General features: G+C 58.4%; 113 protein-coding genes, 2 pseudogenes and 1 riboswitch (1 of these 116 running past the window's edge). Of the genes and pseudogenes, 42 read left to right on the top strand and 73 right to left on the bottom strand.

Translation table 11 applies throughout. The features are described from left to right. The 8 genes from ACXAH8_RS07080 to ACXAH8_RS07045 all read right to left on the bottom strand — a co-directional run. On the bottom strand, positions 1-971 hold the 5' portion of the coding sequence (locus tag ACXAH8_RS07080) for a phenylacetate--CoA ligase family protein (protein WP_475217559.1). Its footprint begins 247 nt before the window's first position; only the first 971 of its 1218 coding nucleotides appear in the window; the start codon lies at positions 969-971; the stop codon falls past the left edge of the window. 19 nt (positions 972-990) lie between these two features. Continuing rightward, entirely contained in the window at positions 991-1824 is an 834-nt protein-coding gene (locus ACXAH8_RS07075) for an ABC transporter ATP-binding protein (protein WP_475217180.1), read from the bottom strand. Between the two features lie 72 nt (positions 1825-1896). Next, positions 1897-3180 (bottom strand): ABC transporter substrate-binding protein, encoded by a 1284-nt coding sequence (locus ACXAH8_RS07070; protein ID WP_170380266.1) that lies wholly within the window; start codon positions 3178-3180, stop codon positions 1897-1899. A gap of 75 nt (positions 3181-3255) precedes the next feature. Beyond that, a complete protein-coding gene (locus ACXAH8_RS07065) occupies positions 3256-4332 on the bottom strand; it encodes a branched-chain amino acid ABC transporter permease (RefSeq protein WP_475217176.1) in 1077 nt (358 codons plus the stop codon). 3 nt (positions 4333-4335) lie between these two features. Continuing rightward, positions 4336-4593 (bottom strand): hypothetical protein, encoded by a 258-nt coding sequence (locus tag ACXAH8_RS07060; RefSeq protein WP_475217174.1) that lies wholly within the window; start codon positions 4591-4593, stop codon positions 4336-4338. 2 nt (positions 4594-4595) lie between these two features. Beyond that, a complete protein-coding gene (locus ACXAH8_RS07055) occupies positions 4596-5582 on the bottom strand; it encodes a branched-chain amino acid ABC transporter permease (RefSeq protein WP_170462900.1) in 987 nt (328 codons plus the stop codon). Positions 5583-5611: 29 nt separating this feature from the next. Next, a complete protein-coding gene (locus tag ACXAH8_RS07050) occupies positions 5612-6430 on the bottom strand; it encodes an ABC transporter ATP-binding protein (protein WP_475217172.1) in 819 nt (272 codons plus the stop codon). 79 nt (positions 6431-6509) lie between these two features. Next, on the bottom strand, positions 6510-8453 hold the full coding sequence (locus ACXAH8_RS07045; protein WP_475217557.1) for an AMP-binding protein: 1944 nt from the start codon (positions 8451-8453) through the stop codon (positions 6510-6512). A gap of 388 nt (positions 8454-8841) precedes the next feature. On the opposite strand from ACXAH8_RS07045, the gene ACXAH8_RS07040 reads away from it, so the two are divergent. Next, positions 8842-9252 (top strand): ester cyclase, encoded by a 411-nt coding sequence (locus ACXAH8_RS07040; protein WP_475217171.1) that lies wholly within the window; start codon positions 8842-8844, stop codon positions 9250-9252. Between the two features lie 91 nt (positions 9253-9343). Here the strand turns inward: ACXAH8_RS07040 and mutT are convergent, their stop codons facing one another. The 3 genes from mutT to ACXAH8_RS07025 are packed head-to-tail and all read right to left on the bottom strand — an operon-like array spanning position 9344 to position 11820. Continuing rightward, positions 9344-9742: an 8-oxo-dGTP diphosphatase MutT gene (gene mutT / locus ACXAH8_RS07035; RefSeq protein WP_171234680.1), complete on the bottom strand. Its 399-nt coding sequence runs from the start codon at positions 9740-9742 to the stop codon at positions 9344-9346. Further along, positions 9739-10965 carry a bifunctional glutamate N-acetyltransferase/amino-acid acetyltransferase ArgJ gene (argJ, locus tag ACXAH8_RS07030; RefSeq protein WP_475217169.1) on the bottom strand — a complete coding sequence of 409 codons (1227 nt, stop codon included), beginning with the start codon at positions 10963-10965 and terminating at the stop codon, positions 9739-9741. The genes mutT and argJ overlap by 4 nt, the downstream gene beginning before the upstream one ends. 6 nt (positions 10966-10971) lie before the next feature. Beyond that, entirely contained in the window at positions 10972-11820 is an 849-nt protein-coding gene (locus tag ACXAH8_RS07025) for a peptidylprolyl isomerase (protein WP_475217167.1), read from the bottom strand. Between the two features lie 176 nt (positions 11821-11996). On the opposite strand from ACXAH8_RS07025, the gene secA reads away from it, so the two are divergent. The 3 genes from secA (at position 11997) to ACXAH8_RS07010 (ending at position 17304) form a co-directional block, all read left to right on the top strand. Further along, complete coding sequence (gene secA / locus ACXAH8_RS07020; RefSeq protein WP_475217165.1) at positions 11997-14714, top strand: preprotein translocase subunit SecA; 2718 nt, start codon at positions 11997-11999, stop codon at positions 14712-14714. 100 nt (positions 14715-14814) lie between these two features. Next, positions 14815-15723, top strand: coding sequence for a hypothetical protein (locus tag ACXAH8_RS07015; RefSeq protein WP_475217163.1), 909 nt, complete (start codon positions 14815-14817; stop codon positions 15721-15723). Positions 15724-15747: 24 nt separating this feature from the next. Then, on the top strand, positions 15748-17304 hold the full coding sequence (locus ACXAH8_RS07010) for a phosphate ABC transporter substrate-binding/OmpA family protein (RefSeq protein ID WP_475217161.1): 1557 nt from the start codon (positions 15748-15750) through the stop codon (positions 17302-17304). 277 nt (positions 17305-17581) lie between these two features. On the opposite strand, the gene radC is transcribed toward ACXAH8_RS07010, so the two are convergent. The 13 genes from radC to dnaK all read right to left on the bottom strand — a co-directional run bounded on the left by radC (position 17582) and on the right by dnaK (position 29261). Then, a complete protein-coding gene (gene radC, locus ACXAH8_RS07005) occupies positions 17582-18337 on the bottom strand; it encodes a RadC family protein (protein ID WP_170380255.1) in 756 nt (251 codons plus the stop codon). A 36-nt stretch (positions 18338-18373) separates the two neighbouring features. Next, entirely contained in the window at positions 18374-19108 is a 735-nt protein-coding gene (locus ACXAH8_RS07000; protein ID WP_170643454.1) for an ABC transporter permease, read from the bottom strand. Next, positions 19105-19830: an ABC transporter ATP-binding protein gene (locus ACXAH8_RS06995; RefSeq protein WP_475217158.1), complete on the bottom strand. Its 726-nt coding sequence runs from the start codon at positions 19828-19830 to the stop codon at positions 19105-19107. Before ACXAH8_RS06995 ends, ACXAH8_RS07000 begins: the two co-directional genes overlap by 4 nt. After that, the gene (tenA, locus tag ACXAH8_RS06990; RefSeq protein WP_475217156.1) at positions 19827-20501 is read right to left on the bottom strand and encodes a thiaminase II; all 675 of its coding nucleotides are present in this window, start codon (positions 20499-20501) and stop codon (positions 19827-19829) included. The genes ACXAH8_RS06995 and tenA overlap by 4 nt, the downstream gene beginning before the upstream one ends. After that, positions 20498-21433: an ABC transporter substrate-binding protein gene (locus ACXAH8_RS06985; protein ID WP_475217154.1), complete on the bottom strand. Its 936-nt coding sequence runs from the start codon at positions 21431-21433 to the stop codon at positions 20498-20500. Before ACXAH8_RS06985 ends, tenA begins: the two co-directional genes overlap by 4 nt. A 20-nt stretch (positions 21434-21453) precedes the next feature. Next, the gene (locus tag ACXAH8_RS06980; protein WP_475217152.1) at positions 21454-22416 is read right to left on the bottom strand and encodes a HesA/MoeB/ThiF family protein; all 963 of its coding nucleotides are present in this window, start codon (positions 22414-22416) and stop codon (positions 21454-21456) included. Further along, positions 22413-23009: a thiamine phosphate synthase gene (locus tag ACXAH8_RS06975; protein ID WP_475217150.1), complete on the bottom strand. Its 597-nt coding sequence runs from the start codon at positions 23007-23009 to the stop codon at positions 22413-22415. The genes ACXAH8_RS06980 and ACXAH8_RS06975 overlap by 4 nt, the downstream gene beginning before the upstream one ends. Then, positions 23006-23770, bottom strand: a complete 765-nt coding sequence (locus tag ACXAH8_RS06970) for a thiazole synthase (protein WP_475217148.1) — start codon at positions 23768-23770, stop codon at positions 23006-23008. The genes ACXAH8_RS06975 and ACXAH8_RS06970 overlap by 4 nt, the downstream gene beginning before the upstream one ends. Positions 23771-23772: 2 nt before the next feature. After that, on the bottom strand, positions 23773-23967 hold the full coding sequence (thiS, locus tag ACXAH8_RS06965; protein ID WP_170660915.1) for a sulfur carrier protein ThiS: 195 nt from the start codon (positions 23965-23967) through the stop codon (positions 23773-23775). Continuing rightward, positions 23951-24928 carry an FAD-dependent oxidoreductase gene (locus tag ACXAH8_RS06960; protein WP_475217146.1) on the bottom strand — a complete coding sequence of 326 codons (978 nt, stop codon included), beginning with the start codon at positions 24926-24928 and terminating at the stop codon, positions 23951-23953. The genes thiS and ACXAH8_RS06960 overlap by 17 nt, the downstream gene beginning before the upstream one ends. Then, positions 24925-25728 (bottom strand): bifunctional hydroxymethylpyrimidine kinase/phosphomethylpyrimidine kinase, encoded by an 804-nt coding sequence (gene thiD, locus ACXAH8_RS06955; RefSeq protein WP_475217144.1) that lies wholly within the window; start codon positions 25726-25728, stop codon positions 24925-24927. Before thiD ends, ACXAH8_RS06960 begins: the two co-directional genes overlap by 4 nt. Positions 25729-25773: 45 nt before the next feature. Then, positions 25774-25878, bottom strand: a riboswitch (TPP riboswitch). 252 nt (positions 25879-26130) lie between these two features. Then, positions 26131-27279, bottom strand: coding sequence for a molecular chaperone DnaJ (gene dnaJ, locus ACXAH8_RS06950; protein ID WP_170380244.1), 1149 nt, complete (start codon positions 27277-27279; stop codon positions 26131-26133). Between the two features lie 74 nt (positions 27280-27353). After that, positions 27354-29261 carry a molecular chaperone DnaK gene (dnaK, locus tag ACXAH8_RS06945; protein WP_170640934.1) on the bottom strand — a complete coding sequence of 636 codons (1908 nt, stop codon included), beginning with the start codon at positions 29259-29261 and terminating at the stop codon, positions 27354-27356. Between the two features lie 214 nt (positions 29262-29475). Here dnaK and ACXAH8_RS06940 point away from each other — a divergent pair, with 214 nt between their 5' ends. Continuing rightward, positions 29476-30078: an alpha-ketoglutarate-dependent dioxygenase AlkB family protein gene (locus ACXAH8_RS06940; RefSeq protein WP_475217141.1), complete on the top strand. Its 603-nt coding sequence runs from the start codon at positions 29476-29478 to the stop codon at positions 30076-30078. On the opposite strand, the gene ACXAH8_RS06935 is transcribed toward ACXAH8_RS06940, so the two are convergent. Continuing rightward, positions 30075-30896: an ABC transporter permease gene (locus ACXAH8_RS06935; RefSeq protein ID WP_475217139.1), complete on the bottom strand. Its 822-nt coding sequence runs from the start codon at positions 30894-30896 to the stop codon at positions 30075-30077. The two genes, ACXAH8_RS06940 and ACXAH8_RS06935, sit on opposite strands and share 4 nt — an antisense overlap. Before the next feature lie 122 nt (positions 30897-31018). Here ACXAH8_RS06935 and cysQ point away from each other — a divergent pair, with 122 nt between their 5' ends. The 7 genes from cysQ (at position 31019) to ACXAH8_RS06900 (ending at position 38995) form a co-directional block, all read left to right on the top strand. Then, a complete protein-coding gene (gene cysQ / locus ACXAH8_RS06930) occupies positions 31019-31816 on the top strand; it encodes a 3'(2'),5'-bisphosphate nucleotidase CysQ (protein ID WP_475217137.1) in 798 nt (265 codons plus the stop codon). Continuing rightward, positions 31816-32616, top strand: a complete 801-nt coding sequence (locus ACXAH8_RS06925; RefSeq protein WP_475217135.1) for a 3-deoxy-manno-octulosonate cytidylyltransferase family protein — start codon at positions 31816-31818, stop codon at positions 32614-32616. Before cysQ ends, ACXAH8_RS06925 begins: the two co-directional genes overlap by 1 nt. 69 nt (positions 32617-32685) lie before the next feature. Continuing rightward, on the top strand, positions 32686-33669 hold the full coding sequence (gene galE / locus ACXAH8_RS06920) for a UDP-glucose 4-epimerase GalE (RefSeq protein ID WP_475217133.1): 984 nt from the start codon (positions 32686-32688) through the stop codon (positions 33667-33669). A 7-nt stretch (positions 33670-33676) separates the two neighbouring features. Beyond that, positions 33677-34723, top strand: coding sequence for a glycosyltransferase family 2 protein (locus ACXAH8_RS06915; RefSeq protein WP_475217131.1), 1047 nt, complete (start codon positions 33677-33679; stop codon positions 34721-34723). A gap of 160 nt (positions 34724-34883) precedes the next feature. Beyond that, complete coding sequence (locus tag ACXAH8_RS06910; protein ID WP_475217129.1) at positions 34884-35870, top strand: glycosyltransferase family 2 protein; 987 nt, start codon at positions 34884-34886, stop codon at positions 35868-35870. After that, positions 35867-37567 carry a DUF5927 domain-containing protein gene (locus ACXAH8_RS06905; protein WP_475217127.1) on the top strand — a complete coding sequence of 567 codons (1701 nt, stop codon included), beginning with the start codon at positions 35867-35869 and terminating at the stop codon, positions 37565-37567. Before ACXAH8_RS06910 ends, ACXAH8_RS06905 begins: the two co-directional genes overlap by 4 nt. Positions 37568-37573: 6 nt before the next feature. Next, on the top strand, positions 37574-38995 hold the full coding sequence (locus tag ACXAH8_RS06900) for a nodulation protein NodH (RefSeq protein ID WP_475217125.1): 1422 nt from the start codon (positions 37574-37576) through the stop codon (positions 38993-38995). Here ACXAH8_RS06900 and ACXAH8_RS06895 read toward each other — a convergent pair. The 8 genes from ACXAH8_RS06895 to hslO all read right to left on the bottom strand — a co-directional run bounded on the left by ACXAH8_RS06895 (position 38992) and on the right by hslO (position 48220). Further along, positions 38992-39510 carry a L,D-transpeptidase family protein gene (locus ACXAH8_RS06895; RefSeq protein WP_475217123.1) on the bottom strand — a complete coding sequence of 173 codons (519 nt, stop codon included), beginning with the start codon at positions 39508-39510 and terminating at the stop codon, positions 38992-38994. The two genes, ACXAH8_RS06900 and ACXAH8_RS06895, sit on opposite strands and share 4 nt — an antisense overlap. Positions 39511-39566: 56 nt before the next feature. Beyond that, complete coding sequence (locus ACXAH8_RS06890) at positions 39567-40352, bottom strand: ion transporter (protein WP_475217121.1); 786 nt, start codon at positions 40350-40352, stop codon at positions 39567-39569. 14 nt (positions 40353-40366) lie between these two features. Next, entirely contained in the window at positions 40367-41596 is a 1230-nt protein-coding gene (locus ACXAH8_RS06885; protein WP_475217119.1) for a class I SAM-dependent RNA methyltransferase, read from the bottom strand. A gap of 38 nt (positions 41597-41634) precedes the next feature. Then, positions 41635-43467, bottom strand: coding sequence for an ABC transporter ATP-binding protein (locus ACXAH8_RS06880; RefSeq protein ID WP_475217117.1), 1833 nt, complete (start codon positions 43465-43467; stop codon positions 41635-41637). Beyond that, positions 43464-45302, bottom strand: a complete 1839-nt coding sequence (locus ACXAH8_RS06875; protein WP_475217115.1) for an ABC transporter ATP-binding protein — start codon at positions 45300-45302, stop codon at positions 43464-43466. The genes ACXAH8_RS06880 and ACXAH8_RS06875 overlap by 4 nt, the downstream gene beginning before the upstream one ends. Before the next feature lie 191 nt (positions 45303-45493). After that, positions 45494-46648 carry a CCA tRNA nucleotidyltransferase gene (locus ACXAH8_RS06870; RefSeq protein ID WP_475217113.1) on the bottom strand — a complete coding sequence of 385 codons (1155 nt, stop codon included), beginning with the start codon at positions 46646-46648 and terminating at the stop codon, positions 45494-45496. Beyond that, positions 46645-47241, bottom strand: coding sequence for a CoA pyrophosphatase (locus ACXAH8_RS06865; RefSeq protein ID WP_419739461.1), 597 nt, complete (start codon positions 47239-47241; stop codon positions 46645-46647). The genes ACXAH8_RS06870 and ACXAH8_RS06865 overlap by 4 nt, the downstream gene beginning before the upstream one ends. Further along, positions 47234-48220: an Hsp33 family molecular chaperone HslO gene (gene hslO, locus ACXAH8_RS06860; protein ID WP_475217111.1), complete on the bottom strand. Its 987-nt coding sequence runs from the start codon at positions 48218-48220 to the stop codon at positions 47234-47236. The genes ACXAH8_RS06865 and hslO overlap by 8 nt, the downstream gene beginning before the upstream one ends. Before the next feature lie 76 nt (positions 48221-48296). Here hslO and ACXAH8_RS06855 point away from each other — a divergent pair, with 76 nt between their 5' ends. Beyond that, entirely contained in the window at positions 48297-48740 is a 444-nt protein-coding gene (locus ACXAH8_RS06855; protein WP_170491759.1) for an NUDIX hydrolase, read from the top strand. 99 nt (positions 48741-48839) lie between these two features. Here the strand turns inward: ACXAH8_RS06855 and ACXAH8_RS06850 are convergent, their stop codons facing one another. After that, on the bottom strand, positions 48840-50111 hold the full coding sequence (locus ACXAH8_RS06850; RefSeq protein ID WP_475217109.1) for a PP2C family protein-serine/threonine phosphatase: 1272 nt from the start codon (positions 50109-50111) through the stop codon (positions 48840-48842). A 157-nt stretch (positions 50112-50268) separates the two neighbouring features. Between ACXAH8_RS06850 and ACXAH8_RS06845 the strand changes: the two genes are divergently transcribed. Continuing rightward, entirely contained in the window at positions 50269-50598 is a 330-nt protein-coding gene (locus tag ACXAH8_RS06845) for an Hpt domain-containing protein (RefSeq protein WP_475217107.1), read from the top strand. Here the strand turns inward: ACXAH8_RS06845 and ilvA are convergent. Both ilvA and ACXAH8_RS06835 read right to left on the bottom strand, forming a co-directional pair. Then, positions 50595-51821 carry a threonine ammonia-lyase IlvA gene (ilvA, locus tag ACXAH8_RS06840; RefSeq protein ID WP_475217105.1) on the bottom strand — a complete coding sequence of 409 codons (1227 nt, stop codon included), beginning with the start codon at positions 51819-51821 and terminating at the stop codon, positions 50595-50597. The genes ACXAH8_RS06845 and ilvA overlap by 4 nt on opposite strands. Before the next feature lie 56 nt (positions 51822-51877). Next, positions 51878-52696, bottom strand: a complete 819-nt coding sequence (locus ACXAH8_RS06835) for a hypothetical protein (protein WP_475217103.1) — start codon at positions 52694-52696, stop codon at positions 51878-51880. A 91-nt stretch (positions 52697-52787) separates the two neighbouring features. Here ACXAH8_RS06835 and ACXAH8_RS06830 point away from each other — a divergent pair, with 91 nt between their 5' ends. Together ACXAH8_RS06830 and ACXAH8_RS06825 are read left to right on the top strand one after the other, a co-directional pair. Next, the gene (locus ACXAH8_RS06830; RefSeq protein WP_475217101.1) at positions 52788-54014 is read left to right on the top strand and encodes an argininosuccinate synthase; all 1227 of its coding nucleotides are present in this window, start codon (positions 52788-52790) and stop codon (positions 54012-54014) included. Between the two features lie 138 nt (positions 54015-54152). Further along, positions 54153-54434 carry an SCP2 sterol-binding domain-containing protein gene (locus ACXAH8_RS06825; RefSeq protein WP_475217099.1) on the top strand — a complete coding sequence of 94 codons (282 nt, stop codon included), beginning with the start codon at positions 54153-54155 and terminating at the stop codon, positions 54432-54434. Here ACXAH8_RS06825 and ACXAH8_RS06820 read toward each other — a convergent pair. Genes ACXAH8_RS06820 through ACXAH8_RS06810 form a run of 3 tightly spaced genes read right to left on the bottom strand, consistent with a single transcriptional unit; the run spans position 54431 to position 56292 of the window. After that, complete coding sequence (locus ACXAH8_RS06820; protein ID WP_170462857.1) at positions 54431-54772, bottom strand: carboxymuconolactone decarboxylase family protein; 342 nt, start codon at positions 54770-54772, stop codon at positions 54431-54433. The genes ACXAH8_RS06825 and ACXAH8_RS06820 overlap by 4 nt on opposite strands. Positions 54773-54783: 11 nt before the next feature. After that, a complete protein-coding gene (locus ACXAH8_RS06815) occupies positions 54784-55542 on the bottom strand; it encodes an amino acid ABC transporter permease (RefSeq protein ID WP_475217097.1) in 759 nt (252 codons plus the stop codon). Between the two features lie 9 nt (positions 55543-55551). Next, positions 55552-56292, bottom strand: coding sequence for an amino acid ABC transporter ATP-binding protein (locus ACXAH8_RS06810; protein ID WP_170660964.1), 741 nt, complete (start codon positions 56290-56292; stop codon positions 55552-55554). 122 nt (positions 56293-56414) lie between these two features. Here ACXAH8_RS06810 and ACXAH8_RS06805 point away from each other — a divergent pair, with 122 nt between their 5' ends. Beyond that, positions 56415-57185: a transporter substrate-binding domain-containing protein gene (locus ACXAH8_RS06805; protein WP_475217095.1), complete on the top strand. Its 771-nt coding sequence runs from the start codon at positions 56415-56417 to the stop codon at positions 57183-57185. 160 nt (positions 57186-57345) lie between these two features. Next, on the top strand, positions 57346-58017 hold the full coding sequence (msrA, locus tag ACXAH8_RS06800; protein WP_475217093.1) for a peptide-methionine (S)-S-oxide reductase MsrA: 672 nt from the start codon (positions 57346-57348) through the stop codon (positions 58015-58017). Here msrA and ACXAH8_RS06795 read toward each other — a convergent pair. Together ACXAH8_RS06795 and ACXAH8_RS06790 are read right to left on the bottom strand one after the other, a co-directional pair. Further along, entirely contained in the window at positions 58014-58886 is an 873-nt protein-coding gene (locus ACXAH8_RS06795; RefSeq protein ID WP_475217091.1) for a ribokinase, read from the bottom strand. The genes msrA and ACXAH8_RS06795 overlap by 4 nt on opposite strands. Further along, entirely contained in the window at positions 58883-61144 is a 2262-nt protein-coding gene (locus ACXAH8_RS06790) for an NADP-dependent malic enzyme (RefSeq protein WP_170380213.1), read from the bottom strand. The genes ACXAH8_RS06795 and ACXAH8_RS06790 overlap by 4 nt, the downstream gene beginning before the upstream one ends. A gap of 161 nt (positions 61145-61305) precedes the next feature. Here ACXAH8_RS06790 and mutS point away from each other — a divergent pair, with 161 nt between their 5' ends. Continuing rightward, a complete protein-coding gene (mutS, locus tag ACXAH8_RS06785) occupies positions 61306-63921 on the top strand; it encodes a DNA mismatch repair protein MutS (RefSeq protein WP_475217554.1) in 2616 nt (871 codons plus the stop codon). Positions 63922-63979: 58 nt separating this feature from the next. Here mutS and ACXAH8_RS06780 read toward each other — a convergent pair whose 3' ends face one another. Beyond that, positions 63980-64543 carry a nucleotide exchange factor GrpE gene (locus tag ACXAH8_RS06780; RefSeq protein WP_170470713.1) on the bottom strand — a complete coding sequence of 188 codons (564 nt, stop codon included), beginning with the start codon at positions 64541-64543 and terminating at the stop codon, positions 63980-63982. A gap of 10 nt (positions 64544-64553) precedes the next feature. Further along, entirely contained in the window at positions 64554-65618 is a 1065-nt protein-coding gene (hrcA, locus tag ACXAH8_RS06775) for a heat-inducible transcriptional repressor HrcA (protein WP_170470711.1), read from the bottom strand. 112 nt (positions 65619-65730) lie between these two features. Between hrcA and rph the strand changes: the two genes are divergently transcribed. From rph to ACXAH8_RS06755, 4 genes are read left to right on the top strand one after another with little or no spacing between them, the layout of a single operon-like run. After that, positions 65731-66444 (top strand): ribonuclease PH, encoded by a 714-nt coding sequence (gene rph / locus ACXAH8_RS06770; protein ID WP_475217088.1) that lies wholly within the window; start codon positions 65731-65733, stop codon positions 66442-66444. Further along, entirely contained in the window at positions 66441-67055 is a 615-nt protein-coding gene (gene rdgB / locus ACXAH8_RS06765; RefSeq protein WP_475217086.1) for an RdgB/HAM1 family non-canonical purine NTP pyrophosphatase, read from the top strand. Before rph ends, rdgB begins: the two co-directional genes overlap by 4 nt. Then, positions 67045-68199 carry a radical SAM family heme chaperone HemW gene (gene hemW / locus ACXAH8_RS06760; RefSeq protein WP_475217084.1) on the top strand — a complete coding sequence of 385 codons (1155 nt, stop codon included), beginning with the start codon at positions 67045-67047 and terminating at the stop codon, positions 68197-68199. Before rdgB ends, hemW begins: the two co-directional genes overlap by 11 nt. A gap of 3 nt (positions 68200-68202) precedes the next feature. After that, positions 68203-68556, top strand: a complete 354-nt coding sequence (locus ACXAH8_RS06755) for a YbaN family protein (protein WP_475217082.1) — start codon at positions 68203-68205, stop codon at positions 68554-68556. On the opposite strand, the gene ACXAH8_RS06750 is transcribed toward ACXAH8_RS06755, so the two are convergent. The 7 genes from ACXAH8_RS06750 to ACXAH8_RS06720 all read right to left on the bottom strand — a co-directional run bounded on the left by ACXAH8_RS06750 (position 68546) and on the right by ACXAH8_RS06720 (position 75921). After that, positions 68546-69442: a ParB/RepB/Spo0J family partition protein gene (locus ACXAH8_RS06750; protein WP_475217079.1), complete on the bottom strand. Its 897-nt coding sequence runs from the start codon at positions 69440-69442 to the stop codon at positions 68546-68548. The two genes, ACXAH8_RS06755 and ACXAH8_RS06750, sit on opposite strands and share 11 nt — an antisense overlap. A 20-nt stretch (positions 69443-69462) precedes the next feature. Continuing rightward, entirely contained in the window at positions 69463-70266 is an 804-nt protein-coding gene (locus ACXAH8_RS06745) for a ParA family protein (protein ID WP_170380205.1), read from the bottom strand. Then, positions 70259-70870: a 16S rRNA (guanine(527)-N(7))-methyltransferase RsmG gene (rsmG, locus tag ACXAH8_RS06740; RefSeq protein ID WP_475217077.1), complete on the bottom strand. Its 612-nt coding sequence runs from the start codon at positions 70868-70870 to the stop codon at positions 70259-70261. Before rsmG ends, ACXAH8_RS06745 begins: the two co-directional genes overlap by 8 nt. Then, entirely contained in the window at positions 70867-72735 is a 1869-nt protein-coding gene (mnmG, locus tag ACXAH8_RS06735) for a tRNA uridine-5-carboxymethylaminomethyl(34) synthesis enzyme MnmG (RefSeq protein ID WP_475217075.1), read from the bottom strand. Before mnmG ends, rsmG begins: the two co-directional genes overlap by 4 nt. A 12-nt stretch (positions 72736-72747) precedes the next feature. After that, on the bottom strand, positions 72748-74034 hold the full coding sequence (mnmE, locus tag ACXAH8_RS06730; RefSeq protein ID WP_475217073.1) for a tRNA uridine-5-carboxymethylaminomethyl(34) synthesis GTPase MnmE: 1287 nt from the start codon (positions 74032-74034) through the stop codon (positions 72748-72750). 30 nt (positions 74035-74064) lie between these two features. Beyond that, positions 74065-75336 carry a transcription termination factor Rho gene (rho, locus tag ACXAH8_RS06725; RefSeq protein WP_170462843.1) on the bottom strand — a complete coding sequence of 424 codons (1272 nt, stop codon included), beginning with the start codon at positions 75334-75336 and terminating at the stop codon, positions 74065-74067. Positions 75337-75471: 135 nt separating this feature from the next. Continuing rightward, positions 75472-75921 carry a CopD family protein gene (locus ACXAH8_RS06720; protein WP_475217068.1) on the bottom strand — a complete coding sequence of 150 codons (450 nt, stop codon included), beginning with the start codon at positions 75919-75921 and terminating at the stop codon, positions 75472-75474. Positions 75922-76325: 404 nt separating this feature from the next. Between ACXAH8_RS06720 and ACXAH8_RS06715 the strand changes: the two genes are divergently transcribed. Genes ACXAH8_RS06715 through dnaQ form a run of 4 tightly spaced genes read left to right on the top strand, consistent with a single transcriptional unit; the run spans position 76326 to position 79060 of the window. Next, the gene (locus ACXAH8_RS06715; protein ID WP_475217066.1) at positions 76326-76925 is read left to right on the top strand and encodes a Maf family protein; all 600 of its coding nucleotides are present in this window, start codon (positions 76326-76328) and stop codon (positions 76923-76925) included. Then, on the top strand, positions 76922-77755 hold the full coding sequence (locus ACXAH8_RS06710) for a shikimate dehydrogenase (protein WP_475217064.1): 834 nt from the start codon (positions 76922-76924) through the stop codon (positions 77753-77755). The genes ACXAH8_RS06715 and ACXAH8_RS06710 overlap by 4 nt, the downstream gene beginning before the upstream one ends. Beyond that, entirely contained in the window at positions 77752-78345 is a 594-nt protein-coding gene (gene coaE / locus ACXAH8_RS06705) for a dephospho-CoA kinase (RefSeq protein WP_425084059.1), read from the top strand. Before ACXAH8_RS06710 ends, coaE begins: the two co-directional genes overlap by 4 nt. Continuing rightward, entirely contained in the window at positions 78338-79060 is a 723-nt protein-coding gene (dnaQ, locus tag ACXAH8_RS06700) for a DNA polymerase III subunit epsilon (RefSeq protein WP_475217061.1), read from the top strand. The genes coaE and dnaQ overlap by 8 nt, the downstream gene beginning before the upstream one ends. A 27-nt stretch (positions 79061-79087) precedes the next feature. Here dnaQ and secB read toward each other — a convergent pair whose 3' ends face one another. Together secB and ACXAH8_RS06690 are read right to left on the bottom strand one after the other, a co-directional pair. Next, positions 79088-79597 carry a protein-export chaperone SecB gene (gene secB / locus ACXAH8_RS06695; RefSeq protein ID WP_170380195.1) on the bottom strand — a complete coding sequence of 170 codons (510 nt, stop codon included), beginning with the start codon at positions 79595-79597 and terminating at the stop codon, positions 79088-79090. A gap of 54 nt (positions 79598-79651) precedes the next feature. Then, positions 79652-80152: an FxsA family protein gene (locus ACXAH8_RS06690; RefSeq protein WP_475217059.1), complete on the bottom strand. Its 501-nt coding sequence runs from the start codon at positions 80150-80152 to the stop codon at positions 79652-79654. 108 nt (positions 80153-80260) lie between these two features. On the opposite strand from ACXAH8_RS06690, the gene ACXAH8_RS06685 reads away from it, so the two are divergent. Genes ACXAH8_RS06685 through ACXAH8_RS06675 form a run of 3 tightly spaced genes read left to right on the top strand, consistent with a single transcriptional unit; the run spans position 80261 to position 82541 of the window. Further along, the gene (locus tag ACXAH8_RS06685) at positions 80261-80920 is read left to right on the top strand and encodes a Tim44/TimA family putative adaptor protein (RefSeq protein ID WP_170380193.1); all 660 of its coding nucleotides are present in this window, start codon (positions 80261-80263) and stop codon (positions 80918-80920) included. Further along, positions 80917-81954, top strand: a complete 1038-nt coding sequence (gene mltA / locus ACXAH8_RS06680; RefSeq protein ID WP_475217055.1) for a murein transglycosylase A — start codon at positions 80917-80919, stop codon at positions 81952-81954. Before ACXAH8_RS06685 ends, mltA begins: the two co-directional genes overlap by 4 nt. Further along, positions 81954-82541 (top strand): Smr/MutS family protein, encoded by a 588-nt coding sequence (locus tag ACXAH8_RS06675; protein ID WP_475217052.1) that lies wholly within the window; start codon positions 81954-81956, stop codon positions 82539-82541. The genes mltA and ACXAH8_RS06675 overlap by 1 nt, the downstream gene beginning before the upstream one ends. 52 nt (positions 82542-82593) lie before the next feature. On the opposite strand, the gene ACXAH8_RS06670 is transcribed toward ACXAH8_RS06675, so the two are convergent. Both ACXAH8_RS06670 and hslU read right to left on the bottom strand, forming a co-directional pair. After that, a complete protein-coding gene (locus tag ACXAH8_RS06670; RefSeq protein ID WP_425084054.1) occupies positions 82594-83622 on the bottom strand; it encodes an alpha/beta hydrolase in 1029 nt (342 codons plus the stop codon). Positions 83623-83803: 181 nt separating this feature from the next. Further along, positions 83804-85111, bottom strand: a complete 1308-nt coding sequence (gene hslU, locus ACXAH8_RS06665) for an ATP-dependent protease ATPase subunit HslU (protein WP_170470659.1) — start codon at positions 85109-85111, stop codon at positions 83804-83806. Positions 85112-85311: 200 nt separating this feature from the next. Here hslU and ACXAH8_RS06660 point away from each other — a divergent pair, with 200 nt between their 5' ends. After that, on the top strand, positions 85312-85713 hold the full coding sequence (locus ACXAH8_RS06660) for a DM13 domain-containing protein (protein WP_170550866.1): 402 nt from the start codon (positions 85312-85314) through the stop codon (positions 85711-85713). Between the two features lie 105 nt (positions 85714-85818). Further along, positions 85819-87060, top strand: a complete 1242-nt coding sequence (locus ACXAH8_RS06655) for an MFS transporter (RefSeq protein WP_475217048.1) — start codon at positions 85819-85821, stop codon at positions 87058-87060. Between the two features lie 37 nt (positions 87061-87097). On the opposite strand, the gene ACXAH8_RS06650 is transcribed toward ACXAH8_RS06655, so the two are convergent. Continuing rightward, on the bottom strand, positions 87098-87451 hold the full coding sequence (locus ACXAH8_RS06650) for a hypothetical protein (protein WP_170640841.1): 354 nt from the start codon (positions 87449-87451) through the stop codon (positions 87098-87100). Next, positions 87448-88005 carry an ATP-dependent protease subunit HslV gene (gene hslV / locus ACXAH8_RS06645; protein WP_170640839.1) on the bottom strand — a complete coding sequence of 186 codons (558 nt, stop codon included), beginning with the start codon at positions 88003-88005 and terminating at the stop codon, positions 87448-87450. Before hslV ends, ACXAH8_RS06650 begins: the two co-directional genes overlap by 4 nt. Positions 88006-88202: 197 nt before the next feature. Here hslV and ACXAH8_RS06640 point away from each other — a divergent pair, with 197 nt between their 5' ends. Continuing rightward, positions 88203-88397, top strand: a complete 195-nt coding sequence (locus ACXAH8_RS06640; protein WP_170380185.1) for a DUF1127 domain-containing protein — start codon at positions 88203-88205, stop codon at positions 88395-88397. A 58-nt stretch (positions 88398-88455) separates the two neighbouring features. Here ACXAH8_RS06640 and ACXAH8_RS06635 read toward each other — a convergent pair whose 3' ends face one another. From ACXAH8_RS06635 to regB, 10 genes and pseudogenes are all read right to left on the bottom strand, one after another. Next, positions 88456-88818, bottom strand: a complete 363-nt coding sequence (locus tag ACXAH8_RS06635) for a Lin0512 family protein (protein WP_475217045.1) — start codon at positions 88816-88818, stop codon at positions 88456-88458. Then, on the bottom strand, positions 88815-89165 hold the full coding sequence (locus ACXAH8_RS06630; protein WP_475217043.1) for a Lin0512 family protein: 351 nt from the start codon (positions 89163-89165) through the stop codon (positions 88815-88817). Before ACXAH8_RS06630 ends, ACXAH8_RS06635 begins: the two co-directional genes overlap by 4 nt. A 68-nt stretch (positions 89166-89233) precedes the next feature. After that, positions 89234-89575: pseudogene (trxA, locus tag ACXAH8_RS06625) on the bottom strand (thioredoxin); the annotation flags it as partial. Between the two features lie 39 nt (positions 89576-89614). After that, entirely contained in the window at positions 89615-92974 is a 3360-nt protein-coding gene (gene addA / locus ACXAH8_RS06620) for a double-strand break repair helicase AddA (RefSeq protein ID WP_475217042.1), read from the bottom strand. Next, positions 92971-95895: a double-strand break repair protein AddB gene (addB, locus tag ACXAH8_RS06615; RefSeq protein WP_475217040.1), complete on the bottom strand. Its 2925-nt coding sequence runs from the start codon at positions 95893-95895 to the stop codon at positions 92971-92973. Before addB ends, addA begins: the two co-directional genes overlap by 4 nt. Further along, a complete protein-coding gene (locus ACXAH8_RS06610; protein ID WP_475217039.1) occupies positions 95888-96574 on the bottom strand; it encodes a nucleotidyltransferase family protein in 687 nt (228 codons plus the stop codon). The genes addB and ACXAH8_RS06610 overlap by 8 nt, the downstream gene beginning before the upstream one ends. Then, complete coding sequence (locus ACXAH8_RS06605; protein ID WP_475217038.1) at positions 96571-97575, bottom strand: aminoglycoside phosphotransferase family protein; 1005 nt, start codon at positions 97573-97575, stop codon at positions 96571-96573. Before ACXAH8_RS06605 ends, ACXAH8_RS06610 begins: the two co-directional genes overlap by 4 nt. Further along, positions 97572-98045: a tRNA (adenosine(37)-N6)-threonylcarbamoyltransferase complex ATPase subunit type 1 TsaE gene (tsaE, locus tag ACXAH8_RS06600; protein ID WP_475217036.1), complete on the bottom strand. Its 474-nt coding sequence runs from the start codon at positions 98043-98045 to the stop codon at positions 97572-97574. Before tsaE ends, ACXAH8_RS06605 begins: the two co-directional genes overlap by 4 nt. A 41-nt stretch (positions 98046-98086) precedes the next feature. Continuing rightward, the gene (locus ACXAH8_RS06595; protein ID WP_475217035.1) at positions 98087-99595 is read right to left on the bottom strand and encodes a PAS-domain containing protein; all 1509 of its coding nucleotides are present in this window, start codon (positions 99593-99595) and stop codon (positions 98087-98089) included. Between the two features lie 66 nt (positions 99596-99661). Then, entirely contained in the window at positions 99662-101059 is a 1398-nt protein-coding gene (regB, locus tag ACXAH8_RS06590) for a sensor histidine kinase RegB (protein ID WP_170470634.1), read from the bottom strand. Between the two features lie 90 nt (positions 101060-101149). On the opposite strand from regB, the gene ACXAH8_RS06585 reads away from it, so the two are divergent. After that, on the top strand, positions 101150-101776 hold the full coding sequence (locus ACXAH8_RS06585; protein ID WP_170689589.1) for an SCO family protein: 627 nt from the start codon (positions 101150-101152) through the stop codon (positions 101774-101776). Between the two features lie 81 nt (positions 101777-101857). Further along, a complete protein-coding gene (locus ACXAH8_RS06580) occupies positions 101858-102412 on the top strand; it encodes an ActR/PrrA/RegA family redox response regulator transcription factor (protein WP_050604676.1) in 555 nt (184 codons plus the stop codon). 44 nt (positions 102413-102456) lie between these two features. On the opposite strand, the gene ACXAH8_RS06575 is transcribed toward ACXAH8_RS06580, so the two are convergent. Continuing rightward, a complete protein-coding gene (locus tag ACXAH8_RS06575) occupies positions 102457-102996 on the bottom strand; it encodes a CHAP domain-containing protein (RefSeq protein ID WP_475217033.1) in 540 nt (179 codons plus the stop codon). A 778-nt stretch (positions 102997-103774) separates the two neighbouring features. Beyond that, on the bottom strand, positions 103775-104371 hold the full coding sequence (locus ACXAH8_RS06570; protein WP_475217032.1) for an HD domain-containing protein: 597 nt from the start codon (positions 104369-104371) through the stop codon (positions 103775-103777). A gap of 201 nt (positions 104372-104572) precedes the next feature. Here ACXAH8_RS06570 and ACXAH8_RS06565 point away from each other — a divergent pair, with 201 nt between their 5' ends. The 3 genes from ACXAH8_RS06565 (at position 104573) to ACXAH8_RS06555 (ending at position 107141) form a co-directional block, all read left to right on the top strand. Beyond that, a complete protein-coding gene (locus tag ACXAH8_RS06565; RefSeq protein ID WP_170380174.1) occupies positions 104573-104887 on the top strand; it encodes a hypothetical protein in 315 nt (104 codons plus the stop codon). A gap of 105 nt (positions 104888-104992) precedes the next feature. Then, complete coding sequence (gene ahcY / locus ACXAH8_RS06560) at positions 104993-106381, top strand: adenosylhomocysteinase (RefSeq protein ID WP_170492011.1); 1389 nt, start codon at positions 104993-104995, stop codon at positions 106379-106381. A gap of 13 nt (positions 106382-106394) precedes the next feature. Continuing rightward, a complete protein-coding gene (locus tag ACXAH8_RS06555) occupies positions 106395-107141 on the top strand; it encodes an extensin-like domain-containing protein (RefSeq protein ID WP_475217031.1) in 747 nt (248 codons plus the stop codon). 35 nt (positions 107142-107176) lie between these two features. Here the strand turns inward: ACXAH8_RS06555 and ACXAH8_RS06550 are convergent, their stop codons facing one another. Further along, positions 107177-108253, bottom strand: a complete 1077-nt coding sequence (locus ACXAH8_RS06550) for an L-dopachrome tautomerase-related protein (RefSeq protein ID WP_475217029.1) — start codon at positions 108251-108253, stop codon at positions 107177-107179. Positions 108254-108344: 91 nt separating this feature from the next. Between ACXAH8_RS06550 and ACXAH8_RS06545 the strand changes: the two genes are divergently transcribed. Both ACXAH8_RS06545 and ACXAH8_RS06540 read left to right on the top strand, forming a co-directional pair. Next, the gene (locus ACXAH8_RS06545) at positions 108345-109235 is read left to right on the top strand and encodes a LysR family transcriptional regulator (RefSeq protein ID WP_475217027.1); all 891 of its coding nucleotides are present in this window, start codon (positions 108345-108347) and stop codon (positions 109233-109235) included. 115 nt (positions 109236-109350) lie between these two features. Next, positions 109351-109692 (top strand): DUF2853 family protein, encoded by a 342-nt coding sequence (locus ACXAH8_RS06540; protein ID WP_170380170.1) that lies wholly within the window; start codon positions 109351-109353, stop codon positions 109690-109692. Positions 109693-109911: 219 nt separating this feature from the next. Here ACXAH8_RS06540 and ACXAH8_RS06535 read toward each other — a convergent pair whose 3' ends face one another. The 4 genes from ACXAH8_RS06535 to tsaD are packed head-to-tail and all read right to left on the bottom strand — an operon-like array spanning position 109912 to position 112661. Further along, the gene (locus ACXAH8_RS06535; RefSeq protein WP_170470620.1) at positions 109912-110334 is read right to left on the bottom strand and encodes an EVE domain-containing protein; all 423 of its coding nucleotides are present in this window, start codon (positions 110332-110334) and stop codon (positions 109912-109914) included. Continuing rightward, positions 110334-110603 (bottom strand): YciI family protein, encoded by a 270-nt coding sequence (locus ACXAH8_RS06530; RefSeq protein WP_170680538.1) that lies wholly within the window; start codon positions 110601-110603, stop codon positions 110334-110336. Before ACXAH8_RS06530 ends, ACXAH8_RS06535 begins: the two co-directional genes overlap by 1 nt. A gap of 1 nt (position 110604) precedes the next feature. Beyond that, positions 110605-111567 (bottom strand): NAD(P)H-dependent glycerol-3-phosphate dehydrogenase, encoded by a 963-nt coding sequence (locus tag ACXAH8_RS06525; protein WP_475217025.1) that lies wholly within the window; start codon positions 111565-111567, stop codon positions 110605-110607. Further along, positions 111564-112661 (bottom strand): tRNA (adenosine(37)-N6)-threonylcarbamoyltransferase complex transferase subunit TsaD, encoded by a 1098-nt coding sequence (gene tsaD, locus ACXAH8_RS06520; RefSeq protein ID WP_475217023.1) that lies wholly within the window; start codon positions 112659-112661, stop codon positions 111564-111566. Before tsaD ends, ACXAH8_RS06525 begins: the two co-directional genes overlap by 4 nt. Positions 112662-112758: 97 nt before the next feature. Between tsaD and ACXAH8_RS06515 the strand changes: the two genes are divergently transcribed. Both ACXAH8_RS06515 and ACXAH8_RS06510 read left to right on the top strand, forming a co-directional pair. Beyond that, positions 112759-113472, top strand: coding sequence for a uroporphyrinogen-III synthase (locus ACXAH8_RS06515; RefSeq protein WP_475217021.1), 714 nt, complete (start codon positions 112759-112761; stop codon positions 113470-113472). A gap of 54 nt (positions 113473-113526) precedes the next feature. Continuing rightward, positions 113527-113759, top strand: a pseudogene (locus tag ACXAH8_RS06510) (hypothetical protein); the annotation flags it as partial.

Genomic DNA, 113759 nt, shown 5'->3' with positions numbered 1-113759 from the left:
ACGAACATGCCCTTGATCTTGGTGGTCTGATCGGCACGCCCCATCCATCCCATGATCCGAGCGTTCGTACGACCGCAAGGCGACTGACCCGGCATGATGGCTGACAGGTCGCCGGTCGCAAACCGGATCAGCGGGTAATCCGGGTTGAGAGAGGTCACCACGACCTCACCAACCTCACCGGGCGCAACCGGAGTGCCAGTGCCGGGAGTGACAATTTCGACGATGACATGTTCGTCCAGAATCATCCCCTCCATCGCGGCGCTCTCATATGCGATATTGCCCAGATCAGCCGTGGCGTAGCATTGCAGACAGGCAATGCCGCGATCCGCATATTCCTGCCGCAGCGACGGGAACAGCGCGCCCCCGCCAACAGCGGCTTTTGAGAAACTCAGCGCGACGCCCATGGCATCGGCCTTGTCCAGAATGACCTTCAGATAGTCAGGCGTGCCCGCATAGGCGGTACATCCGACGTCGCGAGCTGCGGTCACCTGCAGCTCGGTCTGGCCGGTTCCAGCAGGCAGAACAGCCGCACCAACCGCGCGTGCGCCGTTTTCAAAGATCATGCCCGCAGGCGTCAGGTGATAGCCAAAGCAATTCTGAACGATGTCGCCCGCGCCAACACCGGCGGCGTTCAGGAAGCGACCCATGCGCCACCAATCGTGGTCGGTGCTGCCCGGCTCGTAGATCGGGCCGGGGGATTGGAACACATGGTGAAAGTGCCTCGCCGGTTTGACCGTAAAGCCGCCAAAGGGCGAGCGCTCCCCTTGCGCGCGGGTCAGGTCCGACTTGCGCAACACCGGTAGCAAGGGCAGGTCTTCGGCAGTTTTCACCGTATTAGTGTCTGTTTCAGCGAAATGCGCCATAAACCCAGGCGCAGACCGCGCCCGTTCTAGTTGCGCCTGCAGCGCCACCGCCTGATCTGAGGCGCGCTGATCCGCCGAGCGCGTTTCGAGTGCGTCGAAATAAGTCATCGCCATATCCTCCATCAGATCACAACCACCGCTTGCGGCGGCGGTACGAGCGCACATCGCGAAAGCTTTTGCGGCCTTCATCCGACATGCCGAGATAGAATTCCTTCACATCCGGGTTCTCACGCAGTTCGGCAGCAGGGCCGTCCATCACCACGCGACCGGATTCCAGAATATATCCGTAATGCGCAAACCTGAGCGCCACGTTGGTGTTCTGCTCGGCCAATAGGAACGAGACGCCTTCTTTCTCGTTCAGATCTCTTACGATGCCGAAAATCTCTTCGACCAGCTGCGGGGCAAGCCCCATTGAGGGTTCGTCCAGCAGGATCGTCTCGGGCCGTGACATCAGCGCTCGGCCCATCGCGACCATCTGCTGTTCCCCGCCCGAAGTATAGCCCGCCTGACTTTTGCGGCGCTCTTTCAGGCGCGGTAAGTAATTGTAAACCAGCTCCAGATCGCTCTGGATCGCGGCATTGCCGTCCTTGCGGGTATAGGCCCCGGTCAGCAGGTTTTCCTCGACCGTGAGGTGTTCGAAACAGTGGCGGCCTTCCATCACCTGAATGACGCCTTTTTCCACCAGATCCGCCGGGTCGCTTTCATGAACGCTTTGGCCGCGATACTTGATCGAGCCCTTGGTGACCTCACCCCGTTCGGAATGCAGCAGGTTCGACACGGCCTTGAGCGTCGTGGTCTTGCCCGCACCATTCCCCCCAAGCAGCGCCGTGATGCCTCCTTTGGGAACCGTTAGGCTGACGCCCTTCAGCACGAGGATCACGTGATTGTAGATCACCTCGATATTGTTGACCTCAAGCAGGGTTTCCGCCTGCACATCCGTGGTTTGGGCCGCATCCAGCATCAGCGCCTATCCTCGTTCGCGTGTTCGGGTCAGGGCGGCAGCAAACCGCCGCCCCGCTTGGTTCAGAGCGCCTTAGTTGCAGCGCGTTTCGATATTGTTTTCAGCCGCATAAGCCGCTGAGTCTTCTGCGATCAGAGCGTTGATGACTTCGGCATCTGTCGGTTTGAAGTCCTGAACCGGGTTCCAGGTTCCGGCTGCTGCATCCCACTGGACCACGCCCACAAGACCGGGGCCGCCATGGTTTTCACAGGAAACCGAGAATTCCGGTCCGAAACCGACCATGCCCAGACCTTCCATCTTGGCATTTGTAATTTCCAACGCCTCCATGCCATCGCGCATCATCGACGCGTCGATCTCGGCCGTGCCGTGCATTTCCTGAGCAGTCTTTACCGCCTCAGCCGCCAACATCGCAGCATAGAGACCGCGGTTATACTGAACCGTACCCAGTTGATCGCCTGCACCTGCGGCTTTACCGGCATCGACGACGTATTTCTGCAGATCGTCATAGACCGGATAGTCCATACCCAGGCCCGTGAAGGTCAGCGCCTTGTAGCCGGTGGCCTTTTCACCCGCAGGCTCGACATCGAATTCAGCACCTGACCACCAGACGCCAATGAAGTTCTCCATCGGGAAGCGAATGTTGGCCGCTTCCTGAACCGCAACTTGGTTCATGACGCCCCAGCCCCACATGATCACAAAATCGGGCTTTTCGCGGCGGATTTGCAGCCACTGCGACTTCTGCTCCTGACCGGGGTGGTCGACGGGCAGCAGAGACAGCTCGTAGCCGTGCTTTTCGGCCAGCGTTTCCAGTGTGCGGATCGGCTCTTTGCCGTAGGCAGAGTTGTGGTAGACCAGCGCGATTTTCTTGCCGCTCAGGTCTCCGCCGTTTTCATCCAGCAGATAGTTGATCGCGCCCGAAGCTCCGTTCCAGTAGTTGGCCGGATAGTTGAACACGTGGCTGAACACCTCGCCATTCGCAGCCGAGGTCCGGCCATATCCCATCGTGTGCAGCGGGATGCCATCTGCCGTCACTTTCGGGATCAGCTGATAGGTAATGCCAGTGGAGAGTGGCTGATAGACCAACGCACCTTCGCCCTTGGTCGATTCATAGCATTCCACACCTTTTTCAGTGTTATAGCCGGTTTCGCATTCGATAACCTTGGCTGGAACACCCCCGATGCCGCCATCGCGTTCATTCAGCAGGGTGAAATAGTCGGCGTAACCGTCAGCAAACGGAATACCGCCTGCGGCGTAGGGGCCCGTCCGGTAGCTGAGCGACGGGAACACAAGGTCGGCCATGACCGGGCCTGCGGCCATCACAGCGCCCAGCGCCAGGGTTGCCAGTTTCTTGTTCATCGGGTATCTCCTCCCTTGATTGATCCGATGGTGGTTTCGGGCGTTTGCACCCGTCTTTTTTGATTGGGCCTGTCCCTAGTGCGGGAATGGCCAGAGTCTGAGTTTCTCTTTGGCGACACGCCACAGCTGCGCCAGCCCGTGCGGTTCGAGAATCAGGAACATGATGATCAGCCCGCCTACGATCACGAGGTTCAGGTGCGCCACGATGTCCGTGGGCCAACCCAGCAGGTCTACGCCGATCAGCTTCAGGACGACCGGCAACAGCACTAGGAAAGCAGCCCCCGCAAAGGACCCGAAAATAGACCCTAATCCGCCGATAATGACCATGAACAGCACCAGAAATGATTTCTGGATGCCAAAGACCTCACCGACTTCAACCGCGCCCAGATAGACCGCAAAGAACAGCGCCCCCGCGATGCCCACGAAGAATGAACTGACGGCAAAAGCGGTCAGTTTGGCTTTGAGGGGGTTCACGCCGATGATCTCGGCAGCGATGTCCATGTCGCGGATTGCCATCCAGGTCCGGCCCGTGGTGCCCCGCGTCAGGTTGCGTGCAAGGATGGCGCAAACGGTCAGGAAGATCAGGCAGAACAGATAGGTCGCCCAAGCCGGAGCATTTGGGCCGGTGATGATGATACCAAACACATCCCGTTCCGGCGCGTTAATCTGCCCCGAAGCCGAGTAGTTGTAGAACCATGGCACCCGGTTAAACAGCCACACTAGGAAGAACTGCGCCGCCAGCGTCGCAACCGCTAGGTAGAACCCCTTGATCCGAAGGCTCGGCAGGCCGAACAGCACGCCCACAAAGGCCGTGATACCTCCAGCAAGGATCACGTGGATGAACATGCTGACTTCCGGGAAAGCAGTCATCAGCTTGTAGCAGGCATAGGCACCCACAGCCATGAACCCTCCGGTCCCCAGCGAGACCTGCCCGCAATAGCCCACAAGGATATTCAGCCCGATCGCCGCGATGGCGTAGATCAGAAAGGGCAGCAGCAGGGCGTTCGCCCAATAGTCGTTTATGATGAAGGGAATGATCCCGAACGCAACTGCCAGCACGACATAATAGCGGTACCGGTCAAACTTGATCGGGAAAGTCTGGCTGTCAGCAATGTACGAGGTTTTGAAATCCCCGGCCTCACGATAGAACATGTCTTACTTTCCCCATTCTTCCTGCGCCCGGTTCCGGGCCGCGACGTCCAATTGGTTTGAGCCCTTGGCATATCCGCTCGCCTCAGACGCTCGGACCAGTTTCAAATAGGCCAGAACGCCCATGATCAGACCCGCAAAAGCCAGGATTGCCGCGATGGTCAGCTGGCCTTCGGAAAGATCGTCCGAAGTGAGGGCGATATACCCAAACGCCCAGAATCCGGCCCATGCGATGACGTTGATGATGGCGATCAGCTTGGTCATCGCTACACCCTCTCGATGATCTTCTCGCCGAACAGGCCCTGAGGTCGGAACACGAGGAAGATCAGCGCCAGCACGTAGGCAAACCAGTTCTCGGTCGCGCCGCCCAGCGCAGGTCCTAAGGCGAATTCAAACAGCTTCTCGCCCACGCCGATGATCAGCCCGCCGACGATCGCTCCGGGGATTGAGGTGAAACCACCCAGCATCAGCACCGGCAACGCCTTGAGCGCGATCAGCGACAGCGAGAACTGCACGCCGGACTTGGTGCCCCACATGATCCCCGCGACCAAAGCGACGAACCCTGCGACCGACCAGACCATGACCCAAATGAAGTTCAATGAGATGCCAACTGACAGCGCTGCCTGATGGTCATCTGCAACAGCGCGCATCGCCCGGCCCTGTTTGGTGTACTGGCTGAATGCGACCAGAGCTGCCACCAGAAGCGCCGCGATGATCGTCGCCACGATGTCCAGATTGTCGATGAAGAAGCCGTAGTCGAAGATGTTGTAGGTCGTTTCATCAATCCACAGGTTGATGCCCTGGGGCAGACCCACATCTAGCGTCTTGATCTCAGACCCCCACATCAGGTCAGCCACGCCCTCAAGGAAATAAGCCAGACCAATGGTGGCCATGAACAGAATGATCGGCTCCTGCCCGACCAGATGTCGCATGACGAAACGCTGTACCGCCCAGGCCAGCAACACCATCACCGCCATGGTCAAAAGGATCGCCAAAAGCGCAGGCACGTTCCAGCCGAAATAATGGATATGCGTCCCGAAGATCGCATTTATCAGGTGGGCAAAGGGCACTTGCCCCTTCATGATCCCCACCAGCGTCATCGCCGCAAAAAGCGCCATAACCCCTTGGGCATAATTGAAAATCCCCGAGGCCTTGTAGATCAGCACAAAGCCCAGCGCGACCAGCGCATATAGCACCCCGGCCATCAGACCGTTGAGGATGACCTCCATCGCAAATACGAGTTGTTCAGGCATAGGTGCCCCCCCAATTTACTAATCCGATGTCAGTCATGGCTGACCCCCAGATAGGCGTCGATGACCTCTTGGTTGTTGCGCACCTCGTCGGGCGTGCCGTCGCCAATTTTCTTGCCGTAATCCATAACGACGACCCGGTCGCTCAGGTCCATCACCACGCCCATGTCGTGCTCGATCAGAGCAATGGTCGTCCCAAACTCGTCATTCACATCGAGGATGAATCGGCTCATGTCCTCTTTCTCTTCGACGTTCATGCCCGCCATGGGTTCATCCAGCAGCAGTAGCTTCGGCTCCGCCGCCAGAGCACGCGCCAGTTCCACCCGCTTTTTCAACCCGTAAGGCAGGCGCGACACCGGCGTCTTGCGGATGTGCTGAATCTCGAGGAAGTCGATAATCCTCTCAACCGCCTCACGATTCTCGGTCTCTTCCGCTTCGGCCTTCCCCTTCCACCACGCCTGTTGAAGGATATTGGTCTTCATAAAGCTCAGACGCCCAGTCATGACATTGTCCAGAACGCTCATGCCTTCGAACAGAGCGATGTTCTGGAAGGTCCGCGCAATCCCCTGCTGTGCCACTTCAAACGGCCGCATCGGAGGACGCTTGGAGCCGTGGAACCAAACCTCCCCCTCTTGCGGGACATAAAACCCCGAGATCACGTTTAGCATCGAGGACTTGCCCGCCCCGTTAGGCCCGATAATGGCGCGAATCTCACCCTCGCGAATATCGAACGAGATATCCTTGATCGCCACCACACCGCCAAATCGCAGGGTGATATTCTTCATCTCCATCACCACACCGCCGATCTTGCGGCCGTCTTCGGTGACATATCCTTCGGAACTATCCAGCATCAGCCTCTCCCAGACTTACGCAAAAACGGGACGGCGGGCGGGGCGATGACCGCAGGTCGAGCGGCGCTCGAACGGCCCATCATTCCGCCGCGACCTTGTGCTGCGCAACCGACACAACCGGCGCATCTACGATCTCAAGCATCGCTGAAATCGACCCCTTGCGCCCATCCTCATAGGTTACTTCGGTTGTCGTCGAAACGCTCGAGGACCCGTCATAAAGCGCGGCGATAATGTCGTGGAACTTGTCTTCTACAAAACCGCGGCGCACCTTGCGGGTCCGGGTCATCTCGCCATCATCAGCATCCAGTTCCTTGTGCAGAACCACAAAGCGATGCACTTGACAGCCCGACAGCATCTCATCCGCTGCGACCGACTTGTTCACCTCTTCCACGTGGGATTTGATCGTCTCTAACACACGCGGATGGCCCGCCAGCTCCTGATAGGACGCATAAGCCACGTTGTTGCGCTCCGCCCAGTTCCCGACCGCTGTCAGGTCGATATTGATGAAGGCCACGCAGCGATCCTTGCCGTTCCCGAACAGCACGACCTCGAGAATATCAGGATAGAATTTCAGCTTGTTCTCGACATATTTCGGCGCGAACATCGACCCGTCAGCCATTTTGCCCACATCCTTGGCGCGGTCGATGATCCGTAGATGGCCCGAGCTTTCCTCGATGAACCCGGCATCCCCGGTCGCAACCCAGCCCTCAGCATCCTTGGTCGAGGCCGTCGAATCCGGGTTGTTGTAGTATTCAACAAACACACCGGGCGAGCGGTAATGGATCTCGCCACTCTCGTCGATTTTCAATTCGACCGCAGGGGCTGGAACGCCGACCGTATCTGCGCGCACCTCGCCATCCGGCTGCTGAGTGATAAAAACGGTTGCTTCGGTCTGACCATAGAGCTGTTTGAGGTTGATGCCCAAAGAGCGATAGAAATCAAAGATTTCCGGCCCGATAGCTTCACCCGCGGTATAGCCTACGCGGAACCGTCCGTATCCAAGCGTATCCTTCAGCGGGCCATAAACCAGCATATTGCCCAGCGCATATTTCAGCTTGTCGCCAAAGCCCACCGGTTTGCCGTCTAGCAACAGACCACCGACCTTCTTGGCATGTGCCATGAAATGATGGAACATATTGCGCTTCAGCTTGCCCGCATCCTCCATCCGGATCATCACGTTAGTTAGCTGCGTTTCAAAAACGCGCGGCGGGGCAAAGAAGTACGTCGGTCCGATCTCACGCAGGTCCGTCATCATTGTGTCGGCGCTTTCGGGGCAGTTCACGCAGAAGCCGCACCAATAGGCCTGGCCGATCGAGAAGATGAAATCACCCACCCAGGCCATCGGCAGGTAAGACAGAATGTCTTCGTTCCGCGTCAGATGATCGAACTCGGCCGAGTTCTTGGCGCTTTCAATGACATTCCGGTTCGACAGCACAACACCCTTGGGCTTGCCCGTCGTGCCGGAGGTGTAGAGCATCACGCAAGTATCGTCATAAGTGATCGCCGCGACGCGCTTGTCCAGCTCGGTATCGAACCGCGCGTGCCCAGCGCTGCCTTCGGCCATGATGTCCTCAAGCGCGTTCATCTGAGAGTGGTCATACTTCCGCATCCCGCGCTTGTCGGTATAGAGGATGTGTTTGACCTGATGCAGGTTTTCTTGAATCTCGATGACCTTATCGACTTGCTCCTGATCGCCGCAGACGACAAATTTCGCGCCGCAATGTTCCAGCACATAGGCCATCTCTTCGGCGACCGAGTCCTGATACAGAGGCACCGGAACCGCGCCCACCATCTGAGCAGCCACCATCGACCAGTAATGCGCCGGACGGTTGCGACCGATGACAGCGATGTGGTCGCCTTTCTCAACGCCCAACTCCAGGAATCCAAGCGCGATGGCGCGGATTTCCTTGGCGGCCTCCGCCCAGGTCCAGCATTGCCAGATCCCGAATTCCTTTTCTCGATAAGCCGGGGTATCCCCGAACTCTGTCGCATTGCGATGTAGCAGCGCCGGAAGGGACTGCATCCCTTCAGCGCCCGACTGCGTCTGAGCCAATCTCTTTCTCCTCCCCACCCGACCCCTCCCCGGGTCGGAAATGGCGGGTCCGGGATGGTGCCCGAACGCCAATGCCCCGATTTGGAGCACAGACACGATCAGCGTCAAGTTTTGCCTGATGTTTTCTAAATTCTTACGAATTGTAACAGGGTCAGACGGACTCGTTTCGTCCAATCGAACATGCGCTCTAAAGTTCAGCGCAATCGAATATCTGCACACATATGAGCATACGTCATTCCACCTCGGCCTTGCAGGTTTATCCTGGGTCATTTTGAGATACGCACGTTTCAGCGTACTCTGATTGGTGTTGAGTGACTGAGTGGCCAATTCAGCTGGCCGTTGTTTAAGGGGGAAACCAATGTCCATTCAAAAAACTGCACGAGAGTTCTTTGAGGCATGCGAAACCGGCAAAGGCTGGGACGGCTGTAAGGACTTCTGTCACGACGGGGCCACGTTTTCAGCGCAAGCCGATGCTCTGGTCGATGTGACGACATTAGAAGTCTACGCCGACTGGATGAAGGGGCTGCTAACTCCGATTCCAGATGGGCACTATGAGCTAAAGTCTTTCTCGACTGACGATGAACGTGGAATCGTGAATGCGTTTGCTGTTTTCCACGGAACTCATTCAGTAGATGGTCCGGTGCCGGCCACCGGCAAGACAATCGCAGCCGACTACGTTTACGCGATTGAATTCGATGGCGACAAAATTCGGCATATGACGAAAATCTGGAACGATGCGCATTCCTTGAAGCAGCTTGGCTGGGCTTAACATTTTAAGATAGGAAACCCTGCGGAAAATCCCGCTGGGTTTCTTTTCTATTCTTTCATTTGGATACCTTAACTCTGGTTTTGCCAGACGTTCACAACCAATCCCGCAGTATCGGAATCAGCGGTACATCCGCCGCAGGCATCGGGTAATTGCGCAGATCATTAGCCCGCACCCATTTCAGCGCCTGACCTTCTCGCGACTGCGGTATCCCCTCCCATTTGCGACAGGCAAACAGCGGCATGAGCAGGTGGAAATCGTCGTAGCTGTGGCTGGCGAAGGTCAGCGGCGCGAGGCAGGAGGCCCAAGTGTCGATGCCCAGTTCCTCGTGCAATTCGCGGATCAGGGCAGCTTCGGGAGTTTCACCGGGTTCGATTTTGCCGCCGGGGAATTCCCACAGACCAGCCATGGATTTGCCCTCGGGCCGTTGGGCCAGCAGGACGCGGCCCTCGATATCGATTAGGGCGACGGCAGATACCAGAACAGTTTTCACGAGCGATAGTCCGCGTTGATCTCGATATAGCCGTGGGTCAGGTCGCAGGTCCAAACGGTGGATTGCCCCTCGCCCAGCCCCAGATCGACTACGATCACAAGGTCTTGGCCTTTCATGTAAGTGGCCGCGTCTTCTTCACGATAGTCGGGGCTAACCCAACCTTTTTCAGCGACCAGAATATCGCCAAAGGAAATGCTAAGCAGGTCACGATCCGCAGCGGCTCCAGATTTACCGATTGCCATGACGACACGGCCCCAGTTTGGGTCCTCACCTGCAATCGCAGTTTTCACCAGAGGGGAGTTCGCAATCGCTAGCCCATGCACCTTGGCATCTGCGTCCGAGGCGGCTCCGGTCACGCGGATTTCTACGAATTTCGTCGCCCCTTCGCCATCGCGCACAACTTGCTGCGCGAGGTCCAGCATCACGGTTTCCAGCGCCTCGGCGAAGGCCGCATTGCCCGTGGTATCAACACCCGACGCACCGGTAGCGCACAGCAAAAGGCTGTCCGATGTCGAGGTATCGCTATCGACGGTGATGCAATTAAAAGTCCGGTCTGTCTGCGCGCTCAGCATGGATTGCAGCGCTGATTGGTCAACCACAGCGTCGGTGAAGATGTAGACCAGCATCGTCGCCATATCGGGCGCGATCATGCCGGACCCCTTGGCAATCCCCGCAATAGAGACTGTTTTGCCGTCAATCTCGACCTGCGCCGAGGCCCCTTTCGGGAAGGTATCGGTGGTCATGATAGCCCGCGCTGCGTCCTCGATCGCGTGACGGCTGAGGCCGGATTTCAGCGCTTCAAGTTGAGAAACGATGCGATCATGCGGCAGAGGCTCTCCGATCACGCCGGTAGATGAGGTGAAGACCCTCTCAACTGCAACACCGGTTGCCTTGGCGACCGCTTGAGTCACCTCGGCGACCGAGTTTTGGCCGTAGTGGCCGGTGAAAGCATTGGCATTGCCCGAATTCACCAAAATCGCCGCTGGCCCATCGCTGGAACCACCGATCTTATCCTGACAGTCCAGCACCGGAGCGGCTCGTGTGGCCGAGCGCGTAAATACCCCAGCCACGGACGTGCCGGGATCGAGAACCGCCAACATGACGTCAGTTCGGCCTTTGTAGCGCACCCCTGCCTCAACGGTTGCAAAACGCACTCCGTCAATCGCGGGCAGGTCGGGGAAACCGGCAGGGGCCAGTGGCGAGGTTTTGGTGATCGTGGCCACGGGTTTTTACTCCTGAATCAGGTCCAGCTGGCGGATGACTTCAGGACCAGCCCCTTCAAGGGCGGTGCGTTCGATCTGAGCCTGCTGGGTCAACTCATCAATACGGCCCTGAATAGCCTCTTGCTGAATGGTCTGGGCCAGTTCATCGCGCACGGCCTCAAGCGCAGGGGCTTCAGATTTGCGCTTGTCGTTCAGGATCACCAGATGCCAGCCGAACTGCGTTTGCACCGGGTCTGAGATCTGACCTTTTTCAAGGCCCAGCACGGCGTTTTCAAACTCAGGCACCATCTGTCCCTTGCCGAACCAGCCAAGCGCACCGCCATTGGGGCCGGACGGCCCGGTCGAATGCTCGCGCGCCATTTCGGCAAAATCCCCGCCGTCATCCAATTGAGCCTTGAGCGCTTTGGCTTCGTCCTCGGATTCAACAAGAATATGACTGGCGTCGAACTCGTCTTCACCTTCAAATTCGGCAAACTGCGCGTCATAGGCCGCTTGTACCGCCTCATCCGTCACAACATCGTTGGTAAGGGCGTTTACAGTCTGCACCGCCAGCAAAGAGCGTGTTTCATTGTCCAGCGTTAGAGCGTTTTGCTGGGTCAGCTCTTCCTGCTGTTGGCCCAGCAATTGCTGCTGGATCAGTTGCTCAAGCACGAAGTCATACAGCACATCATCCTCGATCTGCTGATATTGCTGCGGCAATGCTGCGACGGTGGCGACAACGTGACCCAGTGTGATCTCGTCCCCGTTGACCGTGGCCAGAACGGTGCCTGCATCGGGCTTAGTTTCGGCGACCAGCGGCAGCGCCATCACGGCGGTCAAAGCCAGCGATGGCAGAAAAGTGAGGCCTTTGGGCATGGAATCATCCTATTTCTTTGCCGCGACAGGGCGCAGCGTTGACACTTCAGAACCTGCCGCTTACATCGCTTTGAAGCCTTGGACAGGGCCGCCTTTCACCCCCCGTATCTATGGGTTGCGCGCAAGGTGGGCAAGCCTGTCGCAACCAAGACAAGAACAGATCCGCTGGAGTGAACATGCTGGGACTCGGAACGCTCGCCAAAAAGGTGTTCGGAACACCGAACGACCGCAAGATCAAGGCGACCCGCCCCCTGATCGAAAAGATCAACGCGCTGGAACCCGAGTTCGAAAAACTCTCTGACGAGGGTCTGATCGAAAAGACCGCCGAACTGCGCAAACGTGCGCTGGATGGCGAGAGCCTGGATGACCTGCTGCCCGAAGCTTTTGCGAACGTGCGTGAAGGTGCCAAACGCGCACTGGGTCTCCGTGCCTTTGATGTGCAGCTGATGGGCGGCACCTTCCTGCATCAGGGCAATATCTCGGAGATGAAGACGGGTGAGGGCAAGACACTGGTCGCAACCTTCCCCGCTTACCTGAACGCGCTGACCGGCAAAGGCGTACATGTCGTCACGGTCAACGAATACCTGGCCAAACGGGATGCCGAATGGATGGGCAAAGTCTTTGCCGCGTTGGGTATGACCACCGGTGTGATCTGGTCGGGCCAGCAAGATGCCGAGAAGAAAGCCGCTTATGCCTGTGACGTGACCTACGCCACCAATAATGAGCTTGGCTTTGACTATCTGCGCGACAACATGAAGGCCGATATGGCCGATATCTATCAGAAATACCACAATTTCGCGATTGTGGATGAGGTCGACTCGATCCTGATTGATGAGGCGCGGACGCCGTTGATCATCTCGGGGCCGGCGCAGGACCGTTCTGATCTGTACACCGCGATTGACGCGCTGATCCCGAGCCTGAGTGACGATCACTATTCGCTGGACGAAAAATCCCGCAACGTGACTTTCACCGATGAAGGCAACGAGTTTCTGGAACAGCAACTGATCGCCGCGGGCCTGATCCCCGAGGATCATTCTCTGTACGATCCCGAAAGCACCACCGTGGTGCATCACGTCAATCAGGGCCTGCGTGCGCATAAACTGTTCCAGCGCGACAAGGACTATATCGTACGTGATGGCAATGTGGTTCTGATCGACGAATTCACTGGCCGTATGATGCCGGGTCGTCGCTTGTCGGAAGGTCTGCACCAAGCGATCGAGGCGAAAGAGAACGTCCAGATTCAACCCGAGAACGTGACTCTGGCCAGCGTGACCTTCCAGAACTATTTCCGCCTCTATGACAAGCTGGGCGGCATGACCGGGACAGCGCTGACCGAAGCCGAAGAATTCCAGGAAATCTACGGTCTGGGTGTGGTCGAAGTCCCCACCAACCGTCCGATTGCGCGTCTCGACGAAGACGATCAGGTTTATCGTACCGCGATGGAGAAATACGGCGCGATTATCTCTGAGGCGAAGAAGGCGCAGGAAAAGGGCCAGCCGGTTCTGATCGGCACCACCTCGATCGAGAAATCCGAAGTTCTCAGCCAGATGCTGACCAAGGAAAAGATCGAACACAACGTTCTGAACGCCCGCCAGCATGAACAAGAGGCCCAAATCGTGGCCGACGCGGGCCGCTACGGTGCGGTTACCATCGCCACCAACATGGCCGGTCGTGGTACTGACATTCAGCTGGGCGGCAACGTCGAGATGAAGGTTTTGCAGGCCCTTGCCGAAAGGCCCGAGGCCGACCCAGCCGAGCTGCGCGCCGCGGAAGAGGCCAAGCACGCCGAGGAAAAACAAAAGGTTCTGGATGCGGGTGGTCTGTATGTCATGGCCTCGGAACGCCATGAAAGCCGCCGAATCGACAACCAACTGCGCGGCCGCTCGGGCCGTCAGGGCGATCCGGGACGCACGGTATTCTACCTGAGCCTCGAAGACGATCTGATGCGCATCTTCGGTTCAGAACGTCTGGACAAGGTACTGACCACGCTGGGCATGAAAGAGGGCGAAGCCATCGTTCACCCCTGGGTCAACAAATCGCTGGAACGCGCGCAATCCAAGGTCGAAGGCCGCAACTTTGACATGCGCAAGAACGTTCTGAAATTCGACGACGTAATGAATGATCAGCGTAAGGTGATCTTCAGCCAGCGGCGCGAGATCATGTCAGCCGACGACCTGTCAGAGATCGTCTCGGACATGCGCGAGCAGGTGATCGACGATTTGATCGACGAATACATGCCGCCGAAATCCTATGCAGATCAGTGGGATACAGATGGACTGCACGAGGCGATCAAGGACAAGCTGACCATCGATGCCCCAGTTCAGGATTGGGCCGCCGAGGAAGGCGTGGATGACGAACAGGTGCGAGAACGCCTGGTGAAAGCGGCTGATGAGATGATGGCGCAAAAGGCTGTGGCCTTCGGCCCCGAGAACATGCGCAACATCGAAAAACAGGTTCTGCTGCAGACCATCGACGGCAAATGGCGCGAGCATCTTCTGACGCTGGAACATTTGCGCTCGGTCGTTGGATTCCGGGGCTACGCCCAGCGCGATCCGCTGAACGAGTATAAGAACGAAAGCTTCCAGTTGTTCGAAGGCATGCTGGACAGTCTGCGCGAAACCGTAACTCAGCAATTGTCGCGCGTGCGCCCGCTGACCGAAGAAGAACAGCGCGAGATGCTGGCGCAGATGGCGGCCCAGCAAGCGCAAGCGCAGCAAGCAGTTGATCAGGCCGCAGGTGCCGCCGAAGCCAAGGCCGAGGCCGTCGCGTCGGGCGATGCACTGCCCGGCTTTGACGAGAACAATCCGTCGACCTGGGGTAATCCTTCGCGCAACGATCCTTGCCCCTGTGGCTCGGGCAAGAAATTCAAACACTGCCATGGTAGGTTGACCTAACGTCAACAAACACCAGTCACAATCGCTCCGCTTCGCGGCCACAAATTGGCCGCGATTTTTAACGAGAGTGCGACTCGCTCCTTCAACTGGGGAGGGTGTTTTGTTCGTAGTCAGAAATTACGTGACCATGTGCGGCACGGTCGCTTGTGCCCTGGGTATTGGTTACCTGATGCAATATGGTGCGCCTGCGCAGCCGAATGGCGCGCAGGAACCTTTTACCGTGGCCTCTGTCGCGGATCAAGCCTCGGTCATTGCCGGGCTTGAACGTATCGTGCAAACCTCTTCCTCTGACGAGACCCCTTCTCAGCCGATCCAGCGCCCTACGCCGAAGGCGGCACAAAAGCATATCAATTGCAGTATCAGCGCGCGTGCCACCGCCCAAATGGGCGCCAAAGCACGGCTGCGGATCAAGGCCCCCTGCCGAAGCAATGAACGTGTTGAGATCCACCACAGCGGTCTGACGCTGACACAGCAAACCGACGAAAACGGTGTCTTGGATCTGACTATTCCGGCCCTGTCCGAATACGCCATTTTCCTGATCTCATTCGAGGATCAGACCGGCACGGTCGCCACCACTCACATCATGGACATTGACCAGTTCGACCGGGTCGCATTGCAATGGCAGGGTCAGACTGATCTGCAAATCCACGCCTTGGAGTTCGGTGCTAGCTATGGTGAGCACGGGCATATCTCAGCCAATAGCGCATCGCAGGGCGCGGGTTCCGTGGTCCATCTGGGAAGTGCGAGCTTCCATGATGGAAAGAATATCCAGATTTACTCGTTCCCGGCTGCGCGTTCGGAACAATCCGGCTCGGTCGCTTTGACGGTTGAAACCGAAGTGACTGAGGCCAATTGCGGCCGCGATTTGAACGTCCAGTCACTGGAACTGCGCAGTGATCGCCGGCTGCGGTCGCGCGATCTGATCCTGACGATGCCGATGTGTACCGAAGTCGGTGAGTTTCTGGTGTTGAATAATCTGTTTCAAGACCTGACAATCGCGGCAAATTAAACCGCAGGCAGGCTCGACCTTCTCATGACACTTTTTCGTGCGGCGCTGGCCGTACTGTTTTCTGTTTCGCTGGCTGTTTCAGCCGCAGCGCAGGATATTGTTCTGACATCGCATGATGGCAAGATCGAAGTCTCCGGCACCCTGCTGGGCTTTGACGGTGAATTCTACCGGGTCGACACTCAGTTCGGAGAACTGACAGTCGATGGCTCTGGCGTCACATGCGACGGCCCGGCCTGCCCCAGCCTGACCGATTTCGTGGCCGAGGTCCGGTTCTCGGGATCATCCGTGATGGCCGAGACGGTCCTGCCTGCCCTGATCATCGGCTTCGCCCGACAAGAAGGTCTGACAGCAACCCCATCGCGCGTGGATGAACGCAGCTTTGCCTATGAGCTGCGCCAGCCAGACCGCACGGCCCCTCTCGCCCACCTGTTCTTTCGCGTTGGAACGACGGATCAGGGGTTTGCCGACCTGATGGACAACGACGCTGATATCGTGATGGCGCAACGCGAAATCCGAGATGAGGAACGCGACGCGGCTGAGGCCGCGGGTCTGGGCGATCTGACCCATCCCCGCCGCGCGCGGATTGTAGCACTGGATGCGATCGTCCCGGTGGTTGCGCCAGAGAACACCGTTCAACAGATCTCACCTGCGGATCTGGTCCGTGTTCTGTCGGGCGAGATCACCAACTGGACAAATCTGGAAGGGCCGGACGCTCCAATTGCCCTTCACATGCCGGACGCCGGGTCAGGCTTGTCCCAGGATGTCGAGGATCAGCTACTCTTCCCCGCTCAGGCAGTGCTGTCCGAAGGCGTTCTCCGCCACGAGCGCAATCGCGATCTTGTACAAGCAGTGGCCAATGACCCGTTTTCGATCGGCATCACGACGCAGGCGGCCTCAGGCTCGACCCGCGCACTGCCTTTGGCTGGAGGCTGCGGACATGCCCTTGCTGCGACCCGCCAGTCAATCAAAACCGAGGACTACCCGCTGACTTCTCCGATGTTTCTCTACCTGCCACAACGCCGCCTGCCTCGGATCGCGCGCCAGTTTCTGGCCTATACCCGCTCAGCCGACGCGCAGATGGCCATACGGCAGGCCGGCTTTGTCGATCAGGCGACCGAGAACCTGCCCATGGGGCTGCAAGGCAATCGGCTCGCCAATGCCATCGTTTCCGGTGGAGCCGAGGTCGGGCTGGAAGAGCTTCAACACATGGTCGAAACTCTGCGGCCATTGTCTAGATTGTCGATCTCCTTCCGGTTCGAGCCAGGAAGCTCTCGCCCGGATGCACAATCGCGGTCCAATATTCTGCAATTGGCCCAGGCGCTTGAATCCGGCAGCTTGACCCCTCGCAAGCTTGTCTTTGCCGGGTTCAGCGACGGCGATGGAGGCGCCAGCGCCAATGCACGGATCGCCCATCGCAGGGCACAAACGGTGCGCAATGCGGTTCTGGCCGCTGTTGAGACCGAAATCCCCGACAGTATCGAGATCACAACCGAAGGTTTCGGAGAAGCGATGCCGATGGCCTGCGATGACACGGAGTGGGGCCGAAAAACAAACCGCCGGGTTGAGGTTTGGGTGAACTAGAGAGTGACGATGTCGGACAGAAACTCGAACGAAACCGCCTGTGCCATCAAAGCGGGTGCAACGCAGAGGCGCGGAGACCATATCTGATTTCTGAATAGCCGGCGGTTTTCAGGCGAGACGCAAAAATTTGCAAAGAACCTGTGACGTATTTTATAAAGGCAAAAAGGGCGAAAGCGAGGATCTGTCCTCATCGATATGAATCGGCCAAAGTGGAGCTCTCAGCCCAGATGACAATTTCAGTCGTTTGGTCGATCAACTGAAAGCGCGACTTTGCCCGTCACAAATACCCCTCGGACCGAAAGCTCAGCTCGGTTGATTTTCCGATAATCAGATGGTCGTGCAGGGTCAGCCCCAAGGCCGTGCAGGCATCCTGAATGCGGTTGGTCATGTCGATATCCGATTGCGACGGCGTCGGGTCGCCGGAAGGATGGTTGTGCACCAAAATCAGGGCCGAGGCGTTCAACTCCAGCGCTCGTTTCGCCACCTCGCGCGGGTAGACCGGTACGTGATCGACAGTGCCCTTCGCCTGCTCTTCATCCGCGATCATCACGTTCTTACGGTCAAGGTAGAACACGCGAAACTGCTCGATCTCACGGTGCGCCATCGTTGTGTGGCAATAGTCCAGCAAAGCATCCCAGCCTGAGATCACGTGGCGCTGCATCACTCGTGCGCGGGCCATGCGATGGGCGCAGGCCTCAAGGATTTTCAGATCGGTGATGACGGTTTCCCCGACGCCTTTGATTTGACGCAACCGCTCCGCGGGCGCGGTCAGCACGCGGTTAAAATCGCCGAACGTATCCATCAGCAGCCGGGCCAGCGGTTTCACATCCTGACGCGGGATGGACCGAAACAACACCAGTTCCAGCAACTCATAATCCGGCATAGCGCCCGAGCCGCCAGACATGAACCGTTCGCGCAGCCGCTTGCGATGGTCTTTGATGTAGGAGGGTAACCGACCCGTCGGCAGCGGCTGCGCTGGCGCTTCGTCCGTATCGAAAAGCATTGGGGCTTCGGCAAAGGCGTCCTGTGTCATGGGCCTTACCTTGGCGCAGAATCGGTTTCTGAAAGGTTAACGCGCCTCACCGGCCATGCGCGCTGTGGCGCGGCGCACCAGCATATGCAGCAGGATCGAAAACACGCCCAAAGTCAGCATGGCCGCGAACATCAGATCGGTCTTGGCCCGGCCATTGGCCAGTAGCATCAGGTAGCCCAACCCTTGCGAGGACCCGACCCATTCGCCGATCACCGCGCCAATCGGCGCATAGACCGCCGCCAATCGCATCCCCGAGGCCAGCGAGGGCAGCGCCGCCGGGATACGGATGTGCCACAGAACCGAACGCGGGCTTGCCTGCATCGTTCGCGCAAGATCGAGATATCCGGGTGGGGTCCTCATCAGACCGTCAAAGAAGGATGAGGTGATCGGAAAGTAGATGATCAGAACCGCCATTGCGACCTTGGACCAAAGGCCATAGCCCAGCCACAGGGTCAGCAGCGGCGCCAACGCGAATACCGGCAGAGCCTGGGTGAACACCAGCATCGGCTGCACCAGCACCCGTGCGGCCCGCGAATTGGCCAGCTGCAGCGCGGTGACAACGCCTAGAACGGTACCAACCGCCAGGCCAATCACGACCTCAACCGCAGTAATCCAAGTGTGTTCCGCAATCACCCAGCGATTCTGCCACCAGGTCTCGGCCACAAGCGCCGGGCCGGGCAGGATGAATTTGGGCAGGCCGGTCAGGCTGACAATCGCTTGCCAGACGGCCAGAGCGAACAAGGTCGCGGCGAGGGCGGAGAGGAGTTTCATGCCGCCTCTCTCAATAGTTTCAGCAACGCGCCTTGGGTTTCCAATGTCTCCAGATCATCCACATGGCGCGGTGCTGGCGCGGCAGGTGGGGCGCAAGGGGTCAGCCCCTGCTGTGTCATCACGACAATGGATTGGCCTAGACGCGCAGCCTCGGCCGGATCGTGGGTGACCAGAAGGACTGTTCGACCCTGTAGCGCCTCTGCGGCCAGATCCTGCATGTCCGCGCGGGTGCGCGCGTCGAGCGCCGAGAATGGCTCATCCAGCAGCACGATGGGGCGATCCTCCATCAGGGTCCGCGCCAAGGCGACGCGCTGTCTCTGGCCGCCGGACAGTCCCGACGGTTTCTTGGCCATGTGGTCTTGTAAGCGCATCCGCTCGATCAGGCGATCCCGGCGATCCAGATCGGGTTTCTCACCCCGCAAGCGCGCTCCGAGCGAGACATTTTGCGCCACCGTCGCCCAAGGCAGCAGCAAGTCATCCTGCGCCATATAGGCCACGCGGGTCGGGACGGTTTGGCCATCGCTGGCCATGATCTGACCAGTGAAATCAGCGCCTGTCTCCAGCCCGGCAATCAGGCGCAGAACCGTGGTTTTGCCAACGCCCGATCCACCCAACAGACAAGTCCACTGCCCCGCCCCAAGGGTCAGGGTCAGCGGTGCGAATAAGGGCGTATCGCCAATGCTCGCGTGTCCGCTGATGGTGAGATCGGGCGCCGGGGTCATGGAGTCAGACCCATTTGCCAGAAATTGACCTCTAGCTCCGTGGCGGTTCGGAAGGTTTGGCACAAACGCTCCCATCGCGGAGAAACCTCGAAATCCGCTCCAATACGCCGTGTTAGAGCCGAATCCAACAATTCACCAACCGCCTTGCACGCGCCCTGGTAGTCCTCACCAGCATAGGTGTTGATCCAGTCGCGATAGGTCTCGGATGTGGCCTCGGAGGCCAGTCGAGACCCGATTCCTCCGTATCCCATCACACAGGGTGCCAGCGCTGCCAGCAAGTCCAACAGGTCGCCACTATACCCGGCCTCAAGCACGAACCGCGTATAGGCCAGATTTTCGGCACGTTCCGGGGTTGCAAACAGCTCCTCCTGAGAAATCCCGGCCGCTTCGCAGATCCCGACATGCAGCTGCATCTCTTCCGCGACCAAGGCGTTCACGGTGCCCACAGCAGTCAGCATTTCGGAATGCGTTTCCGATTTCACCACCGCCAGCGCCCAGGCGCGGCTGAAATGGATCAGAAACACATAGTCCTGGCGCAGGTAATGCAGGAATGCCTCTCGGGGCAGAGAGCCGTCCTTCATCCCTTCGACAAAGGCGTGGCGGGTGTAGTCCCGCCACGGCCCCTGCGCCGCATCACGCATCAACGTGAAGGCTTTGCCATAGTCGCTCATTGCGCGGTCACGTCGATGGTGATGTCGCTGACCGGCAGAACGTTGTCGATCATGCCGCTTTCGTTCAGGAAGGTCTCAAATCGGGCATAACGGCCCGCATCAAAACCCGCCGGGCGCAGAGCAAAGCGCGGCAGAGTGTCGACCCACGCGCGAGCATTCAGCTCATCCTGCAGCTCGGGCGAAGTCGCGGCGAAAATCTCCCAGCTTTTTTCGGGGTTGTTGACAATGTACTGGGTCGCTTTTTCTGTCGCCGCCAGGAAACGCGCGATCTTGTCCTTATCCATCGTCTCGGGGTTGGCGACGTAAATCAGTTCGTCATAAGACGGCACGCCCTCTTCCTCGATATAGAAGCAGGTGCCGGGGCGGCCTTCGATATCCATCTGGTTCAGCTCGAAGTTGCGATAGGCACCGATCACTGCATCCACCTGGCCGGTCATCAGCGACGGTGAGAGCGAGAAGTTCACGTTGATCAATTCAACATCGTCCAGAGTCACGCCATATTTACCCAGAACGGTGGTCAGAACGGCCTCTTCCACACCAGCGACCGAGAAGCCGATTTTCTTGCCCTTCAGGTCCGCAGGCGACTTGATCGGGCCGTCTTCCAAAACCAGTAAGCAGTTCAGAGGAGTCGCGACCAGCGTGCCGACGCGTTTCAGCGGCAAGCCTTCGTGGATCTGCAGGTGCAGCTGAGGTTGATAGGATACGGCCAGTTCGGCCTGACCGGCAGCCACCAGACGCGGCGGAGCGGAAGGATCGGCGGGCGGAACGATCTCAACCTCGAGGCCCTGCTCGGCGAAATAGCCGTTTTCCTGCGCCACTATGATGGGCCCATGATCGGGGTTGATGAACCAATCCAGCAGAACGGTCATCTTGTCTTCGGCCCAGGCCGGCGCAGCGGCCAGAAGGGTGATGGCTGTCATCAGCTTTTTCATGTCTCGCGTTTCCTTTTCACTCACGAGGTTGAGGCCGCAACGAGGACAATCTCGCCCGGCCAATCCGGTTCAATCTGTTCAGCCGCACGCCAGGAGCGCAGGCCAGTTGCACAGCACAAAGCCAGTCGTTTTTCCTTGTTAGGCTCTGATTTCAGGTGCTCCACGTTTAAGCGACGTGCCAGAGGGTGGATGGGTTGAGGAGCTTCATCCTCGTCCCGAAGCTCAACAATCACATCGTCTGAAGACAGCTGCGAGGCGGCGACGAAGGCGAAGGAATGTTCAGGCTCAGGCGCTGCGTCAAAACGGAAGCTAGAGCTTCGGAAGGTCCGGGCATCCACCTGCACCATCTGGCCTAGGGGCGACGGGTCGAGGCCGAGGATCAAAGCCAACGCCATCTGCGCCTGTATCGCGCCGATCATCCCCACGACTGGCCCCAGCACACCTGCCGTAGCACAGCTCGCCCCGCTGGTCGGAGCCTCGGGGAACACGGCCCGCAGTGAGGGTGCGCCGCCGCAGAATGCTCCAACATAACCAGACAGGCCCAACACCGATGCGCTGACCAATGGTTTGCCCAAGGTCAGGCAGATATCCGACAGGGTGTAGCTGGCGGCATAGCTGTCCGCACAGTCGAGGATCAGATCGGCCTGTGAAACAAAACCAGCCGCATTTTCGCTTGTTAGAGCCTGTTTTGGCGCGACGACGTCGATATCAGAATTCAAAGCACGGCAGCGATCGGCTGCTACTTCGACCTTTGAGCGTCCGCAATCAGCCTCAGAAAACAGCGTCTGTCGATGCAAGTTCGACAGGGCCACGTCATCCGCATCGAGGATCGTCAGATGCCCAACGCCCGCCCCAGCCAACAAAGGTAGGACCGGAGCCGCCAATCCACCCGCCCCGACAACCAAAACCCGCGCCTTGGACAGGCGCGCCTGCCCTTCGGCCCCCACCTCAGGCAGGATCATCTGTCGGGCGTAGCGGCTCATCTGGTGGCCTCGATCCACTGGCGCACCCGTGCCTCGGGGTCGGCGTTCAGGGTGATGTCTGTGACGACCGAGACAATGTCTGCCCCCGCCTCAAGCACGCCGGGCGCGCGTTCGACGCTCATACCGCCAATCCCGACCAGAGGAATATCGCCCACACGGGCTTTCCACTCGGTGACTCGCGGCAGGCCCTGCTGCTCCCACTTCATCTTTTTCAGGATCGTCGGATAGACCGGCCCCAGCGCGACGTAGTCGGGGTCCATGGCCAAAACACGTTCTAGCTCATCATCGTCATGGGTGGAAACGCCCAGCTTTAGGCCCGCTTTTCGGATCGCCTTGAGGTCGGCATCATCCAAATCTTCCTGCCCCAGATGGATCCAGTCGCAGCCAGCATCTATCGCAGCCTGCCAAAAATCGTTCACCACCAGAACCGCGCCATGCTGATTGCACAGTTCGCGAGAGGTCGCGATCTCGGCCCGGACAACATCGTCCGGCTGATCCTTCATGCGCAGCTGGACCAGCTTTACACCCAAGGGTATCATCCGCCGCAGCCAGTCCGAGTGGTCAAAGATCGGGTAAAAACGGTCCAAGCTCATGACAGGAACGCCTTTCCGACAACGGGGGTTGAGGGTTCGGCCATGTCTCGAGCCTCGATCGGGTCGGCCTGATGGGCCAGCTGCCCGGCCTCAACCGCGCGCATCATGGCCTTTGCCATCAACGCCGGATCACCGGCGCGGGCGACGGCAGTGTTCAGCAATACGGCGTCATATCCCAGCTCCATCGCGTGGGCCGCATGGCTGGGCAGGCCGATCCCGGCATCAATCACCAGCGGCACATCCGGAAACTCGGCCCGCATCGCGCGCAGGGCGTATTCATTGTTCAACCCCCGGCCAGAGCCGATGGGCGCACCCCAGGGCATCAGAACCTCGCACCCGGCCTCAAGCAGCCGCTCGCCCACGATCAGGTCGTCGGTGGTATAAGGGAAGACCTCGAACCCGTCCTCGGTCAGGATGCGCGCGGCTTCGACCAGCTGGAAGACGTCCGGCTGCAGACTGTCGGTATGGCCGATCAGCTCCAGCTTGATCCACTTGGTCTCAAACACTTCGCGGGCCATATGCGCGGTAGTCACTGCCTCTTTGATCGTATGGCACCCGGCAGTGTTGGGCAGCACCAGCACGCCCAGATCACGGATCATCTGCCAAAAGGTCTGACCCGCCCCCGATTCCCGCCGCAGAGAGACAGTCGCCACACCTGCACCGCTGTCGCGAAACGCCTGTTCTAGGATAGCAGGGCTGGGATATTGCGCGGTGCCCAGCATCAGCGGGTTGGGCAGAGCGACGCCATAAAAGCTTTTCATCCTCACCCTCCTTGCATCGGCGACAGGATTTCGACTCGGTCACCTTCGGACAGGGCATGGGCAATGCGCAGACTGGAGGGCACGAATTCCTCGTTCACCGCCGTTGCGACACGGCCCGAGAAACCGCATTCATCTAGCAGCTCTGCCAAGGTGGAGGCCTTTACCTCCTTGGGGTCGCCATTAAGCACGATCTTCATCGACCATCTCCGAATGTTTGTTCTCAAGCGCCAGATCGGCCACGCCCTGCGCCAGCGCTGGGGCCAACAGGTAGCCATGGCGATAAAGACCATTGGCATAGATCGTCCGGCCCAAACGCCGGATGCGCGGCAGGTTGTCAGGAAAGGCAGGGCGCAGATCGACGCCGATTTCCAGCACCTCAGCCTCACCAAAGGCCGGGTTCAAAGCGTAGGCCGCGCTGAGCAGTTCCAGCATTGAGCGCGCGGTAATCCGGCTGCTGTCTTCGCTTTCGATCATGGTCGCGCCCAGCATGTAAATGCCCCCGCCACGTGGGACGATGTAGAGCGGCATCCGCGGGTGCAACAGGCGCACGGGGCGTGTCAGCATCACATCAGGGCATCGCACCACCAGCATCTCACCCTTTACGCCGCGCAGATCATGCAGATATTCCCGTGCGTGCAAACCTCGACAATCGATGGCGTTCTCCAGCTGTGCAGGTGCGAGTTTGCGGTGGAATTCAACGCCCTTGTCTTCGAGTCCTCGGTGCAGGTCGAGCAACGCCTGACGGGGGTCAAGATGCGCTTCTTGATCGAAGAACAGTCCCTTTCCGAACCCATGCAAATCAGGCTCTAAATTGGCGATTTTTGCCCGATCTACTTCGGAATAAGAATTCGTCCGACGGGCAAATCTACGCAAATCCGGAATGTCCCGCGCATTGGCCACGACCAGAGTACCGCATCGTTGCACAGGTGTTCGGGACGCCCACCAGTCAATGGCAGATTGACCGAGCCTGAGGACAGGTTCCTCGGCGTTTTCATACTCGCACCACGGGGCCAGCATACCACCCGCCCACCAGGAACATCCATGCGGACCCGGAGGACCGCCGGGATCAAAAACCTGCACCTTTGCCCCGCGCGAGACCAGCTCGGACGCGACGGCCAAACCGGCTACACCGGCGCCTATGACGGACCAGAGAGTCACGCAGGCCAAACCCGGTGGAAGTGATGAACAGGCCCGTGGCCCGCACCGACCTTTAGCTCATCGGCCCGCGTGATGGCGCCCTGCAGATACCTATGCGCCTGCGCCACGGCATCGACAAGTGTCCAACCTTTGGCCAAACCGGCAGCGATGGATGAGGACAGCGTGCAACCCGTTCCATGGGTGTTTCGAGTGGCCTTCCGAGGAGCTTGAAATTCGGCAATCACCCCGGTTTCGTCGATCAGCAGATCATGGCAAACATCCCCCTTGCCATGACCGCCCTTCATCAAGACCGCTTTTGCACCCAACGCACACAGAGCTTTGCCCTGTTCAACCATCACCTCAGGCGTGTCGGCATCACCTTGATCCAGCAAACATGCCGCCTCGGGCAGGTTTGGCGTCAGAACCGTCGCACGAGGCAACAAGACATCGCGCAGGGTTTGAACCGCTTCATCGGCCAGAAGGGCATCACCGGATTTCGCAATCATCACGGGGTCCAGAACGATTGGCCCTTGAAACCCGGAAATCCCCTGCGCCACGGTTTCAATAATCTCTGGTGTTGCCAGCATTCCGATCTTGATAGCGCGCACGTCCAGATCGCTGAGCACCGCTTCGATCTGGGCCGAGATGACCTCCGACGGGATACCATGCACGGCCGTAACCGCCTGCGTGTTCTGAGCAGTAACAGCGGTGATCACGCTGGCCCCGAAGACGCCTAAAGCTGACATCGCCTTGAGATCGGCCTGAATGCCTGCGCCGCCGCCGCTGTCGGATCCTGCTATGGTCAAGGCAATAGGTGCCACGTCGTTGCTCCATCTATTGTGAGCAACTCGGGCATGGAAAACGTCTGTTTGCTTTAGACCGTTCCCTACGCCGGAATTGCCCGGATCAGGTTCGATGGGTTAGCGCTTGCGCCTCTCAGCCCTTCGATAAGGGCACCCCAACGGTTGATGCGGACAATCTCAGGACCGTTCTGGAAAATCAAGCCTCAATCCACGTATCGTATGGCCAATATCTTCAATAAAATAAGGCCAGAGGAACGGTGGAGTTTGCGGGAATCTGGCGCAAGCTTCGAAGCTATTTGCGACAGCAGAATGGAGGAACACATCCTTTGGAAGGCCGAGCCACCCGGCGACAGAGACGTGTGGGGCGGCGGGATCAGAACCTCAATCGAAAAAGGCCGCCCCAGTTGGAGCGGCCTGAACTTAGCTTTTCATCCCGTCCCAGAAGGACTTCACGGATGAGAAAAAGCTTTTTGATTCTGGATGGTTATCCTCACCCAAATCATCAAACTCACGCAAAAGTTCTTTCTGGCGAGAGGTAAGGTTGACCGGAGTTTCCACAGCCAGTTCGATGAACATGTCACCGATGCCACCGCCCCGCAGCGCAGGCATACCCTTTCCGCGCAAGCGCATTTGACGGCCCGATTGGCTGCCGGCCGGGATCTGCACCCGTCCGCGCCCGCCATCAATGGTCGGCACTTCTATGGACCCACCCAGCGCGGCTTTGGCCATGCTGACTGGTACGCGACAATAGAGGTTCACGCTGTCACGTTCGAACAGTTTGTGGTCCGAGACCTCAACAAAGATATAGAGGTCACCCGGAGGGCCGCCGCGCATACCGGCCTCACCCTCACCCGCGAGGCGGATGCGCGTACCGGTCTCAACACCGGCTGGGATATTGACCGACAGCGCGCGTTCTTTTTCCACACGACCCGCGCCATTGCAGGATTTACAGGGGTTTTTGATGATCTGCCCAAGGCCCGAACAGGTCGGACAAGTCCGCTCAACGGTAAAGAACCCTTGCTGCGCGCGGACCTTACCCATGCCCGAGCAGGTTGGACATGTCGTAGGTTCAACACCACCCTCTGCACCCGAGCCATCACAGGCCGAACAAGCCACCGCTGCGGGGACGTTGATGGTTTTCTGCAGGCCCGAGAAAGCCTCTTCCAGCGTTACGCGCAGATTATAGCGCAGGTCGGACCCGCGTGCCGCGCGACGTCCGCCGCCGCCACCACGTTGTCCACCCATGAAGTCGCCGAACAGATCATCGAACACATCCGAGAACGCGCTGGAGAAGTCACCCTGACCAAATCCGCCGCCCGGACGGCCACCACCGCCCATGCCATTTTCAAAAGCGGCGTGACCAAAGCGGTCGTAGGCGGCTTTTTTGTCGGCATCGCGCAGCACGTCATAGGCTTCGTTCGCTTCTTTGAACTGCGCTTCGGCATCCGGGTTGTCTTTGTTGCGGTCAGGATGCAATTCCTTGGCTTTCTTGCGAAAACCTTTCTTGATCTCATCCGCAGATGCGCCTTTGGTTACACCAAGCACATCATAGTAGTCGCGTTTTGACATCAGTTTTCCCTTCTGCCTCAACGTAATCGGGCCGGCCCGGCAAGCGGACCGGCCCAGATTGGCCCGGTTACCGGTTACTTACGCTTGTCGTCGTCCAGATCTTCGAACTCGGCGTCGACAATGTCATCATCCACAGGACCCGCATCTGCCGCTGCAGGCTCTTCCTCGCCCTCTTCGGCTTGCGCCTTGTAGATGGCTTCGCCCAGCTTCATAGCTGCTTCGGTGACGTTTTGGATGCCAGACTTGATCTTGTCGGCGTTCTCTGTTTCCAGCTCGTCCTTCAGCGCGGCAATTGCCAGCTCAATGGCTTCGATGGTGGTCGGATCGACCTTGTCGGAGTGCTCTTCCATCGACTTCTCGGTCGAGTGGATGAGGCTTTCCGCCTGGTTCTTGGCGTCGACCAGCTCGCGGCGTTCCTTGTCGGCTTCCGCGTTCTCTTCGGCGTCCTTGACCATCTTTTCGATGTCCTCGTCGGACAGACCGCCCGAGGCCTGGATGGTGATCTTCTGCTCTTTGCCGGTGCCCTTGTCCTTGGCCGAAACCGAGACAATGCCGTTGGCGTCGATGTCAAAAGTCACCTCGATCTGAGGCATACCGCGCGGTGCCGGCGGGATATCTTCGAGGTTGAACTGACCCAGGATTTTGTTGTCCGCAGCCATTTCACGCTCACCCTGGAACACGCGGATAGTCACGGCGTTCTGGTTGTCCTCGGCGGTCGAGAAGACCTGAGACTTCTTGGTCGGGATCGTGGTGTTGCGGTCGATCAGGCGGGTGAACACGCCACCCAGAGTTTCGATGCCCAGCGACAGCGGGGTCACGTCCAGCAGAACCACGTCCTTGACGTCGCCCTGCAGAACACCGGCTTGGATAGCCGCGCCCATGGCAACCACTTCGTCCGGGTTCACACCTTTGTGGGGCTCTTTGCCGAAGAATTTGGTGACCTCTTCGATCACTTTCGGCATCCGGGTCATACCACCGACCAGAACAACTTCGTCCACGTCGGCAGCCGACAGACCGGCGTCTTTCAGAGCGGCGGCGCAAGGCTTCATCGACTTTTTGATCAGGTCGGAAACCAGCGATTCCAGCTTGGCACGGGTCAGCTTCATGACCATGTGCAACGGCTGACCGTTCGACCCCATTGAGATGAACGGCTGGTTGATTTCGGTCTGCGAGGTCGAGGACAGCTCGATCTTGGCTTTTTCAGCGGCTTCTTTCAGACGCTGCAGGGCCATTTTGTCTTGCGACAGGTCGACACCGTGTTCCTTTTTGAACTCGTCCGCCAGGTAGTTGACGATGCGCATGTCAAAGTCTTCACCACCCAGGAAGGTGTCACCATTGGTCGATTTGACCTCGAACAGGCCGTCATCGATCTCCAGGATGGTCACGTCGAAGGTACCACCACCAAGGTCATAGACCGCGATGGTTTGGGTTTCTTCTTTGTCCAGACCATAGGCCAGAGCAGCCGCAGTCGGTTCGTTGATGATCCGCAGCACTTCCAGACCGGCGATTTTGCCGGCGTCTTTGGTGGCCTGACGCTGTGCGTCGTTGAAGTATGCTGGAACGGTGATAACCGCTTGCGTGACTTCCTCACCCAGATAGCTTTCTGCGGTTTCCTTCATCTTGCCCAGAGTGAAGGCCGAGATTTGGCTTGGGGAGTACTTTTCACCACGGGCTTCAACCCATGCGTCCCCGTTGCCGCCATTGACGATGGCATAGGGCACCATTTTCTTGTCTTTTTCGACTTCGGCATCATCCACACGACGACCGATCAGACGCTTGACGCCAAAAATCGTGTTGTCGGGGTTGGTGACCGCCTGACGTTTTGCAGGCTGACCGACCAGTCGCTCATCTTCGGTGAAGGCGACGATCGAGGGCGTGGTCCGCGCCCCTTCGGCGTTTTCGATGACCTTCGGCTGCGAACCATCCATGATCGCAACACACGAGTTGGTGGTGCCGAGGTCAATCCCGATTACTTTACCCATATTTTCAATCCCTTTCTCTTCAAGGCGATGTCCCGAGGGCCGGACCCGTTATGGCATCCCGTCCCCGATCTGATGTGCGCGACAGCACTACACCATCGCGCGTCTCGGCGTATATAAGGGCCGGACCAGAGGCCTGCAAGCATTCTGAATTGCAGGTTTTCGGGAATCTGCGGCCTTTTTTGGCAAGGATTTGGTAAGGAATGGGGAATCCGGGATGACTCGGCTGCTTTTACGGGGATTTGAGATCAGGAAAGGCTATCTGGACAATGCCGTCCAGAGCCGGCTGATCGATGCGCTGCGCCCGATTCTGAAATCCGCACCCCTGTTCCGCCCCGTGACACCATCGGGCAAAGTGATGTCGGTTCGCATGACCTCGGCCGGGGATTTGGGATGGGTGACGGACAAGGCGGGCTACCGCTATCAGGGCCAGCATCCCAAGGGCACGGACTGGCCCAAGATCCCCGAACCTGTCCTTGCGATCTGGCAGGATCTGGTGGGGCGTGATCGCGCACCGGATTGCTGCCTGATCAACTACTATGGCGAAGACGCGAAGATGGGCCTGCATCAGGACAAGGATGAGGTCGATTTCTCATGGCCCGTGCTGTCGGTCTCGCTCGGCGATGACGCGCTCTTCCGCATCGGCAACACAACACGCGGAGGCAAGACGGAATCCATCTGGCTGAACTCGGGCGATGTCGTGATCATGGGCGGCCCAGCGCGATTGACCTATCACGGCGTGGACCGCATCCGGTTCAAATCATCCAAACTGCTGCCCAAAGGCGGGCGGATCAACCTAACCCTGCGCGTTGCGCTTTAGCGGCGCGCGCTCCAGCTTTGTGAGACGTGTTTCTTGGTGAAGAAAACGCCCAACAGACCGATCATTAGCAGCGCGACTCCAACCCAGACCGCATATTCCCAGCTTGTATTGCGCGGGTAATAATTGCGAAACACATAGCCGCGACACTGGTCGATCAAATGAAACAGGGGGTTCCACGCGAACAGCATCAACATGTATCCGCCCAGCGCATTGGCTAGAAACATCTTGCCTGAGAAGATCATCTGCAACCGTCGGTAAACCGTGGTCAGAATGCTCGCCGTCATCGGAAACCAAGGTCGCAGCGCCATAAGGACCAGCCCTACAGCGCATCCGGTGAACCACGACAAAAGAACCATCGCGAAAGCAGGCCCCGGCTGCTCGATCACCAACGGTTTTACTGCAGCATGGTAGAGGAATAGGATGATGAACATCGTCACCATCATTGTGTAGAGCGTCCCCAACGCCGTGGCCACGATCGTGATCACCATGTTCATAGGTGAGTGCAGCATCATTGGGTTGTTTCCCGCCCCGACACCCGCAACTTTTTTTACCGATTTAATGTGCAGCATAAACAGAAACACACCAGACAAGAGGTAGAGAACAATGTCGCCACGCACCTTGGCCACCCGCGTGCCCATAAAGGACATGATCATGTAAAACACCAGAACCATCGCAAGGACCTGAACAATGCTGCGGATAATCGCGACCACTGCGTTTGAGTGCTGGGTCCGGATATCGCGTACAACGGCATGAAAGATCAGCTCGACCGTGGTGAATGCACCACCCAGCAGGGTCTTGTTATTCCTGAAATAGAACACGTGTCGGGTCTTTCCTGCTCTGTTGACCTCAGTCTTTCACGAATACCTTGCCGTTCGGTAACCAGCACATCATAAGTCCGTCACCACATTCGATCAACAAACCACCAAATCGGAGCTTTTTTGTGACCTACGACGCCCTTATCCCCGTCATCCGACGTCTGGCACTAGAAGCCGGTGACAAGATTATGGAGATCTACAACTCGGATACGTTCGATGTGAAGGTCAAATCAGATGAAAGCCCTGTGACCGAAGCTGATGAGGCCGCCGATGTGTTGATCTCAGAAGGGCTGCGCGCCGCCTTCCCCAACATCCTGCTGGTGACCGAAGAACAGGCCGCGTCGCATTCCGAGAAGGGCGAAACTTTCCTGATCGTTGATCCGCTGGATGGCACCAAGGAATTCATCAACCGGCGCGGAGACTTCACCGTCAATATCGCACTGGTCGAAAACGGTGCCCCTACGCGCGGTGTCGTCTATGCTCCTGCGCGCGGCCGCATGTTCTACACCAAAGCCGATGGGCAATCGGTCGAGGAAACCGGCGCATTGGACAAGGCCCATGCGGGGGAGATCACGCCGATTTCAGTCTCTAATCCGGACAATTCCGCCCTTTTGATCGTCGCCTCCAAATCGCACCGGGATCAGGCAACCGAGGATTACATCAACAAATACCAGGTGCAGGACAGCAAGAGCGCGGGCTCGTCCCTCAAGTTCTGTCTGGTCGCAACGGGTGAGGCGGATCTCTACCCGCGGGTCGGGCGCACGATGGAGTGGGACACCGCCGCCGGGCACGCTGTACTGGCAGGGGCCGGTGGTCAGGTGGTCAGGTTCGACGACCACACACCGTTGACCTATGGCAAGGACGGCTATGCAAACCCGTTCTTCATCGCCTACGCTCCGGGTGTTGAGTTGAAGGAAGCCTGATGTCTGTTCTGATTGCAATCCCCGCCCGCTATGCCTCATCCCGCTATCCGGGCAAGCCTTTGGTGCCGCTGACCGGCGCAACAGGCAAAGCCATAACTTTGGTCGAACGTTCCTGGCGGGCGGCGCAGTCCGTGTCAGGCGCGGACAAGGTGGTTGTCGCCACAGATGACGACCGCATCCGCGAGGCCGCCGAGGGGTTCGGGGCCGAGGTCGTGATGACCTCGGAAGCCTGCCAGAATGGCACCGAACGCTGTGCCGAGGCGCATGAGGTTTTGGGCGGTGGCTATGAGATCATCGTGAACCTGCAAGGCGACGCGCCGCTGACACCGCATTGGTTTGTCGAGGACCTGATCTCGGGCCTGCGCGCCGCGCCCGAGGCCGGTGTTGCCACACCCGTTCTGCGCTGCGACGGAGACGCGCTGAACAGCCTGCTCAATGATCGCAAACACGGACGCGTCGGCGGCACGACTGCCGTTTTTACCAGCGATAACAGCGCGATGTACTTCTCGAAAGAGGTGGTGCCCTTCACGTCCGACAGCTATGCGGGCACGGATCCAACCCCTGTGTTTCACCATGTCGGCGTCTATGCCTACCGCCCGGATGCATTGGCTGCCTATCCAAGCTGGCCAACCGGCCCGTTGGAGAAGTTGGAAGGTCTGGAACAGCTGCGCTTCATGGAAAACGGCCGCAAGGTTCTATGCGTCGAAGTCGAAGCCAAGGGCCGCCAGTTCTGGGAGCTAAACAACCCTCAGGACGTGCCCAAGATCGAAGCGATGATGGCGGATATGGGGCTGGAGTGATCCCTTTTCCCCCTGACCCAGCCTGCCAATCTGACGTAGAAGCGCCCAACTATGACCACTGGACCTGATATGAAAACGATCCTTGTCACGGGTGGCGCAGGCTATATCGGCTCTCACGCTTGCAAAGCGCTGGCGCAGGCGGGCTTTGTACCGGTGACCTACGACAATCTTGTTACCGGCTGGCAGGATGCGGTCAAGTTTGGCCCGTTTGAACAGGGCGATCTGCTTGACCGCGCGCGGCTGGATGAGGTTTTTGCCAAATATCAACCTCAGGCCGTGATGCATTTCGCCGCGCTCAGCCAGGTGGGTGAGGCCATGAAAGAGCCCGCCCGCTATTGGTCGAACAATGTGACAGGCTCGCTGAATCTAATCGAGGCCGCAGTGGCCGCAGGCTGTCTGGATTTCGTATTTTCCTCGACCTGCGCGACCTATGGCGATCAGGACAACGTGGTGCTGGACGAGGATACGCCCCAGCACCCGATCAACGCCTATGGAGCGTCAAAACGCGCGATCGAGGATATCCTGCGGGATTTTGAGGCCGCCCATGGCCTGCGCCACGTGATCTTCCGCTATTTCAATGTGGCCGGTGCCGATCCCGAAGGCGAGGTGGGAGAGTTCCACCGGCCTGAGACGCATCTGATCCCGCTGATGCTGGATGCGATTGATGGCAAGCGGGATGGCTTGACTGTGTTCGGCACCGACTATGACACACCCGACGGCACCTGCATCCGCGACTATGTGCATGTCTGCGATCTGGTCGATGCGCATGTTCTGGGCCTGAACTGGCTGCAACAGGGCAAGGGCAGCCGCGTGTTCAATCTGGGCACCGGGTCGGGTTTCTCGGTTCTTGAGGTTATCGAGCAGTCCAAAACTGTCACCAACCGCGCTGTCCCCTACAATGTCGGACCGCGCCGCGCAGGGGATTGTACCAAGCTGGTGTCAGGCTCGGTCCGCGCCGAAGGTGAGCTGGGCTGGAGGCCAAAACGCTCAACACTAGAGACGATGATCACCGACGCGTGGCGCTGGCATCAAACCGGCGCTTACGAGAAATGAGCCGCCGTTGACTCCCGTCAGCGACCAGCTCCCTCGCATCAGCCCGGTTCAGAAATACCGGCTGCGTTGGAAACGACGCAGGCTGCTGTGGCAATCCTGGCGCAGTCGCCACCACTTGGCCTGCTTGCAGAACAGAACCTCGGGTATCCAGCGTGGAGGCATTCTGGCCTTCACCACCCTGCGTAACGAATTGGACCGTCTTCCGTGGTTCTTTCGGCACTACCGTGCCTTGGGTGTCGACCATTTTCTGATCGTGGACAACGGCAGCGACGACGGATCGACCGAGTTTCTGGCGCAGCAGCCTGACGTTTCGCTCTGGCACACTCAGACCAGCTACCGCGCGGCACGCTATGGGCTGGATTGGCTGACCTCGCTGCATATCCGGTATGGCCACGGCCATTGGTGCCTGACGGTCGACGCGGATGAGCTGTTGATCTACGCGCATCACGAAACCCGATCTTTGCAGGACCTGACCCGTTGGTTGGAAGGGCAAGGCCGTAAAGGGTTCGGTGCTTTGATGCTGGATCTCTATCCGAAAGGCCCGCTGGGGTCGCAAACGCACGACCCGGAAAGTGATCCGACCGAAACCCTGAACTGGTTCGACGCCGGCCCCTATCGCGCGCAGCGACAAACCCCGATGGGCAATCTGTGGGTGCAGGGCGGCGCGCGTGAGCGGGTGTTTTTCGCCAATACACGCCAGCGCTCACCCACATTGAACAAGATCCCTCTGGTCAAGTGGTCCCGGCGCTATGCCTATGTAAACTCGACCCATTCCGCGCTGCCACGCCGCCTGAATGCGCTCTATGATGGGCCAAACGGAGACACGCCTTCCGGGGTGCTTTTGCACACGAAGTTTTTGCCCGAGATCACGACAAAGTCGCAAATCGAGAAACAGCGCCGCCAGCATTTTCATGATCCCGACCAATTCCAGACATACTATGATGGGATCATCGCGCAGCCGGATATGTGGACCGACCAGTCCGAGGTATATACCGGTTGGTTAAAACTACAGCAACTGGGGCTGATGAATGCGGTGGATTGGCCGGATCAGTAGGGTTAGGGTCACTAACCTGTTGTAAATGCATTGCCCCTCAAGATGAAAAAATGGCATAGTCGGCGGAACCCGGGTGTTGGACACTCAGCAATCAATCCGGGGAAGCTCGCGTCAATAACAAGGGTTGGGCAGTCGCGTGGGCCTTTTGGAATCTTATCGCATGAGGTTGCGGCGCAAGCGCCGTCTCGTGCGCTGCGTCAAAAGACGGCGCGAGCTGAAGCCCATCAGCACGAATACCGCCGCCATCCGCCCGTACGATGTGTTGCTGATGAGCGTTGTTCGTAATGAGAAGATCCGCCTGCCCTTCTTTCTGGACTACTACCGCAAGCTGGGCGTGAACCATTTTCTGATTGTTGACAATGACAGCGATGACGGCAGTCTCGAGTTTCTGCGCGCGCAGCCCGATGTCTCGGTCTGGCAGACGAAAACCAGCTACAAAAAGGCGGGTTTTGGGTTGGATTGGTCCAACTACCTGCTGCGCAAATATGCGCATGGGCATTGGGTTCTGACCGTCGATCCTGATGAGTTCTTCATCTATCCGTTCTGCGACACCCGCCCGATCAGCGCGCTGACGGATTGGCTGGACAGCTGTGCGGTGCGCAGTTTCGGCACAATGCTGATCGACATGTATCCCGAAGGTCCTGTAGACGACGAACCCTATCACGAGGGTCAGGACCCGTTTGAAATCGCGCGTTGGTTCGATGCCGGGAATTACATGATTTCAAAGAACCCCGAATATAAGAACCTGTGGATTCAGGGTGGCCCAAGGGCCCGTGTTTTCTTTCAGGACAACCCCTCGAAGGCCCCGGCGCTGAACAAGATACCCTTAGTGAAGTGGGATCGGCGCTATGTCTATATCAGCTCGACCCATTCACTGCTGCCGAGGGGTTTGAACCAGGTTTATGACGAATGGGGCGGGGAAAAGACCAGTGGCGCGTTGTTGCATGCCAAACTGATCAACACCCTAGGCGAAAAGGCACGCGAAGAGATGCAGCGCAATCAGCACTATCGTGGGTCCGGTGAGTACAAGGCCTACGCCAAACAGCTAGAGGAGCAGCCCGTTTTCCGCTGTGATTGGTCCGAGCAATACATCAACTGGCGACAGCTTGAGATTCTGGGCCTCATGTCGAAAGGCAACTGGGCATGAGTTCGCTGGGCATCGTCATGCTTGTCCACACAGCTCTGGACCGGGCCGAGCAGGTCGCCCGCCACTGGACCGCCGCGGGCTGCCCGGTTGTAATCCATGTGGACGGCAAGGTCGCCGAAAAGACGTATTCAAACTTTGCCGCCTCATGCGCGGACAACCCCCTAATCAGTTTCTCGGAGCGTCATACGTGCGATTGGGGCCGTTGGGGTATCGTGGCGGCCTCGCAATCCGCATCCGAGCAGATGCTGGAGAGCTTCCCGGACGTGCGGCATGTCTTCCTATCGTCCGGCGCTTGTCTGCCTCTGCGCCCGGTGCAAGAGCTGATCGACTACCTGTCCGACCGTCCCCGCGTCGATTTCATCGAAAGCGCTACAACCGCTGATGTCAGCTGGACAATCGGTGGGCTGGACCATGAACGCTTTACCCTGCGGTTCCCGTTTTCCTGGCGCAATCAGCGCAAACTGTTTGACGCCTATGTAAAACTGCAACGGGCGACCGGCATGCGCCGCCGCATCCCAGACGGTTTGACTCCGCATATGGGCAGCCAATGGTGGTGCCTGACGCGGCAGACCCTCTCGGCCATTTTGCAAGACCCCAGGCGTAAGGTCTATGACCGCTATTTCCGCCATGTCTGGATACCGGATGAAAGCTATTTTCAGACACTTGCGCGGCTCTATTCCACGCATATCGAAAGCCGGTCCCTGACCCTGTCGAAATTCGACTACCAGGGGCGGCCCCACATCTTTTACGATGACCACCTGCAACTGCTACGCCGGTCGGACTGCTTTGTTGCCCGTAAAATCTGGCCCCGGGCCGAGAGACTTTATCACTCTTTCCTGACCGACCAGACCAGCGCGATGCGGCCGGCCGAACCTAACCCGGGCAAGATCGACCGCGTTTTCTCCAAGGCGGTCGAGCGGCGCACTCATGGGCGAGATGGCCTCTATATGCAAAGCCGCTTTCCCCGCCACGGCAGCGAGAACGGTCTGACGGCTGCGGGTTATTCGGTGTTTCAGGGGTTCTCGGACCTGTTTGAAGAGTTCGAAACCTGGCTGGAAACTGCGACCAACACACGGGTTCACGGGCGCCTCTTTGCCACAAACCGCGCCGAATTCGCGCAGGATGAGACGATCACCAATGGCGCGCTCAGCGACAGTGCCACCTTGCGCGACTATAACCCCAAGGCGTTCCTGTCGAACCTGATCTGGAACACGCGCGGCCAACGCCAATGTTTCCAGTTCGGTCCGCGGGACACTCAGGACATCAACTGGTTTCTGGCGCGGGACAAGAACGCGCAGATCTCGGTGATTACCGGGGCGTGGGCAATCCCGCTGTTCCGGTCAAACATGAACTTCGCCGATATCCGCTGCGAAGCTGCCCGCTTGCAACAGATCGAGAGCAAACAGCTTGAGGTGCTGAGCTCGGTTTGGACAAAGGCGCGCGTACGCAGCTGGACGCTGGCGGAGTTCATTGAGGCCCCGATGGAGCCTCTGCAAACCATACTAGACGAGATCGCGCCCCAGACAGCGCGCCACCTGACCGAGGCCCCGCTGATGGTCGATCTGGCGGGCTTCGGGCAGTTCCTCCAGAACCTCAAGAACCAGGGCATGCATCCACAACTGATGGGCGATTTCCCGGTCGATGATGTGTTTGGCACCCGCACCAAGCCTTTCCGCAAACCTTATCTGGTGCAGTGATCCCCGATGACCGGTCCCTTTGAATCCTTCGTGATCCTGGGTGCGATGCGCACCGGATCAAACCTGTTAGAGGCCAACTTGAACCGGATCGACGGCCTCACCTGCCATGGCGAGGCCTTCAACCCGCATTTCATCGGACGGGTGAAATCCGACCAGATTCTGGGTCTAACACTGGACCAAAGGGACGAAGATCCCGGCAAACTTCTGACAGCCATCCGCGCAGCCCCGGATGGGTTGCACGGGTTTCGGTATTTTCAGGAACACGACCCGCGTGTCTTGCCTGAGGTCCTGAACGACCCGCTCTGCGCCAAAATTATCCTCAGCCGCAATCCGCTGGACAGCTATCTTTCGCTGAAGATCGTTCGGAAAACCAAGCAATGGCAGTTGAAGAACATTAAGCGCCGGTTGGAGGAAACGGTCGCATTCGACGCGGCTGAGTTCTCGGACTACGTCGAAACCCTCGCCTCTTATCAGACGTCTCTGCTGAACCACATGCAAAGATCGGGTCAGAGCGCCTTTTTCATCAACTATGTTGACCTGGGCGATCTTGAGGTTTTGAACGGTCTCGCCAAGTGGCTGGGTGTCGATGGGCGGTTAGATGCGCTGGACGATACGCTCAAGCCGCAGAACCCGTCAGCCGCCGTGACCAAGGTGACCAATCCGGATGAAATGGCGCGCGCAGTGTCAGGACTGGACCGTTTCGCCTTGCACCGCACGCCAGATCTGGAACCACGACGCGCGCCAAAGCTGCAAAAATGTATTGCGGCACCGACAACACCACTGCTGTTTCTACCGATTCCCGGCGGGTTAGAGCCTGCTATTGCCCAATGGCTAGCACGGATTGATGGGTGCGACGAGGATGCTTTACACGACACCCCGGACGCAGTCGAAAGCTGGAAGCGAACCCATCCCGGGCACCGCAAATTCACTATTCTGCAACATCCGATCGCCCGCGCGCATAATGCCTTTTGCGACTATGTTCTGGCCAAGGACCATGAGGACTATGCCGATATCCGCCACATGCTGCGAAATCGATTCAAACTGCCGATCCCCGGACAGTTGCGTGAAAAGAATTACTCGAAAGACCAGCACCATGCGGCGTTTGCAGCTTTCCTGACCTTCCTGCATCACAACCTGAACGGCCAGACACCGATCCGAGTTGATGCGATGTGGTGCAGCCAGTCAAAGGTGATCGAGGCGATGGTGCCTATCGCCTTACCCGACCTGATTCTGCGAGAGGATGACCTACAGACCGCTCTGCCCGATCTCGCCGCAAGCTTGGGGAACGCAAACCCACCCACGCCTGAAATCCGCGCTGCGGATACACCCTACGGATTGGAAGAGATCTACGACGCACAGCTCGAAGCGCTGGCAGCAAAAGCCTACCAGCGCGACTATGCGAAATTCGGGTTTGGGCCCTGGCGCTAGGGACGCAGGGTGATCAGCGTACCTTTGTTGACCATCGCATAGATCTCTTCGATCTCGTTATTCTTGACGGCGATGCATCCGGCGGTCCAGTCCGGGGTCTTCTTGGCGCGCTTCAGCTCGGACCGCAGACTGGGCTGACCGTGGATAAAGATATCACCACCCGGATCAACGCCCGCCGCCTTGGCCTGAGCTACATCCTGTGAGTTGGGATAGGAAATACCCAAAGACAGATGATAGCGGCTTCTCGGGTTGCGCCGATCGATAAGATAGCTCCCCTCGGGGGTCCGACCATCACCACGCTTGGTTTTGGTGCCATTGGGCGCAAAGCCCAGATCAACATCATATTCCCGCAAAACATGCTCATGATGCAAAAGGTACATCTTGCGCGCGCTCTTGTTGACGACCAGCGAGGTCACCTCGGGCCCATCATATGTTAGAAATCTAGGGCTGGCTGAGGCACAAGCCGAAAGGCTCAGCGTTGCCATTGCACCCAATCCAAATGCTCGACGATCCATGATTCACTGCCTGCTGTTTTTTTTGGGTATTATGCCAAAAACTGAAAAAACTGAAATCACTTTTTGATGTTTGTTTGCTCAATAAGGCGGCGTTCTATGGCTTCCAGGCGCTCCAGCACCTCATCTCGGTAGGCATCCGTCTTCACTTCGTCCTCGGCGTGGTGCGCATCCTGCATCGAATTCACGATCAGACCGACCAGCAGGTTCACAACTGCGAAGGTGGTGACCATTATGAAGGGCACAAAGAACAGCCAAGCGTAGGGGTAGACCTCCATTACAGGACGCACGATGCCCATGGACCAGCTTTCCAGCGTCATGATCTGGAACAGCGTATAAGCTGACAGGCCCAGATCCCCAAACCAAGCCGGGAAGGAATAAGAGAACAGCTTGGTCGAGATCACAGCGCCAATATAAAACAGAATCGCCATCAGCAGGAAAACGCTGGCCATGCCTGGAAGGGCCGATATAAAGCCTTCGACCACCCGGCGCAGGCGCGGTGCAACTGAGATCACGCGCAAGACCCGCAGGATTCGCAGGGCCCGCAGCACCGAGAGACCGCCCGCGCTTGGGACCAGAGCGATGCCGACGATTGTGAAATCGAACAGATTCCAACCACTCTTGAAGAAGTTGCGGCCCGAGACGATCAGTTTCATCGCAATCTCGAACACGAAAACCGCAAGACACAGCTTGTCGAGAATGACGATCAGCGGCCCCGCTGCATCCATCAGCGTGGGTGAGGTCTCCATCCCCAGCAGAATCGCGTTGAAGATGATCACTGCCGTGATGAACTGCCCGAAAAAGGGGGCTTCGATGATGTTCTGCAAGCGCTGTTTGAACGCCATGGGTTGCTGTCTCCTTAACGTGCGGGGTTCAGCACAAACCGCGCGGCCAGTTCCGTATGGGACGACCACCGAAATTGGTCAACGACCTGTACCCATTCAAGGGTGTAGCCTGCATCAACCAGCGTTTTTGCATCCCGCGCAAAGGTAACGGGGTTGCACGAGACATAGGCGATCACCGGCGGCTGCGCCTGCGCCAGTTCCGCCACCTGCGCTTCGGCCCCCGCGCGCGGCGGGTCAAGGACCACGGCATCGAAGCCCTTGAACTCATCCGGCATCAGCGGGCGCCGGAACAGATCACGGGCCTCACAGGTGACGCGTTTCAACCCCGTGGCCTTGCGCCATCCCTGATCCAGCGCCTGCGTCATCGCGGATTCACCTTCCACTGCGTGAACCTCGGCCTCTTGCGCGAGCGGGAGAGAGAAGGTTCCACTCCCGGCAAACAAGTCCACAACCCGTTTTGCAGCTTGCGTAGCTTCCAAAACAGCCTGTGTTAGAGCCTTTTCTCCGTCCTTAGTCGCCTGAAGAAAGGCCCCTGGAGGTGGGATGACCCCGGCGGTTCCAAAACGCTGGACAGGCGGTTGCCGCATCGCGATCACCTCACCATCCCAGCTGAGGCGCGCCAGCCCGTGCTTCTCGGTCGCTTGCGCCAAGGCCAGCTCCAGGGGGCCGTCCAAGGGCTTGCCTCCAGACACCGCAATATCCAGACCACCCTCTGACAGGGTCAGAGTGACGGCCAGTACACCTTTGCGGCTGCCACCCAGCAGCGCCAGCGCCTCGGCAACCGGGATCGCGTCGATCAGGGCTGGGTCCAGGAGATGGCAATCCGGAATTTCGGTGATCGTGTCGGACGCGCGGCTGTGAAACCCGGCCAGCGTGCCTTTCTTCGTCCGCCGCACAGCAATCGTTGCCCGCCGACGAGACCGGTCGGGCGAGGTGTGGATTGGCCGCATCGGGGCCTCGAGGCCCTGTGCCGACAAAGCTGTGCGCACGATTTCCACCTTCCAATCCGCTACAAAGGCGTCCGAGGCGTGCTGCAACTGGCAGCCTCCGCAGGCTTTGTAGTGGCGGCACGGGGCTTTAACCCGTTGATCCGAAGGGGTTTCCACTCGCATGTCTTCCAGTAGCTGGCCAACCAAAGCTCCGCTGACCACTTCGCCCGGCAAAGTCCGAGGGATATAGACGGGGCCGTCTGCGATGCCGTCGCCTTGGTGACCAAGGCGATTTATGGTGAATTGCTGCGTCATGAGGGCCTGATAGCGGGGCTTTGCCTGCAACAAAACCCTTATTCTGCGGCCTCGGCCTGAATGAAACCACCCGACTGGCGGTGCCAAAACCGCGCATACAGCCCGCCCTGATCCAAAAGCGCCTCATGCGTGCCGGCCTCGACGATCCGCCCCTGATCCAGCACCACGATCCGGTCCATCTCGCTGAGGGTCGACAGGCGATGCGCGATGGCCAGCACGGTTTTACCCTCCATCACCCGATGCAGCGCGGTCTGGATCGAGGCCTCGACCTCGGAATCGAGCGCCGAGGTCGCCTCGTCCAGTACAAGGATGGGGGCGTCCTTCAGAATGGCGCGGGCCAGGGCGATCCGTTGCCGTTGTCCACCGCTGAGTTTCACGCCTCGCTCGCCCAAGTGCGCGTCGTAGCCTTTCCGGCCCTGCGCGTCTTCGAGGCTCAGGATGAACTCATGGGCTTCGGCCTTCTCAGCGGCCTTGATCATCTCGGCCTCGGACGCATCGGGGCGGCCGTACAGAATGTTCTCACGCGCCGAGCGGTTGAACATGGCGGTTTCCTGCGTGACCATCCCGATCTGACGGCGCAGGCTATCTTGCGTCACTTGCGATACATCCTGCCCGTCAATCAAAATCGCGCCTTTTTCCCCGTCATAGAGCCGCAACAACAGCGAAACGAGGGTGGATTTGCCTGCACCAGAGGCTCCGACGATGCCCAGCTTTTCACCAGGCGCGATCGTCAGGTTCAGATCAGAAACGCCGCCAATATCCCGACCATAGGCAAAGCTGACCGTCTCAAAGGCGATACTGCCCTGAGACACGGCAAGGTCCTTGGCTGCCTCGGCATCCTCAACCCGATCGCGCTTGGCCAGTGTTTTCATACCGTTTTCGATCTCGCCAACATTGGCGTAGAGACCCATCAGCGTGAAGCTGACCCAGCCCGTCATTTGCGAAATGCGGATCGCAACTGCACCCGCCGCCACAATATCCCCAGCCGTTGCCATTCTCAGCTGCCACAGCCAAAGCGTTGCGCCCAGTAGCATCACGGGCAGGACCCCTGCCAAAACCATCAGAATGAACCGGAACGCGGCGGAGAGTTTGCCGAAATCCAGAGATCTTTCGCGCAGGTCGACCATCGCGTTTCGCGCTGTCTGATCTTCAAACGCGGAGTGGGCAAACAGCTTGACGGTCTTGATATTGGTGATCGTATCCACCACCTGCCCCGACACCATGGCCCGCGCACCGGCCCGAGCGGCCGAGCGTTTGCGGATGCGAGGAAGATACCAGCGGACTAGCATGAAGTAGACCACCAGCCAACCGGCAAAGGGCAGCATCACCAATGGATGAATCGACCCTAACAAAAGCAAAGATCCCACAAGGGAAGCTAACGCAAAGACAATCGCACTGATCGTTTCTGATACGACCGAGGCCATCGCGTTCGAGGTTTGCATCTGTTTCTGCGCAATCCGACCGGCAAAATCGTCGTCGAAATACGTGACCGACTGGCCCAAGGTCCAACGGTTAAGCTTGGCTAGAACCAAGGGTGGGATGTTCGGCATGACGATGTAGTTGTTGGACACCGAAGACAGGCCAAACAGGATCGGGCGGATCACCATGAAGAACGCCGCCGCGCCGACAATCATCCAGATATTCTCAGCGGTCAGAAAACGCTCGGGCCCGCCCGAGGTGGCGACGTCGATCACCCGGCCCAGAATCCAGGCGGTGGCGGCCTCCATCGCGCCTGCAATCGCCGAGAAAGCCGCCGCGACAAACAGCATGGGCCAGGCGCCTGACAGACTCCAGCGAATGAACGCCCCCAGCGTTTGCGGTGGGGGCGTCTCGATGTTCTTGAACGGGTTGATGAGGTCGGCAACCCTCATTCAGCGGCCTCCGGATTCATGAAGCCGCCAGATTGCCGCGCCCAGAACTGCGCGTAAAGGCCACCCTGCGCCAAAAGATCGGCATGCGCGCCCTCTTCCACGATCCGGCCCGCATCCATCACCAGAATACGGTCCATCTGAGCGATGGTGCTGAGCCTGTGGGCAATGGCGATCACGGTTTTTCCTTGCATCATACCGTAGAGGGTTTCCTGAATGGACGCTTCAACCTCGGAATCTAGGGCGGATGTCGCCTCGTCCAACAGCAAAATCGGCGCGTCCTTCAGAATGACCCGCGCCAACGTCACCCGCTGCCTCTGACCTCCAGATAACTTCACGCCACGCTCACCTACATGCGCGTCATACCCGGTTCTGCCCTGAGGGTCCTGCAGGTCGAGGATGAACTCATGCGCTTCGGCCTGTTTGGCCGCGGCGATCATCTGATCCTCGGTCGCGTCCGGACGGCCATAGAGGATATTGTCGCGCACCGACCGGTGCAGCAAAGCGCTGTCCTGCTGGACCATGCCGATACGGCTGCGCAAACTGTCCTGCGTGACCTGCGCAATGTTCTGATCGTCGATCAGAATTGCCCCTCGCTCAACGTCATAGAATCGCAAAAGAAGCTTTACTAGGGTCGATTTTCCGGCCCCGGAGCGCCCGATCAGGCCAATCTTCTCACCCGGTTGAATGGTCAGGTTGATGTGGTCCAAACCTCCGGCCTCACGCCCATAGTGGTGGGACAGATCGTTGATTTCGATCTTGCCCTTGCTCAGCTGCAATGGCTTCGCCGTCGGCGCATCCAGCAGGACGATGGGTTGGGCGATGGTCTCCATCCCCTCAGCGACGATGCCAAGCTGGCGGAAGAAGCTGGTCAAGGCCCACATGATCCAACCGGTCATCGCATTCAGGCGCAGCGTCAAGGCCGTCGCCGCAGCAACAACACCAACCGAGGCCGTGCCCTGCATCCACAGGGAAATCGCCCATCCGACGACGCCCACGATCAGCAGGCCGTTCAGTGTAACAAGAACCGCGTCCATGATGGTAAAGATTCGCATTTCGATCTGGAAGGTGCGGCGCGTCTCCTCGATGGCTTCGCGGGCATAGTCCATCTCTTGCCGGCCATGGGCGAACATCTTGACCGAGTGGATATTGGTGTAGCTGTCTACCACACGCCCCGTCACGGTCGAGCGCGCATCGGATGCCGCTTTGGACGCCGGGCCAACGCGCTGGATCGTCCAGCGCACCAACAGCGCATAAAGCGCGAACCAGATCAGCAGCGGGATCAACAATCGAGGGTCCGCTGCATATAGCAAAATCGCCGCGCCAATCAGATAAGCCAGCGAGAACGAAATCGCGTCAAAGACCTGAAACACCACCTCACCCGCGGCAGGAGGGGTTTGCATGATCCGGTTGGCAATCCGCCCGGCAAAGTCATTCTCGAACCAGCCAACCGACTGACGCAAAACATGTTTATGCGCACGCCAGCGGATCAGTGTGCCAAAATTCGGCAGGATCGTGTTGTTGAGCAGCAGCACGTCGATCAAATGCAACAGCGGACGCAGCAGCAGGACAAACGCAGCCATCAGCAACAGCTCGGTCCCGTGGTTCTGCCAGACCTCGGCCGGGGTGCCGCCCAACAGGTCGACTACGCGACCCATATAGGCGATCAACCCAATCTCGACCCCGGCCACGATGATCGAGATCAGCGCCGCCCAGAAAAACACCCGATAGAAGGGGCGCGAATAGTCCAGCATGAACGGCCACAGCCGCGTTGGCGGTGTGTCGGTCTCTTTATAGGGGCCAAAAGGGTCAACGAGGTTTTCGAAATAGCGAAACATGGTGAGTGCTCCGATTGAGCAGAAATATAGACGTGCGAAGAAGAATGGTGCCCGAACACCACCCTTTACGGGGCAAGTGTCCCGGCTTTAGCCGAACCAGATCCCGTAATACATTCGCAGTCCTCCATCCATGTGACAGCCGCACGTAACCACAAACTTTTTGATTTGTCATCCCCTTTTGAGACTTCGCGTCAGTCCGCCAGCAATTCCTCGCGGGTCAGAGCGAAGTCAGACGCGATCCAGCGTGCCTCTAGCTCGGCCAGTTTGCGGCCCAGCGCGGGACCCGAGAAATCGGGGATCAGGTCTGCCGCCTTGATCGGAAAACGCGCAGCAGCACCGCTGTGCAACTGGGCGCGCAGGTCTTCGGACCACGGCTGTTCGAAGAAGGCAAGGCGCAGCAGAGTTTCGTGCAGACCCCCCTCGTCCCCGTAGCGATAGCCCAGTTCGGCCACGCTGGTTGAGGCTTGCGCCTCATCCCGCATGCGGGTCAGACGCTGCAATTGCGCCCGGCTGAGGCGCAGGGTCGCGGCATCTTCGGGCGTGGCAATGGCGGCGAGGCGGCGCACCGGGTCGGGTTCAGCTTGCGCGGCCTGCTCGATTGCCACCAGCGGAGCAAGTGCACGGTCGTCCGCACCGGGCAGAAGATGCGCCAACACCCCAGTGCTGCGCATCGCAGCAACAGACGGGGCGGGATAGGGGGCGCCCATCAGCTTCAGCAACTCCGCCCCGACGCGTTCTCGGGATAGTGCCGACAAACCATCTAGATTCGCCGCAATCGCGGCCAGAGCGTCCGGGTCGAACCCGGCCTCGGCATCGCCATACCAGGCGTGAAACCGGAAATAGCGCAGCGAGCGCAGATAATCCTCGCGAATGCGGTTTTCAGCCACTCCGATAAACCGCACACGGCGCGCCTCCAAATCGGGCAGGCCAAAAAGCGGGTCTAACACGATGCCATCGGGCTGCGCGTAGATCGCGTTCATGGTGAAATCGCGCCGGGCTGCATCCTCTTCCACCTTGTCCGAGAAGGCCACGACCGCGCGGCGGCCATCGGTTTCCACGTCACGGCGAAAGGTGGTGATCTCATGCGGGATGTGATTGCAGACCACAGTTATCGTTCCGTGATCAATCCCAGTAGGGATCGCCTTGAGCCCCGCGCTCTGCGCCATCTCCAGCACCCTTTTGGGATGCGCATCCGTTGCGATATCAATGTCCGACACCGGCGCGCCCAAAAGTGCGTTGCGCACGCACCCCCCCACAAATAGCGCTTGCGCGCCGCCGTCAGTGAGGGCTGCGCATACCTTTTGTGTCGCAGGGTCCGAAACCCAAGCTGCGCTGATTTGCTTCATTCACTCACCCGTGCTGCAAGCCCGCGCAATATGCGGGCGGTCGCGCCCCATATGTAATAAGGGCCATAGGGCACGGCAAAATACTTCCGTCTTGTCCCCTGCCAACGACGCGACTCGATCACATAATTCGCAGGGTTCAGCACATGTGCAAGAGGGACCGAGAAGATTTCGTCGACTTCGCCGGGTTCGGGCACCGGGTCAAAGCCCTGCCGGATGATCGCCACCACCGGAGTCACAGAGAAGGACGTCACGGTTTCATGCTTGGGCAAAAAGCCCAGAACCTCGGGAAGATCGCTGGGCAGACCGACCTCTTCCCGCGCCTCGCGAAGGGCAGCGGCGGTGACATCCGCGTCACCTTCATCCTGCTTGCCGCCAGGAAAGGCGATCTGGCCGGGATGGTGCTTCAACGCCGAGGAGCGTTTGGTCAGGATCAGCCGCGGTATCTCGTCCGCGACCGTGATCGGCACCAGCACTCCCGCCGGGCGCAGTTTTCGCCCCGGCGGCAGCACGGTGTCTGGGTTCAGGTCAAAATCACTGGACCCATGGCCCGGACGAGCCAAAGCCGTCCGGAGTTGCGTCTCTAACTTAGACACTTTTGCTGTCTTCGGCGTCAAAACCCACAGTGGCAGGGTCTAGCACGTAATGCGCGCCGCAGAACTGACAATCGGCCGTAACCTGACCCTCAGACGTGGTCATCTTTTCAATGTCCTTGGCCGAATAGATCGACAGGCTTTGGCGCACACGCTCTTCCGAGCAGGTACAGCCGAACTGTACCTGCTGCGCGTCATAGACCCGTGGGTTTTCCTCGTGGAACAGACGCACCAGCAGATCGGTTGGCGCAATCGAGGGGCCGATCAGTTCAAGATCCTCGACCGTGTCCAGCAGTATATTGACACGGCCCCAGTTCTCACCTTCTTCGCCATCTACCAGATCATTGGCGGTCAGGATCTCTCCGGTACCTTCGCTGGACGCCGCAAAAGGCGAGGCTTTGGGCATATGTTGCAACATGATGCCGCCTGCGCGCCAATGCTCACCCACACCCGGTTCAGTCGATTTGCCGAAGCTCAGCGAGAACCGGGTCGGCAACTGCTCGGACTGCGCAAAATAGGCTTCGGCGCAGGCGCTGATCGAGCCTCCGGCCAGCGGAGTGATGCCCTGATAGGGCTGCGTGCCTTCGCCCTGGTCGATCATGATCGCGAAATAACCCTCGCCCACCTGATCGAAGGGCGCACCATCGGTCAGACGATCGCGGTCGAAACTGGCGTAAGCGCGGATGCGGGCCGGCTCACCCTCGTTCTGTGGTGCGTAGTAGTCGGTGGCAATCATGCGCACCGGACCCTTGGACTGCACCTGCAACGACAGCTTCCAGCGAAGTGAGACAGTCTGGCCGATCAACGCGGTCAGCAGTGCCATCTCGGCCACGAGGGCCTCAACCTTTTCAGGATAGTCATGCTGTTTCAGGATGCCGTCCAGCACGCCATCCAGACGGGCCACACGCCCGCGCATGTCCGATACATCGAGTTGAAAGGGCAGGACGGTATCGTCCCACGCGATTTTTGTTCCAAGAGACATGGGGTTTCCTTACACGCCAAGGGTTGGCATACCGGCACCATATAGGTCGCAGAGATTGGGTTGTAAGGGGCCATACATGATCAGACGGTTCGGCGAAAGCCCTGAACCCGGGCGCAAGTACACCCGGCGGGTCGGAGTCTACGCGTTGCTGCCCCGCTCAGGGCACCTTCTTCTGACCTGCCAGACCGAACCGGGGCCGGATCTGCAATTGCCCGGCGGCGGAATAGATCCGGGCGAATCACCCGCAACCGCTCTGCACCGCGAAGTGTTTGAGGAAACGGGCTGGCTGATCGCGGCACCCCGTCGTGTCGGCGCGTTCCGGCGATTTACCTATATGCCGGAATATGACCTCTGGGCCGAGAAGGTCTGCCTGATCTATCACGCGCGCCCGGTACGGCGACTGGGGCCACCGAGCGAACCGTTCCACGAAGCGCTCTGGATGCATACCGCCGACGCGGTTGAAACGCTGGGCAACGATGGCGATCGCCATTTCGCGATGCTGCATCTTCGCGGGCTTTAGATCGTTTCGGGTTTAGCCTGCGACGCGAATACCCTGCCACGCTTTCAGCGTTTTCGGGACATTTGTTTCACTTGATGATTCAGGTAAATCCAAAACGCTTTAGGCCCCATTATATTCGAAGAACACGGCCGAGACATCGTCGCCCATACCGCTTTCAGGTGACATCACCTGTGTCAGGCGCCAGAACAGATCGTCCAAAAACTCAGGCCCACCGCGACCCGCGTCACAGTCGAGCGCCATGTCCCGCAAGCCGTCGTCATCCAGCATTCCGCCTTCAGCCAAAGCGCATTCCGTGAACCCGTCTGAATGCAGTAACAAACGGTCCCCCGGCTCCATCTTCGTCTCAATCTGCTGAAACTTCACATTCGGGATCAACCCGATGGGTAGCCCACCTTCGCCCAGAAACTCGGTCGTGCCATCGCGTCGTAGCATCAACGGATGCGGATGCCCCGCCTGAACCATCCTGATATGCCCGTTGCGAAGATCTACGATGGCATAGACCATGGTAAAATATTCTTCGATCCCCGCGTCCGCCAGCAATCGGGAATTCAGCATCCCTGCGACCTCGTCCGGAGGAAGCAGGGCGTAGAATTTATCAAACCGCTTTTCCATGGCGACGTTCTGTTCGAAATGTTTGCTGGACAGATAGCCGCCCAATCGCGCTGTCATCATGGCCGAGGTAATGCCGTGACCGGACACATCAATGCTGTAGAACCCAAGGCGGTTCGGACCGGGTGAGAACATCCCTACCAGATCGCCTCCGATATGCCCACAAGGCTTCAACAACAGACTGACGCGCGATTTACCGAACTCTTGCGTAAGGTCCGGCACCAGCGATTCCTGTATCTTGCGGGCTTGGATCAGGTCCTTGTCGATGGCCTCATGCGCCAGTTTCAACTCTTGCAGGGCAGATTCGATCAGTCGGTTTTTCTCTGACAACTCACGCTGCATATCTAGAATTCGCGCCCCGGCCGAGATACGCGCGCGCAGCTCATCCGCCTCAAGCGGTTTGATCAGGAAGTCATCCGCGCCCGCATCCAGACCGCGCGCAACCTCCTGCTTTTCGCTTTTGGAGGTGAGCAGGATGAAATAGCTGTAATGTTCCGCCTCAAGCGCGCGGAAGGCGCGGCAGAACTCAAGCCCGCTCATCCCCGGCATGACCCAATCGCTGAGCACAAGGTCTGGCGCGGCTTCGGTGCAGATATCTATCGCCGCCTCGCCATTGTCGGCCTCAAGAACCTCAAAACCCCATTTCTTGAGCGAGGCCACCAGAATGCGCCGTTGCAGGCGGCTGTCATCCACAACCAGCACCCTCCGGATTGCACCGAAGTCCAGATCGGACCTGGTTTCCTCAAGACTTGCCGCTGGCACTCTGCAACCCCACACGCTTCCTTTTATCGGGATGGTGCGACCCTACGCGTCTGGGGTTTAACATCGAGTGAAGGCCAATTGAGGCCGACGCTTAACCCGACATTTACTCAAGCCGGGCTACCTAGGATCCATTCAATTCCGACGCAGGACAAGACTCATGATTCACTGGCCCCGAGTTCGACAACTACGTGACGAAGTTGGCGCTGATGAATTCGATGAGGTTGTCGAGATCTTTCTGGACGAAGTGCAAGAGGTCATCGCCCGCGTGCATGCAGACATCGCGCGGCAGGATCTTGAACAAAACCTGCATTTCCTGAAAGGCAGCGCCCTGAGCCTTGGGTTCGAGGTGTTCTCGAAGCTCTGTCAGGATGGCGAAAGGCTGGCGGCCTCGGGTGAGGCGGCAAAAGTCGATCTATCCGAAATCCTCGCCGTATTTGCTGCGTCGAAATCAGTGTTTCAAGCCGAACTTAAAGACAATCTGCACTAGATCACAAACTGTGCCAGCGTCTCATCCTCGGTGATGTCGGTATAGGTGAACCCGGCCTCATCTAGGTGCGCAAAGAGGCGGGCGAAGTTCTCGGGCTTACGGGTCTCGATTCCGATCAGGACCGAGCCGAAATTGCGCGCCGATTTCTTCATGTATTCGAACCGGGCGATATCGTCTTCGGGTCCGAGGATGTTCAAGAACTCTTTCAACGCGCCGGGGCGCTGCGGCAGGCGCAAGATGAAGTATTTCTTGACCCCGGAATAGCGCTGCGCGCGCTCCTTGACCTCGGGCAGACGCTCAAAATCGAAATTGCCGCCAGAGGTGACACAAACAACCGTTTTGCCACGGATAAAGCTTTGCACATCAGCAACCGCCTCAATCGCCAATGCGCCAGCGGGCTCCAGCACGATGCCTTCCACATTAAGCATCTCGATCATTGTGGTGCAGATGCGATCCTCGGACAGGACCAGCACATCCGATAAGTGACGGTCTTTCAACAGCTCAAACGGCTTGGCACCGATCTTGCCGACCGCCGCGCCATCGACGAAATTATCTACGTGATCCAAGGCAACCGGATGCCCTGCAGCCATTGCCGTGTGCAGACAGGCCCCACCTTTGGGTTCGACAAACAAACAGTGGGTCCTATCCCCGAACCAAGTTGCCACGCCCGACGACATACCGCCGCCGCCGACCGGCAAGATGACATGATCAGGCACGCGGCCCAGCTGTTCCTCGATCTCGACCGCAAGCGAAGCCTGACCTTCGATCACATCCTCATCATCGAACGGCGACAGGAAATGCCCGCCTTCTCTTGCGCACCACGCTTGTGCTGCGGCAAGCGTATCGTCGAAATAGTCTCCGCTGAGGTGAACCTCGATATTGTCGCCGCCGAAGATACGGGTCTTCTGGATCTTCTGCTGAGGCGTGGTGACCGGCATGAAGATCACCCCCTTCACATCCAGATGCTTGCACATGAAGGCCACGCCCTGCGCGTGGTTGCCGGCGCTGGCACAGACGAATAGATCCTGCCCCTGCTGCTTGCGCATGGCATTGAAGGCGCCTCGAATCTTGTAGGAACGAACCGGGCTGAGGTCCTCTCGCTTGAGCCAGATATCAGCACCGTAGCGGTCAGACAGATGGGCATTCCGCTGCAAAGGCGTTGCCGGAAACACAGAGCGCATCGCCTGTTCGGCAGCGCGGGCACGGGTCATGAAATCGCTCATGCCGGTTTCAGTGGCTTATCCTAAGCAAAAGGGCAAGGAATACATGTGTGTACGAATTACGACAGCGCGCGTTTTTCGATGAAGACGCCGTAGAACGTTGTCAGGATGCTGACATTGATTAGGGGCACGATCAGCATACTGGCGAAAACCACCACCAATGCGCCAATCACTGGGATGATCAGAAGCGCCGCGAACAGAAGCTGAAGCCCCATCTGGAACAACACCAGTAGCACAACCAGCGCCACTATGGTGCCGTTCGCTCCGTCAGTTGCCCGCCACGCGTCCGACAGTTTCAACGGTTCGCCTATTGCTGCGGCGGGCATGATCGGAGACACCCGGTAAAAGGCCACGGATAGGCCCACAACAACCAGAAGCCACGCCAAAATGCCCATCGCAGCCGAGGCCTGCGTCAAAAATCCGATGACAAGCATTGCCGGGATCAGGACGACCACACCCAGCAAGGCCAGCATCACCATCCGCCCAATGTAGGCGAGCATTCGCTCCGATCTGAACGCGGGCAGAAAACCGGCCGGGTATTCTTCGAGCAGCACAAAACGATGCCAGGACACGACAATCCAAACCATGATCGCAAAAAGGGATGCCAGCACACAGAACAGGAAAGCGGTGACCGCACCCGGCGACGCTGCATCCGGCAGGCCGTTTGGTTCAGTCGAGATATCTTCGAAGGAAATACCAAACAGAAGACTGAATGCGATGATGGCCAAACCGCCGATCAATGCGGGGATCAACGTGATCTGAATCGCCTGTTTCAGATTCCGCAAAACCATCTTGATCGAATGCATGAAAATCTCGAACGCCAACATCTGGAAATGCCTCTGCTCAACTATCTCTTGTTCTTTGTCCAGCCGTTTCACCCCAATTCCCGGCCTGCGTCAATCCACACAGCTTGCCCCCGCCCACAAAACCCGTTAGGGGCCAATCGTCTTGCGAATAAGGGGAAGTCAGATGTCCGCGCCAAAGAAAGTTGTTCTGGCCTATTCCGGTGGCCTTGATACCTCGATCATTCTGAAATGGTTGCAGACCGAGTATGGATGTGAGGTCGTCACCTTCACCGCCGATCTGGGTCAGGGTGAGGAACTGGAACCCGCCCGCCAAAAGGCTGAGATGCTGGGGATCAAACCCGAAAACATCTATATCGAGGACATTCGCGAGGAATTCGTCCGTGACTTCGTCTTCCCCATGTTCCGCGCCAACGCGCAATATGAAGGCCTGTACCTGTTGGGCACCTCGATCGCGCGGCCTCTGATCTCGAAACGTCTGGTCGAGATCGCTCAGGAAACCGGTGCTGATGCCGTAGCACATGGCGCAACCGGCAAGGGTAACGATCAGGTTCGCTTTGAATTGGCCGCGTATGCGCTGAACCCTGAAATCAAGGTCATCGCACCATGGCGCGAGTGGGATTTGACCAGCCGTACTCGACTGATCGAATGGGCCGAAGCACATCAGATTCCGATCGCCAAGGATAAACGCGGCGAGGCCCCCTTCTCGGTCGATGCTAACTTGCTGCACACCTCCTCAGAGGGCAAGGTTCTGGAAGATCCCGCCGATATGGCACCCGACTACGTCTATCAGCGCACCGTCCACCCTGAGGACGCGCCGAATGAACCTGAATTCATCGAGATCGGGTTCGAAAAAGGCAACGCAGTCAGCATCAATGGCGAGGCGATGAGCCCGGCCACGATCCTGACCAAGCTGAACGAATACGGCGGCAAGCACGGCATTGGTCGTCTGGACCTTGTCGAAGGCCGGTTCGTAGGCATGAAGTCGCGCGGCATCTACGAAACTCCGGGCGGCACCATCCTGCTGGAAGCACACCGTGGTATCGAATCCATCACCATGGACCGTGGCGCGATGCACCTGAAAGACCAGCTGATGCCGCAATATGCCGAGCTGATTTACAACGGTTTCTGGTACTCGCCCGAACGCGAGATGCTGCAGGCCGCCATCGACAAAAGCCAAGAGCATGTCACCGGCACCGTGCGCGTGAAACTGTATAAAGGTCTGGCCTCGACCGTTGGCCGCTGGTCCGATCACTCGCTGTATTCCGAGGCGCATGTGACCTTCGAGGAAGACGCTGGTGCCTATGATCAAACCGACGCGGCGGGCTTTATCCAGCTGAATGCACTGCGTTTGAAACTGCTGGCGGCGCGCGACAAACGTCTGTCCAAGTAACTGCCCCACAGCTTAGAATTCAAAACCCCGGCAATCACACGGTTGCTGGGGTTTTCTTTTGTCCAGCGGACCCAGCGTCATGCTTGCCGGATGTGGGGCCATGTCTTTACGCATACGTCAAGTTTGAAAGGACAGACCATGATGCAAGAGATCGCCGACGGAATTCAAAAAGGGCTGGACGGCAAAAGCTTTGACGGATCGCTCAAGTTCGATTGCGGCGACGCGGGTGTGATCGTGCTGGCCGACAATCAGGCCACCACGCAGGATCAGGATACCGATTGCACCATCCGTATCTCACAAGACAACCTGACCAAGCTGTTGACCGGCAAGCTGAACCCGATGACTGGCGTTGCTTTGGGCAAGCTCAAAATCTCGGGCAACATGGGTGTGGCGATGAAGCTGGGGCAGCTGCTCGGTTAATCGCCTTCCGAGAACACATCAAACGCCTTCAGCGCCTTTGCGCTGTAGGCAAAAGACGGGCCTCCGCCCATATAGGTCGCCATCGAGAGCGCTTCGCACAACTCCTCGCGTGTGGCGCCGAGACGCACCAGCGATTTCACGTGAAACCCGATGCAGCTGTCGCAACGTGTGGCGATTGCAATACCCAGCGCGATGAACTCTTTGGTTTTCTCGCTCAGGGCACCGTCGGTTTTGGCCGCTTTGCCCATCATTCCGAAGCCGCGAACCGTTTCGGGTACCTCTTTAGAAAGGGTACCGATATTGGCCTCGGTCTCGGCCATGAAGTCTTTCCAGTCCATGCGTTGCCTCCTTATCCGCGTTCATCCGCGCCCATGCGGCGTTCCAGCCAACGTACCCCTGCGCTGATGATCAGAACCAGGATCAGGTATTCAAATATCAGCAAGGTATAGATTTCCAGCGGGCGGTATTCCGTCACCACCAGCTCATTCGCGCGGCGGGTCAGTTCCTGCATGCCGATGACGCTGGCAAAGGCGCTCATCTTGACGATGTAGATGAACTGGTTGGCCAAGGGCGGCAGGATGCGCCGGATCGCTTGCGGCAGGATCACGTAGCGCATGGTTTGCACGTAGTTCAGCCCGATGGTCCGCGCCGCCTCGCGCTGGCCGCGCGCGATGGATTGGATGCCTGCGCGGTAGATCTCGGCCGTGAAGGCACTGTCGGAAATCGCCAGGGTGATGATCGCGCCCCAGAATGGGTCAATCGGGATGTTCAGGCCCATCGACTGGAACACGATCGGCAGTCCGTAGAACACCCAGAACAGCATAGGCAACAGCGGAATGGCGCGAATGAACTCGACATAGACCCTGTTTAGCAGCCGCCAACCGCGTTTCTCGGACAGTCCGGGCAAGGCAACCAACAGGCCGATCACAATCGATAGCGCCGCCGCGATCAGAGAGATCAGGATCGTCGCGCCCATGCCTGAGATCAGGAATTTCACATTGGTCCAACCTGAATCAGTCCGCGGGTCGATGACATACCAGCCCCATGTCTGGGATGAGGAACAGCCTGCCAGCAGCAGAAGCGGTATGAGGAGAAGTGCTTTTTTCATCATACCCACTCAGTGCTGCAAAATCTGGCTGAGGAACTTGCGGCACCGCTCCGAGGTCGGATTGGTGAAGAAATGCTCCGGCTTGCCCTGCTCCACGATCTCGCCCTCATCCATGAAGATCATCTTGTCAGCGACCTTGCGGGCAAACCCCATCTCATGAGTGACAACGACCATGGTCATGCCTTCATGCGCCAGCTCAACCATCACGTCCAGCACCTCGGCGATCATTTCGGGATCGAGGGCTGAAGTTGGCTCATCAAACAAAAGAACTTTCGGCTCCATGCAAAGGGATCGGGCAATGGCGACGCGTTGTTGCTGACCGCCGGACAGTTGGATGGGGCGTTTGTCGGCCTGATCGGGGATGTGAACACGCTCAAGATAATGGCGCGCGCGCTCTTCGGCCTGCGCTCGGCTCAGGCCCCTCGCCTTGATGGGGCCAAGTGTCAAGTTGTCTAGAACGCTCAGATGCGGGAACAGGTTGAACTGCTGAAACACCATGCCGACCTCGGACCGGATCGTGGCTGCAGATTTGGCGTCATCCTTCAGTTCGACCCCGTCAATTCGGATGGTGCCTTTCTGATGTTTCTCCAACTGGTTGATACAGCGCACGACCGTGGACTTACCCGAGCCGGACGGCCCGCAGATCACAACCTTTTCACCACTATTGACCGTAAGGTTGATATTCTTGAGGACATGGAACGTATCGAACCACTTGTTCACATCGACAAGCTCGATGGCGGGGTCTGGCATTGGTCGATCTGTCCCTAGTTTGCGCGGGTGGATTGATTTATTGGGCCTGCGCCCCCTATCCCGCTTAAAACAACGAACTATATATGGCAGCAAGTCCCAGCTGCCACCAACAGGAGAATTAAATGAACACAATCTGGAGAGCAGCCGCAGCCGCTGCGCTTGGTCTGGTCTTGTCAGGTGCAGCCCAGGCGCAATCGGCACTGAACGAAATCCTGGATTCCGGTGTGTTGAAGGTCGGCACGACCGGTGATTGGAACCCGATGTCCCTGCGGGATCCGGCCACGAACAGCTACAAAGGCTATGACATCGACATCATGAACGAACTCGCCGCCGATTTGGGGGTTGAGGTCGAATACGTTCCGACCGATTGGAAAACACTGGTGAACGGCGTTGTGGCGAAGAAATACCACCTGACCGGCTCGGCCTCGATCTCGCCGCCGCGGATGAAGGTTGCCGGATTCTCGGACAGCTATATCTCGGTTGAGCTGTTCCCCTACACGACCAAGGACAAGGCCGACAGATTCGACGGCTATGAGTCGATCAACAAGCCGGGTGTGACGGTCGCGACAACGCTGGGCACCACCTTTGAGAAGCGCGTGCGCGAATGGTTCCCGAATGCCGAAATCAAAGTGGTCGAGGCCCCCGCGCGTGGTTTTCAAGAGGTGATCGCCGGACGGGCCGATGTTTTCATCACATCGAATATCGAAGGCTCGACCCTGGAAGAGAAGTTCCCGATCGAGCGTGTGAAGAACGCCGGTCCACGCTCGCCCTCGCCGATTGCGATGATACTGCCGCAGGACGATCAGGTCTGGATCAACTACGTGAACAACTGGATTGAGGTGAAGAAAGCCCTGGGCTTCTTTGAGGAAAACCAAAAGAAATGGGGTCTGTGATCCTACCAACGCCCGGCCTAACAGCCGGGCGTTTTGTTGCCCTCCCCACGAGTAAACAGGTCAGTCAATAAACTCGGGTCACCAGCGCGTGACATTCCATGTCAGGCAATTGCAACTTGTTAGAACACCGGTCACCTTGAGTCTCGGAAGGAGACATACCATGACCCGGACTGCATATCTCGACTACCTCAAACCCGCCCTGTTGTTCACTCTGATTGCATTGGCCGCCACCTTGCGCGCCATTCCGGCCCCGGCTGCAGGGACCGAAACCCTGACGGTTGCCGGCGGATGTTTCTGGTGTGTTGAATCCGATTTCGAATCCGTACCAGGCGTCATAGGCGCTGTGTCCGGGTTCACGGGCGGCTCTGTCTCGAACCCAACATATGATCAGGTGACCAAAGGGGGCACGGGCCATTACGAGGCTGTTCAGATCACGTTTGATCCCGCGCGCGTCTCACGTGAAACGCTGCTGAACATGTTCTTCCGCTCGGTCGATCCCACAGATGCGGGCGGTCAGTTCTGCGACCGCGGAGAGAGCTACCGCACAGCAATTTTCGTCTCTAACGCAGGGGAAAAAGCGCTTGCGCAACAGGCAAAGACCAACGCGCAACGGGCGCTTGGCCAAACGGTCGTCACCCCGATCCTGCAGGCGGGCGCGTTTTATCCGGCCGAGGCATACCATCAGGACTACTACAAAGGCGACAAGCTGGTCTTCACCCGCTTTGGCCCCAAACGCCAGAAGAACGCCTATAAGGCCTACCGCAATGCCTGCGGTCGGGATGCTCGGGTGAAGCAGCTTTGGGGAAACGACGCGCCCTTTGCCGGATCTTAACCCAACTGCGCGTCCCGGACTTCCCTCAGATCCGGAATGACATCCGCAGTGCCGTGCCGCGTGACCATCAGGGCCGCGGCGCGGTTTGCTTGTAGAATGGCCTGCTCCATCGGCATGCCACGATCCATCCCAGCCAGAACATAGCCGGTGAACGTGTCCCCCGCGCCTGTCGTATCCACTGCCTGCACCTTATGCGCGGCGAAATCTACAGGATCACAACCCTGCTGCAGATATCGCGCGCCTTTCGACCCAAGCGTAACGATCACATGGCGCACCGGCAGTTCCGCTGCATCCAACCCGGTTTCCTGCCGCAATTGCTCGGCCTCGACTTCGTTGAGGATCAGAAAGTCCAGATAGGGCAGAACCTCTTGCACCGATTGCGCCTGAAACGGCGCGGCGGCGTAGCAAACGGTCAGGCCAAGCTCATGCCCCAGACGGGCCGCTTCGACCTGAGAGTTGGTTTCGTTCTGCAAAACCAGAACATCCCCGGTATTGGCCGAGGCCAGCGCCTGCCCGATCTGCGCGCTGTCCAGCGCGTGGTTGGCACCGGGGTAGAGGATGATCAGGTTCTCACCCTGCGCGTCCACAGCAATGATCGCGTGACCGGTCGGCACATCCACCTCGGCAATGAACCGCGTGTCGACGCCATATTCCGTCAGTCGATCCTTGGCCCAGCGCCCATCCGGCCCCACGGCACCGATATGGCTGACCCGGGATCCCGCGCGCGATCCGGCAACGGACATATTGGCCCCTTTGCCACCCAGAAAACGCTCAAGGCCGTCTGCCGCCAAGGTCTCCCCCGCCGCAGGCAGGTGCGGCAGGCCGTAAACCATGTCGGCATTGATCGAGCCTAGGTTCCAGATCGTCATGACTTGCCAATATCACAGGAGGCCAGAATGGCCATGTTCAGGATATCATTGGCCGTCGACACGGTCGAGCAGATCTGAATCGGCTTGTCGACACCAGACAGGATCGGGCCGATCACGGTTGCTCCGCCCATTTCTTGCATCAGTTTGGTCGAGATCGAGGCCGAGTGCCGCGCGGGGACGATCAGAATATTGGCCGGGCCGGTCAGGCGCTGGAACGGATATCCGGCCTGCTGATCCACGTTTAGGGCAACATCGACGGTCATCTCGCCTTCGTATTCGAAGTCTACACCGCGCTGGTCCAGTACCGCTGGCGCACGGTGCATCTTTTCGGCCCGCTCTGAAACCGGGTAGCCGAAGGTCGAGAAGCTGACAAAGGCCACGCGAGGTTCAAGCCCCATATGGCGGGCCACGTCGGCCGAACGTTCAGCGATATTGGCCAAGTCGTTTTCATCTGGCCATTCATGCACCAGAGTATCACCGATCAGAACAATGCGCCCCTTGTGTAGCAACGCCGTCACGCCCGCCGCACCATGAGCAGCATCAGCGTCGAAGACATGGTTGATCCGGTCCAACACGTGGGCCGATTTGCGCGTCGCCCCTGTCACGAGGCCGTCGCCATGCCCATGTGCGAGCATCAGGGACGAGAACACATGCCGGTCCCGGGCCGCCAGACGGTGGATATCCTTGGGGTCAAAACCTTTGCGTTGCAAACGGTTGTAGAGGAAATTCGAATAAGTCTCGAGATGGGAGGTGTTGGCGGCGTTCACCACCTCAAGCTCGCGCACGGCGTCGCCCAGACCAGCCTCTTCCAGCTTGGTTTTCACATCATCTGGACGGCCCACAACCAGCGCCTTGCCAAAGCCCGAGCGTTGATAGGTCACGGCAGCGCGCAACACGCGCGGATCGTCACCCTCCGCAAATATCATGCGGCTTTGCGCCTGACGCGCACGGGCGTTCAGGCCGCGCAGGATGCTCGCGGTCGGGTCCATGCGGGACTTGAGGCTCAGTTCATAAGCCTCCATGTCGATGATCGGACGGCGAGCCGCTCCGGTATCCATCCCGGCCTTTGCGACCGCCGGAGGGATACGGTGGATCAGGCGTGGGTCAAATGGCGTCGGGATGATGTAGTCGCGGCCAAAGGTCAGCGATTTGCCATAGGCCATGGCGACCTCATCCGGCACATCCTCACGCGCCAGACGGGCCAGAGCATGGGCACAAGCGATCTTCATCTCGTCATTGATGGCGCGCGCGTGAATATCCAGCGCACCGCGGAACAGGTAGGGGAAGCCCAGAACGTTGTTCACCTGGTTCGGATAGTCGCTGCGGCCTGTGGCAACAATCGCATCAACGCGAACCTCATGCGCCTCTTCCGGCGTGATCTCAGGATCCGGGTTCGCCATCGCGAAAATCACCGGATTATCGGCCATGCTCGCAACCATATCCTGCGTCACGGCACCCTTGACCGAAACGCCCAAGAATACATCCGCACCCTTCATGGCGTCTTCAAGCGACCGCAAATCGGTTGAGATCGCATGGGCCGACTTCCACTGGTTCATACCCTCGGTCCGGCCCTGATAGATCACGCCCTTTGTGTCACAGACGATGCAGTTCTCATGCCGTGCGCCCATCGACTTGAGTAGCTCGATACAGGCAATCCCCGCCGCACCCGCACCGTTCAGAACGATCTTAACGTCCTCAATTTTCTTGCCCGAAATATGCAGCGCGTTCAGCAGACCCGCCGCGCAAATCACCGCCGTGCCGTGCTGGTCGTCATGGAAGACCGGTATATCCATTTCTTCCTTGAGGCGCTGTTCGATGATGAAACATTCTGGCGCTTTGATGTCTTCGAGGTTAATGCCACCAAAGGTCGGCCCCATCAGACGCACCGCGCGGCAGAACTCATCCGGGTCTTCGGTGTCCAACTCGATATCGATCGAATTCACATCGGCGAACCGTTTGAACAGGACGGATTTCCCCTCCATCACCGGCTTCGACCCCAGCGCACCAAGATTGCCAAGACCCAAAACCGCCGTCCCGTTTGAGATCACAGCAACCAGATTACCCTTGTTGGTATAGTCATAGGCGGTCTCGGGCGCTTCGGCGATTGCCTCACATGGAACAGCGACGCCGGGGCTGTAGGCCAGCGAAAGATCGCGCTGCGTGGTCATGGGAACGGTGGCCTGCACCTCCCACTTGCCGGGGGTCGGGTCGAGGTGAAAGGCCAGCGCCTCTTCTTTGGTGATCTTCGCTTTGGGCATCTTAAATGTCGTTTCCATGACTTCGGGGCTGATGCGTCATAGCGCAGCCACGCGCGGGCCTCAACGAGAATGAGTTTTCGGCTTTTACAGAAGATGGGGGATTTGTAAGGTCACGTCCGGAACACGCCAAAAGGGGGCCGCTTTTGTCCACAGTTACGCCGATGATGGCGCAGTATCTCGAGATCAAAGAGGCCCATGCCGACGCCCTGCTGTTCTACCGTATGGGCGATTTCTACGAGATGTTCTTCGAGGATGCCGTCAACGCCGCCGAGGCGCTGGACATCGCCCTGACCAAGCGCGGCAAACACAATGGCGACGATATCCCAATGTGTGGCGTCCCGGTTCATGCAGCAGAGGGCTATTTGCTGACCCTGATCCGCAAAGGCTTCCGCGTGGCCGTCTGCGAACAGATGGAAAGCCCGGCCGAAGCCAAGAAAAGAGGCTCTAAATCAGTGGTAAAGCGCGATGTCGTGCGTCTGGTGACGCCCGGCACGCTGACCGAAGACGCCCTGCTGGAAGCCCGCCGCCACAACTTTTTGGCCGCCTATGCAGAGGTCCGGGATGAGGCCGCACTCGCCTGGGCCGATATCTCGACCGGGGCGTTTCACGTGATGCCTTTGACCTCCGTTCGCCTCAGCCCCGAGCTAGCTCGGCTCGCCCCATCCGAGCTGATCGTCGCCGACGGGATGGAGCAGTCGCTGAACGAAACCGTCCACGACCTTGGGATTTCTCTGACGCCTGTCGGGCGGGCCAGTTTCGACAGTACCGCGGCGGAAAAACGCATCTGCGGGCTGTTTCACGTGGGCGCGCTGGAGGCGTTCGGGTCTTTTGGCCGGGCAGAGATTTCCGCCATGGGCGCCCTGGTCGACTATCTTGAGATCACGCAGAAGGGCAAACTGCCCCTCCTGCAAACACCCCTGAAGGAATCCGAAGACCGTGTGGTGCAGATCGATGCCGCCACTCGCCGCAATCTGGAACTAACCCGATCTCTGTCGGGCGGTCGCGCCGGATCGTTGTTGTCGGTGGTCGACCGCACCGTCACACCCGGCGGGGCACGATTGCTGGAACAGCGCCTCTCAAGCCCGTCTCGCAATCTGGATGTGATCCATTCCCGTCTCGACGCCGTCAGCTTTGCCGCCGAAGACAGCCTGATCGCCTCGGACCTGCGCGAGGCCCTGCGCAAAACCCCCGATCTGGACCGCGCCCTGTCTCGCCTGTCGCTTGAACGTGGCGGGCCTCGCGATCTGGCCGCCATCCGCAACGGCTTAACCCAAGCCGCTGCAATTGCGGGCATTTGCGAAGGGCAGAATCTTCCGGTCCTGCTGGCAACTGCCTTGCAAAACCTTGTTGGCTTCTACGACCTCCTTAACCTGCTGGATGAGGCTTTGGTGGCCGAACCGCCCCTGCTGGCCCGCGACGGAGGTTTCATCGCCCCCAGCTTTGACCCCGAACTGGACGAAGCGCGCACCCTGCGCGACGAAGGACGATCCGTCATCGCCGGGTTTCAGCAGAAATATGCGGAACACACCGGCATCACCTCGCTGAAGATCAAGCACAACAACGTCTTGGGCTATTTCATCGAAACCACGGCCACTCATGCCGAGAAGATGCTGAACCCGCCGTTCTCCGAGACCTATATCCATCGCCAAACCACCGCCAACCAGGTGCGGTTCACGACGGTCGAACTCTCGGAGATCGAAACCCGTATCTTGAATGCTGGAAACTTGGCGCATGAGATTGAAAAGAGGCTCTATAAAAAGCTTTCTGACGAAATTTTGGCGCTCGCCGCCCGCCTCAATCAAGCTGCCCGAGGACTGGCCGAGCTAGATCTGACCACCTCACTGGCCGATCTCGCACGCGGTGAGGCTTGGTGTCGCCCGCAGGTAGATAATTCGCGCGCCTTTGAGGTTCAGGGCGGACGCCACCCGGTGGTCGAACACGCGCTGCGCCAGCAAAGCGGCGATGCCTTCGTCGCAAATGACTGCGATCTCAGTGCCGAAGACGGGGCCGCAATTTGGCTGCTGACCGGTCCCAACATGGCCGGTAAATCAACCTTCCTCCGCCAGAACGCTCTGATCGCCCTACTGGCCCAAATGGGCAGCTACGTCCCTGCGGAACAAGCCCATATCGGCCTTGTCAGCCAGCTTTTCAGCCGTGTCGGAGCATCAGACGATCTCGCCCGAGGCCGCTCGACCTTCATGGTCGAAATGGTCGAAACTGCCGCCATTCTGAACCAAGCCGATGACCGCGCACTGGTCATTCTGGATGAAATCGGCCGCGGAACCGCCACCTATGACGGCCTCTCCATCGCCTGGGCCACGCTGGAGCACCTGCACGCTGCCAACCAATGCCGTGCCTTGTTTGCCACGCACTACCACGAACTCACCGCGCTTGCTGGAAAGCTCAAAGGCGTCGACAACGCCACTGTGGCCGTGAAGGAATGGGAAGGTGAGGTCATCTTCCTGCACGAGGTCCACAAAGGCGCCGCCGACCGGTCCTATGGCGTGCAAGTCGCCCAACTGGCAGGTCTGCCTGCCTCAGTCGTCGAACGTGCCCGCATCGTATTGGATCAACTGGAAAAAACCGAGCGTGAGGGCGGTAAACAAAAATCCCTGATCGACGACCTTCCGCTCTTCTCTGCCGCTCCACCACCACCTCCGCCTGCGCCGAAAGCCTCACCAGTCGCGGACATGCTGAACGACATCCTACCAGACGAGCTGACCCCTCGCGAAGCACTCGACCTGATCTACAAACTGAAAGAGGCGGCCAAATCCTGACCGCCCCTTCTTCTGTTCAAAAATACCTCCGCCGGAGGCTTGGCCTCGCAGAGGCCAATCAGCTCGCAGGTGTCGACGACACACCAACCTGCGCCGGGCGCAGCAAACGGTCGTGCAACATAAACCCTTCTGCAGACACCTGAATGATGTCCCCTGCGCGGGTTCCAGGCACTGGCGCTTCAAACATCGCCTCATGCACATTCGGATCGAACCGATCCCCAACCTCAGGCGTGATCACTTCGATCCCATGCTTTTGGAATACGTCTTTCAACGCTCGCATGGTCAGTTCAACACCTTCCAGCAAACCAGCAGCCACTTCTTTCTGCTCATCGGTCGCTGCTTCAAGCGCGCGCTTCATGTTGTCATAAACCGGCAACATGTCGCGGGCCAGTTTCGAGCCACCATATTGCTCCGCGTCCCGGCGGGCCTTGTCCCCACGCTTGCGCGCGTTTTCCGCGTCAGCCAAAGCGCGCATGAACTTGTCTTTGTAGTCATCCCGCTCGGCGCGCAGTTCATCCAGTTCCAGCGCCTCGTCGCTGATCTCAGCGAACTCTTCGGCCAATTCTTCCGCTTCGGCCGCCATGATGTCGTCCAGAAATTCTTCGTTCTTGGGCTCTGCCATCTCTTACCCTCTAGCTCCGGTCGGATATCAGCTTGCCGACCAGTTGCGCCGTATAATCCACGATCGGTACGATCCGTCCATAATTCAAACGTGTGGGCCCGATGACCCCAACCGCACCAATTATCTTACGATCAGCGTTCATATAAGGAGACACCACCAAAGAGGAACCCGAAAGTGAGAAAAGTTTGTTCTCGGAGCCAATAAAAATGCGCACACCCTCGCCTTCCTCGGTCAATTCAAGGAATTCGGCTATGTCGCGCTTGCGTTCAAGATCATCGAACAGGGTGCGAATGCGGTCCAACTCCTCTGCCTCACCAGAATCCGCCAAAAGATTCGCCCGGCCGCGTACGATCAGACGCGCCGAGTCGCTTCCATCCCCGTCCCAAGCCGCAATCCCGCTTTCCACCATCTCTCGAGCCAGAACGTCTATCTCTTGCCTACGCGCATCAATCTGCGACAGCATCTGACGCCGCACTTCGCTTAGGGTTCGCCCCTCAATCAGTGCATTCAGGAAATTCGCGGCCTCTCGCATCGAACTGGGCGTCTGACCCGGCGGCGGTGTGAATAGCCGGTTTTCAACATGTCCATCCGAGAACACCAGAACCACCAGCGCCCGGTCATGCGCCAATGAGACAAACTCGATATGCTTGATTTCGGCCTCATGTTTTGGCGTCAAAACTAGCGACGCGCCATGTGTCACGTGTGACAAAGCGGAGCCCACTCGATCCAGCATTCCGCCAACATCGCCTGCGTTAGAGCCTAAAGTCTCATCCAGCTTCTGCCGATCGTCGGCGCCCAGATCGCCGACCTCAAGCAAACCGTCCACAAACATCCGCAGCCCCTGCTGCGTCGGAATTCGTCCTGCAGACACGTGAGGGCTGTCCAGCAGACCCAGAAACTCGAGATCCTGCATCACATTGCGCACGGTTGCGGCACTGACTTTTTCGGAAAGGGTCCGCGTCAGGGTGCGGCTTCCCACCGGCTCACCGCTTTCCAGATAGCTTTCGACGATCAGCCGAAACACCTCACGCGACCGGTCGTTCATCTCTGACAGAATTCTGCTGGCTTCGCTCATTCTCGGTCCCCTGCTGGACTGCCATTAAATCGCAGGTAAATGAAAGGTCAATCAGGGTTGCATCGTAATGCCGCAGGACGTTATCCCCAACCCAGCAAACAAAGGAATTCCTATGCGACCCTCAGGACGTGATCTAAACGAAATGCGCGCCGTTTCAATCGAGACGGGCTTCACCAAACATGCCGAAGGGTCTTGCCTAATCAAGATAGGCGATACCCATGTGCTGTGCACCGCCACGATCGAGGATCGCGTGCCGCCCTTCATCAAGGGTTCGGGCCTTGGTTGGGTCACTGCCGAATACGGTATGCTGCCCCGCGCAACCAACACCCGGATGCGGCGTGAGGCGGCCTCGGGTAAGCAAGGCGGTCGTACCGTTGAAATCCAGCGCCTGATCGGCCGCGCCCTGCGTGCCGGCGTCGACCGGGTTGCATTGGGTGAGCGCCAGATCACCGTCGATTGTGATGTCATCCAGGCGGATGGCGGTACCCGCTGCGCCTCGATCACCGGCGGCTGGGTGGCGCTGCGTCTGGCCGTGAATAAGCTGATGAAAGCGGGCGATGTGATCTCGGATCCCTTGTTAGACCCTGTTGCGGCGGTATCTTGCGGAATTTACGCCGGTCAGCCAGTGCTGGACCTCGACTACCCCGAAGACAGCGAGGCGGGCGTGGACGGCAACTTCATCATGACCGGCTCGGGCAAACTGATCGAAGTCCAGATGAGCGCCGAAGGCTCGGTCTTCAGCCGCGCGCAGATGGATCAACTGATGGATCTGGCCGAAAAAGGCGCGGGTGAGCTGGCTGCCGCCCAAAAGGCAGCCACCGCATGACCCGCAAGTTCGACGGCGACAGGCTGTTGGTCGCCACACATAACAAAGGCAAGCTTGAGGAGATGGCGCATCTCCTCAACCCCTTTGGCGTGACCGTGGTTGGCGCGGCAGAAATGAACCTGCCCGAACCGGACGAGACTGAAGATACCTTTGTCGGCAATGCCCGGATCAAAGCGCATGCTGCCGCCAAGGCCACCGGCCTGCCTGCCCTGTCGGACGATTCCGGGATCACCATCGACGCGCTGGACGGTGCGCCGGGCGTCTATACGGCCGATTGGGCCGAAACCGACAATGGCCGCGATTTCATGATGGCCATGACCCGTGCACATGACGAACTGGAGGCCAAGAACGCAGCGCATCCGCGCACCGCGCAATTTCGCTGCACGCTGGTTCTGGCCTGGCCCGACGGTCATGACGAAGTGTTCGAAGGCATCGCACCCGGTCATCTCGTCTGGCCAATCCGAGGTAAGGACGGCTTCGGGTATGACCCTATGTTTGTCCCCGAAGGTCACGACATTACCTTTGCCGAGATGGATCGTTGGGAAAAGAACAAGATCAGCCATCGCGGTCGCGCGGTAGAGATGTTCGTGAAAGGCTGCTTTGGCGGATGATTGGCGCAACGGGGGCTTTGGCCTGTATGTGCATTGGCCCTTTTGCGAGGCCAAGTGCCCCTATTGCGATTTCAACAGCCATGTTTCTAAAAATATTAATCAAAAACAATGGCTTGATGCTTATCTAGCCGAGCTGCGGCGATCAGCCAGTGAAACGCCCGACAGGGTTCTCAATACGATCTTTTTTGGCGGTGGCACCCCGTCATTGATGAACCCCGACACCGTTTCAGCCGTCATTGACGAAGCCCGCAGCCTCTGGCGGCCCGCCAACGACATGGAAATATCGCTCGAGGCCAACCCAGGCTCGGTCGAGGCCGGGCGCTTTGCCGCCTATCGTGACGCTGGCGTCAATCGGATTTCGATGGGTGTGCAAGCGCTGAATGATGAAGACCTCCGCCGCTTGGGTCGCATCCATACGGTCGCCGAAGCACGCGCCGCTTTCGACATCGCCCGTGCCTGTTTCGACCGCGTCAGCTTTGACCTGATCTACGCGCGCCAACATCAAACCCTTGAAGCTTGGCAGGCCGAGTTGACCGAGGCCCTGTCTATGGCTGTCGATCACCTGTCGCTCTATCAACTGACCATCGAAGAAGGCACCGCCTTTGGGGATCGCTATGCGGTCGGTAGATTGCGCGGTTTGCCCGAGGATGATCACGCCGCCGATATGTATCTGGCCACGCAAGAGATCTGCGAGGCACACGGCCTGCCCGCCTATGAAGTCTCCAACCATGCCCGCCCCGGCGCCGAGTCGCAGCACAACCAGATCTATTGGCGCTACGGCGACTATATTGGGATCGGACCTGGCGCGCATGGTCGTCTCACTTTGAACGGACGTAAATTCGCGACGGAAACCCATTTGTCGCCAAATACCTGGCTAAAGGCGGTTTCCAACGGATCCGGAGAAAGTGATCGAACTAAGGTTCTTCCAGTCGAACAGGCAGCTGAATACGTTATGATGTGTATCCGACTCACTGAAGGCCTAGATATGGAAAGGTTTAGCGCTCTCTCCGGACACCCTCTTCCCAATGATAAACTCGTCTCTCTGTCTGACCTTGGAATGATCGAGCTGTCAAACACGCGCCTAAGGGCAACCAAAGACGGGCGTGCCGTTCTGAACGCGGTGATCCGCGAGTTGTTGGAGTAACCGATGCAGTACTTTTGGGCCGGTCTTGGTTTGCTCTGCGTCGCGCTCGCCATGGTCGGAGTGGTCTTGCCGCTTCTCCCAACCGTTCCCTTTCTGCTGCTGGCGGCGTTTTTCTTTGCCCGCTCATCGTCCCGGCTTCACAATTGGCTTCTAACACATCAGGTGTTTGGTCCGATGATTATCGATTGGCAAAGCTCCGGCGCGATCCGCCCGAGCGCAAAAAAGGCGGCCACCGTGTCGGTCGCCGCCGTATTTGGCATCTCGGTTCTGCTGTCTTTACCGTCCTACGTCCTGATTATTCAGGCCGTGGTTCTGAGCGGCGTCATGATCTTTATCTGGACCCGCCCTAACGGCTGAGCTTAGCGCAAAGATCGTCCAACTGATCCAGGTTTTCATAGGTCAATACAACTTGGCCCGATTCTGTCCCGGCCTTGTGATTGATCGAAACCTTCATCGCCAAGATGGCTGAGAGGTCTTTCTCCAACGCGCGGGTATCTGCATCTTTACCTGCGTTCAGATCCCGAGACCTCGGTGCGGGCCGATCTCCTGTATCCTGCTGTTGCTTTTTCACCAGGGCTTCTGTGGCTCGCACCGAAAGCCCCTCTTTCACGACCTGCTTGGCCAGCTCGGATGGATTCTCGGCTGTGATTAAAGCTCGTGCATGGCCCGCGGACAATTTCCCTTCGATCACAAAGGCTTGCACATCCATCGGTAGAGATAAAAGCCGCAAGAGGTTAGCGATATGGCTGCGACTCTTACCCAAAGCCTCGGCCAGTTTCTCCTGCGTGTGGCCGAAACGATCCATGAGCTGCTTGTAACCAGCCGCTTCTTCGACGGAATTGAGGTCCGCCCGTTGGATATTCTCGATAATCGCGACTTCCAGAACTTCTGTATCATCAAAGTCACGAATAATAACTGGAATATCATGCAGTTGCGCCATTTGCGCAGCGCGCCAACGGCGTTCACCCGCAACGATTTCATACTCTCCAGCACCGATCGACCGCACGATCAATGGTTGGATGATTCCCTTTTCCTTGACCGAGGATGCCAACTCATCCAACTGCTCCGCCTGGAAAGTCCGGCGCGGCTGGTTCGGGTTTGCTTTCAGCTTTTCGATGGGTACCGTCATATCCGGCCGGCGCGGCTCAGCCGGTGAGCGTCCATCGGTTTCCTGCGTAACATCCGCCATAAGGGCCGAAAGACCACGACCAAGACCCCTGGGTTTCGCTTTTTTGGCGCTCATGTCGCCCTCCTCGTTGTCGCTTAAGCGGCGACTTTGTTGTTCTTGTGCATGACTTCGCGGGCCAGATGACGATATGCCATCGCCCCAAGCGAGCCCGAGTCATATTGCAAAACTGGCAACGCGTAAGACGGTGCCTCACTGACCCGCACATTTCTGGGTATCTTGGTCTTAAAAACCATCTCACCCAAATTGTCACGCGCGTCTTTTTCGACCTGACGGGACAAGTTGTTGCGGTTGTCATACATAGTCAACACAATACCTTCGATTCTCAGATCTGGATTCGCCGTTTGGCGAACCTCTCGGATCGTCAGCATCAATTGAGATAAACCCTCCAGAGCAAAGAATTCACTCTGCAATGGAACAAGAACCGAATGCGAGGCAACCATTGCGTTCACGGTCAGCAGGTTCAAGGACGGAGGGCAATCAATCAAAACGAAATCCAGTTCAAACCCGTCTATTGAGGTTTGTCGCAAAGCGTCATGCAATAAGTAGCTGCGTTTTTCGTTTGAAATGAGTTCGATATCCGCCGAACTCAGATCGACAGTGGCCGGAATGACGAAAAGACCACCTATCTCTGTCTCTTGTATGACCGCCTCTAGCGGTGCGTCGTCCAAAATAAGATCATAAGTGGTCCAATCTCGGTCTTCGACACCCAATCCAGTCGACGCGTTGCCCTGCGGATCGAGATCAACAACCAGAACCCGGCAGCCAGCTTCGGCCAAACCCGCAGCCAGATTTATCGCCGTCGTAGTTTTCCCAACTCCGCCCTTCTGATTGGCAACCGCAATTATCCGGGGCCCTGAAGGACGAGAAAGATCAACCACGAGATACTCCTTTGATTTTAAGGATTACGGCTTGGGACTCTGTTAAACTTGTAATCGGCTCAACATCGAATTTCCATTCTTCCAGCGCCTCTGACAGTTCTTTTTTCCAGTTCGCGCCTTTCGGCAACAAAGCAGTGCCGTTCTCGCTTAAATGCCTGTCACAAAAGGACAATAATGTGCGCAGATCTGCCAAAGCACGGGCCGATAGAATATCAGCTTCAAGTGGATCAACGGATTCGATTCGTTTTGAAATGACCTGACACGTCACCCCACATTCACGTGCAACGTTCCTCAGGAATGCTGATTTTCTCTGATCACTTTCGACAAATTGGAAACGGGTGTTTGGCGACTCTTCCAGTGCCATAATCGCACACACCATCCCCGGAAATCCGCCTCCGGCTCCGATATCAACCCATGTGTCTGCGGTGGTTGCACATCGGTATACCTGGACGGAATCCAGAATATGTCGATCCCAGATATCCTCCAGACTGTTTCTTGAAACCAAGTTGATCTTGGGATTCCAGCGTTTCACCAGCTCTACATACGTATCTAGCCGGTCGAATGTTTCACGTGAAACATCAAACTTGGAAAATTCAGGCTTCATGCTTGTTTAACTTTTTGATCACGCCGAAGTTTTGCCAAAACCAAGGTCAAGGCCGCGGGTGTAACACCTTCTACCCTACTGGCCTGAGCAATATTTCCGGGTTTTGCCTGAGACAGCTTTTGCTTCATTTCAGATGAAAGCCCATCCAAAGCAAAATAGTCGAAATCCCTAGGAATCTGATAGGCTTCATCCCTCTTCATAGCTTCTACATCCCGCTGCTGCCGAGCGATATAGTTTGCATATAGCGCATCCCTAGCAATCTGAAGCCGGATATCTGGCGTCACCGTGTCCAGTTCGGGTATCAACGGCAGCAGGTCCTCAAAAGCCACATCCGGAAAAGCCAGAATCGCCATTCCATCACGCCTATTGCCGTCCTGATTAACATTGATGCCAGCTGCCAAAACCTCTTTTGGCGTATAGGTTTTTTCGCTCAAAAACGATTTCGCGTCGCTCAATTGATCCATTTTTTCTGTGAAAGCTTGTCGGCGCCTGCTTCCAACGCAACCCAACTGCAATCCAATAGGCGTCAAACGCTGATCTGCATTATCTGCTCGAAGTGACAATCTGAACTCTGCACGAGAGGTGAACATCCGATACGGTTCTGCAACGCCACGGGTGGTAAGATCATCTATCATGACACCGATGTAACTATCGGCACGGGTGAAATGGATTGGCTCCTTGCCCTGAACAGCCAAAGCCGCATTGAGGCCAGCAACCATACCCTGAGCGGCAGCCTCCTCATATCCTGTGGTTCCGTTGATCTGACCCGCTAGATATAGGCCTGGTATCTCGGGCAAGGCCAAAGTCGCTGATAAGACACGTGGGTCTACATAATCGTACTCGATGGCGTAGCCTGGCTGCAGAATATCAGCATTCTCTAGCCCTTTGATCGAACGAACATATTGTAGCTGCACATCCTGTGGTAAAGACGTCGAAATACCGTTGGGGTAAATCGTATGGTCGTTCACCCCTTCGGGCTCAAGGAAGATCTGATGCGAGTCTTTCTCTGCAAACCGAACGATTTTGTCTTCGATCGACGGGCAGTATCTTGGACCAACCCCATCGATATGTCCGCCATACATTGCTGATTTACTTAGATTCTTTTCAATTATTTCATGTGTCTGAGCGTTCGTATGGGTAATCCCACACGAAATCTGAGGCGCAACAACTGAAGTCGATAGAAACGAGAACAAGGTTGGCTCGTCGTCGCCGTCCTGACGCTCCAACCCTGACCAATCAATTGTGCGCCCATCCAGCCTCGGTGGGGTTCCCGTCTTCAACCGTCCAGTTGGAAGGTCATATGCATCCAAACGTTCCGCCAATCTGACGGAAGGGCGATCTCCCATGCGACCTCCGGGTCGCGAGACATCTCCGATGTGAATGACACCTCGAAGGAACGTGCCGGACGTAAGAATGACAGACTTTGCCGAGATTTCTGATCCGTCGCCCAACCTAACGCCGGCAACTCGATCCTGATTCATCAGAAAGTCTACGACTTCGCCAACAATAACAGACAGGTTTTCTTGCCTATCCGTTTCCTTTTGCATCGCAGCTCGGTAAAGCGCCCTATCCGCTTGCGTCCTTGGACCTTGTACAGCTGGCCCTTTGCGACGGTTCAACAGTCGGAACTGGATCCCTGCCTGGTCTGCAACACGACCCATGACGCCGTCCAGGGCATCTATCTCGCGAACCAAGTGGCCTTTTCCCAGACCTCCGATTGCAGGATTGCAGGACATCACACCGATATCTGCGGCGGATAGCGTGACCAATGCTGTCGAAACGCCCATTCTGGCTGCAGCATGCGCAGCCTCGGTGCCCGCGTGCCCCGCGCCAATGACGACTACATCGAAGTCTGAATGTTTCACGTGAAACACTCCTTATTTTCCCAGGCAGAAACTCGAGAATATTTCATCCAATAGATCCTCGACACCTATTCTGCCCACCAAATTTTCAAGTGCGCGGATCGCAGTGCGCATCTCTTCTGCTGCTATATCATACAGGTCCGGACCCGATTCCAGAACCGACATTGCCGCAGTCAGAGCGTCCAGTGCTTTAGTCAAAGCAATGCGATGGCGTTCTCGTGTCGCAATACCATGACTAGTGGTTCGATCACTCAGTACACGCGATATGTTGGATATCAGCTGATCAATCCCCTGACCCGTTTTCCCGGAAACCCCACCGACTTGGGGACTACGAAGATCCGCTTTCGGTGCCACCTGAATATCATCCGGCTGAATATCTACACCGAGAAGCAACGGTTCGTCAGACAGGAACACACGCAGATCAGCAGCTTCAGCGCGTTTCTTAGCCAATGCGATACCAAGGCTTTCAACGTGGTCGTCCGTATCACGCAGCCCGGCGGTGTCCAGCAGTGTCACCGGAAGTCCTGCCAGATCCATACGAACCTCGATGACGTCCCGCGTTGTCCCCGCATATTCTGATGTAATTGCAGCGTCTCGCCCAGCCAAAGCATTCAGCAAGGTGGACTTACCCGCGTTGGGAAGGCCGACGATTGCAACCTCAAACCCGGTTCGGATGCGTTCCGCGATCTGAACACCGTCCGCCTCGCGCTTCAAGTCAGCCATGACGCCCGAGATCAAGTCGCGCACCTCAGGGGTGACGTCGGTCGGAACCTCTTCATCGGCAAAGTCGATCACGGCCTCGAACAGAGAGGCGGCGCGGATCAGGTCCCGCCGCCATCGCTCGGCTAGGTTTCCCAACTCGCCGGCGAGGATCGTCTGCGCCTGTTTGCGTTGGGCTTCCGTCTCAGCGTCGATCAAATCGGCAAGGCCTTCGACCTGGGCTAAATCCATCTTGCCGTTTTCCAACGCGCGACGGGTGAACTCCCCCGGATCGGCAAGGCGCAAACCGTCCGTTTCCGACAAGCAGCGCATGACAGCATTGACCGAGGCCGTACTTCCGTGAATCTGCAACTCAGCAACATCTTCGCCGGTGAAGCTGGCCGGAGCTTTGAACGTCAAAACTAGCCCATCATCCAGACGAACTCCGTCAGCATCCCTAAGAGTTCGCAGAGACATCCCACGTGCCGGAAGCGCGCCGCCGGTCATCCCCGCCGCCGCTCGATGCGCGTCAGGACCAGAGAGACGGATGACCGCCACCCCTGCTTTGCCTTGCGCGCTGGCCAAGGCGAATATCGTATCCATTCGAAGGCCTCGCGTCTGTTAAGACCTGTGTCAGGTGTTCATCGAATCGAAGAACTCGCCGTTTGTCTTCGTCTGTTTCAACTTGGACAACAGGAACTCGATTGCATCGGTGGTCCCCATCGGGTTGAGGATACGGCGCAGAACGAAGGTCTTGGCCAGATCGCCCTTGTCCACCAGCAGGTCCTCTTTCCGGGTACCAGATTTGAGGATGTCGATGGCCGGGAACACGCGCTTGTCTGCGATCTTGCGATCCAGAACGATTTCCGAGTTACCCGTGCCTTTGAATTCTTCGAAGATCACTTCGTCCATCCGGCTGCCGGTATCGATCAGCGCGGTGGCAATGATGGTCAGCGAGCCACCCTCTTCGATATTCCGCGCCGCACCAAAGAAGCGCTTAGGCCGTTGAAGAGCATTCGCATCCACACCACCGGTCAGAACCTTACCCGAGGATGGGACCACGGTGTTAAACGCCCTACCAAGTCTTGTGATCGAGTCTAGCAGGATAACAACATCTCGTTTATGCTCCACCAGACGCTTAGCCTTTTCGATCACCATCTCGGACACGGCGACGTGGCGCGTTGCAGGTTCGTCAAAGGTCGAAGACACAACCTCACCCTTCACTGAGCGCTGCATGTCCGTTACCTCTTCCGGGCGTTCGTCGATCAGCAGGACGATCAGGTAACACTCCGGGTGGTTCTGTTCGATTGAATGTGCGATATTCTGCAGGATCACCGTCTTACCGGTCCGTGGAGGCGCCACGATCAGCGACCGCTGACCTTTACCGATGGGCGAAACCAGATCGATCACACGGGCCGACTTGTCCTTGATGGTGGGATCCTCGATCTCCATCTTCAGACGTTCATCTGGATAGAGCGGCGTAAGGTTGTCGAACAGGATCTTGTGCTTGGCCTTCTCAGGATCTTCAAAGTTGATCTTGGTGACCTTGGTCAGCGCAAAATACCGCTCGCTATCGTCGGGCGCTTTGATTTCACCTTCGACCGTATCACCTGTACGCAGCGAGTGCTGACGGATCATGTCAGGCGAGACATAGATATCGTCCGGACCCGGCAGATAGTTCGCCTCGGGCGAGCGCAGGAAACCGAAGCCGTCTTGCAGGACCTCAAGAACGCCGTCACCGCCAACAGTCCAGCCTTCATCCGCGCGTTCGCGCAGGATCTGGAACATCATCTCGCCTTTACGCATGGTCGAGGCGTTTTCGATCTCCAGCTCTTCGGCCATCGCCAGAAGGTCTTTGGGGCTTTTGGCTTTCAGATCGGCCAAATTCAGGGATTCATTGGACATGATGCATACCTTCACCGCTGACTGCGGTTCGAAGTGGAATTTCAGTACGGAAAAGACGCCGCCCGGACGGGCGTGTTGACCCCTACATAGTTGCGTCGATCTACGGAGTCAAACAGGGCCTTGCTGGAACGGCCCTCAGAACTTCAGAATGACCGCCAGAACGATGACAACCATCAAAACGGTCGGAACCTCGTTCATCATGCGATACTGCCGCCCAGTGAGCTTATTTCGCCCCTCAGCGAAATCTCTGCGGCGGGACAACAGCCAATGATGAAACCAGGTCATCCCAATAACGGCTGCGCCTTTAAGCCAGGGCCATGCAAAGTCCCAGCCGACAATACCGGGCGTGAACACCATGATCAGACCACATACCCAGGCTACGATCATCGCAGGGCGCATGATCACGCGGAGCAGCTTCTCTTCCATTTCAAAGAAGATGGTTTCCGCCCCGTTAACTGCTTGCGCCTTTTCTACGTGATAGACGAACAGACGCGGAAGGTAGAACAATCCTGCCATCCACGAAATCACGGCCATGATATGAAGGGACTTCACCCACGGGTAAATCGTGAAAAGAAGATCAGTCATCTTGGCTCCGGGTGCTTCTCGGAACTCTCCCTAATAAAAAAATAAGAAAGAAGAAAGGAAGATGGTTTTGTAGGGTGGGTAAAATCCGTGGATTACTTTTTTACCCTTTGGTTTTCCCCAAGTGGACAGTTTCGCACGAGATATGAGTGATTCTGTGAATTTCAAAAATAATCAAATTAAAACATATATTTAGATCTAAATTCCGAGGATGTATCTGGGGATAACACCTTGAATAGATCCAGATTTCCCGGTTATCCGCTGTTTCGAAGTTATCCTTACCCCGGCTGGATGATGCTTGAGCGACTCAGGGAAGTTTTTCGCGAAATTCCCGGGCTTGCGTGTCAATCTGAAAACCATACAAAGCGTCCAAGACCGCTCAACGATTTGCCCACGGGGTTGTCCACATGTCTGTCCCCATCGTCCTGGCCTCAGGATCCTCCATTCGCGCGCAGTTGCTGGAAAATGCAGGCGTGCCTTTCTCTGTTCAGATCGCGCGCGTGGACGAGGATAGCATAAAGCATGCCTTGTTGGCCGAAGGCGCCTCACCGCGTGATATTGCCGATGCGCTGGCGGAAATGAAGGCGCGCAAGGTGAGCGATAAGATACCCGGAGCAATAGTGTTGGGCTGCGATCAGGTTTTGGATTTCGACGGGCAGTTGCTGTCAAAGCCTGAGACAGCTGAAGACGCCTTTGCCCAGTTGAAGATGATGCGGGGCAAGCGGCACATGTTGCTGTCAGCGGCGGTGATTTATCAGGATGGTGAGCCGATCTGGCGTCATGTCGGCCAGGTGCGCTTGCGGATGCGGATGAGCTCGGACGCGTACCTTCGCGACTATGTCGATCGCAATTGGGACAGCATCCGCCACGCGGTGGGCGCATATAAGCTTGAGGAAGAAGGCGTGCGACTTTTTGCGACCATTGACGGTGACTACTTTAACGTTTTGGGTATGCCCCTGTTGGAGCTGCTCAACTATCTGGCTGTCAAAGGGGTGATTGATCAATGACGGACCACAAGATTCCTCTGGCCGGAGTGATCGGGCACCCGGTGGGCCATTCCCGCTCGCCCAAATTGCATAGGCATTGGTTGAAGACCTACGGGCTAGAGGGGCACTACGTCCCCATGGATGTCGCCCCGGCTGATCTGGAGACCGTCCTGCGCACCCTGCCGAAGGCCGGTTTTGTGGGAACAAACGTGACGGTGCCGCATAAAGAGGCTGCCTTGCGTATCGCTGACCATGTCTCGGACCGGGCGACCGTGATCGGGGCCGCGAATACGTTGGTTTTCCGCGAGGATGGCTCGATCCATGCCGATAACACCGACGGGTATGGGTTCATGGAGAACCTGCGCGCGGGCGCACCGGATTGGAATGCCAAAGATGGCCCCGCCGTGGTTTTTGGCGCGGGCGGAGCGGCGCGCGCCGTGTTGCAGGCGCTGGCGGATGCGGGTGTGCCCGAGATTCTGCTGACCAACCGCACCCGCGCCCGTGCCGATCATCTGAAAGAAGAATTTGGGCAGCGCATCACCGTTGTGGATTGGGTGCAGGCCGGCAACGTGATCGAAAACGCCGAGCTTGTGGTCAACACGACGTCTCTGGGCATGCAGGGTCAGCCTGAGCTGCGGGTGCCATTGGATGGATTGCAGCCGGGCGCCGTGGTGACCGATCTGGTCTACGCGCCGCTCAAGACCAACCTGTTGAAAACGGCGGAAGAGGCCGGATGCACCGTGGTCGATGGGCTGGGCATGTTGCTGCATCAGGCAGTTCCGGGCTTTGAACGTTGGTTCGGCGTGCGCCCGGAGGTCAATGACGATTTGCGCGCAGCCGTTCTGGCATGAGGTTTGCGCTTGGCCTGACAGGCTCAATCGGGATGGGCAAAAGCACCACGGCGCAGATGTTCGTCGATGAAGGCTGCGCGCTTTGGGATGCAGATGCAGCGGTACATCGTCTCTATTCTAAAGACGGAGCGGCAGTTGGGCCGATGGGTGAGGGTTTTCCGTCGGCTATCGTAGAGGGCGCGGTCAGCCGCGAGGCACTGAAACGGATTATTTCCGAAGACAGTTCTGCTTTGAAAAGGATCGAGGGGATCGTTCACCCTCTGGTTGCCGCAGATCGCGCGGCATTCCGCGAAAGTGCCGCGGCCGATATTCTGGTGTTCGACATCCCCCTTCTGTTCGAAACGGGCGGTGAGGCCGCGATGGATGCGGTCGCCTGCGTTCGGGTATCGCCTGACGAACAAAAACGCCGGGTGATGGAACGCGGCACGATGTCCGAGGCTCAGTTCGAACAAATCCGCGCCAAGCAGATGCCGAATGACGAGAAATGCGCGCGCTCTGACTATGTGATTGAAACCAACACTCTGGACCATGCCCGCGCGCAGGTGCAGGATGTGGTCAGGCAGATACGGGCGGGGATGGCAGATGCGTGAGATTGTACTCGATACCGAAACCACGGGCTTTGATCCTGAAAGCGGTGATCGGATTGTCGAGATCGGCGCGGTTGAGCTGTGGAACCATGTGGCGACGGGCGAGACCTATCATGTCTATATCAACCCCGAACGCGGCATGCCGGAAGAGGCATTTGGCGTACATGGCATCGGCCCCGACCTGCTGGAAACCCCGCGCCCGCCCGAAAAGGGTGAGGTGACGCTGAAAGACAAACCGGTTTTTGCCAAAGTGGGTCAAGGGTTTCGCGATTTTGTTGGCGACGCGAAACTGGTGATCCACAACGCCTCTTTCGACATGAAGTTCCTGAACGCCGAGCTGAAATGGATGGGCCTGCCGCCGATTCCGATGGATCAGGCGCTCGATACGCTCGCCATTGCGCGCAAACGGTTTCCGGGCTCTCCGGCGTCGTTGGATGCGCTGTGTCGGCGGTTCAATATCGACAACTCGAACCGAGTGCTGCACGGCGCGCTTTTGGACTCGGAGATCCTGGCCGAGGTCTATCTTGAGCTGATCGGCGGACGCCAACCGGATTTCGGCCTGTCCACCTCAGCCGCGTCCGGCGTGGGTGGGGCAGATGACTGGCGTCCGACACCGCGCGCAACACCGCTGCCATCCCGGATCACCGAGGATGAACGCGCAGCGCATGAGGCATTTATCGAGAAACTGGGCGAAAGCGCCCTGTGGACCCGCGCCTGATCCTGTCAGGCACGGGGCTCGAGGGATTTAGGCGTCGGTCTGCTCGGCCTGTTCCGCCTGAGCGGCCTGACGGCGCATCAGCTCATTGCGGTAAAGCGCTACAAAATCAATGTTGTCCAGGTTCACCGGCGGATAGCCACCGTCACGGGTGACGTCGCTGACGATACGGCGCAGGAACGGGAACAGCATGCGCGGGCATTCGATCATCAGGAACGGGTGCAGCTGATCTTCTGGCACGCCTTCCACGTGGAACAGCCCGCAATAATCCAGCTCGCACAGGAACAGAACATCGTCCATGCCCTTGGCTTTCGAGGTCAGCTTCAGCTTGATCGAAACTTCATACTGATGCTCGACCTGACGCTTTTTCGCGTCCAGGTTCACCTGAACCTGAATCTCGGGCTGTACGTCACCGGACACGCCTTTTTGCGCCATGACGTTTTCAAAGGACATATCACGAATGAACTGTCCCAGAACGCGCATCTGAACCTGAGGGGCGGCTTGAGCCGCAGTGTTTTCTGCAGCGTTTTCTTCGGCCATGGATCTACTCCAAAAATGAAATTCGACACTGCTTAGCAAGTTGCGCGCGGCACCTCAATGCTGGTGGGGACCTTCCACCCATTTTGACGGTTTCGAGGGGTCCTTGCGTGGGCGAACCTCGGTAAACTCGCCGTCAATCACGTCGCCCTGATCATAGGGTCCGCGTGGTTGTTGGAAGCCCGCGCCCGGCCCCATCTGGAACTGGGTCACGGTCACCTTGGTTTTCAGATAGCGGAAAACGGCGATCCGCACGCTGGGGATTAACAGTGCAAACCCAACGGCATCGGTGAAAAAGCCGGGTGTCAGCAACAGCGCGCCGGACAAAAGGATCATTGCGCCATGGGCCAAAGGCTCGGTCGGATCGTCCAGAGTGGCGAAGGATTGCTGCAATTGCCCCAGCGCCATGCGACCTTGTGTCCGTACCAATGTGGTGCCCAGAACCGCCGTCAGAACCACGATGGCAAGGGTTGGCCACAGGCCGATTAGACCGCCAACCTGGATGAACAGGGCTATCTCAAGGATCGGAACCAATAAAAATGCCAAGAACAGGTACATTTGCGTTATCCTTTACCTATGGCCGAACTGTGGACTTGCCACCAACTGTCACCTACATAGTGGCAGGAGGCCGCGTACACAAAGTCTCGGTTCTGAAAAGAGGATGAAATGAACGAACCCATGATCCAGCTGCTGGTACTGGCCGGAATTGCCGTTTTCCTGATCCTGCGTTTGAAAAGCGTGCTGGGAACGCGTGAAGGTTTCGAAAAACCCCCTGTTCCGCATCAGCCCGATGCGGGTGCGTCCCGTCGTGATTTCGAGGTGATCGAAGGTGGTCCGGATCATGACATCACTGACCACGTTCCCGAAGACAGCGAGCAAGCGCAGACCTTGGCTGCGATGAAGCGGGTCGAGCCCAGCTTCTCGGTCAGTGAATTTGTTCAGGGTGCCCGTGGCGCTTATGAAATGATCGTGATGGGTTTTGAGAAGGGCAATTTGGACGAAATCCAGCCCTTCCTGGCCGAAGACGTTTTCGAAACCTTCGTCTCGGTTGTATCCGCGCGCGAAGATCAAGGCCTGACGATCGAGGCCGAGTTCATCGGCGTGCGCGAAACCACCCTGACCGATGTGTCCTTTGACAAGGATACGAATGAGGCAGAAATCACCATGAAATTCATTGGTGAGCTGACCTCGGTCGTGCGGGATCGTGGTGGTGACATCATCGAAGGCAACCCGAATACCGTGAAACGCCAAAAGGACAGCTGGACCTTTGCCCGCGTGATGGGCAAGGACGATCCAAACTGGCTGCTTGTTGCCACGGACGCATGATTGCCACGCTCCGGTCGCTTTTTCTGGTGGGTGCGATGACCACTGCCAGCGCCGCCGGAGCCGAGGCGACGCGATCCGTCCTTTCGTTTGACGACCTGCAGGGCTGGGCCGAGGATGACCACGGCGCGGCCCTTTCCGTTTTTCTGAACACTTGCGGTGATCTGAACGACCCGGATTGGCGTGCGCTTTGTGGTGTCGCCCGGACCTATGAAGGGGATGCCGCCCGGTCCTTCTTTGAACTCTTCTTTCGGCCTGTTTTGGTCGAAGACGGCAAGGATGGGCTGTTCACCGGGTATTTTGAGCCAGAGCTTGATGGCTCCAGAACCCGGACGGATCGGTTCAAGTACCCGATCTACAAGATGCCACCCGAGGCGCGGGATGGGCCGTGGCTCAGCCGGCGCGAGATCCTGACCAGCGACGTGATGCAGGGCCGCGGGCTTGAGATCGCGTGGGTCGATGACCCGGTTGAGCTGTTCTTTCTGCAAATTCAGGGCTCTGGCCGGGTGCGCCTGCCCGATGGCGGTGCCTTGCGCGTGGGATATGGTGGCGCGAACGGTCAGCCCTACCGTTCAATCGGGGTTGAGCTGGTCCGGCGTGGCGCTTTGGGTGCCCACGCGGTCAGCGCGCAGATGATCCAGGCCTGGGTACGCAAGAACCCCGAAGCTGGGGCTGAGCTCTTGTTTCACAATCCCTCATACGTGTTCTTCCGCGAGGTCAGCCGCGTGGCGCCGGAACTGGGGCCTTTGGGTGCCATGAACCGGTCGATCACCACCATGCGCAGCATCGCGGCCGATCCTGCCTATACGCCGCTCGGTGCTCCGGTCTGGGTTGAGAAAGACGGCAAGAAGCCCTTGCGCCGCCTGATGATCGCGCAGGATACCGGTGCGGCGATCAAGGGCGCACAGCGGGCCGATATCTTCTTTGGAACGGGCGATGATGCAGGGCAAGCTGCCGGTCGGTTGAAAGACCCCGGTCGCATGGTCGTGCTACTGCCGATCCAGCGTGCCTATGCCATGGCGACGGATGACTACTAATGACCCGGCGCAAACTGACCAGCGATGAGATCGAGCTGTGGCGCAAGGTCGCCAAACAGGCTGAGCGGCTGCACCCCGAGATCCCTCAAACCGTGCATCCGACAACTCTGCCCAAACCCACGCCCAAGAAACTGCCAAAACCCCGGATTGAAGCGTTTGAGCTGGGGCAGCACCAACCTTCCAAGCCGTCTGCCAATCGCTTGAAGCCGTCGATCACCGAGACGCTGCGCGCCGCCCCGGTTCAGATGGATACCAAGGCCTTTGGCCGCATGAAGCGTGGCAAGCTCAAACCCGAGGGGAAGCTGGACCTGCATGGGATGCGCATAGACACCGCTCATCCGGCGCTTGTGCGCTTTGTGCTTACGGCGCAAGCGCAGGGCAAACGCCTGGTTCTGGTAATCACGGGCAAGGGGAAAGACCGCGACGAGCCAGGGCCGATCCCGACCCCGCGCGGTGTGTTGCGCAATCAGGTGCCGCATTGGCTATCGATCCCGCCTCTGGCGCAGGCGGTGATGCAGGTGACACCTGCGCATATCAGTCACGGCGGGGATGGTGCCTACTACGTTTATCTCAGACGTGTACGCTAGGCTTCGCCCACCGACCGAAATAGTTAGAGACCCTCTGGCAAACCCTTGAATCCTACTGAGTAGCGACCTGCGCCTGTCCGGTCTCAGACAGAACAACCTCGGTCGCACCCGAGGGGTTGCGTTGACTGTTGGGGATCAAATAGTCGATGCCCCGGCGTCGGTTTCCAAGGGTGTTTCCAACACGCCGCGCCGAACTGAGCAGCGACAGCAAGGCGGGTGAGGTTGCAGCAACGAAATGCGAGGACTCGGCATCGCTGTTGAACGCGGTCGCGTCGATCACCTCGATCGGATACTCGGCCAACGCCTCGATGGTGCTGATATTGCCCAGCCGTTCACTCCCCGGTGTACCGCGAATCCGGGCCGAGATATTCAGGATTTTGTCCTTTTGCGATACCATCACGACAAAGGGATCAGGCGGAGTTTTGATGCTGTCCATTTGCGAGCGAAACACGTCAATATCCAGATCGGGTGAGATCAGGAATACGCCATCAAGGTTGCGCCGCGACCAGCCGGGCGAGCGTAGCTCTGCCTGACGCATCATCTCCATCGAAAGGGCGCCGCCCATGGAGTGGGCGACCAGCACAACCCGTTTCACGCCGATGGATTTCAGGTCCCGGATTGTCTTCTCCAACCCGTCGCGGGCAAACAGCATGCTGTCCAGATCATAGGCATACCCTGCCCCGCGCGCCTGACTGGGCCAGGAGTAAATCAGGACCGATCCGGGAATGTCCAGATCATGCGCCAACTGCGCCGCGCGAAACGCGGTCTCGGTATGGGTCGAGTTATACCCGTGCACGAAGATCGACACATCATCCTCTCCGCGCAGTTGGTTTGCCAACTCACGCGGGCCGGATAGGTCCGTTGTGTTGGCCAAAACAAACTGCTTCTCCGGATTGGGGTTTGCGTAAGAAAACTCCAACGTGCCTGGCGTGTGGTTTGGCGGGATTGAGACCGTCATTTTGTGGTACTGAACCCGCTCGCCCCGGTCGGCGTTAAACGTTCCGTCGGGGTTCCGCCCCCGGGTTGTGGCCGCGTAGACGGTTTCTGCGGATCCCACATTCAACGCGGATGGCACTGTCACCTGCGCAGTTCTGTCGACGCAAGCGCTCAGTGTAGCAACAGCAAGAAAGGCAATACTCAAACGCAACACGGCTCAACCCTCAAAGAAACAGAGTTTGAGTCACGGTTACCAGTTTCTGGTGCAAGGTCCAGCCGGAACGAAAATTCGCCGCCAAATCGGCGGCGAAATACAGCTGGATTTGTTACAATACGTAACGGCTGAGGTCGGTTGATTTCGTCAACTCACCCAGATTGTCATCCACGAATTGCGCGTTCACCGTGATCTCGGTCCCAGCCTGATCAGGCGCGGTGAACGAGAGTTCTTCGAACACACGCTCCATCACCGTGTAAAGCCGCCGCGCGCCGATGTTTTCTACGGTTTGGTTCACATCCGCAGCGATTTTGGCCAGCGCCGCGATGCCGTCATCGGTGAAACTGACGGTGACCTCTTCGGTACCCATAAGGGCGGTGTATTGGAGGGTCAGCGCGTTGTCCGTCTCGGTCAGGATGCGCACGAAATCTTCTTCTGTCAGCGCGCGCAGCTCCACTCGGATCGGCAGACGGCCCTGAAGCTCGGGCAGCAGGTCCGAAGGTTTGGCAATGTGGAACGCACCCGAGGCGATGAACAGGATATGGTCGGTTTTCACCGGGCCATGTTTGGTGGACACTGTCGTGCCCTCGATCAGAGGCAGCAGATCGCGCTGGACCCCTTCGCGGCTGACATCGCCACCGCGCGCTTCCGCGCGCGCGCAGACTTTATCGATCTCGTCCAGAAACACGATGCCGTTCTGTTCGACCGACTCCAGCGCCACGCGGTTGACGGTTTCATCATCCAGCAGCTTGTCGGCCTCTTCCCCGATCAGTAGGTCATAGCTTTCGGCCACGGTTACTTTCTTTTTCACCGTGCGGCCGCCGAAGGCCTTGCCGAAGATATCGCCCAGATTCATCATGCCCATCTGGCTGCCGGGCTGGCCGGGTACGTCAAACATCGGCATCGGGTTTGAGGTGTCAGATAGCTCCAGCTCGATCTCTGTGTCGTCCAGCTCACCCGATTTCAGCTTCTTGCGGAACATTTCACGGGTCGCTTCGCGTGCATCGGTGCCAGCGATGGCTTCGATCACGCGATCCTCGGCGGCCTGATGGGCGCGAGCCTTCACATCCTCACGCATGTATTCGCGGGTCTGGATGATCGCTGCGTCGGCCAGATCGCGCACGATCTGTTCCACGTCACGACCGACATATCCGACTTCGGTGAACTTGGTGGCCTCGACCTTGATGAAGGGTGCACGTGCCAGTTTGGCCAGACGGCGGCTAATCTCGGTTTTACCGACGCCGGTGGGCCCGATCATCAGGATGTTCTTGGGGTAGACCTCATCGCGGATATCATCCGCCAACTGCTTGCGCCGCCAGCGATTGCGCAAGGCCACGGCCACGGCGCGCTTGGCGTCTTTTTGCCCGATGATGAAGCGGTCCAGTTCCGAGACAATCTCGCGCGGGGTCAGGTCGGTCATATGTGTTTTATCCGTCTGTTTCGAAGCGGAACCTAATCATACGTCGCGAAAACACAAGCCGATCACGAAAACATCACGACAACTCACAGAAGACACACGGATATTCGTAGTGATGTGAATCGCCATGCGAGGGTCGCGTGCGGCATAAAAAATGGCGACGGGCACACAGGCCCGCATCTATCTTATGGAGATACCGCATCATGATGACTCGTCGTTCTCTTTTTGTGAAAGCTGCTGCCACCGGCGCGGCCCTTACCTTGGCTAGCACCACCAGTGCTGTGGCCGGTGGAGCCAAAAAGAAAGGCACGTTCGAGGGCCGTTCGAACCACATCACCACCGGTTCGGTAAAACTGGTCAAGGATGGCGACCGCTACATCGTTGAACTGGGCGAGGACTTTTCGCTGGACAACGGCCCCGACCCGCGCGTCGCATTTGGGAAAGACGGCACTTACGCCCCTGACAGCAAACTCGGCGCGCTGCTGCACCTTGCAGGTAAGCAATCCTATGCAGTCCCGCCGACCATGGATGTGTCGGGATACAACGAAGTATACATCTGGTGCGAGGTCGCCGGAGTACCTTTGGGCGTAGCATCGCTGAAGTAATCACGCCGTCAGAGGTCGGGTTCTCCGGCCTCTGACACATCGTTAGGTAACGGCACAACTGTCTGCTACACTCGCCCCAAGTTATTGGAACCGGGGGCGTTTTTCATGACTAAGATTGCCAAGATCACCCTGCTGTTTGTGGTGTTTGTGGACCTGATCGGACAAGGGCTGGTCTTTCCGATCATCAACTCTCTGATCATGGAGACGAAATCCGGGTTCCTGCCCGAAGGCACACCCGACGGACGTCGCCATTTCTACTATGGGTTGGTGATTGGGTGTTTCTTCCTGTCGTGGTTTCTGGGGGTTGTTTACGTATCGAAGGTCTCGGATTCCATCGGGCGCAAGAACGCGCTTCTGGTCTGTCTGGGCGGAGCGTTGGCGGGATATGCCATTACCATCGCCTCGCTCTACCTCGATAGTCTGCTGTTGCTGATCCTGGGTCGGTCGATCACTGGCTTTACGGCGGGCAATCAGCCCATCGCGCAGGCGGCGATGATCGATGGCAGTACCGATGCTGCCGACCGCGACCGCAATATGGGGTATATCGTAACCGGCGTCAGCTTTGGCCTTGTCGGAGGGCCGATCATCGGCGCCGTCCTGTCGGACTCTGACCTACTGGGCAGCTTTGCCACGCTTAGAACACCCTTCTACGGTGCCTTCGTTCTGGTGCTGATCGCCATTTTCCTCGTGCTGGCCTTCTTCAAGGACACCCGCAGCGAACGCGCGCCCTTTGTCTTTCGTCCGCGCGACATCACCGACAGCCTGATCGCGGTGCGGGGTCACCCGATGGTTCTGAAAATCCTGCCGGTCTACTCGTTCTTCATGATCGCCAACGTCACCTTCTATGTGTTTGTCGACAATTTCCTGACCAGCCGGTTCGGCTATGGCGTAATCGGAGGCAGTATGGCCATGGTCGTCATCGGCTTTGCGCTGGCCTTTTCTAGCACCTTCCTTGTGAAACCCGCGCAAGAGAGGTTCAGCAAGCACAAGATTATCTATGTCTCACTGATCACGATGGTGATCTGCGGGCTTGCGTTCGCCTTCAGCCCCAGCGGCGCGCTGAGTTACATTCCGGTCTTCTTCTTTTACTTCTTTTTCGGTGTTTCATACCCGACCCTTCTGGGCCTGTTTTCATCCAGCGTCAGCGAGGCGGACCAGGGTTGGGTCATGGGTGTGACCACCGCAGTCTTTTGCCTTGCCGGAGGGATCATGTCCCTGATCGGCGGCGGGTTGATGAGCATCGACATCCGCGTGCCCTACTACATCGTGATCATCGCCGCGATCTTCGGCCTGATCGGGATGCACCGCCGTTGGAAAGGGAAAGAGATCAAAGCGCTGTTAGCCTAACTGCTGACCGGCGGTTAAGCGAAAGCTAAGAAGGCCGCTAGTCTTGATCCTCCTCGATCTCCTCTTCGTCCAGTTTGCGTTGACTCTCGGGGAGCGGCGCTCTTTCTATGAGCGCCCATCCTTCTTTCTTTGATTTCTTCAAAACGGTGCCTCGAGCGCCCAGCTCAATCAAAAGCGATCGTGTTTCATCTTCGGTGCAGCCAATCGTCCTGCTGAGCCGTTCCAAAGATTTGAATTTGTACTTTGAGTCCTTCAACATGGATTTCAGGAGCTTTTTTCTAGGCTCTTTCCATTCCTTGTTGTGCTTTCGGCTCCGGTATTCGTCGAGGACAATAGGACCAACAATGCCGCCAATCAGACCGCCGAATATGGCTGCGAGAACCGCGCTCATGACGCAATCGTCTCAACCGTCAGGTTGCCGTTGGTATAGACGCAGATGTCGGCAGCAATCGCCATTGCCTCGCGTGCAACCGTTTCGGCGGGCTTGTCGCTGTCCATCATCGCGCGCGCTGCGGCGAGGGCAAAGTTGCCGCCCGATCCGATGGCTGCCACGTTGTGTTCCGGTTCCAGCACGTCCCCTGCCCCGGTGATCACCAGCAGGTCCTTACCGTCGGTGACGATCAGCATCGCTTCGAGCTTTTGCAGGTATTTGTCAGTGCGCCAATCCTTGGCCAGCTCGACCGAGGCGCGTGCCAGTTGGCCGGGGGTGGCCTCAAGCTTGGCTTCCAGCCGCTCGAGCAGAGTGAACGCATCCGCCGTCGATCCAGCAAAACCTGCCACAACCTCGAACCCGCCGGGTGACAGGCGGCGGACCTTGCGGGCCGTGCCCTTGATCACGGTCTGGCCCAGGCTGACCTGTCCGTCGCCGGCAATCACCACCTGGCCGTCTTTCTTGACGCCAATGATCGTTGTGCCATGCCAACCGGGAAAATCGCTGTCTGCCATTAGGGCCTCCATTCATCACTGGGACCCTATATGGGCCGGAGCCAGCGCCAACGCAACTGTTCACAAACTGCCCAAAAGATATGCAAGAAACGCAGATCGGGTCTACCAGACTGGCAATTGTGAGACTCAGGCCCCTGCACTACATGAAGCTTACAACCGACATTGGGTCGGCTGTTTCAGTTTGAAGGACTGCGCAAATGGCAAATACTGCACAAAACACTGCGCCGCTCGGAGCAGCTACCATCCTGCACGTAGTGGACGCGTTCACTGTGGCTTTCGAAAAAGCGGTTGAGTGGAACGAAACTCGTAAGACACGCAAGGCGTTGTCGCAACTGAGCGACGCTCAGCTGGAAGATATCGGTCTGACCCGCAAAGACATCATCACCATCTGATCCGTTTCAGATCAGCCGTAGTAAAGATGAGCCGCTCGTCCGAGCGGCTTTTTCTTTTTCAGACTAGCCTGTATTTTCCCGACATATCCAACAGGTAGGCCTCAACCGCTGCGGTTGCGATGACGTGGCGGGTGCCTGCATCGCCATCCTCGACGTCCAGCCCGCCCAACACGGCCCGCACCTCGGCCCTGCCCCGTGGCAAATCCTGCGCGACCAGATCGCAATCCACGGCCTCGGGCTGTTGCACCCCAATTGTCACCACGACGCGCATCTCTTTGTGGTCCACGCCTAAGCGCGAAAACAGAGTGATCGAGGAATGATGCAGCGCGTCCTGCACTGCCCGCCGTGCGGCCTTGGTGTAGTCCTGACCATAGAGGTCGTTGCCGGTGCCCATCTCAAGAATGATACGTTTCTCACTCATTGCGCGGGCTCCATGTCGAAAGAGACGATGATGGCGGCGTTTGCAATCACCGTGTGGCCATCGGCATGCGGTTTGTCGATGTCCAGCCCACCTCGGGTGACCGTGATGTACGGTTGACCATAAGGGAACACGACCTTCAGCGCCTCACGGTCCACTTTATCGGGTTGCTGCACGCCGATCTCGGCATCAATGATCATAGCCTCTTTGGGAAAATCGAACAGCTCAGCCATATTGACCGAGTTGTGCCACAGCGCATCCTTGATCGCGCGTAAGGCGGCCTCGGTATAATCCTCGCGCCGCAGGGACGTGCCCATACCAAACTCCACAAGAACTCGTGTTTTTGCCATCAAAGCCTCCGGTTATAAAAAAGGCGCCCGGTTCGGGGCGCCTTTGATCAATCGCATTCCAATCCGGATCAGATGGATTCGTCGATCCAGCTTTGCAGCGCGGCTTTAGGTGCCGCGCCCGCGCGGTTCGAGACAACCTGACCGTCCTTGAAGATGAACAGAGCCGGGATGCCGCGCACGCCCATCGCAGCAGCTGCGTTCGGGTTGCTGTCCACGTCTACCTTGGCGATTTTCACCTTGTCGCCATACTCAGCGGCTAGTTCTTCCAGTGCGGGGCCGATCTGTTTGCAAGGACCACACCATTCCGCCCAGAAGTCTACAACCACGGGAACGGTCGAGTTCTTGACTTCGGCATCAAAGGTATCGTCGGTAACGGCTACGGTCGACATATTCTGTCTCCTGAATGGGGTAAACTCGGGAAAGGAACGTAGGTGCCGCGTCGGGTAAGGTCAAGATATCTGGGCGCGGGTCAGCGATTGCGTCACAAGATCGTGTGGCAGCCACATCAACGCGGCCGTCCGCGTCCACAGGATGGTGGTACGGATGGTTTTGTCCGGGTAAATCTGGCTTAACGCCTGCGCGTAGGCCCCCATCTGTCGCAACAGACCTTCGGGGCAGGCTTCAGTCTCGTCGGGCACCGTGGCATTTGTTTTAAAATCAACCACATGCACCTCGGTATCCGTTATGATCAGCCGGTCGATGATGCCATGCATCCGCCGCCCGTTCAGTTCGGCTGAAACGGAGACCTCGGCCAGCGCATCCGGCGCGAAGACTGGTTGCAGATGATCCGCTGTCAGGACCTTGGTGACCTCAGACAACAACTCGGCCCTCGCCTGATCTTGCATATCGGGTAGAAGCCGAGCGCACAGCATAGACCAGTCATCCCGAGGTGCGCCGGGGAGATGTTCCAGCAGCAGGTGCAGACGTGTGCCACGCAGCTTTGCGGCCTCTTCATCCTGCCCCGCATCACCGGGCAGCGCCTTTGCCCCGCCAAGGTCCGAGGGGCTGAGGGTTTCTGGTTCTGAGGGCGGATCCTCGGCGGGATGCTGGAAGTACGCGGGCAGGTCCTGACTTGGCTCGACGTGTTCGCTGCGTTCAACCAGCGGCAACCCCTCCCAATCGCCATGGGCCAGTCGCCGTGTCTGCGATCCCTCTACCTGTGTCGCGCCCGCGCGCACCATTGCGGCCTCGACCATCTGATACCAGCTGGTTCCATCCTTCCCGACATCCCCTGCCGCCGCCACGATCAGCCACTTTTCGGCCCGTGTTAGAGCCACATAGAGCAATCGAAGGCGCTCATTTTCCTCACGGTTTCGGGCCTCCTCACGGGCGGTTGAGATCAGCTTGGGCGAGACATCAGCGGGAACTTTCCACAGGGGTGTCCCATCCGCCACCATGATCTCGGCATCGCGCGGGGCTTGCCGTTTGCCGGTATCCGGCAGGATCACGATCGGCGCTTCCAACCCTTTTGAGCCATGCACGGTCATCACCCGGATCCTGTTTCCCACGCCGCTCATCTGGCGTTTGATCTCCAGATCGTCGGTCTGCATCCAGACCAGAAAACCGGTCAGGCTGGGAATATCGGTTCGCTCATAGGCCAATGCCTGCGAGAGTAGGGCGTTGATCCCATCCTCGGCCTCGGCCCCCAGCCGACCCAGCAGCTTTCGCCGTCCATCATGGCGGGTCAGGATGCGCTCGATCAGGTCATAGGGCCGCAGAAAGTCGATCTGTCCGCGCAGATCGTTGAGGATTGCAAGCGTTTCGGGAAACTCGTCCGAGCGACTGCGCAGCGCGGCCCACAGAAATTTCTCTTGCCGGCGATGGGCCAGATCGAAAAGCGCTTGCTCGGCCCAGCCAAACAGAGGGGATTTCAGGACGGTGGCCAGCGACAGGCTGTCTTCGGGCGTGGCCAGAAAGCTCAGCAACGCCGCCAAATCCTTGACTGCCAGCTCGGCGCCGACTTTCAAACGGTCGGCCCCGGCGATGGGCAGATGCAGGGCTTTGCAGGCGCGGATGATCTCGGCAAACAGGTCCGAGCGGCGCTGGACCAGGATCAGGAAATCCCCCGGCTGAACTTTGCGGCACACGAATGTGCCGGGCGCTTCACCGTCTTCTGGGATCGTAGCCCCGGTGTCGATCATGTGCTTGATCGAGTGTGCCACCTGCTCGGCCAGAATGACGGTGTGATGGCGCGAACCGGGCCGATCTACTGGATCGGTCCAATCGCCATCCTCGTCATCCTCGACCTTTTCCACCACGGGCCAGAGGTCCACGCGTCCCGGCAGGTCTGCCTTGAACGCACGGTGCTGGCTTTCCTTGTGAAACCCGGCCTCGGCCTGGTTTTCGAACAGCAGATCAACCAATGACAGGATCGCGCTGGAGGATCGGAATGAGTATTCAAGCGTCGAATCCCACAGTTTAGAGCCTGATTCTTCCAGCTTTCTCCCAAACTCGGCCTGCATCCGGTCGAAGGCCTGCGGGTCGGCACCCTGAAAGGAATAGATCGACTGTTTCTTGTCGCCGACCACAAAGATTGTGCGTTCAACCTCGGATCGGGCCCCTTCCCCGCTGGTGAATTCTTGCGCCAGCTTCTCGACCACATCCCATTGATCCGGACTGGTGTCCTGCGCCTCGTCCACCAGAATGTGGTCGATGCCGCCGTCCAGCCGGTACAGCACCCATTCGGCCACCGCCGGGTCGTTCAGCACCTGTCGCGCGCGAAGGATCAGATCGTCAAAGTCCAGCCACCCGTGTAGCTGTTTGCGACGTTCATATTCCGGCAGGAAAGCTGCAGCGAAGCGATGCAAAACGGTGGTTTTTTGCGCAGCGACCAGAGCCAGCCGTTGCTCTCGCGCAGCCTCAACCCGCAACATCAGCGATTCCAGCTGTGGCATGCGGTCCGCCAGAGCGCCTTCGCGCAGGGCTTTGGTTGGGAAACCGTTGATCTTGGCGGTGAACGGCTCCTTCGCGCCCTTGCCCGTAAGCAAGACGCCTTCCAGCGTTGGCAGATGGGTCAGTTTTGCCTCGGTGAATGCTGCGAGTTTTGCGGCGGCCTTGGCATTGTTGCCGCCGCTTTCGATCAGTGCAGGCAACATGGATTGAATCAGATCAACCTCACCACCCAGAAACACCTGCCCCGCAAGGGTGTCGTCGTCAAAGCCCTCCGGTAGGCCAAACCGCTGAAGTAGATCCGCACGCTGCAAGGGCTGCGCGAACAGGTTCCGCTTTTGCGTCACCGCCGCGGTCAGCCTGTCAAACCCGGTATCGGTGACGAACCGTGCGATATCCTCGATCAAACCGCCCTGAGGGCCCTCGGCGAAATCCTCGATGATCTCTTCGCGCAGCAATGCGGCGGCGCGGTCCTCCATCTCGGCAAATTGAGGGCTGACACCGGCCTCAAGCGGGAAGCGACGCAGCAGTGAGGCGCAGAAAGAGTGGATGGTCTGGATTTTCAGCCCGCCCGGGGTCTCAATCGCGCGGGCAAAAAGTGTGCGGGCCTGCGCGAGACGGTCCGAGTCGATTGCGCCTTCGACGCCCAGATCTGTCAGTTGCGCCAACAACGGCGCGTCCCCCAACATCGCCCATTCCCCCAGCCGTTTGAACAGCCGGTTCTGCATCTCGCTGGCGGCAGCCTTGGTATAGGTCAGGCAGAGAATGTGCTGCGGCTGCACCCCGCTCAGCAGCAGCCGCGCCACGCGGTCGGTCAGCACGCGGGTCTTGCCCGACCCGGCATTCGCCGCCAACCAGGTCGAGGCATCGGGGCGCGCGGCCTGCACTTGCCGCTCGGTGGCGTCGTTGCGGGCGGTCATGTCAGGTCCTCAGGGAGGGTTTCGGCGGTGCGGTCCCATTCGCCGAACCGGGCCAGATGATCATAGTCACCGATATCAGTGTCCTTGTGCAACATGCGGCGGGATGAGAAGCCCTGATCAGGCTCTAAATATGCGGAAATCAGCTCCTTTAACTCAGCCAACACCTTGTCGGTGGGTTCTTTGGCCAGCGGAGCGGCGACCTCTTTGTAACTGCCGCCCATACCGATGAAGATCGCCTCGGCCACGTCGGTGGGGTCGATCCCTTCGATGGCGCCCTGCTCGGCCATGGCGGCTTCGATCAGCAGCTGTTTGTCAAACTTGGCCTGCTGGCTTTCGGTCGGAGGCGCGCCGGTTTTGTAGTCCACAATCCGCAACGCGCCTCGGCTGTTGCAATCGATCCGGTCGGCACGTCCGACGATGGTGAAATCCAGAGGCTCCAACACCAGCTTCATCGCGGCCTCAAACGCCACCGGGCCACCGTCGCCCCGGCGATTGATCTCGGCACTCAGAAAGTCGTCGGCGATCCGTTCCAACCGTGCCAACCACAGTTTGCGGGCGGTCGGCCATGCGACGTGCGCTTCAAGCAGATCATGCGCGCGTTTCAGGAAGTTCTCGCGGGTCAGCAAAGCGGTATCCAGCACGCTGTCCTTGACGAAATGCTCCAGAATTTCATGAATCACGATCCCGCGCAGCAAGGCATCGGGGGCCTGCACCAGCGGATCGAGCGGTTTCAGGCGCAGCACATGTTTTGCGTAAATCGCATAGGGGTCGCGGATCAGACGTTTGATCTCGGTGACTGAAAGGCGTCGCGGTCGCGCGGTAACCGGAGGTTTGGGCGAGGGGCGATGCGCTGCCTCAATCCGAGGCGCTTGCTCCAGTGTTTTGGCCCAGTTCAGATAGGTCCGCCCCCGCGCGCGCATATCTGATAGCGCTGTCTGGCCGCCTTGGTCGGGCAGGCCCTGCAACAGGTTCGTCAGACGGTTCAGCCAGCGCGAGGGCACGGTTTCCGCGTCGTCTGAGCGGGTGGCGCGGGTCAGCCAGACCTCGGGCGCGCCGATGGCCTGTTGGAAGTCATGCGCCGAAAGCCCAATCCGCCGTTCGGGCAGCAGCAAACCCGCCTTGTCGCGCATCTGGCGGTTCAGCCATGGGTCCGGCGCTGGGGCTTCGGGCCAGCTGCCCTCGTTCAAACCACCGAGGATCAACAGATCCGCACCTTGCACGCGCGCCTCTAGCGTGCCCCAGATCATGATATGCGGGTGCGGGGCGTCGCGGTCGCGGACTTCTTCCCCGGCCAAAAGCGCGCCTAGCAGATCCGCGAAGTCATGTGCGGTCATAGGGCCGCCGTGATGCGCCTCATCCCGAAGATTGGTCAACACCGACAGGGCCTTCAGACCTGCGTTCTTGTCCCACAAGGTGCCTTGATCGCCCGCATGTCCGGCCGAGATCGCCTCAGCCAGAGACAGCAATCGGTCGACCCATTCGGTCAGGGGACGTTCCCCGGTGACTTGCTGATCGCAGAAATGCGCGCTGACCCAGTTCACCCATCCCTCGGGCGCTTCGGTGCGGATCGCGGATGCGGTCAGGCTGGTTTGGTCCGGGAATGGGGGGCCATGGCGGCGCAGGTCCAGTTCCAAATCGCGGGTATGAAGCAGATGAGCCCCGCGTTCACCCCCGTCATGGCAAAGGGGATGTTTCAGAAGCGTCAGCAGCGCCTCACCCTCCAGACGGCGTGCAAACAGGCCCGCGACATGGCGCAGAAACCGGCCGGGCGGAGACAGTTGCAGCGGCAGACCGGCACTATCATCGGGCAGGATGTTCCAGCGATCCAATGCCGCGCTGACCTGCCGGGTCAGCATCCGATCGGGTGTAATCAAAGCGGCGGTCTGGCCCGTCTCAGCCGCCTGCCGTAGGCGAAGCGCGATGGCAAGGGCTTCGGGCCGGGGTGAGTCCGCCTCGACCAGTGTCAGGCCGCGTGTGGCCTGGTCCAACTCGGTCAGCTGTGGGCCTTCGGACATCCACGCGTCGGTGATGGGGGCAGGGCGCAAAGCCAGAGAAACCAACCGGTTACGTGCGGATGAGGGCGGTTGTTCATCCGTCCAGGGCAGGACCTGGTCATGCTCCAACCCAAGCTCTCGCATTAGTTTGCGGAACCGGTACTGCGGGTGATCCTCAGAGGTCAACGCTTCATCCAGACGGTCCCAAACGGCGCGCGGCTGGTCGAAATCATAGCCCGGCAGGATCAAGGCCCCTTGTGGCAGGCGCGCGACGGCTTGCATCAGCATCAGCGTGGTGCCGCGTGATCCCGTCGAGCCGGCCAAAATGACGGGATGTTGCGGCGGAGCCTCCTGCCAGCGGTCGATCAGGTTTTCGACCACACGACGTTGCCGCGCCTGGGCATCCATCGCCTGATCGCTGGCATCGACAAAGTGATCCGCGATGCCGATAAACGCCTGCGCGCGGGCCCAATGGCCGGACACATCGCTGACATCCAGTTGGCGGATCGCGTCGGGGGACACACCCTCGCCCTGCATCTCATCAATCAAGGCGGCGAGACTGTCGGACAGGTCGAACAGCGAGGCCCGTGCGGCCAGATCAGGCTGCTGGTCGAGCAGTTTTGAGATCAGCTGGGTCAGCTCCAACCGTCGTCTCAGCGGGGGTATGGCGGGTGGAATCTGCGCCAGATTGACGCTTTCGCCCAGATCGGTGACCAGAGAAAGCCGAGGCAACAGGCATGGCGGCCCCTGATCGAATAGGTCGCGCACCCGCCGGGCCATGCGGCGTGTGTTGACCACCAATTGCACACGGGCGAGCGCGTGCGGAGGGCCAGAGGAACGCAGTCGTAGCCCGTCAACAAGCGCTTTGGGAAAATCCGTGCCGGGAGGAACGGCGAACACCCTTGGATGAGTTCTGGGGTCAAACATCCGCCAGCATCCCCTCAGCCAGAGCGATCCCTTCGGGGCGTCCGACATCACACCAACGGCCGGGATATCCCAGTGCAAATAGGCGTTTGCGGTCATGCATCTGGTTCCACAACAGGTTCAAGGAGAAGGCCTGCTCCGCGATGTGCTGCAGCCCGTCGGTTTTCAGAATCTGCACGCCGCCATACACCAGACCAGGCCCGCGCGTGATCCGGCCGTCGGCATCAGCGGTAAAATCCCCTTCGCCCGCATGCCCGATGGTTTGACCAATCGGGACGCACATCAAAAGCGCATCCATCCGGTCCGGGTCCCATGCCTCTTGCAGCAGGCTCAGTGGGTTGGGACCAGTCCAGATCACATCGGTGTTCAAAGTGAAAACCGGACCTGTGCCAAGCATAGGCAAAGCCGCCCGCAAACCGCCGCCGGTTTCCAGAATCTCGGGTGTCTCATGCGAAAGCAAGATACCTTTGGGCGCTAGATGCGCCTGCAACTGATCGGCGTGATAGTGGAGGTTTGCAACCACACGGGACGGATGAACGGCATCCACCAGCGCAAGCGCATGGTCGATCAGCGGGCGCCCGGCGACCTCGATCAGAGGTTTAGGCCGGTCCTTGGTCAGCGCACCCATTCGGGTGCCGAACCCGGCGGCAAACAGCATCACGGCATCGGGGGATTGGCTCATGACGCTTTCAGCCTTGCGAGGTTTTCTGCGGTTGGTTCAGGCAGGGCGTCGCGCAGGATGTTGGCAACCGGGATCAGCGCGGGATGCTCCAGATCGCGCATCAGATGCGCCCATGTGGCGGGGATCAGATCGACGTAATGTGGCTTGCCATAATCCGTGGCCAGCCGGGCAAAAACACCCAGAATACGCAGGTTTCGTTGCGCGCCGAGAACGCTGTAGGCGGTGCGGAAGTCATGGTCATCCATACCAGAGGCCGCGATATAGCGATTGACCATCTGCATTTCGATCCCGGTCGGAACGGTCCGGCGCACATCCTGCAAGAGCGAGACCAGATCGTAAGCCGGGTGCCCCAGCATCGCCAGTTGGAAGTCCAGGAGCCCGACGCGCTGCACGCCTTCACGTTCCGGCAGCCAGATCAGGTTTTCGGCGTGGTAGTCCCGCTGCACGACGACTTTGGTGCCCGAGGTCTCCTGCAGCAGGATATCAGCAAAGCGTAGCTCGAACCTCTCCTGCGCGTCTTCATCGAGGTCGCCCAGAATGGCGTGTGCGTATTTGGTGAAGGCCAGAGCGGCCAGCTCGGTCATCAAAGTGGGGTCGTATGAGGGCAGGGACAGGATCGGGGCCTCATGCAAGTGCAGAAGAACATCCGTCGCTGCCTCATATAGGAGGCGTTCCTGGCTCGGGTCCTTGGTCAGAACGCGTGAAAACAGATCATCGCCCAGATCCTCCAGCACCAGAAACCCGTTCTGATTATCCTCGGCGTAAATCTCGGGCGCGCTCAGGCCCACCGCGCGCAGATGGTTCGCGATCCGGACGAAGGGTTCGACATCCTCTCCGCGATCCGGCGGGGCGTCCATCAGAACCGCTGTGCGACCCGTCGCCGGATCTGTCAGACGTTCATACCTGCGGTTCGAGGCATCCCCGGCCAGAGGCGCGCGCGTAGCATTGGCCCATGGCGTCTGTGCAATCAGGGCCTCGGCCAGCACAGTACGATCAGTCATAGAGCATTCTCCAGTTTTCCAAGCCATTTCGGATCAGACCAAGACAGGGTCAGGTGGCGCGTCTCGGTTTCAACCGGGTCGGTTTGGAAGGCAAGCGTCAATGCAGTGTCGGGGGCCAGCGGCCCAAGTTTGTCGGGCCATTCCACAAGACATAGCGCAGTGTCGAAGGCTTCGGTCAGGCCCAGCTCGTCAACCTCATCTACCGAGGTCAGCCGGTAGAGGTCACAATGCCAAATCTCGCCGATCTGCGTGTCATAGGCCTGCACCAGTGTGAAGGTGGGCGAGGGCACATCCTCGGGCGGGTTCATCAGTGATTGGATGAGACTACGGGCAAAGTGGGTCTTGCCGCTGCCGATCTCACCTTGCAACAGCAACACATCCGCAGGTCTCAGGGTCGCGCCAAGACGCGCCGCAAAATCTGCGGTGTCCTGAGGGCTTTGCAGGGTGAGGGTAGCAGGTGCCGAAGTCATGGCGCCACAATGGACCTGCGCCCCAGCGGCTGCAACCCGGTTCAGGCGCTGATCTGGGCCATGGGTTCGGCGGTCAGAGAATTGCTTGCCGTCGCAAAGCGCACGATCGTGGCACCGTTCTGCATGGGCATGACGGTACAGTCCAGCGCGGTGCCGTCGCGCATCCGGATCTCGGCGCTCCATTCGGTGCGGTCATCGCGCATATCCACGAAATCGCGGATCTCACCCAGGAACGGAGTGACGACGCAATGATCCTGCCAGATGCGTGTGACCTCGGTCACCGTTTCACTGTGAAATCCGGCCTCGTCCTGCGTTCCCCAGAGCCGCTGGTAGGCATAGTTGGTCAAGGCCAATGTGCCGTCTTCGGAAAAGACCGCGATTGCGTCGGCCAGCTTGTCGAGGATGGATTGCATCAGGTCCATCTCGGACCGGAAGCGCCGGGTCAGGGTGATCTCGGCGGTGATGTCTTCGAACAGAAACGCCACGGCGCCATCGGGATGCGGGCGGCCACTGACCGAATAGACCGAGCCCGAGGGCAGGGACCATGTCTCCTGATAATTCCCGTCTTCAGCCGCCTCGAGCAGATCGTTCATCTGATTGCGCCACGACCGGTAGTTCTTGGGTTCGGGCATCATGTGCTGATCCCGCAGCCGGTCAAAAAAGCTGGAGATATTGGGACGGCAGCTGAGGAAGTCCGGCGGCAGAGTGGTCAGGTCGATTAGCGCGGGGTTGAACAGGGCCAGTTGACGGTTGCGGTCGAAAATAGCCAAGCCGATCGACAGCTGCGCAAAGGTCTTGGTCATCGTCTGCACGAATTTGCGCTGGGCGGTTTCGGCTTGCACAATCGCATTGATATCAACCGCATAGAACAGGCGGCCTTCCGTGTGATCCACCTGAGTAAGGTCGAACCACAATTTGCTGTCGCTTCCGGCCACGTCGATCGAGACGCGGGATTTCCCGCCGCGTAGCGGCTCGGCCCCGATGTCCGGGAACAGCGATAGGGTCAAGTCAACATCCAGCCCGCGCGCCTTGCGAACAAGGGCGACATAGGCCGCGTTGCACCAGCGCACGCTTGCGTTCTGATCCAGCAGCCAGACCGGATAGGGTGCCTGATCCATCGCCAGTCGGATCGGATCATTCGGATCCCGAAGCTTGGTTTTCTTTTCTCTTGCCGGTTCGTGCAGTTGAATCCGAACGATCCCGTCGATCCATTCGCACAGAACCTCACGCTCAACCGTGCAGTCGATGGCTGAGACAACCAGATTGCCCTGATCGCGCACGATTTCGGGCGTTTCCGGGAAGGTCGGAAAGTCGCGCTGCAGCAAGCGTCGCAAATCGTTCCAGTCCGCGACATGTTCGAAACCTGCAAGCGCTATATCAGAGTGGCTGATCAGGCGGTTGCCATCGAACAGAAAAACGGCGTCGAACAGGGAGCTTGCGGTGAACATGCCATAGCTGTTGTCCCGCCGGGCACGACGCGGCAGCAGCCACATGACCGCAAAACAGCACGAGACCAAGCTGATCGCGGCCAGAATGACCCAGTCTGCCATCTTCTTCCCTTACGACTACGGAACCCCGACGCAAACTATGGCAAAAATGGTTAACGGTGTCTTAACTCAGACCTGGATAGGCTGGTTGCGCCCGGATGGTACCGGGGTATCGCCCTGTTGCGCGTCGATGCGTTTGCGCGGCCATTCGACCTTGACGATAGCACCCCGGCGGTCAGGCTTGTCCGAGAGGTGCTGATACGGGTCCGAGCCGTTGGCAAATTCCAGATCCGCCCCGCTGCGCTCCAATAGGGTTTTGGCGATGAACAGGCCAAGCCCCATACCTTCGTACTCAGGGCGCGCGCGCTGGTCGGTCTCGGCCCGTCTACGCCGCATCAAGGGATCACCAATCCGCCCGATCAGATGCGAGGGATAACCACGCCCGTCATCCATGATACAGACGGTGATCTTGTCCGAGGTCCACTCCGCCTCGACCCAGACGTTCGCGCGGGAGAAATCCACCGCATTCTGGATCAGGTTGCGCAGCCCGTGAATGATCTCGGGTTTGCGCAGGATTGAGGGTTGCTGCACATCGCCATCCAGCACCGGGCCTTCGGCAAAATGTACGGTTTTGCCCCGGTCTATATGCGGCTCAGCCGCTTCATGGACCACCGTGGACAAGGGCGCTTGACGCAGATGCAGATCGTCTTTGCCGGCACGCCCCATGTCGCGCAGGATGTCCCGGCATCTGTCCGCTTGCTCACGAATCAGGGCGGCGTCTTCCTTCAGTTCTGGGCGGTCGTCGAGTTCTTCAATCAACTCGGAGCTGGCGAGCTTGATCGTCGCCAGAGGGGTCCCCAGCTCATGCGCGGCGGCGGCGACAACTCCTCCCAGATCGGTCAGCTTCTGTTCGCGCGCCAGCGCCATATGCGTGGCCGCCAGCGCCTCGGACATCGAGCGCGCCTCGGAGCTGACCCGGTGCGAGTAGGCCCCGATAAAGACAATGGCGATGATGATCGCGGCCCAGTTGCCGAACAGAAGAATGTCGGGGATTTGCAGGACCAGGCCAATCTCGGTCCGCAGGGGCAGGTGAAACTCAGCCAAAAGCGTGGCCAGCGCAATTGCCACGGCCCCCACGATCAACGTTGAACGGGTACTCATGACGTTGGCCGAGATCGTGACCGGACCCAGCAGCAGCAGGGCAAATGGATTGTTCAAACCACCGGTCAGATACAGCAGGATCGCCAGTTGAAACAGGTCGAACAGCACCATCAGGAAGTTCTGAAACTCGGTCAGTCGTTTGTTTTGCGGGAACAGGAAGCTGGCAGTCAGGTTGCCGATCACCGAAACGCCGATCGCCAGATAACACAGGGTGACCTCAAGCTGCACATGATAGCTGTGCTGAGCCACCGTAATAGCCGTGATCTGGCCAAAGATGGCCACCCAGCGCAGTAGGATAAGGGTGCGCAGCCTGATCCAGCTGCTTCGTTCCTGACCGCCCCATAAACTCTGGTTGGATTCTGCCATTGGTCACTTATGTCCTGTTGCATCGGCTGATCATCTTGATAGGTGTCCCGGCTGATACGATCAACAACCCCTTGCACACGGAAAACGATCATGACCCGCCTGTTTGCTATTCTCGCAGCTGTCGTTCTTGCTATCGGCCTTGGCGCCATGTGGCTTTTGACAATGGGGTCCGGGTCAGATGACAAATACGCCCAATGCCGGTCCAGCCAGATCGCGGGCGGAACGGCGGCGATTGGCGGTCCGTTCGAACTGGTCAATGGTAAAGGCGAGACGGTCACTGACAAGGATGTGATCACCGAGCCGACGCTCGTCTATTTCGGCTATACGTTCTGCCCTGATGTCTGCCCGTTTGACATGTCCCGCAATGCCGAGGCCGTGGACATTCTGGCCGAGCGTGGACAATCCGTGACACCGCTGTTCATCTCCATTGACCCCGATCGCGACACGCCCGAAGTGGTCGGAGACTACGCCTTCAACCTGCATGAACGCCTGATCGCCCTGACCGGCTCACCCGAGCAAGTCAAGGCCGCCAGCCAGGCCTATAAAACCTACTACAAGGCCCATGACAAAAGCGACGAATACTATCTGGTCGATCATTCCACCTTCACCTATCTGGTCACACCCGAAGATGGGTTTCTCGAGTTCTTCAAACGTGAAGACACAGCGCAGCAAATGGCTGACAAGGTCGGCTGCTTTTTGGACCAAGCCGGCTCCTGACAAGCCGGTTTGACCTTTGGCCCCGCGCTGCTATTACTTCTAGGTAAAGCCAAAGGCATGAAATAGCGGAAAGACTCAACGATGGCAGACAGTTCCCAGCTTGATATCGGCCCCGATAAATCTCTGCTTCTGGTGGATGATGACGAGCCGTTCCTGAGACGCCTCGCCAAAGCCATGGAAAAACGCGGTTTCGAAGTTGAAACTGCAGGTTCTGTCGCTGCTGGCCGCGCCATTTCCACCGCGCGTCCACCGGCTTATGCAGTTGTGGATTTGCGGCTAGAGGATGGCAACGGTCTGGACGTCGTCGAAGTGCTGCGCGAAAAGCGCCCTGACAGCCGGGTCGTGGTGCTGACCGGCTACGGGGCCATCGCCACAGCCGTCGCCGCCGTCAAAATCGGCGCGACCGACTACCTGTCCAAACCTGCTGATGCCACAGACATCACTAACGCGCTGCTGGCCAAGGGCGACGAACTGCCGCCGCCACCTGAAAACCCGATGAGCGCGGACCGCGTGCGCTGGGAACATATCCAGCGGGTCTATGAGCTGTGTGATCGCAACGTCTCGGAAACCGCACGGCGGCTGAACATGCACCGTCGGACGTTGCAGCGAATTTTGGCGAAGCGAAGCCCGCGGTAAAAATCAGAGCCTTCACTAGTCTGTTGAGAGGGTAGTCTTTCGGGCTACTCGCCAGACTTCGGATAGATGAACCCGTTCACCGGGTACAAACTGCCGTATTGCCCCGGAACGCTCTCGACCCGGACCAGTGTCCAGTCATTGTTCTTGGAGACATCTTTCACGCCCATTTTCAATGACACTTTGTTGCGGTGCCAATTGGCGTGGTTCACGATGACGACCCGGTCGCTAACAACATCGGACACGACCGCCACATGGCCCAAAGGCATCCCGCGCGTTGCCCGAAACGACATGACCGAACCGACAGCCGGTTCGTTGCCTCGCTCAAACGCACTGCGCGCTTTGCCCCACCAGTCCTTGGCATTGCCGCGAATTTGGATACCGCTGAGGCTACGTGCGTAGGGCACGCACCATACCCTTTGTCCCCGAGCCTGCTTTTGCGAGACCTCTTGCAGGGCCATTGACTGACGTTCCGGATCAAGTTGCGCGTCGGTCGGGCCGTGGGCGCAAGCGGAAACCAGACTCAAAAGTCCCACCGCAACTGCGGTTCGCGCGCCGCCGGATAGGCGCGGCCAACTGGTGTCCATTTTGCGTTTGCCCGTATTCAAGAATCTTCACTGCCCATTTTGAAGACACGCAAGTTTTAGGGTGACCTGATGTGTTGTGAAAAGAGGCTTGTCAGCGTGCGGCAAGATTTCGCCGGTTCTCTGCTATAACGTTAAGACAAAATGGTGAGATTTTAGGCGAATCTGCAACCGAAGTTTTGATCACTGGACGTTGCTTGAACGTGCACCGCCGGACACTGCGGCTGGTTTTGGCGAAGCGCAACTCGCGCTAGTGTTTGCAACTTGGACTTGCTGTCAGTCTGCGAGCTTTCTTGATTGCGACATACGGGTTACTCCATTGCCTGTTCATTTAAGTAGCAGACAACCAACCCCGCCAGACCTATGAAGAACCCCCAATTGCCTGCCGTTTCAAATACATATGCCAGCCTATGCGGCGGAAAGCAGTCCTTGCCGCAGCGCAAAGCGATTCCGGCCCAGACTAGCCAATTGCTCGAGTAAACCACGAAGCCAAAGAAAAAGGCAGCAAAGAGCGGTAGCAGGGGTCTGTTCTTGCATCGCGCAGAGTAAGCTTTGGCTCCGATCCAAATAGTCAAGAACAGATACGGCCACACCCAAATGGTGATCGCTGTAACTGCCATCGACCATCGCTCTGCGTTTGAGTCCACATAGCACTTGGTGCAGCCATCAAACAGAACAGCTGAAATGATAAAGCAACAGAAATTCAACGCTATGAAGGACCAGTAGACTAAGAGGCGTCGAACTAAAGCCAGCATTCTCCAACTTTCTACTTAGCCTTCAATCAGCAAAACAAATTGAGTAATTCGCAATGCCGCTCAGTATAGGCCTTTCGCACGTCCACGGGCGGCCTTAGCCTGATCTCCAACCCCTCCATCACCGTTCGATCCGGGCGGCCAAAGAACTTCGTCGCCTCAGCCTCGGAAAAACCTGCGATCTGAGTGGCTTCCATCCAGGCGCTGATCTTGTCGGCTTTCTTGATCTGCCGTTTTACCGATTTCGGCACCTCGGCAGGAAGTCCAAAGCGAATATGGATCGCTGCCGCCAGACGGTCATCTAGCGCGCCATAGCCCGGGCCTACTGCGGATTTGACGGGGGAAATCATGTCTCCGATCACGTATTCCGGCGCGTCGTGCAGCAAAGCTGCCAGCCGCCATTTCACGGGCGCTTTGGGTGCAATACGGCCAAAAAGGTCTTCGACCAAAAGTGAATGCTCGGCCACAGAATAGGCGAAATCGCCGGCCGTTTGCCCGTTCCAACGCGCCACAAAGGCCAGGCCATGGGCGATATCCTCGATCTCGATATCGACAGGGGTCGGATCCAGCAGGTCTAGCCTGCGGCCCGACAGCATCCTCTGCCATGCGCGGGGTTGTGTTGCCATTCTGCCATGCCTTGTGAAGTGGGACACAATAAAACCAAATTGTTTCTGCTATGATGTACCTGTCAGGATCACCAGCTGCCAACGTTTTCTTGAGCATTCGTGCTTTGAAACCACACCAACTGATCCCGACATTTAAACCGAGGGGGGCACTGGCTTCTCCCGGTGCGCTCCTCTCACAAAGTGAAACGAAAGGAGTTTGCTATGTTCAAACGTATATTTGCAGTCGCCCTGACCTTTGGCATGGCCGCCACGGCCCCGCCCGCCTTTGCCCAGAATTGTGCAGAGCGCGAGCATGTTGTTGATAAGCTGCAGAAAAGCTACTCGGAAGAGCTGGTTTTTGGGGGTTTGCAGAAAACACGCGGCGCGCAGTCGGTCATGGAGGTCTGGACCTCACGAGAAACGGGTAGCTACACCGTTTTGGTGACCCATGCGAACGGCTTAAGTTGTATTGTCGCTGTTGGCACCGATTTTTTCGAAGCGATTCCGAAGGTCAAGGTTGACGGCACGCCCAGCTGATTTTTGCGGCGCAAAATCCCGTTTTCGGTCATCCACATTGCCACCTGCCCCAAGGGATGTTAGGGGCAGCCGGAACTGTGATTGACCGCAAAAATGGAGCGCCTGATGGCCGGGGACTATATCGTCAAAGACATTTCGCTGGCCGGGTTTGGCCGCAAGGAACTGGATATCGCCGAAACTGAAATGCCGGGCCTGATGGCCCTGCGTTCGGAATATGGTGAAAGCAAGCCTCTGAGCGGTGCGCGGATCGTTGGGTCGTTGCACATGACCATCCAGACCGCCGTTCTGATCGAAACGCTGGTTGCCCTGGGCGCGGATGTGCGCTGGGCGTCGTGCAACATCTTCTCGACCCAGGACCACGCAGCCGCTGCGATTGCCGAGGCGGGTATCCCTGTCTTTGCCATCAAAGGCCAGACGCTGGAAGAGCATTGGGACTACTTGGACAAATCCTTCCTGTTCGAAGATGGCCCTAACATGATCCTGGACGATGGCGGCGACGCGACGCTGTATATCCTGCTGGGCGCCCGTGCCGAAGCGGGTGAAGACATTATCCCTGTTCCGGGTTCGGAAGAGGAAGAGGTGATCAAGAAGCAGATCGCCAAGCGTATGGCGGCTAGCCCGGGTTGGTTCACCAAGATGCGCGACCAGATTCAGGGCGTGTCCGAGGAAACCACCACCGGTGTGAACCGTCTGTATCAGCTGGTAAAAGACGGCCATCTGCCGTTCCCGGCGATCAACGTGAACGACTCTGTCACCAAGTCGAAGTTTGACAACAAATATGGCTGTAAGGAATCCTTGGTTGATGGCATTCGCCGCGCCACCGACACCATGATGGCCGGTAAGGTTGCCGTGGTCTGCGGTTACGGCGACGTAGGCAAAGGCTCGGCTGCCTCGCTGCGCGGTGCCGGTGCCCGCGTGAAAGTGACTGAGGTTGACCCAATCTGCGCCCTTCAGGCCGCGATGGACGGGTTCGAAGTCACCCTACTGGAAGACGAAGTTGCCAGCGCGGATATCTTCATCACCACCACCGGCAACAAGGACGTGATCCGTATCGAGCATATGCGCGCGATGAAGGACATGGCCATCGTCGGCAACATCGGCCACTTCGACAACGAAATTCAGGTGGCCAGCCTGAAGAACCACAAGTGGACCAACATCAAGGAACAGGTGGATATGATCGAGATGCCCTCGGGCAACCGTATCATTCTGCTGTCCGAAGGTCGTCTGCTGAACCTCGGCAATGCCACCGGTCACCCGTCCTTCGTGATGTCGGCCTCCTTCACCAACCAGGTTCTGGCGCAGATCGAGTTGTTCACCAAGGGTGACCAGTACGAAAACAAGGTCTACATCCTGCCCAAGCATCTGGATGAGAAAGTGGCCCGCCTGCATCTGGATCGTATCGGCGTGAAGCTGACCAAGATGGACAACGAACAAGCGGCCTATATCGGTGTTGCGCCGGAAGGCCCCTACAAGCCCGAGCACTACCGCTACTGATCGCGGATCGGGTATGACCAAACATTCAGGACGCCGCCGGATCTTTTATCTGGCGGCGTCTTTCTTTTCGATCATCGTATTTCTATTTCTTGTTGGGTCGGTCGGGTATGTGTTGCTGTCGCATCCCAAGTCACCGCTGCCCGACCACTGGAACCCCCTGCGGGATTTGACCCTGACTGCACCGGTCACACCCGTTACCAAGTATCAGTTGAACCGGGCATTGGCGGATGAGGCGCAATGCCGGGCGACGCTGTCTGAGGCCGGTGTTGCGTTCTCAGAGATGGTGGATCTGGTTGTTGACCAGAACTGCGGCATCTCCGGGCGGGGTGAGCTGTCCCGCTTGGTCAGTGCCCGGATGAGCGCGGTCGAGACCCGCTGTACAACGGCCCTGCGTTTGGCGATGTGGGAGCATCACGTGGTTCAACCCGCCGCGCAGGACCTGTTGGATACTCAAGTGCGCGCCCTGCGGCATCTGGGTAGCTACAATTGCCGCCAGATGCGGACCGCGCAGGGTGAAAACAGCGGCTGGAGCAGCCATGCAACGGCGGATTCGATTGATATCAACGGGGTGGAACTGGCGGATGGGCGGAGGCTCAGCTTGTTGCAGGATTGGTCCGTGCCTGGACCTGAGGCTGCGTTTTTGCAGCGGATCGGGCAGGGGGCCTGTGACTGGTTCCGCTTGGTTTTGGGCCCCAATTTCAACCGACTGCACGCCGATCATTTTCACCTGCAAGGCCCCGGCTGGGGCTATTGCAGATAAGTTTCCCGACCCCGCAGAACAGGGCCGGGCCAAGATCAGCGCCCGCTGACCGCGTCCGCCAGCGATTTAAACCGGACGATCTTGTAGATCCCCTTGGAGGCATCCTCGCCGTTGTTCAGAACGGGTGAGCGGTGCAACTCGTTAATCGTGGCATAGACATACCCATCCGCACCGATCGAGAAACCGTCCGGCCACGGCAACTCATCATCCGACTTGAACAGCACCTCGTAGCTGCCATCCGGTTTGGTGACACCCAGCGCGTTGTCCGTCATCGCAGTGATATAGACATTGCCGCCGGCATCGACGGTCGAGCCGTCCGAGATCGGTTTGTCGCCATAACGTTCCACCTGCGCCTCAAGATCGGCATCCGATAGGCTTTCATCCAGCAATGCCGCCGTGGGGATACGGTACATCGCGCTTGCCGTCATCGGCGCGAAATAGACCCACGTATTGGTCGGATCGACGGTGATCGGGTTGATGCCGATTTTGGCCGGATTGCCACCCAGTGTAATCTCGCGCCCGTCAATCACCATCGGGGTATCCTCGGGGATCGTGTATTGCGAACCCTCCAGAACGCGCCGCGCGCGGCCCGTGTCAAGATCAACCACGATAATGGCCGAGTTCTGACCGTCGCCCGTATCCGAGATGTAAATCGCCCCATGATCGCGGTCCACGGCAAGGTCGTTCAGGAACGAAGTTGGCCGTGCCACAGGGGCGCCGATATAGTGGATCGCGTGCAGCGTTTCGGTCTTGGTGTCCCAACCGACAATGCGCCCGGTCTGGTTTTCACCCTGACCGTCCAGCATCCACAGGATACCATCGCGATCCGCCCGGAGGCCCAAAACGCCGTTCAAACCATCCGCATCGTCTTGCGGAGCGCGGGCCCAGTCCTCGGTCGGGTAGGGCTCGGCTGATCCGTCGGGCATTACTTCGACCACGCGCAACTCGGGCCCGTAGAATTCATGCACCGACATGAACATGCGCCCATCGGGTCCAATCGCCAGATTGCCCGGAGGCATGGCCTTCTCGAACTCAAGATACGTTTCCAATTCGGCTGCCGCCGCGGGCAAAGCCAGCGCCAAGGCGCATGTAGCTGCATAGAGCGATTTCATCGGGTCCTCCTCTGATGTGCCCGATCAGATACCATTTGAAATTTTCGCGGATAACTGGCTCAATTTCGAAACCAGTGTTAGGAATTTTCGAATGTACCATGTGAACGATCTTCTGACCTTTGTCTCCGTCGCCAAAACCGGAGGGGTCGGATCGGCTGCAAAGGCGCTGGGCATTTCGGCAGCAACGGTCAGCCATCGGATCGGGAAGTTAGAAGAGGTGCTGAACCTCAAACTCTTTCACCGCAACAGCCGCCGGGTGCAGCTGACCAATGAAGGCCTGATCTTTCTGGATCGGATCGAGCCTGTGCTGTCCGATTTGCGTGAGGCCGAGTTGGAGGCCGGAAGCGGCAAGGGGGCGATGCGCGGCCATCTGCGTGTAACCCTGTCACCGTGGATCCTTTCCCGGTTCATCATGCCGTTGATGGACAGTTTCCAAGAGGACCATCCGGATATGACGATCGAGTTTCTCGCGGTCGACCGCTATGTCTCTCTGGTCGATGAGGGCGTTGATTGCGCCATTCGCGTCGGACAGTTGGCCGACAGTAACCTAAAAGCGCGCAAGCTTTGCAACAATGACCGGATCATCTGCGCCGCGCCGGGTTTCATTGCACGATACGAGATGCCCAAATCCGTCGAAGACCTGCGCAAGATGCGTTGGGCGTGTTTGCCCTGGCAGACGCGGTTCGACACCCATGAGGGGCAACTGTCCGTCACGCGACGTATTGCCGTTTCCAACTCGGACATGTTGACCGAAGCCGCAGTGCAGGGGCTGGGGCTGGCGGTCAAATCCCGTCTGGCCGTTCAGCGAGAGCTGCAGCAGGGTACGCTGGTCGAGGTTTTGCCCGGTGTTTTGAAATCCCCCTCTGCACCGATTGCCTTCGTTCACGCGGGCAGCAGCACGCCGGGGCGCAAGGTTCGCGTGTTTTCGGACCTAGCAGATCGCGCCTTTCAAGGCGCGCGGCAAAGGCGCTCCTCCGCTTAGGGGGAAAGCGCGGAATTTTTCCCTTTGTGGGAAAAGGAGGAATGGCTAGGCTTCCGACACCTGTTTTTAGGATTTGAGTAACCGCAGCCAGGACTGCTGATAGGGAGACTGTTTTATGGGAAAACGCGACGATCTGATCGCCAAATACGCCGATGATCTGAAAAACAAATGCGGCATGGATGCCGATATGGACCTGCTGACCAAGGTCACCATCGGGTGCGGTCCGGCGATCTATGACGCCGACGCGTCGACCGTGGCAGCCAGCCAGGACGGAGAGCTGGAGACCGTCAAAAACAACTTCCTCATCAAAAAGCTGGGTCTGGCCGACGGGCCTGAGCTGATGGAGGCCATCAACTCGGTTCTGGAAACCTATGGCATGTCCGAGCGCAACAAGTACCGCGCCGTGGTCTACTACATGCTGACCAAGCATTTCGGCAAAGAATCCGTTTACGGCTAAACGTAACGTTTTCCACCCAAACGCCCGCCTCCCCATCGGCGGGCGTTTTTGTTTTGAGTTATATTTTACGGATTTGGTATTTGAAGCGGCCTGAGAAAACAGGCTATGCTCCTAATGTGGCCAGGACGGTCAGAACCAAAAGATTCCAATACGCGTGTGGTGAGTAGGGAGCACGTGGGGTAGGGAAGGTTCTGCACCGCGCAGGGCCTTCCCTCTGTTTTAGTCGGCCTCAGTCGAGCCCAACGCGCAAATCACCTGCCATTCCGCCTCGGTGACCGGCTGCACCGACAGGCGAGAGTTTTTGACCAGCACCATTTCACCCAGACGTTCATCCGCTTTGATCTGATCCAGCGTGACGTGAACTTCAAACGGCCTTACCGCCTTGATGTCCACGCATTCCCAGCGTTCATCATCGGTGGTGCTGTCGGGATGGGCTTCGGCACAGACCTCAACGATGCCGACGATCGCCTTGTCCTTTTGCGAATGATAAAAGAAGCCGCGATCACCGATAGCCATTTGCCGCATGAAATTGCGCGCCTGATAGTTGCGCACGCCGTCCCATTCTTCGCCTGCCTCGCCCTTGGCAACCTGCTGATCCCAGCTCCAGGTCGAAGGCTCGGATTTGAACAGCCAGTACGCCATCAGCCAATCACCTTTTTCCACGGGATCAATTCGACTGACTGGAATAGGCCTGCCTTGGCATAGGGGTCATTGTCGGCCCAGCTTTGCGCTGCGGCCAGATCTTCGACTTCGAGAATAACCAGCGAGCCGATCATCGCGTCTCCGTCCAGCAAAGGGCCGGCTTGAGACACTACGCCGGTTTCTTCGATATAGGCCAAATGGGCCGCGCGGTTGTCCAGACGGGTTTGCAGCGCGCCGGGTTTGTCACGGGCGATGAGGGCGATGAGCATGCTATTCCTCCTTGAGGGGTCGGTTGAGCAGGGTTTCGATGGCTTGAGCAACACTGTAGGCGCCTTGGCTCAGGTCGGCCACAGTGGCGCTGATGGGCATGTCCAGACCTTCGGCCTTGGCGATATCGGCCATGGCACGGGCGGTGGCGACGCCTTCGACGGTTGTTGTGGTGTCGAAGGGTTCACTTCGACCCAAACACAGGCCAAAACGGTAATTTCGGGACAGCTCGGACGAACAGGTCAACACCAGATCGCCCAGTCCAGAGAGCCCCATCAGCGTCTCCGGCTGTGCGCCACGCATGAGGGCAAAGCGCTGCATCTCAGCGAAGCCGCGCGTCATAAGGGCAGCACGGGCGCTGTCGCCTAGACCGGCCCCGATGGCGGCGCCACATCCGATAGCCATAACGTTTTTCAATGCGCCGCCGAGTTCCGCTCCGATCACATCGGTGGTGCGGTATAGGCGCAGATTGGCGGTGGTCAGCTCGGATTGCAGTGTTTCGAGCAGATCAGCATCCGCGCAGGCCAACGTCAGCGCCGTCGGCAGGCCACGCGCGATGTCATCCGCAAAGCTGGGGCCAGTCAGAAGCGCTGGTCGTGCATCCGGAATGGTTTCGCGGATCACGGAAATCGGACCGAGGCCCGAGGACAGTTCAATCCCCTTGCAGCACGCAACCAGCGTTTTCCCAGCCAGCGCCGCTGCGTGTTCTTGCAGCGCGCTACGCAACTGTTGCATCGGCACAGACACCAGAAGGACATCGTTTGCCGCCGCTGCTTCGATATCAGGAGTCACGGTGATAGCATCGGGCAAGGCGACATCGGGCAATCGGCTCTTGTTGATCCGACTATCTTGCATGGCTTTCGCCTGCTCGGCGCTGCGCGACCACAGGGTGACCGGCACGTTACCCGCTAAAGAGATCGCCAGAGCCGTACCGAACGCTCCTGATCCCAAAACCGAAACACTCATGCCTTTGCGCCCTTTTTACCGCTACCCAGCATGGCGGGGCTGGTCTGATCCAAAGGCCAGCGGGGGCGTGCGGTTAAATCCAAACCGTCGCGCGCGCCGGTGCGAAAACGTTCCATCCCCGCATAGGCGATCATGGCGGCATTGTCGGTGCAAAGTGCAAGGGGTGGGGCCGTGAAGCGCGCGCCTTTTTCGGCACATACAGACTCTAACGCGGCGCGAATGGCCGAATTGGCAGCCACACCGCCCGCGACGGCAATGACCGGATCCGAGGGGGTCTCGGCCAGATACAGATCCATCGCGCGTCGTGTTTTCTCGGCCAAAGTATCCACGACAGCCTGCTGAAACCCGGCACATAGATCGGCGCGATCCCGACGGGTTAGGCCGGTTTTTTCCGCAACGATCTGATCACGCATCCGCATCAACGCGGTTTTCAGCCCCGAGAAGGACAGGTCACATCCGGGCCGGTCCAGCAACGGCCGCGGAAAGCGGAACCGTTTGGGATCGCCTTGGCGCGCCTCAGCCTCGACCGAGGGCCCACCGGGTTGCGGCAGGCCCAGAAGACGGGCGGTTTTGTCAAAAGCCTCGCCGGGGGCATCGTCGATAGTGCCGCCCAGTCGGGTGAACTGCTCGGGTCCGTGGGCGATCAAGTATTGGCAGTGCCCGCCCGAGACCAGCAGCATCAGGTACGGAAAGGCTACTCCATCCGTCAGGCGCGGAGTCAGAGCGTGACCGGCCAGATGGTTTACCCCAATCAAGGGCAGGCCGGTCGCCGCACTGATCCCCTTGGCGCACATGACGCCGGACATGACCCCTCCGATCAGGCCGGGCCCAGCGGTGACGGCGATGGCGTCCATATCGGCCAGTGTTAGCCCCGAATCCTCTAACGCTTGAACAACGCAGCTATCCAGTTTCTCGGCATGGGCGCGCGCGGCGATTTCGGGGACGACACCCCCATAAGCGCTGTGCAGCTCGATTTGGCCATGGACAATCGACGACAGCACTTCGGCCCTTTCGCCGTCGGTTTGGCGCACGACGGCGGCGGCTGTGTCATCACAGCTGCTTTCCAATCCAAGGACGGTAAGTGTTTGCACCATTGGCCTGATCCGTTGCATCATGATTGCCAAGCGGGGTACCACCCTGCGCGGACGCAAACAATCCCAAGGCCGAAGGCGCCGATAGTTGTATTTGTTGATGACCCGCCCTCGCGCCGCCTCGGAGAGGTTCGTTGCGCAGCTTCCCACCCGCGTCAGATCGCGTGTTGAGGTCATCCATTCCCCCATTCTGGAAATTAGGCCGCTGGCCGTTCCGATCTGCACGGCTGAGACGCAGGGGCTGATATTCACGTCCTCCAATGCGGTGAATGCGGCAGCCTCGGCGGGTGTGCGCCGGGATTTGCTTGCCTATTGCGTGGGTCCGACCACGACTGCAACCGCCGAAGGCGCGGGCTGGGATGCGCGTATGGTCGGTGGTACGGCGGAAGAGCTTGTGGCCGGTCTTTTGCAAATCAGACCAACCAGCCCGCTGTTGCATCTGCGCGGTGAACACAGCCGGGGCAACATCGCCGAGCGTCTTACCGAGATGGGCGTAACCACGCGCGAACAGGCGGTGTACCAGCAGCTTCTGCTGCCGCTCAGCCCCGAGGCAACGGCTGCATCTGAGGGCGACAGGCCAGTGATTTCGCCTATTTTCTCACCCCGCACCGCGCGACAATTTGCCGACATCTGGGCGGGCACTGCCCCGCTATGGCTGGCCGCAATCAGCGAGGCAACGGCGGAACCCCTTAAATCCTTGGGGTATGAACGTCTGAGGATCGCCAAAGAACCGACGCCTAAGAAGATGCGTAAGGCCGTTAAAAAGCTTGTGAAACACGCGTTGCGGGTTGAGAGAGAGGCGGGTGCAGATTAACTTGGAACAGTCTGTAGTTCTGGTGATTTTAGAATCGATAAGGGGAATTTGACGGTGGCGGGCAAAAAGAAATCCGATCAGGAACCGGTGGAAACCCCGAAAACAGACGATGTGGTCGAAGATGTAAGCGTTGAACCTAGCGGTGAAACTGAAGGGTCGCCTGTTGACGAAGATGCGCCGAATGAGGACCTGATTTCCGAAGCCGAAGCCGAAGCCGAAGCCGAAGCCGAAGCCGAAGCCGAAGCCGAAGCCGAAGCCGAAGCCGAAGCCGAAGCCGAAGCCGAAGC

The sequence above is a fragment of the Ruegeria sp. ABV3_008 genome (genome assembly GCF_056161185.1).
The sequence above is the reverse complement of the archived record's forward strand: the minus strand, read 5'-3'. Positions and strand labels throughout refer to the sequence as shown.

Coding starts and splice junctions, on each gene's coding strand:
- ACXAH8_RS07075 (WP_475217180.1), bottom strand. CDS start 1,824: ATGCTGGATGCGGCCCAAACCACGGATGTGCAGGCGGAAACCCTGCTT.
- ACXAH8_RS07070 (WP_170380266.1), bottom strand. CDS start 3,180: ATGAACAAGAAACTGGCAACCCTGGCGCTGGGCGCTGTGATGGCCGCA.
- ACXAH8_RS07065 (WP_475217176.1), bottom strand. CDS start 4,332: ATGTTCTATCGTGAGGCCGGGGATTTCAAAACCTCGTACATTGCTGAC.
- ACXAH8_RS07060 (WP_475217174.1), bottom strand. CDS start 4,593: ATGACCAAGCTGATCGCCATCATCAACGTCATCGCATGGGCCGGATTC.
- ACXAH8_RS07055 (WP_170462900.1), bottom strand. CDS start 5,582: ATGCCTGAACAACTCGTATTTGCGATGGAGGTCATCCTCAACGGTCTG.
- ACXAH8_RS07050 (WP_475217172.1), bottom strand. CDS start 6,430: ATGCTGGATAGTTCCGAAGGATATGTCACCGAAGACGGCCGCAAGATC.
- ACXAH8_RS07045 (WP_475217557.1), bottom strand. CDS start 8,453: ATGCAGTCCCTTCCGGCGCTGCTACATCGCAATGCGACAGAGTTCGGG.
- ACXAH8_RS07040 (WP_475217171.1), top strand. CDS start 8,842: ATGTCCATTCAAAAAACTGCACGAGAGTTCTTTGAGGCATGCGAAACC.
- ACXAH8_RS07025 (WP_475217167.1), bottom strand. CDS start 11,820: ATGCCCAAAGGCCTCACTTTTCTGCCATCGCTGGCTTTGACCGCCGTG.
- secA (WP_475217165.1), top strand. CDS start 11,997: ATGCTGGGACTCGGAACGCTCGCCAAAAAGGTGTTCGGAACACCGAAC.
- ACXAH8_RS07010 (WP_475217161.1), top strand. CDS start 15,748: ATGACACTTTTTCGTGCGGCGCTGGCCGTACTGTTTTCTGTTTCGCTG.
- radC (WP_170380255.1), bottom strand. CDS start 18,337: ATGACACAGGACGCCTTTGCCGAAGCCCCAATGCTTTTCGATACGGAC.
- ACXAH8_RS07000 (WP_170643454.1), bottom strand. CDS start 19,108: ATGAAACTCCTCTCCGCCCTCGCCGCGACCTTGTTCGCTCTGGCCGTC.
- ACXAH8_RS06995 (WP_475217158.1), bottom strand. CDS start 19,830: ATGACCCCGGCGCCCGATCTCACCATCAGCGGACACGCGAGCATTGGC.
- tenA (WP_475217156.1), bottom strand. CDS start 20,501: ATGAGCGACTATGGCAAAGCCTTCACGTTGATGCGTGATGCGGCGCAG.
- ACXAH8_RS06985 (WP_475217154.1), bottom strand. CDS start 21,433: ATGAAAAAGCTGATGACAGCCATCACCCTTCTGGCCGCTGCGCCGGCC.
- ACXAH8_RS06980 (WP_475217152.1), bottom strand. CDS start 22,416: ATGAGCCGCTACGCCCGACAGATGATCCTGCCTGAGGTGGGGGCCGAA.
- ACXAH8_RS06975 (WP_475217150.1), bottom strand. CDS start 23,009: ATGAGCTTGGACCGTTTTTACCCGATCTTTGACCACTCGGACTGGCTG.
- ACXAH8_RS06970 (WP_475217148.1), bottom strand. CDS start 23,770: ATGAAAAGCTTTTATGGCGTCGCTCTGCCCAACCCGCTGATGCTGGGC.
- thiS (WP_170660915.1), bottom strand. CDS start 23,967: ATGAAGATCGTGCTTAATGGCGACCCCAAGGAGGTAAAGGCCTCCACC.
- dnaJ (WP_170380244.1), bottom strand. CDS start 27,279: ATGTCAAAACGCGACTACTATGATGTGCTTGGTGTAACCAAAGGCGCA.
- dnaK (WP_170640934.1), bottom strand. CDS start 29,261: ATGGGTAAAGTAATCGGGATTGACCTCGGCACCACCAACTCGTGTGTT.
- ACXAH8_RS06940 (WP_475217141.1), top strand. CDS start 29,476: ATGACTCGGCTGCTTTTACGGGGATTTGAGATCAGGAAAGGCTATCTG.
- ACXAH8_RS06925 (WP_475217135.1), top strand. CDS start 31,816: ATGTCTGTTCTGATTGCAATCCCCGCCCGCTATGCCTCATCCCGCTAT.
- galE (WP_475217133.1), top strand. CDS start 32,686: ATGAAAACGATCCTTGTCACGGGTGGCGCAGGCTATATCGGCTCTCAC.
- ACXAH8_RS06910 (WP_475217129.1), top strand. CDS start 34,884: ATGAGGTTGCGGCGCAAGCGCCGTCTCGTGCGCTGCGTCAAAAGACGG.
- ACXAH8_RS06905 (WP_475217127.1), top strand. CDS start 35,867: ATGAGTTCGCTGGGCATCGTCATGCTTGTCCACACAGCTCTGGACCGG.
- ACXAH8_RS06900 (WP_475217125.1), top strand. CDS start 37,574: ATGACCGGTCCCTTTGAATCCTTCGTGATCCTGGGTGCGATGCGCACC.
- ACXAH8_RS06895 (WP_475217123.1), bottom strand. CDS start 39,510: ATGGATCGTCGAGCATTTGGATTGGGTGCAATGGCAACGCTGAGCCTT.
- ACXAH8_RS06890 (WP_475217121.1), bottom strand. CDS start 40,352: ATGGCGTTCAAACAGCGCTTGCAGAACATCATCGAAGCCCCCTTTTTC.
- ACXAH8_RS06885 (WP_475217119.1), bottom strand. CDS start 41,596: ATGACGCAGCAATTCACCATAAATCGCCTTGGTCACCAAGGCGACGGC.
- ACXAH8_RS06880 (WP_475217117.1), bottom strand. CDS start 43,467: ATGAGGGTTGCCGACCTCATCAACCCGTTCAAGAACATCGAGACGCCC.
- ACXAH8_RS06875 (WP_475217115.1), bottom strand. CDS start 45,302: ATGTTTCGCTATTTCGAAAACCTCGTTGACCCTTTTGGCCCCTATAAA.
- ACXAH8_RS06870 (WP_475217113.1), bottom strand. CDS start 46,648: ATGAAGCAAATCAGCGCAGCTTGGGTTTCGGACCCTGCGACACAAAAG.
- hslO (WP_475217111.1), bottom strand. CDS start 48,220: ATGTCTCTTGGAACAAAAATCGCGTGGGACGATACCGTCCTGCCCTTT.
- ACXAH8_RS06855 (WP_170491759.1), top strand. CDS start 48,297: ATGATCAGACGGTTCGGCGAAAGCCCTGAACCCGGGCGCAAGTACACC.
- ACXAH8_RS06845 (WP_475217107.1), top strand. CDS start 50,269: ATGATTCACTGGCCCCGAGTTCGACAACTACGTGACGAAGTTGGCGCT.
- ilvA (WP_475217105.1), bottom strand. CDS start 51,821: ATGAGCGATTTCATGACCCGTGCCCGCGCTGCCGAACAGGCGATGCGC.
- ACXAH8_RS06830 (WP_475217101.1), top strand. CDS start 52,788: ATGTCCGCGCCAAAGAAAGTTGTTCTGGCCTATTCCGGTGGCCTTGAT.
- ACXAH8_RS06825 (WP_475217099.1), top strand. CDS start 54,153: ATGATGCAAGAGATCGCCGACGGAATTCAAAAAGGGCTGGACGGCAAA.
- ACXAH8_RS06820 (WP_170462857.1), bottom strand. CDS start 54,772: ATGGACTGGAAAGACTTCATGGCCGAGACCGAGGCCAATATCGGTACC.
- ACXAH8_RS06815 (WP_475217097.1), bottom strand. CDS start 55,542: ATGAAAAAAGCACTTCTCCTCATACCGCTTCTGCTGCTGGCAGGCTGT.
- ACXAH8_RS06810 (WP_170660964.1), bottom strand. CDS start 56,292: ATGCCAGACCCCGCCATCGAGCTTGTCGATGTGAACAAGTGGTTCGAT.
- ACXAH8_RS06805 (WP_475217095.1), top strand. CDS start 56,415: ATGAACACAATCTGGAGAGCAGCCGCAGCCGCTGCGCTTGGTCTGGTC.
- msrA (WP_475217093.1), top strand. CDS start 57,346: ATGACCCGGACTGCATATCTCGACTACCTCAAACCCGCCCTGTTGTTC.
- ACXAH8_RS06795 (WP_475217091.1), bottom strand. CDS start 58,886: ATGACGATCTGGAACCTAGGCTCGATCAATGCCGACATGGTTTACGGC.
- ACXAH8_RS06790 (WP_170380213.1), bottom strand. CDS start 61,144: ATGCCCAAAGCGAAGATCACCAAAGAAGAGGCGCTGGCCTTTCACCTC.
- mutS (WP_475217554.1), top strand. CDS start 61,306: ATGATGGCGCAGTATCTCGAGATCAAAGAGGCCCATGCCGACGCCCTG.
- ACXAH8_RS06780 (WP_170470713.1), bottom strand. CDS start 64,543: ATGGCAGAGCCCAAGAACGAAGAATTTCTGGACGACATCATGGCGGCC.
- hrcA (WP_170470711.1), bottom strand. CDS start 65,618: ATGAGCGAAGCCAGCAGAATTCTGTCAGAGATGAACGACCGGTCGCGT.
- rph (WP_475217088.1), top strand. CDS start 65,731: ATGCGACCCTCAGGACGTGATCTAAACGAAATGCGCGCCGTTTCAATC.
- rdgB (WP_475217086.1), top strand. CDS start 66,441: ATGACCCGCAAGTTCGACGGCGACAGGCTGTTGGTCGCCACACATAAC.
- ACXAH8_RS06755 (WP_475217082.1), top strand. CDS start 68,203: ATGCAGTACTTTTGGGCCGGTCTTGGTTTGCTCTGCGTCGCGCTCGCC.
- ACXAH8_RS06750 (WP_475217079.1), bottom strand. CDS start 69,442: ATGAGCGCCAAAAAAGCGAAACCCAGGGGTCTTGGTCGTGGTCTTTCG.
- rsmG (WP_475217077.1), bottom strand. CDS start 70,870: ATGAAGCCTGAATTTTCCAAGTTTGATGTTTCACGTGAAACATTCGAC.
- mnmE (WP_475217073.1), bottom strand. CDS start 74,034: ATGGATACGATATTCGCCTTGGCCAGCGCGCAAGGCAAAGCAGGGGTG.
- rho (WP_170462843.1), bottom strand. CDS start 75,336: ATGTCCAATGAATCCCTGAATTTGGCCGATCTGAAAGCCAAAAGCCCC.
- ACXAH8_RS06720 (WP_475217068.1), bottom strand. CDS start 75,921: ATGACTGATCTTCTTTTCACGATTTACCCGTGGGTGAAGTCCCTTCAT.
- ACXAH8_RS06715 (WP_475217066.1), top strand. CDS start 76,326: ATGTCTGTCCCCATCGTCCTGGCCTCAGGATCCTCCATTCGCGCGCAG.
- ACXAH8_RS06710 (WP_475217064.1), top strand. CDS start 76,922: ATGACGGACCACAAGATTCCTCTGGCCGGAGTGATCGGGCACCCGGTG.
- coaE (WP_425084059.1), top strand. CDS start 77,752: ATGAGGTTTGCGCTTGGCCTGACAGGCTCAATCGGGATGGGCAAAAGC.
- dnaQ (WP_475217061.1), top strand. CDS start 78,338: ATGCGTGAGATTGTACTCGATACCGAAACCACGGGCTTTGATCCTGAA.
- secB (WP_170380195.1), bottom strand. CDS start 79,597: ATGGCCGAAGAAAACGCTGCAGAAAACACTGCGGCTCAAGCCGCCCCT.
- ACXAH8_RS06690 (WP_475217059.1), bottom strand. CDS start 80,152: ATGTACCTGTTCTTGGCATTTTTATTGGTTCCGATCCTTGAGATAGCC.
- ACXAH8_RS06685 (WP_170380193.1), top strand. CDS start 80,261: ATGAACGAACCCATGATCCAGCTGCTGGTACTGGCCGGAATTGCCGTT.
- mltA (WP_475217055.1), top strand. CDS start 80,917: ATGATTGCCACGCTCCGGTCGCTTTTTCTGGTGGGTGCGATGACCACT.
- ACXAH8_RS06675 (WP_475217052.1), top strand. CDS start 81,954: ATGACCCGGCGCAAACTGACCAGCGATGAGATCGAGCTGTGGCGCAAG.
- hslU (WP_170470659.1), bottom strand. CDS start 85,111: ATGACCGACCTGACCCCGCGCGAGATTGTCTCGGAACTGGACCGCTTC.
- ACXAH8_RS06660 (WP_170550866.1), top strand. CDS start 85,312: ATGATGACTCGTCGTTCTCTTTTTGTGAAAGCTGCTGCCACCGGCGCG.
- ACXAH8_RS06655 (WP_475217048.1), top strand. CDS start 85,819: ATGACTAAGATTGCCAAGATCACCCTGCTGTTTGTGGTGTTTGTGGAC.
- ACXAH8_RS06650 (WP_170640841.1), bottom strand. CDS start 87,451: ATGAGCGCGGTTCTCGCAGCCATATTCGGCGGTCTGATTGGCGGCATT.
- hslV (WP_170640839.1), bottom strand. CDS start 88,005: ATGGCAGACAGCGATTTTCCCGGTTGGCATGGCACAACGATCATTGGC.
- ACXAH8_RS06640 (WP_170380185.1), top strand. CDS start 88,203: ATGGCAAATACTGCACAAAACACTGCGCCGCTCGGAGCAGCTACCATC.
- ACXAH8_RS06635 (WP_475217045.1), bottom strand. CDS start 88,818: ATGAGTGAGAAACGTATCATTCTTGAGATGGGCACCGGCAACGACCTC.
- ACXAH8_RS06630 (WP_475217043.1), bottom strand. CDS start 89,165: ATGGCAAAAACACGAGTTCTTGTGGAGTTTGGTATGGGCACGTCCCTG.
- addA (WP_475217042.1), bottom strand. CDS start 92,974: ATGACCGCCCGCAACGACGCCACCGAGCGGCAAGTGCAGGCCGCGCGC.
- addB (WP_475217040.1), bottom strand. CDS start 95,895: ATGTTTGACCCCAGAACTCATCCAAGGGTGTTCGCCGTTCCTCCCGGC.
- ACXAH8_RS06610 (WP_475217039.1), bottom strand. CDS start 96,574: ATGAGCCAATCCCCCGATGCCGTGATGCTGTTTGCCGCCGGGTTCGGC.
- ACXAH8_RS06605 (WP_475217038.1), bottom strand. CDS start 97,575: ATGACTGATCGTACTGTGCTGGCCGAGGCCCTGATTGCACAGACGCCA.
- tsaE (WP_475217036.1), bottom strand. CDS start 98,045: ATGACTTCGGCACCTGCTACCCTCACCCTGCAAAGCCCTCAGGACACC.
- ACXAH8_RS06595 (WP_475217035.1), bottom strand. CDS start 99,595: ATGGCAGACTGGGTCATTCTGGCCGCGATCAGCTTGGTCTCGTGCTGT.
- regB (WP_170470634.1), bottom strand. CDS start 101,059: ATGGCAGAATCCAACCAGAGTTTATGGGGCGGTCAGGAACGAAGCAGC.
- ACXAH8_RS06585 (WP_170689589.1), top strand. CDS start 101,150: ATGACCCGCCTGTTTGCTATTCTCGCAGCTGTCGTTCTTGCTATCGGC.
- ACXAH8_RS06580 (WP_050604676.1), top strand. CDS start 101,858: ATGGCAGACAGTTCCCAGCTTGATATCGGCCCCGATAAATCTCTGCTT.
- ACXAH8_RS06575 (WP_475217033.1), bottom strand. CDS start 102,996: ATGGACACCAGTTGGCCGCGCCTATCCGGCGGCGCGCGAACCGCAGTT.
- ACXAH8_RS06570 (WP_475217032.1), bottom strand. CDS start 104,371: ATGGCAACACAACCCCGCGCATGGCAGAGGATGCTGTCGGGCCGCAGG.
- ACXAH8_RS06565 (WP_170380174.1), top strand. CDS start 104,573: ATGTTCAAACGTATATTTGCAGTCGCCCTGACCTTTGGCATGGCCGCC.
- ahcY (WP_170492011.1), top strand. CDS start 104,993: ATGGCCGGGGACTATATCGTCAAAGACATTTCGCTGGCCGGGTTTGGC.
- ACXAH8_RS06555 (WP_475217031.1), top strand. CDS start 106,395: ATGACCAAACATTCAGGACGCCGCCGGATCTTTTATCTGGCGGCGTCT.
- ACXAH8_RS06550 (WP_475217029.1), bottom strand. CDS start 108,253: ATGAAATCGCTCTATGCAGCTACATGCGCCTTGGCGCTGGCTTTGCCC.
- ACXAH8_RS06545 (WP_475217027.1), top strand. CDS start 108,345: ATGTACCATGTGAACGATCTTCTGACCTTTGTCTCCGTCGCCAAAACC.
- ACXAH8_RS06540 (WP_170380170.1), top strand. CDS start 109,351: ATGGGAAAACGCGACGATCTGATCGCCAAATACGCCGATGATCTGAAA.
- ACXAH8_RS06535 (WP_170470620.1), bottom strand. CDS start 110,334: ATGGCGTACTGGCTGTTCAAATCCGAGCCTTCGACCTGGAGCTGGGAT.
- ACXAH8_RS06530 (WP_170680538.1), bottom strand. CDS start 110,603: ATGCTCATCGCCCTCATCGCCCGTGACAAACCCGGCGCGCTGCAAACC.
- ACXAH8_RS06525 (WP_475217025.1), bottom strand. CDS start 111,567: ATGAGTGTTTCGGTTTTGGGATCAGGAGCGTTCGGTACGGCTCTGGCG.
- tsaD (WP_475217023.1), bottom strand. CDS start 112,661: ATGGTGCAAACACTTACCGTCCTTGGATTGGAAAGCAGCTGTGATGAC.
- ACXAH8_RS06515 (WP_475217021.1), top strand. CDS start 112,759: ATGACCCGCCCTCGCGCCGCCTCGGAGAGGTTCGTTGCGCAGCTTCCC.